Raw genomic sequence first — 113,485 nt, 5'->3', positions numbered from 1 at the left:
GAATCCACCCTGAACTCGCTGACCGGCACCCTGGCGATCGGGCACGCCCGCTACTCCACCACCGGATCCAGCACCTGGGACAACGCCCAACCGACCTTCCGGTCCACCGCCCACGGCGGCCTGGCTTTGGGCCACAACGGCAACCTCACCAACACCGACGATCTCGAGGCCTGGCTGACCGAACGATCCGGGGGAGCGCCGGTTCCGCACAAGGAGCGGATGGACTCCAGCAACGACACCTCGCTGATCACCGCGCTGCTGGCCACCTTCGACGACCTCAGCAATGAGGAGGCCGCCCTCGAAGTGCTGCCGCACCTGCGCGGTGCCTTCTGCCTGGTCTGGATGGACGAGAACACCCTGTACGCGGCCCGTGACCCCCAGGGCATCCGCCCGCTGGTGCTCGGACGGTTGACCAGCGGCTGGGTGGTCGCCTCCGAAACCGCTGCCCTGGACATCATCGGCGCCCACTACGTGCGCGATGTCGAACCGGGCGAGATGGTGATCATCGACGCCAACGGGGTGCGTTCGCGTACCTTCGCCAAGCCGGAACCGAAGACCTGCCTGTTCGAGTACGTGTACCTCTCGCGTCCCGATTCGTTGCTGAACAATCGACGGATTCACAACGTGCGGGTGAAGGTCGGCAAGTATCTGGCCAAGGAACACCCGGTGGAGGCCGACCTGGTCATCCCGACGCCCGAATCGGGCACCCCGGCCGCGATCGGCTACGCCGCCGAATCGGGCATTCCCTACGGCCAGGGTCTGGTGCGCAATGCCTATGTCGGACGGACCTTCATCCAGCCCTCCCAGACGATGCGGCAGATGGGCATCCGGATGAAGCTCAACCCGCTGCGCGATGTGGTGAACGGCAAGCGCATCGTGGTGGTGGACGACACGATCGTGCGCGGCAACACCCAACGCCAGGTGGTCACCATGTTGCGCGAGGCCGGGGCCCGCGAAGTGCATGTGCGAATCTCCGCGCCACCGGTGCAATGGCCCTGTTTCTACGGCATCGACTTCGCCAGCCGCAGCGAACTGATCGCCCCGGGCATGTCGGTGGAGGAGATCGCCCGCGCGATCGGTGCCGACTCGCTCGGCTTCGTCTCGATGTCCAGGCTCGTCAAGGCCACCCACCGCTCCAGCGATGAGCTGTGCCGGGCCTGTTTCGACGGGGTGTATCCGGTGCCGATCCCGCCTTCGGCGGCGGCGATGGCCGGAATGACCGAACTTCCCCAACCGGATCTGTTCACGGAGGAGTCATGACCGAACCCACCGCCTACGCTGCTGCCGGCGTCGACATCGAAGCCGGTGACCGTGCGGTCGAGTTGATGAAGCATTCGGTGCAGCGCACCATGCGTCCCGAGGTGCTCGGCGGCCTGGGCGGTTTCGCCGGGTTCTTCGACGCCTCGGCCCTGGCCGGGTACCGACATCCGGTGCTGGCCTCGGCCACCGACGGGGTGGGCACCAAGGTCGCGATCGCGCAGGCGATGGACCGCCACGACACGATCGGGCTCGATCTGATCGGCATGCTGGTCGACGACCTGGTGGTCGTGGGAGCCGAACCGCTGTGGGTGACCGACTACATCGCCTGCGGCAAGGTGGTGCCCGAACGCATCGCCGCGATCGTCTCCGGCATTGCCGAGGGCTGCGTTCAGGCCGGTTGCGCCCTGATCGGCGGCGAGACCGCCGAACACCCCGGCCTGTTGGGCCCGGACGAGTACGACGTGGCCGGCGCCACCACCGGGGTGGTCGAACGCGAGCGGATTCTCGGTGCCGACCGGGTGCGTCCCGGTGATGTGGCGATCGCGATGGCCTCCTCGGGCCTGCACTCCAACGGCTACTCGCTGGTGCGCCATGTGCTGTTGAACGAGGCCGGATGGGCTCTGGACCGCGAGGTACCCGAACTGGGCGGGCCGCTGGGAGAGACCCTGCTGACCCCGACCCGGATCTATGCCAAGGACGTCTTGGCCCTCGCCGATGCGCTGGAGGTGCATGCGGTCGCCCATGTCACCGGCGGCGGGTTGGCGAACAACCTGGCCCGGGTGCTGCCGGACGGCATTCGGGTCGATATCGACCGTGGCAGTTGGCAGCCGGACCCGATTTTTTCGGTGGTGCAGGAGGTCGGCCGGGTGAGCACCGACGACATCGAGGCGACGCTGAACATGGGCGTGGGCATGGTCGCGCTGGTGCCCGCCGAGGCCGCCGAAGAGGCGGTCGCCCTGTTGGGTGGACGCGGCGTGCCGGCCTGGGTGTGCGGAACCGCCACCGCCGACGACGGACCGGGGCGGGCGGTGTTGCACGGCAATCACCGTTGAGATCAGTGAAATCGGAGGGGTCGGCCGAGGTCGCCGCGCCCGTCCGGTGAGCCCCGCTTGGCCCTCTTGCGGAGATTGGGTAGCCTGTCTGTCACGACATTAACCATCATGAGCCGCGGCACAGACCGCGAGCGACAAGTGCGAGGGGGTCGACCCATATGGGGCGCGGCCGTGCAAAGGCGAAGCAGACGAAGGTTGCCCGCGAGCTGAAATACCGCTCGGTGAACACCGACTTCTCCCAGTTGGAGGAGGAGTTGCGTGGTTACTCCGGCGCGGATATTCCGGACGAGTACGCGGACGACAATCATGACGACCCGTACGCCGAATTGGCAGCTCAGTACAACGTCGATGACGAGGACGACGACGGATACAGCCTGCGTAAAACCAGCTGACGTCACCTCATTGTGATCACCGGCCGACCCGGCGTCGGCTTCCTCGGTATGCCCGGGCAAGGGACACTCCTGCCCGGGCATCACCTGTTGTCAGCGACATGTCGGCGACCCCGAATCGGGGTCATCGGCACCGTCCCGAAAGCCCATCTCGACACGATTTAGCACGCTCGGGAAAGTGCGCTATAGTTCACGGGCTGCCTGTTACGGGCAGCATGGCTCTGGTAGTCAACCAGGCCCCGTAGCGCAGTTGGTTAGCGCGCCGCCCTGTCACGGCGGAGGTCGCGGGTTCGAGTCCCGTCGGGGTCGCGTAGGTTCCCTGGTGCGTGGTTCGCACCATCAGGGGTCGCCGCAAGGCCAGGTAGCTCAGCTGGTAGTAGCGTTCGCCTGAAAAGCGAAAGGTCACCGGTTCGACCCCGGTCCTGGCCACCAGAGAGAAGCAAAAATCGCCCGGTACCAAGACCGGGCGATTTTTTGTTTGCCCTCACGGGCGGGGTCGGGCGATCAGGTGTTGCGGCCACCCTCCTGGTTGCCGTTCTGCTCGCGGTACTGCGCCTCGATCCGGTCGCCGATCTCCTGATCCACGTTCTTCCAGTACTGGAAGGCCCGGGTCAGAACATCGCCGTGGACGCCGTCGGACAGGTGACCCACCACATTGTCGACCAGCATCGAACGCTCCTCGTCGTTCATCACCTCACGCACCAGGATGCCGGGCTGGGCGAAGTCGGTGTCGAGTTCGCTGCGCACGGTGGCCGGTACCCGCACCATGTCGCCGTCGACCTCCCAGGAGTCCTCGGCCGGGCCGGTGAAATCGGAGTAGGGGAAACCTTCCGAGTTCGGGGCATAGGGCGTGCGCGTGGACGGGATGTTGTAGGCCATCGGCCCGTCGAAGGCGTAGGTCTGCACCTCGGTCTTCGGCTGGTTGACCGGCAACTGCAGGTAGTTCGGGCCGATCCGGTGCCGGTGGGTGTCGGAGTAGGAGAAGATCCGGCCGAGCAGCATCTTGTCCGGCGACAGGCCGATGCCGGGCACCAGTGAGGAGGGCTCGAAGGCGGCCTGCTCGATCTGGGCGAAGAAGTTCTGCGGGTTGCGGTTCAGCGTCATCGTGCCGACCTTGATCCGCGGGTAGTCGCCCTTGGGAATCGTCTTGGTGACGTCGAAGGGGTTCACCCGGTAGTTCTTCGCGTCCTCGTACGGCATCACCTGCACGTAGAGGTCCCACTTCGGGAAGTCGCCCCGGTCGATCGCCTCGTAGAGGTCGCGGCGGTGCACGTCGGCGTCCTTGCCGGCCAACTCATCGGCCTCGTCCGCGGTGAGCCCCTCGACGCCCTGCTGGGACAGGAAGGCGTACTTGACCCAGAACTTCTCGCCGGCGGCGTTGATCCACATGTAGGTGTGCGATCCGTAGCCGTTCATGTGCCGGTACGACTTCGGGATGCCGCGGTTGCCCATCAGGTAGGTCACCTGGTGCGCCGACTGCGGGTTCAGGGTCCAGAAATCCCACTGCATCTGGTGGTCGCGCAGGCCGGTGTCGGGACGGCGCTTCTGGGAACGGATGAAGTGCGGGAACTTCATCGCATCGCGGATGAAGAAGATCGGGGTGTTGTTGCCGACCAGGTCGTAGTTGCCCTCGTCGGTATAGAACTTCAGCGCGAAACCGCGCGGATCGCGCCAGGTGTCGGGCGACCCCATCTCGCCGGCCACGGTGGAGAAGCGGGCCAGCATCTCGGTCTTCGCGCCGGGCTGGAAGAGCGCGGCCTTGGTGTAGGCGCTGACGTCCTCGGTGGTTTCGAAGACACCGAAAGCACCCGAGCCCTTGGCGTGCACCACCCGCTCCGGCACCCGTTCGCGGTCGAAGTGGGCCATCGTTTCGAGGAAGTGCACATCGTGCAGCAGGGTCGGGCCGTCCGGGCCGACGGTGAGCGAGTCGCGATCACTCGGGGCGGGTGCGCCGAAGGCGCTGGTCGAGCCGGAGGGGTCGGTTCCGGGAACGTTGTCGACATTGTCGGCGTTGTCGGCCATCAGATTCTCCTTATGTGTGTGTTCGGTTGCGGTGGGGTGTGGGTTGTTGCGCTTTCGGGGACGGGGTCCCGGCAGGCGGGGCAGACGCCCCAGTAGATGACCTCGGCCTGGTCGATCAGATAGCCGCGGTCGTCCTCGGGGTACATGCAGGGGACGTCGTCGCTGCGACAGGCGATGTCGGACACCGCGCCACAGCGACGGCACACCGCGTGGTGATGGTTGTCGTGCGGGTCGAGCTCGTAGCGGGCCGGTTGGCCGGCCGGTTCGACCCGGCGCAACAGTCCGGCGTCGGTGAGCGCCTTCAGGACGTCGTAGATCGCCTGGGTGGACACCGCCCCGAGGCGACTGCGCACCAGGGTGCGGATCCGCTCGACATCGGCATGGGGGTGGTCGGCCAGCTCGGTGAGCACCGCGACACGCGGCGCGGTGACCCGGAGTCGGGCCTCGCGCAACAGAGTCGGCGCGTCAAGCATGTGACCAGCGTAGACCCAAAAAGTGGAATCAATCAAGATTAGGAAGAGGCTGATTTTGTGATCTTTGTGGCTCGTGCGGTCTCGAGCCGGATGGTGGCCGTCCACCGGGTGGCCGCGGCCGCGATATCCTCACGAAGTCAGTGCTGATCGAAGAACGGAATGCGCAACGATGAACGGACAGTGGATCTTCACCGAGCATGCCCACGGCGATCGGTGGGGTGGGCTCGGGTTGCGCTCGGCCGGCGGGATCAGCGCCTCGGAGTGGTTCAACCTGTCGGGTGGTGCAGCACTGCTCTTGGTGCCGGACGGCAAGTGGAACGAGGGCGGCCGCTGGCATCTCTACTACATCGCACCCGGCACCACCCAGCCGGTGAATGTCGACCACCTGCTCAAGGAGGTCGACCCGGTCTACCGGCGCAATCCGGTGCACTGGGCCGAGGTCGAGTCCCGGTGTGTCGAACTCATCAATCATCTGCTCGGTGATGTCATCAACTACGCCGACATCGTCGAGGGCTACCGCGAGGGGGTTGCCCTGCGCAACCGCTCGTCGGAGGGCGATGGGGCCGATGAAGAGGCGGAGCAGCCGTCCGGGGAGTGACTCGCCCGGGAAGTTAACGAAACGCCTCCCAAAGGTGAACAGAAGGTTAACGACTTCTGCTAAGGTAGAAGCCTGAGCGACCTGAAGGAGGCGTCACATGACCTCGTTGTTGGATCTCGATCACCAGTTCGAACGCATTCAAGCTTCTCTGGTGAACGATTATGAGGGCGTCTTCACTCCCGATGAGGTGCGCGAGGCGTACGCCACCGCCCGTGAGCACATCCAGCCGCAGGCGACCGTCGAGGAGTTTCTGCCCATCCTGTCCGAACGGATGGCCCGGCACCTGCTGACCGCCAAGGGGCAGGCCGAAGGCCGACTCACCAAGCCGCTGCCCGAGGTGCTGTTCGCGTCCGAACGCAACTCGGCCCGCTCGCACATGGCCGCCGCGCTGATGCGGGTGTTGTCGGAGGGCAAGGTCAACGTGCGCTGCGCCGGAACCCACCCGCGGGGCGGGCTCGATCCGCTCGCGGTGCAGGTGCTCGCAGAACGTGACATCAAGATCCAGGAACCCTACCCGCTGCCGTTCAGCACCAGCCTGGCCGACGCGGCCGACTACGTGGTGGTGCTCGGGTCACACGACTTCCACAGCTACCCCGGGATCACCTGGCTGGAGTGGGAGGTCGACAGCCTCGACGGCGAAGGCCTCGAAGGCGCCCGCGAGGTACGCGACCAGCTCGAGGAGCGGGTCCGTGAGCTGCTGACCCAGATCGAGGCCTCGGGCCACTTCGCCGCCTGAGCGACAGGCCCGCGGCCTGCGCCGCCGGGGCGCCTCGGCGCATTAGATTGGCGCCATGGCAGGCACAGAACCCGACGGTATGATCCGGCTCGGGCAGTTTCTGAAGTATGCGGGCATCGTCGAAACCGGAGGCGAAGCCCGGGAACTGATCGCGGACGGTCGCGTCAGCGTCGACGGTGAGGTGGAAACCCGCCGCGGTCGGCAACTGCGCGAAGGCATGGTCGTCGAGGTACGGGTGGCCGAGCAAGTGGTGCGTGAGGTCGTCGACCTCTCCGATGATGTGGACGTGCCGTGGTGAGGCGTCCGGCAGCCCGGCGCCGAGCCCGGATCCTGGGAGTCGTGCTGGCAACCCTGGCGATGCTGGCCGGCAGTGTCCTGACCGGCCCGTCCTCCCAGTCGGCCACCGCGGTGGACGGCTACGACCCCGGCATGCTGATCTCCGATGGGCATTTCTACGCCGCCGGCCGGATGGATGCGGCCAAGGTGCAGGCCTTCCTCGACCGGGAGGGCCGCAACTGCGTCCCGGCCCCCGACGGCACCCCCTGCCTGAAGGACTATCGCGCCGACGTGCCGAAGATGGCCGCCACCCGCTACTGCAAGGCGGTTGCCGGCGGTAAGGGCTGGCGTTCATCGCGGATCATCGCCGATCTGTCCCGCGCCTGTGGCATCAACCCCGAGGTGATCTTGGTGATGCTGCAGAAGGAGCAGAGCCTGGTTTATGCCTCCGGGTCGATGCTGAACAAGACCCGCTACGACAAGGCCCTCGGGTCGGGGTGCCCCGACTTCCAGCCCTGCGACCCGAAATCGGTCGGCTTCGTGATGCAGGTCTACTCCGCCGGCGAGCGGTTCCAGAAATACCGCCAGCATCCCGAGCGGTACAACTACAAGGTCGGCAGCAACCAGATCAAGTACCACCCCGCACGCAACTGCGGGTCGGCCACGGTGAACATCCGCAACCAGGCCACCGCGGCGCTGTACACCTACACTCCCTTCGTCCCGAATGCGGCGCTGATCGCCTCGGCGGGCAAATCGTCCGATGCCTGTTCGGTCTCGGGCAACCTGACCTTCTACCGCTACCTCAAGCAGTGGTTCCCAGGTTCGACCTCCGGTTCCACGGCGGCGCCGATCTATCCCAGTCCGGGGTCCTTCCTGGTGCCGCTCACCAAGAGCTACGCCGGTGACCGCCACGACGTGAACCGCGACGGGGTGATCGACCTGGTCGCCGAGCGTGGTGGCCGGGCCGCCTACATCACCCCGACGCGCAAGATCACCAAGGAACGGATCGACTGGTACACCACCGTCCGTACCGGTACCGGATGGTTGCGCGTCGGCGCCATTCCCGGCGGGGATGCGAACCGGGACGGTCGTCCCGATCTGTACCGACGTGATGCGTCCGGTCGGTTGTACTTCCACCCCGGAACCGCCAGCCACGGGCTGACCACCCCGCGCCTGGTGGGTACGGGCTGGGGGCAGATGACCTGGATCGAGGGTGGCGTCGATGTCGACGGTGATGGACGCCACGACATTCTGGCCCGCCGCCATGACGGTGCCCTGCTGCTGTACTCCGGACGCGGCGACGGGACGATCCGCCCCGGGCGCCAGATCGGCCGGGGCTGGCAGATTCTGCGGTTCATGACCATCGTGCCGCGCGCCAACGGGGGAGCGCCGGCGGTGGTCGGCGCCGATTACTCCGGCCGGTTGTGGAGCTACTCGATCGTCAAGGGCGTGGTGCAGCCGCGCAAGCATGTCGGAAACAACTGGACCTATCTGCGCGCGATCGGCGCAGGTGACATCGACGGGGACGGCCGCGGTGACTTCTGGGCGGTGACCGACGCCGGGGCGCTGCGTCTTTACCGCGGCACCGCCTCGCGCTATGCCTACGCGGGCCAGTTCGCCACGGGCTGGCAGAACCTCGGCGTGGTCGGCAGTCAGCGCACCGGATCGACCAACCTGGTCTGGACCGTCGACGCCTCCGGAGTGCTCACCCGCCGTCCGTTCATCTGGTCGCGCGGCGGCACCCTGACGGTGACGAACACGCCGGTCGCGGTGTCCCCGGGATCCACGGTGATCGCGCCGGGTGACTGGAACGGCGACGGTTACCCCGACCTGATGTGGCGTCGCAAGGACGGGGTGCTGATGCTGCACCGCGGCCGCTCCGACGGCACGATCAACCCCTCGGGCAGCGTGGTCAGCAGTGGTTGGGGACAGTTCGACCAGATCATCGCCGGTGGCGACTGGCTCGGCACCGGACGTCCCGGGCTGCTGGCCTTCCGCCGCTCGACCGGCACGGTGCTGTTCTATCCGAGCAACGGCGGCGGGGGATACAACTCACCCCGCACCCTGAGCAGCCGTCTGGGGTGGGCCGACTACATCGTCAACGCCGGACGCTGGGACGGCGACGGCTATCCCGACCTGATCGCCCGCCGATCCTCCGACGGGGCGCTGTTCCTGATTCCGGGTTCGGCCGGCACGCCGATGGGTTACCAGACTCGACGGATCGGCTCGGGATGGCGAGGTATCCGCACCATCGTCGGCGGGGCCGACCGCAACGGTGACGGCAAGACCGACCTGATGGTGATCGACCACGCGGGCCAGGTGAAGATCTACCGGGGCACCGGATCGGGAGGATTCGCCGGCGTCAGCCAGGTCGGCCCGGCCCCGATCGCCGGGTGGAACTGAACCGCGTCGAAGCCGCTAAGATGTTGGGGCCCCTATAGCTCAGTTGGTTAGAGCAACGGACTTTTAATCCGTGGGTCCTGGGTTCGAGCCCCAGTGGGGGCACTGGCCCGAAACTAGGCCTGACAACAGAGGAACGACCCTTCCAAGTGCCTTTTGGAAGGGTCGTTCCTCTGTTGTTGGTCACAAATGTTGGTCACAAACGGCGAGATTCCTCGGTGCCGGTCGCGGCGAAGATTTGGCCCGCGACGGCCGCCGCTGCGGCCCCGCCGCTGGCACCCCGAACAGGACGTCCGCGAAGAGACTGAAATCGGCGGCTGAAAAGCTCGCCAAACATATTTGTGTATGACACAATTGTGTCGTGGGGCTGAGGTTCACGCAGGCGGCACGCAAGCACCGCGTCGGTCGCGCCAGTGCCCGCCACGCGATGGCGAACACCATCCCGGAACCCATCACCACCAGCCGCGGCGACCAGGGCTGGCTGTACATCGGCGCTGACGAGCGTGGCCGTGAACTGGAGATCATCGCGGTGGAACTCGCCGACGGTGACCTGCTCGTCGTCCACGTCATGCCGACCGCACATAGGAGGAAGTGACATGCGCACCCCGCCGAAGATCACCCCGGACACCCCGATCCGCTCCGATGTCGACCTCGAGGTGGAAGACGTCCGACTGCCCAGTGGGCGACGGGTCACCGACGACGTCGTGGCGGACCTCATCGAAACGGCCCGCGTTGGCCGGCCGTCGCTGACCGCACCCGGCCGACATTCCCCGTCGATCACGCTGCGGCTCCCGAAGGAGTTGCTCGATCGCCTGGACGAGGAGGTCGAGCGCACCGGTCGGCGTCGATCCGAGATCATCCGCGAAGCCCTGAACGACAAGCTCGCTGGGTAGCGTCGGGTGCCCTGGGCAAGCCGGATGCGCGGACCTCTCGGTCGGTGGCCTGGGTTCGGCCCTCGGGTGCACCTATCGTTGACTCCGGGAGTCGGAGCACGAACTTTCGGACCGCGACGGGAGGCGGCATGACCCAGCAGGGGCACCTCGCGATGAATCCGGAGAGGTTCCGCAAAGAGTCCCGCGAACCCGCGCGGGTCCCCGAAGCGGACTGACCATGGACGGCTGGACGATCCTGCTGACGGTGATTGCTGCCCTCGCGTTGGCCCTGACCGTCGGCGGCTGGCTGTGGGATCGCCGGGCCGGGGTCAAGCGTCGCCGTGCGATGACTTCCCCTCCCGATCGGGAGATCCCCGATTTTCGCCCCGATGCGGTAGTGCCGGAATACCTGACCGAGTTGGAAGCCCGAGAACCGGTGGTGGACCCTTCCGTGCTCGCACTGACCGCCGGCCAACGCGCCGAGATCAAGGGGCGCTTGGATTCGGCCCCGTCGGTTCGGTTGGGGTGGCTGTCGAAGGTCTTCGTCACCGATCCGGACGAGGGTTGGGCTGTGGCGCCGCAGCCGCTGGTGCTGGTCTGTGCCGATCGGGTGGGTGCCGTGCGCGAGCTTTATCCAGTCCTGGAAACCGTCATGCCACAGGGGCGGCCCCTGGTGCTGATCGCACCGGAGGTGGACGCCGAGGTGGTCGACGTGCTGGAGGTCAACCACCTGCGCGGCAATCTGCGCGTGATCGTGCTGCTGGCCGGTGATACCGGGGTGGATCACGTCGCCGAGTTGGTTGGGGCCACCCCGGTGGGTCGGGCCGACCTGATGTCGGGCTATCTGGCCCCGGACGCGCTGGGGCATTGCCGGTGGTGGGTGAGCAGTGCGAAGGAGAGTTGGGTGATCGACGGCGGTGTCGAACCCGACGTCCCGCCGGATGCGGATCAGCCCGACAACGATGACCTGCCGGACGAGCCGGAGGAATCCGGGGACGAGATCGAGGGCAGGCCTCAGGCGTAACCGAGCTCGTCCAGGCGCTCGTCGGAAATCCCGAAGTGATGGGCGATCTCGTGCACCACGGTGATGTGCACCTCGTCCACCACGTCCGCCTCGGTGTGGCAGATGGCCAGCGTCGGCTTCATGAAGATGTAGATCCGGTCGGGTAGCGCCCCGGCGTAGCTGGTGTCGCGCTCGGTCAGCGGCACCCCGTCATAGAGACCCAACAGATCGGGTTCGTCCTCGGGGGCGTCCTCCTCGACCAACACCACGCAGTTGTCGATTTCGCCGGTCAGTTCCGGCGGGATGCCGGCGAGGGCTTCATCCACCAGACGACCGAAGGTGTCGAGGTCCATGGCCAAAGACATGCGCGACACCATAACCCAGATCGCAGACCACCGAAGACAAATCACATCCTTGTAGTTTTCCGCTACCTCTCGGCGTGTCGGGTTGCACCTGAGGTTGAGGGTTGTTGCTGAGAATCAAGTGAGAGTTCTAGAGTCTTGTGCATTACGTGCAAATAGTGACTGCTGTGACTGGCGTGGTTGATGTGGTGGGGAAGCCATGAGCAACCGGGGAAGCGCCTTCGGGTCATTGCAGTGAACGTCGCGGCGGCCCGGGAAGGCCGCCGGGAGGGAACGTGTCATGAGCCTCGCCGTGCGCATGCTCAGACGGTCGGCCACTGCTGTGGCGACCGCAGGATTGGTCTTTTCGGTCAGCACGGTGGTTGCACCGCTGTCCGAATCGGCCAGAACAGCCGAAGTGGTGGCCACCGCGGGGGTGAATATCCGCTCCGGGCCGGGCACCAAATACTCGATTGTCGGCAGCCTCGCCCGCGGACGATCCATCCAAGCCGTGGGTGAGGACTCCCACGGTTGGACGCCGGTCAGCCTCAACGGCCAGCGACGTTGGATCGCCAGCCGCTACCTGAAACCCAAGACCGAGTACTCGGCTTCGGCCAGCCCGTCGGCATCGAGCGCGGGCGCGGGTACCTCGTCCACCACCACCGCCCTCAACGCGCGCACCGGTGCCGGTCTCGGTTACCGCGTCGCGCACGTCCTGCCGCGCGGCACCAAGGTCTCGTTGACCGGTCGCAGCTCCGGCGAATGGCGTCAGATCTCCTATCGCGGCAAGAGCCTGTGGGTGAGCTCGCGTTACCTCACTGGGGCGTCCGGCTCGTCCGCCAAGCCGACGACGGGTTCTTCGGGCTCTTCGGGCAGCGCGACAACGACCGAGTACCTCAATGCGCGTACCGGTGCCGGGATGAAGTACCGGGTTGCGGCGGTGCTGCCCAAGGGCGCGAAGGTGTCACTCACCGGTCGCACCTCGGGTGAGTGGCGGCAGATCAGTCACCGGGGCAAGACCCTGTGGGTCAGCGGGCGCTACCTCAAGGGCGCATCGGCCTCGGGTGGTTCGTCGAAACCGTCGACGGGTTCCTCGGCGGGTACCGTCAAGACCACCGAGTACCTCAATGCGCGTACCGGTGCCGGAACGAAGTACCGGGTCGCGGCGGTGCTGTCCAAGGGTGCGACAGTGTCGTTGACCGGCCGCACCTCCGGTGAGTGGCGCGAGGTCCGCCACGGTGGGCGCACCCTGTGGGTGAGTTCCCGCTACCTGACCGGTGCCGCGGGCGGATCCTCGGGAAGCACCAAGCCGGTTTCGAGTACGCCGCCGAAGGCGTCCGGTACCCGTTACGCAACCGTGGCGCTGAACATCCGCACCGCCTCCCGCGGTGGCCGCACCGTGACGGTCATCCCGGCCGGGGCGGCGATCGATGTCACCGGTGTACGCAAGGACGGCCGCGAGCAGGTCATCTACCGCGGCGCGGTGCGCTGGGTCACCAGTGGCTACCTGGCCGCGAAGGCCCCGCCGGCCAAGGACTACTCCAAGGGACTCGCCGGGCTGCGTCCCGCCGCGAAGGCGATCGTGTCCGAGAGCCGCAGCAAGTTCCCGACCATCACCACCTACTACGGGGTGCGCCCCGACCCGCTGCCCGACCATCCGAGCGGACGAGCGGTCGACATCATGATTCCGGGCTACCGAAGCTCGGGAGGCAAGTCCCTCGGTGGCGCGGTCGCGGAGTGGGCCAGGGCCAATGCCTCCCGGCTGAACGTGGAGTACATCATCTGGGATCAGCGGATCTGGAGCGTTGCCCGGTCGCGGGAGGGCTGGCGCTACATGGCCAGCCGAGGCTCCGACACCGCCAACCACAAGGATCACGTCCACATCACCGTGCGGTACTGATTCGCGGGTTGGGCACAGTTCGCGATAGAGTGGGATCCGGCCTCAATGCGGTTGGGGTCGGGTCCCCATCGTCTAGCGGCCTAGGACACCGCCCTTTCAAGGCGGCAGCGCGGGTTCGAATCCCGTTGGGGATACAACGCCGGAATCCTTACTCAGTAGGGATTCCGGCATTTTTGTTGGCCGGCTTTTGGTTGGAGCGCACACCGATGGCCCCGGCGAAGGACAGCAACAGAGCCCCGGCCAGCGCGGCGAACCACCCGACGTCACGGGTGTCCTCCGCCATACCGCCGATGGGATTACCGTTGGCATCCATCCCGTCCCACAGCACGTGACCCATCGGCATCACCAGAAGCAGGGAGGTCAGTATGGCCCCCAGCGCAATCGCGACGAGGAATAGCCACAGCCGTGGGCGAGCGCTCGCCACCATCAGCGCCATCGCGAACGGTATTGCCAAGAACGCCGACAGCGGCGGCATTTCGACGATCATGTCGTGTGTGCGTGTGGGCCCGGTGATCGTGTTGCCGGTGAGGGGCGTGACCAACGCCACGATCCACGCCACGGCACTGGCCAACGCAACGATTCGGTGTGGTGCCATCACACCAGTGAACCTCAGCGCGGGGTGAGTTCGCCGAACTCCCTCGTGGCCCGCCGGTGAGACTAGACTCGGCGAACAGTATGGGCACCCCAGCAGCTCCAGCGGCCACCCGGACCGCCTCGGCTGCTCGCGACCCCTGGATCGACAACGGACGACTGGTGGCCGCGATCCTGGTGGTCTCGATCCACATGGTCGAACTGCACCTGGACCGCTTCGGGGTCGCTGAATGGTTCTGGGCGGTCACCTGGGGCATCCGGTTGCCCCTGTTCGGGATGCTCGCCGGGGTGTTCAGCAAGGACCAACCGGTCAACCGCGACTTCCGGGCCCTGGTGCGCTCGGTCGCTCTGCCGTTGGTGCTGATGACCACCGTCCACCTACTGCTCGACAAGTGGGTGGGCTACGAGATCGTGATTCGCCCCGAAGTGCCCGTCTACACCCTCTGGTTCCTGTACGGGCTGATCTTCTGGCGGGTCGCGCTGCCGTACGTGGCCCGGCTGCGCCGACCGCTGATGTGGGTAACCCTGGCCGCACTCCTGGTGGGCCTGCCGGAGTTCTTCGAAGCCGACTGGGCCCTGGCCCCGATCATCGCCCACTTCCCCTTCTTCGTGTTGGGGTGGAAGCTGCGTCCGCACCTGGACCGGTTGCGCGGGTACACCCGCCGCAGTCTGGCGCTGGCGGCCGGCCTGATCTTGCTGTCGGTGGCGGTGCTCACCCCGTTGCTGCGCTACACCCCCTTCGGCCTGGGCGAACTGACGATGAATCTCGAATACGCTCCCGGCCTGCTCCCCACCCTGCATTCGATGGGCACCCGGTTGGCGGTGATCGCGGCCGGCATCGTGCTGGCGATGGCGATGCTGCACCTGGTTCCGCGGCGACGCCTGCCGTTCATCAGTGTGGTCGGTGCCAACGGGTTCACGATCTACCTGCTGCACGGCGCGGTGATCCGCATCGGCCGGCACCTGGGGTGGCTGCCGGTGGACAACCTCGCCCAGTGGCAGGTGCCCGCGCTGCTCGGCCTGAGTGTGGTGCTGGCCTTCGTGCTGGGATCGACCCCGGTGGCGCGGATCGCCCGTCCGCTGATCAAACCGCGCGCGGAATGGATGTTCGCCGCCGAGCCGGACAAGGGAGCCGATTCCACCGGCCCCAACCGAGCCCTGTGAGGGGCGCGGCCTAGGCTGGACGTGTGATCATCCAGCCCAGCCACAGTTCCGACCTCACCGCCGCCTCGCGCACCGAGGCGCTGAACTCGCTGAGCTCGGACGGGGTCGACCTGCTCGTCATCGGCGGTGGCGTGACCGGCGCCGGTATCGCCCTGGACGCCGCCTCGCGCGGCCTGCGCACCGCGGTGGTCGAGATGCAGGACTGGTCGGCCGGCACCTCCTCACGCTCCAGCCGCCTCGTCCACGGCGGCCTGCGCTACCTCTATCAATTGGACGTCGAATTGGTGGCCGAGGCCCTGCGCGAACGCGGCCGGCTGCTGGACGTGATCGCCCCGCACCTGGTGCAACCGCAACCGTTCCTGTGGCCGTTGCGCACCCCGGTGATCGAACGCGCCTATTCGGCGGTCGGGGTGGGCCTGTACGACTTGATCTCGCGCACCCGTGGCGGACAACTGCCGATCCAACAGCACCTGTCGAAGCGGGCGGCCCTGGAACTGTTCCCCGATGTGCGCCGCGACCAGTTGGTCGGTGCGATCAGGTTCTTCGACGCCGCGGTGGACGATGCGCGACTGGTGATCGCCCTGATCCGCACCGCGGTCGCCCACGGTGCGCTGGCCGCCGCACACACCGAGGTGGTCGAACTGGTCCGTCACGGCGGTGCGGTGATCGGGGCCCGGCTGCGCGACCGGCTGGACGGCACCGAACGTGAGGTGCGCGCGGCGCATGTCATCTCGGCCACCGGGGTGTGGACCGAGCAGGTCGAACGCCGAGCCGGGGCGAACCCGTCCGAAGCCTTGGAGGTACTGGCGTCGAAGGGGATCCATCTGGTCTTCGAACGCGACCGGATCAGCGGTGAGGTGGGCCTGTTCCTGCGCACCGAGAAGTCGGTGCTGTTCATCATTCCCAGCCCCACCCACTGGATCATCGGCACCACCGACACCCCCTGGGAGGGCGACCCGGACGAGCCGGTGGCCACCAGTGAGGACATCGACTACGTCCTCGAGCACGCCAACGCGGTGCTGAGCAGTGAGCTGACCCGCGACGACATCGTCGGGGTCTATGCCGGGCTGCGTCCGCTGGTGCAACCGGTCAGCGCCCAGTCGTCGGCCAAGATCTCCCGAGAACACCTGATCGCCCCGGTCGCCGAGGGCATGTCAGCGATCGCCGGCGGCAAGCTCACCACCTACCGGCAGATGGCCGAGGACGCGGTCGACTTCGCCCTGGCCGAGCGGGCCGCCGAAACCCCCTGCGTCACCGCCGACCTGCCGCTGGTCGGTGCCGCACCCTGGTCGGTGGTGTCGAACCTCGCCACCCGCCTGGGTCGCGACCTGGGGTGGACGCCGCACCGGGCCGAGCACCTGGGCCGGCGCTACGGCACCGAGGTGGCCCGAATCGCCGAGCTGATCGAACAACACCCCGACCTGGCGGCACCACTGACCGCAGCACCGGAGTACCTGCGCGCCGAGGTGGTGTTCGCGGTGCGCGCCGAAGGGGCGCTGACCCTGGCCGATGTGCTGCGCCACCGCATCCGGCTGGCCCACGAAGAACGCGATTCCGGACGAGCCGCGGCCGAGGAGATCGCCGACCTGGTCGGGGCCGAACTCGGCTGGGACGACCACCAGCGCCGCGAACAACTCGAGACCTGGGACGAGTGGGTGCACCGGCACGACCGGAGCTACCAGCTCTGAGCAGGGAATCGACACTGCGCAGAGTGACGACACCGCCCAGTAGTCTTGGCCCATGGCAGTCTTCATCGCGCTCGGTGTCATCGGAGTGGTCCTGCTGGTCCTGTTCCTGGTGATCGGCGAGGTCGGAGACTTCCTGCACGCCTTCGAGGGCCCCGGCGGGGGCTACTTCTCCGGGGGCGCCCTGGCCGGATTCCTGGGCGCACTGGGATTCATCGGGGCGATCACGCTCAGCGCCACCGAATCGACCGGCATCGCGACCGGGGCCGGGGTGGCCGGCGGTCTGCTGATGGCCCTCCTGGTCGGCTGGTTGACGAACAAACTGCGCACGGGCAATGACGGCGGCACGGTGCGCACCGGGTCGCTGGTCGGTCAGGTCGCGACGGTGCTCAACCCGATTCCCGAATCCGGCTACGGAGAGATCAACCTGGTGGTCGGTGGCCACATCACCCGGCTGAACGCCCGGGCCCTGGAACCGGTACCGGTGGGTACCGAGGTGGTGATCACCACGGTGCTGTCACCGACCTCGGTGATGGTCGAGCCGATGATCGCCCTGGACGGCCGGGACCCGTTCGCCGCCCTCGAGTGAGGGGCCAACTAACCCACCCGTCTGGCAGAATCGCCGAGGCGCAATTTTTCTCGTTGAAGGAGCCCGATGCCCGAAATCTCACCAGTCCTGATCGGCATTGTCGGTCTGGTGGTGCTGCTGGTACTGCTGGTACTGCTGATCACCTCCCGCTACAAAGTGGCCGGCCCCAACGAAGCGTTCATCGTCACCGGACGCAAGGGCAAGCCCGTCACCAACCCCGAGACCGGGGATGTCACCACCGACCTGTCGGGTCAGAAGGTCGTGATGGGCGGTGGCGTCTTCGTCGTCCCGTTCATTCAGAAACTGCACATCCTCGACCTGTCCAGCCGCCGCATCATGGTGCAGATCCGCGGCGCGGTGTCCGGCCAGGGCATCAAACTGAACCTGGACGGCGTCGCGATCGTGAAGGTGGGTGGCAACGAGGATTCGATCCGGGCCGCCGCCCAGCGCTTCCTCTCCCAGCAGGACGAGATCGAGTCGTTCACCCAGGAAACCCTCGCCGGTTCGCTGCGTTCGATCGTCGGTGGCCTGTCGGTGGAACAGATCATTCGTGACCGTGCGGCCTTCGCCCAACGGGTGGCCGATGAGGCCGAGGCCTCGCTGACCGGTCAGGGCCTGGTGCTGGACACCTTCCAGATTCAGGACATCACCGACGACGGCACCTACCTGTCCGACCTGGGTCGTCCCGAAGCCGCCCGAATCGGGCAGACCGCCGCGGTCGCCGAGGCCAGCGCCCGGCAGAACGCCGAGCAGGCACGAATCGCCGCCGAGCAGGAGATCGCGATCTCGGAGCGGACGCTGATGCTGAAGCAGGCCGAGATCAAGGCCGAGACCGACGCCGCATCGGCCCAGGCCGCTGCGTCCGGCCCGTTGGCCCAGGCCGATCGCGACCAGGCGATTCTGACCGAGCAGGAGAAGGTGGCGGTGCGCCAGGCGGCCCTGAAGGATCGCCAGCTCGACACCGAGGTGCGTAAGCCCGCCGACGCGGCCCGCTACCAGATGGAGACCGAGGCCGAGGCCCGCCGCAACTCCGAGATCTTCGAGGCCGAGGCCCGCAAGGCCGCCTCGATCGCCAAGGCCCAGGCCGATGCCGAAACCGCTCGCCTGACCGGTGAGGGCGACAAGTCGCGGCGTACCGCGCTGGCCGAGGCCGAGGCCATCGAGGGTGCCAAGCGCGGTGAGGCCGAGAAGGCTCGCCGTGTGGCCGAGGCCGAAGCCGTCCGGGCCGAGGGTGACGCGGAAGCGGCCGCGATCCTGGCCAAGGGTCAGGCCGAGGCCGAGGCGATGGACAAGCGCGCCGACGCCTTCGCCCGATACAACGAGGCCGCCGTGCTGCAGATGCTGGTGGACGTGCTGCCGCAGGTCGCCCGCGAGGTGTCGGCCCCGCTGTCGGCGATCGACAAGCTCACGGTGGTCTCCACCGACGGCGCCTCCGAGGTGCCGCGGCAGGTGACCAACAACATCGTCCAGGCGGTGGAGCTGATCAAGAACACCACCGGGGTGGACTTCACCAAGCTGATGGAGAAGTACTCCGGCGACACCGCGTCGGACAACTCCACCGGCAGCGAGGTCGTCCCCGGCAGCGTCGCCGACGACAAGTAACACGCGAAAGCGGGCGGGCCACCACGAGGTGGACCCGCCCGCTTCGTCGTGTTCGCGTCACAAACCGCGCAGGAAATCGGGATCGTCGTCGGGGGCCCGGGGCCGGCCCGGGGGCGGTTGCTTTCCGGGGCCGGAGATCGGGCGGCCGAGGAACAACCAGCCCAGACACCCGGCCAGCGGCAGGAACACCACGGCCACGAACCAAGCCCACTTCGGCAGATTCCGTACCTGCTGACCGTTCGCCTGCGCGATCTCGACCACGCAGTAGATCATCAGCAGGGCGATCAGGATCACCGGCAGATAGCGGACCATGCCCAAATCCTACCTGCGTCGCCGACAGGGTCAGGCCGCGCCGACCACGAACCCGAAGAACAGCCCCACCCCGCACAGCAACTCGGCGATGCCGGTCATTTTCAGCACCCCGATCAGCGCCAACCCACGTGCCCCACCGATCAGGCTGCGCACCGGGTTCACCAGCAGCGGCAGGAAGATCAGCCCGAACAGCGCCCAGATCGTGCTGGCCAGGGCCACCGCCACCACGCCGGCGGTCGCAATCACCAGCAGGCCGATGAAGAAACTACGGGTGCCGCGGTCGCCCAACCGGGTGGCCAGGGTGTGCTTGCCGACCTGACGGTCACCGGCGATGTCGCGCAGATTGTTGGCGACCAGAATCGCGCAGGCGAAACTGCCGATCGCGATCGAGGCCCACCAACTGGCCCACGAGATCCGGTCGAGCATCACGAAGGTGGTGCCGTTGACCGCCACCAGCCCGAAGAACAGGAAGACGAAGACCTCACCCAGGCCGAGGTAGCCGTACGGTTTCGGGCCGCCGGTGTAGAACCAGGCGGCCAGCACGGCTGCCGCACCGATGGCCAGCAGGAACCAGTGCCCGGTCCACCAGGTCAGGGCCAGCCCGGCCAGCCCGGCCAGGGCGAAACAGCCGAAGGCGGCCAGCTTCACCGCCCGGGGTGAGGCCGCGCCCGAACCGACCAGCCGCTGCGGGCCGATCCGCCGTTCGTCGTCGGTGCCGCGAATGCCGTCGGAGTAGTCGTTGGCGAAGTTCACCCCGATCTGCAGGGCCAGGGCCACCACCGCACACAGCAGCGCCTTGCCGAGGTTGAATCCGCCGGCCCACCAGGCCACCCCGGCACCGGCGAAAACCGGGGCGACGGCCGCGGGCAGGGTTCGCAAACGGGCCCCTTCGACCCAGGCAGCCAGCCCGCTCACAGTTGTTCTCCTCCGCCGACGTCGGCCCGGTGCTGCATGGTCCAGCGCCGAACGATTTCCCGACGGTCGATTTTGCCACCGGAGGTCAGGGGTGGCTCACCGCGTCCGATCGCGCGCGGCAGCGCGGCCCGGGACAGGTGGTCGGCCAGTGCCTCGCGCACCGTCGCCGGGTCGTCGAGTTCGGGTCCGAAGAGGGCGACGATCGTGCCCCATTCGGGGTCCGGCAGCCCGACCGCCACCAGGGACGGGTCGGCCAGCACGCGTTGCGCGACCCGTTCCACCTCGGCCAGATCGACGTTGATTCCGCCACTGATGATCACGTCGTCGACCCGACCCAGAATCTGCAGCCGCCCGTCCACCCACCGGCCGCGGTCGCTGGTGCGGAACCGGCGCCGGCCCCCGGCGTCCTGCAGTACTTCGGCGGTCAGGTCGGGACGCAGCCGGTAGCCGGAGAACACGACCTCGCCGGTGATCAGCACCCGGTCGTCCGCGGCCAACTCGACCTCGACCCCGGACAGGGGGAGTCCGTTGTAAACGCAGCCGCCGCTGGTTTCGCTCATCCCGTAGGTGGTGACGATCCGCACCCCGTTGTCGGCCCACCAAGCCAATTCCTCGGGCGTGCTGGCCGCACCCCCGACCAGCACCGCATCGAAGCGGGCCAGCCGTTCGACCAGTGCCGCATCCGCGCGAGCCCGGCGCAGTTGGGTGGGTACCAGGGACAGATAGTTGGGTCCGCTCGTGCGCGCGCTCAGATCGCTGAGGTCGGCCGCGACCGGCACCAGGTCGGTACCGGCCACCACCGTCCGGGCGATCACCATCAGCCCGGCCACATAGTGCGCCGGCAGGGCAAGATGCCAGGCACCCGGCCCGGACAGTGCGCGGTGGGTGGATTCGGCGCCGGCGGTGATTGCCTCGGCCGACAGCATCACCCCCTTCGGGCTGCCCGTCGAACCGGAGGTGCCGACCACCGCGGCCACGTCCGATTCGAGGGGTTGCCCGGGGGCGCACATGGTCAGCGTGCGGTGCCGCTCACCCGGCTCGGTGGGCAGGGGTGCGATCGCCGGGCCACCACCGTCCAGGGCTGCTTTCAGGGCCGTCACCACCGCGGCGAGATCGCCGGTGTCGATCGGACGCAGGCCGCGTGCGGGCCGGGTGCGCGGTGGCTGTCGGGTCACGGCCCTAGGCTAAGCCCCATGTCGCATGCCGCCGAACCCGTGCACCAGCAACCGTTTCGGGTCTTCCAATTGGCACTGCACACCCAATTCCGCGGCATCCGGGTGCGGGAGGGATTGGTCTTCCGCGGCCCGGCCGGTTGGGGCGAATGGAGCCCCTTCCTGGAATACACCGGGACGGAGATTGTGCCCTGGCTGGCCGCGGCCCGTGAGGCCGCCTTCGACGGATGGCCGGCCCCGGTGCGCGACCGGGTGCCGGTGAACGTGACCATTCCGGTGGTCGAACCCCAGGTGGCCCACGATCTTGCCGCCGGTTCGGGCTGCCGCACAGCGAAGGTGAAGGTCGCCGACCCGCGCGCCACCCTGGCCGAGGACCAGGCCCGGGTCGAGGCCACCCATGCCGGGTTGGGGGCCGGCGGCAAGGTGCGGGTCGATGCCAACGGGGCCTGGACGGTGGACGAGGCGATGGCCGCGATCCGCGCGCTGCGTCACCTTGACCTGGAATACGTCGAACAACCCTGCGCCACGGTCGAGGAGCTCGCCGAGCTGCGCAGCCGACTCGCCTCGTCCGGTATCGACGTGCCGATCGCCGCCGACGAGTCGATCCGCCGCTCCGGTGACCCCGAACGGGTGGTGGCCCTGGCAGCCGCCGACATCGCGGTGCTCAAGGTGCAGCCGCTCGGGGGAGTGCGCCGCTGCCTGGAACTGGCCGACACCCTCGGCCTGCCGGTGGTGGTCTCCAGCGCCCTCGAATCGTCCATCGGGCTGGCCGCCGGGGTGGCTCTGGCCGCAGCCCTGCCCGAGTTGCCCTTCGCCTGTGGGTTGGCCACCAGCAACCTGTTCGTCGAGGACCTGACCGCCGACGCCCTGGTGCCGATCGACGGACACCTTCCGGTGCACCGTCCCGAGGTCACCGACGACGACCTGACCCGCGCCGACGCCCCATCGGAACGAATCGACTGGTGGCGGCAGCGCCTGCTCGAAACCGAACAACTCGCCCGGCAGACAGGAGCGCACCGATGAACGCCACCACGCTGGCCCGCGCCGTCGTCGCGAGCCTGCTCGGCGCCGGGGTGCGCGAGGCGGTGCTCGCCCCCGGATCACGCAATGCCCCCTTCGCCTTCGCCACGCACGCCGCCGATGCCGCGGGCCTGCTGCGGTTGCATGTGCGCATCGACGAGCGCGATGCGGCCTTCCTGGCGCTCGGTCTGGCCAAGTCGACCGGCCGTCCGGTGCCGGTGATCACCACCTCCGGTACCGCGGTGGCGAACCTGACCCCGGCGGTCTGGGAGGCCGCGCATGCCGGCGTGCCGTTGGTGGTGCTGAGTGCCGACCGTCCGCTCGATCATCTGGACGCCGGAGTCAATCAGGCCACCCGCCACGACCAGGCCTTCGGCCGTTTCGTCCGGGCCGACACCCGGCTGGAAACCGGCATCGGCGACGAGGCGACCGTCCGCCATCAGGTGCACCGGCTGTTGGCCCGGGCCACCGGACGGGTCGGTGCCGACCCCGGCCCGGTGCACTGCAATGTCGGCTTCGCGAGCCCGCTGGTACCCGACGACACCTGGACCCCCACCCCGGGCTCGCAGATCGCGATCGCCGCGGCGCCGGTGCCCGAACCCGAACACCTCGTCGCCGGCCCGCGCACGGTGTTGCTGGTCGGCGACACCGATCCGGCCACCGGACGCGCCGCCCACGCCGCGGCCCGCGAGGCCGGGATTCCGGTGCTGGCCGAGCCGTCCAGCAATGCCCGGCTGCCCGGGGCGATCGCGACCTACCGGCTGCTGCTCGGCACCGAACTCGGGGGCCGGATCGAACGGGTCGTGGTCGTCGGCCGGCCCACCCTGTCGCGACCGGTCAGCGGCCTGCTGGCCCGCGACGACGTCGAGGTGATCGTGGCCAACACCCGCGGCGACTGGCCCGACCCCGGGCACCGGGTCGGTCGGGTGGTCGCCGGGGTCGACTTCGCCCCGGGCGATCCGGCCTGGGCTGCCGACTGGGCCGACGCCGACCAGCGCCTGGGCGCAGCCGTCACCGAGCACCTGACCGGCCTCGGCCACCTGGACGGGCACACCCTGGCTGCGCTGGTGGTCGAACACACCCGCGGCAACCTGATGTTCGGGGCATCGCAGTTGATCCGGGACGCCGACCTGGCCCCGATCGTCGACGAACCCGCGACGGTCTGGGCCAACCGCGGCCTGGCCGGTATCGACGGCACGATCTCCACCGCCGCCGGAATCGCGCTGGGCACCGCCACCCCGACCACGGTGTTGCTGGGCGATATCACCGCCCTGCACGATGCCGGTGGGCTCCTGATCGGGCCGAGCGAACCGCGTCCGAACCTGCGGTTGGTGATCGGCAACGACGACGGCGGATCGATCTTCCACATTCTCGAACAGGGCGCCCCGGCCCATGCCGCAGTCTTCGAACGCACCTTCGCCACCCCGCACCGGGTCGACCTGGCCGCACTGGCGGCCGCCTACGGCTGGACCCACCGCTGCGAGGACACCGCCGAAGGCATCACCGATGCCCTGGCGAGCGATCCGTCCGGTACGGAGATGGTGGAGGTGCGGTTGCGCCGCGATCATCGCCGCGACCTGGCCGCGGCCCTGACCGCCCTGGCGCGCTGAACTCAGTCGTTCTCGCGCAGCCAGGCCCGCACCGCGTGGGTGGCGCGCACATCGTCCTCGTTGTACTCCAAGACCCGCACCCGGGCCAGATCCCGCAGCGACGGGTCATCGGCATGGGAGGCCTCGTCGAACCATGCCTGCGAGTTGAGCCCACCGGGGGCGTCATCGCGCCAGGTGAACCCGGGCCCCTCGGCGGCCAGCACCTTCAGACCCAGGCCGTTGGTGCCGAACCACTGTTGTTTCACCACCGCGTAGAGGTCCACGAAGTGGCTGTCGATGTGGTCGCACACCCGGGCCAACACCGGGTCACCGGTGCGGTCGGCCAACTGCCGCAACCGGATGGCCTCGAAGTGGGAGTAGTGGTAGATCCGCACCGAGGCATCGCCCTCGAGGCGATCGAGCAGCCAGCGGGCGGCTCGATGCGCCAGCTCCGCCTCGGCGGCATCGTCCAGGTCCTCCCAGGCCGAGACATGGACGTACTCCGGCTCGGCTCCGGTGCGCCGGTCGGTGACCAGGAATCCCCACAGGTACACCCGGTCGTCACTGGAGGTCTCGATGTCGAAGTCGATCTCGATGTCGACCTCGGGCAACTCGATCCGGGGGGTGGAGAGCCGCTCCAAGGTCACCCCGCGCACCAGCAGGTTGGCCCGGCGCACCGCCAGTCGCAACCGTTCCTCGGCTTGATCCTTGTGCGAGACCTCGGGCAGGTAGCGCTGCATCAACTCGTCGGCATCCACCCCGGCCAGGTCGGTGATGGTGCGAATCCCGAGTTGGCGCAGCGCCCCGATTTCGCGCACGTCCAGGGGGGAGCGATCGATCCGCAGCGAGATGTCGTCATCGTCCAGCAGCGGACGGCAATGTGCCCACCACGGGCAGGTGCGGCATTCCTTCACCACGATCGGATGCACCAGCGGAGGGGGAGGCTCAACCCGGTTCTGGGCCAGGGCATTGCGGGCCACCTGCACCCGGAAACCGTGCTCGTGGTCGTAACGTTCCAGCACCGACCGTTTCGTCCACCCCGACTCGGCCGAGCGGGAGAAGGTCCGCAGGAAGGGTTCTTCCAGGTCGACCCAGGTCACCACCCGCACGGTGTCGTCGCTGCCGGGCCAGAGCACGTCGTCGATGCCGATCACCCCGGCGGTCGGCCGGCCACCGGCGGCATGACCGGAGGCCCCCAACAGCCGCCAGTAATGGGCCACCTGCAACAGGTCGGCCTCCCGGCTGGTGCGAAACACCACATCATCGATCTGCTCGGCCGCCTCCGGGCGGGGGTTGGTGGCCGGGGAACAGGGCAGCGTCCAGGTGCTGTTGCGTCCCGACTTGCGGCGCTCGTGGACCTTGTGGAACTTCACCTCGACCGGGTGATAGCCGTGCCGATCACCGTTGTCTTGTCCGCGCACCAGCAGATCGGGACGGCCCGAGCGGTGACCCATCGGATCGGCGGGCAACAGGGGGCCGATGATCACCTCGACCCCTTCGGCCATGGCGGCCAGGCTCGCGTCGGTTTGTACCGGGCCGGGTTCGTCGTTGAGCGGACGCAGGTCGGCCACCGTGCCGTCGAAGTCGGCCAGCAACCGGCGCAGCACCTGCTCCTCGTAGGCCAGACCGCCCTCGAACAACTCGTCCAGGGCCGGATCGTCCTCACCCACCGGCAGATCGACGCGGGGGTTGAAGTGATTGTGGGTTTTCACCGCACAACTACGGGCGGCGTAGGAATCGAGAAAGAAAGTCATCGGATGAAGTTGGCCGTTCGTTCACGCCCAGCCGCGATGCACGGCCACGATGCCGGCGCTGAGGTTGCGCCACTGCACCGAACGCCACCCCGCGTCGCTGAGCATGGCGGCCAACTGCTCCTGGTTCGGCCAGGCCCGGATCGACTCGGCCAGGTAGACATAGGCGGTGGGGTTGGACGCCGCGGCCCGCGCCACCGTCGGCAGGGCGGCCATCAGGTAGTTCTGGTACACGGTGCGGAACGGGGCCCAGGTCGGGGTGGAGAACTCACAGATCACCAAGCGGCCCCCGGGACGGGTGATCCGGCGCAACTCGACCAGCGCGGCCTCGGTGTCCTCGAAGTTGCGGATCCCGAACGAAATCGTCACTGCATCGAAGGCATCGTCGGCGAACGGCAGCCGCAGCGCGTCCCCGGCGATGAAGGTCAGATCGGGTTGGCGCTGCTTGCCCACGGCCAACATGCCGAGCGACAGGTCGGTCGCGACCACGGTCGCACCCAGGTCGGCGATCGGTCGCGAGGAGGTGCCGGTGCCGGCGGCCAGATCCAGGATCACCTCGCCCGGTTTCGGGTCGATCGCCTCGACCACCTTGGGTCGCCAACGGTTGGCCTGCCCGAAGGAGAGCAGTTCGTTCACCAGGTCGTAGCGCTGGGCCACCCCGTCGAACATGGTCGCCACATCGTTGCGGCGTTTGGCCAAAGTGGCGCGGTAGTCGGCTCGAGACACCCCGATAGCCTGCCACGAACCGGCCGCAGGCGCAGCTTGACCGGCCCTCAGACAGTCCGGTCGTCCGCTTCGTTCGCCGCCGCCCGGCGGGCCCGGCGCATCACCGGACCGCTGAGCATCGACACCGTGACCGCGGGCAGGCCCAGCGGCAGCACGATGTGCAGCAGGTCGCCGAGCCACCGGTATCGGGAGTGACCGACCGGGGTGTCGGCGGGCACCACCCATTCGTCCGGATCACCCCACAGCCTCGGTCGGGCCAACGTCATCGAGTTGTCGACGTAGGAGGTGACCCTGATCGTCCCGGACACCTCCCGGAGCGGGTGCACCTCGATCACGTCATCGCCGGCCGTTCGCAGTTTGGGAAACGGTCGCGGGTCGGAATCCCAGGTCACCCGGGCGGTGCATGTTGGGACATAGTGCGGCCACCAGCTGTGACCACAGGACTCGATGGTCGCCTCGCCGGTGCGTACCAGCGTCGTGCTCGGAGCCGCCCCGAGCCGGTACGAGAAGCTGGACGCGGCGTACATCCCTGCCACCAGGCTCAGCAGACCGACCGCAGCGATCGTCAATACCAGCCAGGTGGGGAAATGGCGGTTGATCGCCTCGGCTTTCGGCGTCTGCAGCGATGCGACGACCCGGTCGGTCGCAGCTCGGTTGGCTGCCCTGCGCCGGGCTGACCGACTCATCGCGAGTTTAGGCGCGGCTGGCCGTGGCGCCGGTAAGGACGTCGCTGGCAGCGCCCAGTCCATCGGCGTACTTGGTCAGGAAGCGCAGGGCTTTCATCATCCTCTGGGCGATCTCGTTGCCGTCCTTGGCGAGTTTGATCAGGGCCTTCAGTAAGCCGCTGAGTTTCTCCTCGAATTTCTTCAACAGTGCGATGATGCGGGCCAGAACATAGCCGACACCGGCCATCACGCTGGTGCCGAAGGTGAACCAGGAAGCCGCCAAGGAGTAGAGGAGCTTTGTGACCCAATTGACGAGTTCGTCACTCAGGACTCCCCACAACCATTCGCGAATGGCGCCGATCACCACCCCGCAGAGCACCGAGAGGTCGGCGAAATGCTCGTAACTGGCCCGAGTTTTCTCGAAGAACTCGCCCAGAGCTTCATGCACTCGGGCGTAGGCAACCGATCCATCACCCTTCCAGGAAGACACGAGGTTGATCGTAGTCGCGTGGGTTGCACCCAAATTCAAGGTGTCGCTGCCGATCTGGGTCCACCGATCGGCATTGGCCTTGATTCCTTCGGGATCGCCTAACAGTGCATCGATCGGCACCTTGAAAATCGCGACATTCTCCACCAGCCAGTTGATCAGAAACTCGATCGGAGCACCGATAATTGCTGCCACCGGATCCAGCAGGACATCCAGGATGCCCAGGCCGCCGCTGACCACAGCCGCAGCATCATCAAAACCCATGTCACCGTCGAAGAGTTCAGCGCCGGCTTCGACGATGTCGTACGCGGTCATCTGGGAATCTCCTGCTCAAGCGTGTCGATAATTTGTTCAACCTCCTCGGCCTTCTCCATGGCCGAGAGATTCGTGTTGTCATAGGCCCGCTGGGTGGCTTCGATGGCGGCACCGCTCGCTGCCAGCGTGCGCGAGGTTTCCTTGGTGAAGTCGGTGGCCGTTATCTGCGCCACTTGCATCCACCAGCCGATGATGCCCATCGAGAACAGGCCATAGACCAAAATGTTGGGCGATTCCCCGGCCTTGGTGGCGATGGCATCGGCCGTCGCCTCCAGATCGGCGTAGGCTTGGGTCAACTGGGTGAACTCTGATGATTCCCACGCATGGTTACCCATTGAGACCTCCTCTGTGCAGGTTCTGCGACTGCAAAACGGCGTTCCGCTGCTCGCGCGCATCAAAACGGGCTGCGGCCACCGCCTCGGCAATGGCAGCGTTCAGTTTCTCCAAGTCACCGGCCGGATTCGTGCCGTGAAATCGCAATCCGACGAAGCCACCGACGGCATCAACCTCGATGGTCACCGGTTCCTTGGTGCCGATTCCGGTGATCTGGTCGAATGCATCGCGCAACTCGTCGGGCTCGACTGCCAAAGCGGCGATCTCGTTGGTCAAGTCCTGCTGCCACTGGTGCGGATCGTCCGAGAGTTCTTGAGCGGCCATCTCGGCCTTCAGCTCTGCGACGAACTCGTGGATCGAGAAGGCATCGATCTCGCCGGGCGTAAGCCCCAACTCGGCAGCCATCGCATCGGGGTCGAAGTTCGTGTTCATCGGCGCTCCTCCAGGATCGCGCGGACATCACCGGGCAGGTTCAGCGGTTGGGTGATGCCCACGGCGGCCAAACCCTGCTGGGCCCGCTCGGCCGCATCGGCCGATAGTTCCAACCACAGCTCGCGCACCTCATTGCTGATCGCGCTCCCGGAAGCCGCGGCCAGCACGGTGATCCGGGCCAGTTCCCCGTCGGCGCCGCGCTCCACCTCGACATACCGTCCGGTGCGCACCAGTGAACCCTGTAGGGCGGTTACCTCGGCCAGTTGTGCCTCCAGCTTGTTGCGGGCAGCTTGCAACTGGTTGATCAGATCGAGTGGATTGGCAGGCTCCATGGCCAGTCAGCCTAAATGCCGCCGGTGTCACGGTTCGGTTCGTGACGGGGCACACTTGAGGGCGTGTCCAAGCGAGATGTCGTCCTGTCGGTGAAGGGGTTGGGTCGCAATTACGGCCCGGCGGTGATCGTGTCGGGGTTCGACCTGACGGTGCGAGCCGGTGAAGCAGTAGCGCTCACCGGACGCAACGGGTCGGGCAAATCGACGGTGTTGCGGTGCCTGGTCGGTGCCGACACCCCCGATCAGGGCGAGATCGACATCTGCGGTCGCCCGTTGGACGAGGACGATGTCGAGCAGCGCCGCGACCTGGCCACGGTGATCGACGACCTCGACTTCTTCCCCGACCTGTCGGTGGTCGAACACCTCGACCTTTTCGCCCGCGCCCACGGCGTACCCGACCCCGACGAGATGGTCGACGAGGTGCTCGACCAGTTGCAGTTGATTCCGCAATCGGGCCAGTTGCCCGGCACCCTGTCCTCGGGTCAGAAGCGACGGTTGGCCCTGGCCTCGGCCTTCGTCCGGCCGCGCAAACTGCTGGTGCTGGACGAGCCCGAGCAGCGCCTGGATGTCGAGGGTGTGGCCTGGCTCGCGCGTCGGTTGAAGGCCGAACGTGAGGCCGGGCTGGCCATCGTGTTCGCCAGCCATGAGCCGGTACTGGTCGAAACGGTCGCCACCCGCGTCGTGGAGATGGGGGAGCCTTCGGACCTGCCGTCGGGCGAACTGCACGTCGAGGACCAGTGATGTCGAAGCGTCGCGTCCGCCGGTCGAAACCGAAACCCCAGCCCCAAGCCACCCAGCAGGCCGGGCCGGTTGACGACCCGCTGGAGATCTTGCGTTCCCGGGCCCGCAAACAGGCCCGGGAGTTGGATGCGTTGCCCGACCCCGCCGGATTCGTCGGGGATGACGAGGACGATGTCGAGGAGCCGTACGAGCCCGAACTGATCGACATGATGAAGAGCTGGCGGCACGGTCGAGCCACCCGTCGGCTGTCGGAGGCTCTGTCGGACGGCTATGTCGCGGTGTTCTCGCTGCTGGTGGTCGGGGCGATGCTGGTCAACGCGGTGATCAGTGCCCAGCGCATCGTTTCGGCCTGCGAAACCGGACAATGCCTGTCGGCCCGTGCACTGGTGCCGATCGCCACCCTGCTCGCTGCGCTCGCCCTGGCGCTCGCGGTGTCCAGGTTGTTCGGGCCGGTGGTGGCCTCGGCGGCCGAGGGTTTCTGGTTGATGTCGGCGCCGATCAGACGAGGCAAGCTACTGGGTGGGCGGTTGCTGACCGTGCTGGTGGCGACCTTCTTCGGTGCCGGTGTGCTGTCGGGCCTGTTGGCCCTGGCCAGCGGGTCGGACTGGTGGTCGGTGGGCTTGTGGGCCCTGGGCACCGGATTGGGTGCCACCGCGATGGTCGCGATCGCCGCGGCCGAACAAGGCCTGGACCGACGCACCCCGACCCGGGTGGCTGTCTCGATCTTCGGTGCCGCCACCGTCGCGGTACTGCTCGTGCTGGTCGCCCAGTCGGTCGGCTGGCTGCACTTGGGTCTGACCCCCGAACTGACTCACCTGATCGGCTTCGGGGTGACGGCGGCGGCAGCCGTCGCGTTGGTGCTCGGCGTGGTGGTGGCCTGGCGCCGGTTGAACCGGATCCGCCGGGTGCGGCTCACCAGCGGCGGTGCCCTGGTGGCCGGGTTGTCGGGTGCGATGTCGGCCCTCGACCTGGGGTTGGCCCGCGACATCCTGATCGAGCGGGCCGCGATCGAACGTGGCCACGTCCGCTCGGTGCGTGGCGGCCCAACCGGACGCCAAGTGCTCACCGATCGTTCGCGCAAACAACTCGCCCGCCATCCGCAACGCCTGATCGGGGTGGCGGTCAGCGTGGTGGTGCCGCATGCGATCAGTGCTCTGGGATTACCGGTGCTGGCGCCGGTGGTCGGCGCCCTGGCGCTGTTCGTGGCGCTGGTACCGACGCTGGGGGAGTTGCGGGTGCTGACCCGCACCAGCGGTCTGGCCCGCACCCTGCCGCTGACCACCGCTCAGCAACGGATGGCGTTGATGATCGTGCCGGCGGTGCTGGCGCTGATCTGGGCGGTGCTTACCGTGCCGGCCTTCGCCGACTGGGGTGGGGTCGCCCGCGGTCACGACTGGTTCGAAGCGGTACAGGTCGCGGTGCTGACCGCCGCAGCCGGCCTGCTCGGCGCGGTGCGCTGGGTGGTCGCCAAGCCGATCAACTGGAACGCCCCGATGGTGGCCACCGCCTCGGGTGCGCTGCCGTCCGGCATGTTGACCTATGTCGTCCGCGGTATCGACATGGTCGTGCTGATCACCGCCCCGATGGTGTTCGGCCTACCGCCACTGGTGTCGTTCGTGATCGCGCTGGTTGTTTACATCGCGATGCTCGGCTACTTCGACGTCGAGAAGCTGCAGAAGAAGCAGGCCCAGCAGGCCGAGCTCGCCAAGCAGGCCAAAGCGCAGTCCCGTTCCGGTGGTTCCGCCCCGAAGCCCGCCGCCGGAGCGAACCCGCAACGCCGCAAGAAACAGCGCCGCTGAACTCAGGCGAGCGCGTCGCGAATCGGGACGAGTTTGGCCTGGGTTTCGGCGAGTTCTTTGGCGGGGTCGGAGTCGGCGACGATGCCGCAGCCGGCGTAGGCCCACAGCTCGTGTCGGTCGGGGCTGAGCCGACCGCAGCGCAGCGCGATCGCCCACTCACCGTCGCCGCGGCTGTCCAGCCAGCCGACCGGGCCGGCGTAACGGCCACGATCGAGTTGCTCCACCTCGGCGATCACGGCCCGGGCCCGATCGGTGGGGGTGCCGCAGACCGCGGCGGAGGGGTGCAGGGCTTCGGCCAGCGCCAGTGAGGTCGACCCGGGTTTGGCCACGGCGGTGACGTCGGTGGCCAGGTGCGAGACATTCGGCAACTCGAGTACATACGGCGAATCCGGCACGTTCATGCCCGAACAATGCGGTGCCAGGGCCTGGGCCACCGAGGCGACCGCGTACTCGTGTTCGATCAGGTCCTTGCTGGAGTCGGCCAATGCGGCCGCGATGGCCTCACCGTCCTGACCGTCGGAACGCCAGATCGTGCCGGCCAGCACCCGTGAGGTGGCCAGCCCACCTTCGCGGCGCACCAACATCTCGGGGCTGGCACCGATCATGTCGTCGACCTGAAAGGCCCAGGTGGACGAGTAGGTCTGCACCAGCGAACGCAACAGCCACCGCGGGTCGATCGGGCCCGGAGCACTGGCGATCAACTCACGGGCGAGCACCACCTTGTCGATATCGCTGGTGCGCAACCGCTGGATCACCCGGGAGACCACGCCCTCCCACTGCGGGCCGGACAGCTCCCCGTCCGACCAGCTCACTTCGCCGGCGAACTGCGGCTCCCCACCGGGTGCGGGCAGGCGCGGGTCGGCGATCGCCGCCTCGTCACCGATCAAGGTCAGCCAACTGCGGCCGTGCATCCGGCCGATCACCAGCGCGGGGACGATCAACACCGACTTCCGGGCGGTATTGGCCGGGTCGAAGGCGAAGGAACCGAAGGCCACCGGGCCACTGCCGAAGACCGCCCCGTTGTCGGTCAGCTCATCGGTGTGGCTCAGCCCGGAGAGGAACTCACGCCAGTGCTCGTCGGCCTCGCCGATCGCCGAGACCTCCCAGCGAGCGACCTCGCCGATCGCCACCAGCCCGTCGCCACGCCGAATCCAACTCTGCGCGGGGCTGCCGGAATCGGGGGCGGGGAGGTACTGCAACAGTTCACCGGGGTCGGCGATCTCGACGGTGCGGGCAAACAAGGTCACCGGGTGAGCCTAGCGAGGGTTGCCCATTACCCCCGCATTGCCCGCGTTGGTATCACGGTTGAATAACGCAACGGCCAGCTATCGTTATTGCTCAAAACAAACCAAGCCTGACTACTGGAAACGCTGATTTGGTCGAATGTGACCACCCGGGTCTTTGGGCTTAGACTGACCGATGTCTGTCCCATGGTTGGACGCGCTTCCGAGTTGATTCAGGAGTATTCATGTCGCACGCCCCGCGCGGTGAAGCCTCGCAGGCGGAACCCGAGGCGGCACTGGCCGATTCTTCGACCGATGGCACCGTCGAAGCCGATGTTGTCGTTGTCGGCGCCGGACCCGGCGGCTCGGCCACCGCGGCACACCTGGCCCGACACGGACTGAGCGTGGCACTGCTGGAGAAGACCCAGTTTCCCCGCGAGAAGGTCTGCGGCGACGGCCTGACCCCCCGTGCCACCCGGCAACTGGTGCGACTGGGCATCGACACCTCCCAGGCCAACGGCTGGAAGCACATCACCGGCCTGCGGGTTTACGGCTACAACCAGCGCCCCTTCGAACTGCCCTGGCCCGAACTGCGCGACTTCCCCGACTACGGCCTGGTGCGCGCCCGCGCCGACTTCGACGACATGCTCGCCCAGCACGCGGTCAAGCACGGCGCCCGGCTGTTCCAGCAGACCAACGTCACCGCGCCGATCATCGACGAACGCACCGACCGCATCGTCGGAGTGCGGAGCAAGGACGGACGCGAGTTCCGCGCCCCGATGGTGGTGGCCGCCGACGGCAACTCCTCGCGGCTGGCGATCGCGATGGGCCTGAACAAGGACGAGAAGCGTCCGATGGGTGTGGCAGTGCGCACCTACTTCACCTCGCCGCGCACCGATGAGGACTACCTCGAATCCTTCCTGGAACTGTGGGACGGCAAGCCGGGGGAGTCGAACCTGCTGCCGGGCTATGGCTGGATGTTCCCGATGGGCGACGGCACCGCCAACGTCGGCCTCGGTGTGCTGAATACCTCGAAGGCCTTCGGCAAGTCCGACTACCGCCAGATGATGCGCTCCTGGCTGGCGAACACCCCCGAGGAATGGGGCTTCCGCGAAGAGAACATGACCGGCCCGATCCGCGGCGCCGCGCTGCCGATGGGCTTCAACCGCAAGCCGCACTACCACCGCGGCCTGCTGCTGGTCGGTGACTCCGGCGGCATGGTCAGCCCGTTCAACGGCGAAGGCATCGCCTACGCGATCGAGGCCGGCGAATACGCCGCCGCCGCGATGGCCGACGCGCACAACCGTGGGGTCGGCACCAAGCAGGCCGAACTGGCCCTGCAGGCCTACCCGGCCGAACTGCGCGCCGCCTTCGGTGGCTACCAGCGGCTGGGCCACATCTTCGTGAAGCTGATCGGTAATCCCACGATCATGAAGATCTGCACCAAGTACGGGCTGCCGCGCACGACCCTGATGAAGTTCGTGATGAAGCTGCTCGCTAACCTGACAGACGCCCATGAAGGCGACGCCATGGATCGCATCATCAACGCGCTGTCGCGAATGGCCCCGTCGGCATGACCGCAACGGATAAGAGGAGGAACGGGTGAACGTCTACGTACCACTCGTGGCGATGATGGTGCTGGCCGCGGTTTTCGCCGGCGTAGCACTGTTGAGCAAGCACGTCGGTCCGGCGCGGTACAACCGCACCAAGTACGACTCCTACGAGTGCGGCATCCAGCCCACTCCGCAGCCGGCCGGCGGCGGTCGCTTTCCGGTCAAGTACTACATCACCGCGATGATGTTCATCATCTTCGACCTGGAGATCGTGTTCATGTTCCCGTGGGCGGTGTACCTCGATCAGTTGGGCACCTTCGCGCTGGTGAACATGGTGATCTTCGTGGCGCTGATCTTCATCGCCTACATCTACGAGTGGCGGCGCGGCGGTCTGGACTGGGACTGATCGGGGAACCGGCCAACCGCACAACCAACGAACGCGAGGATATGACATGGGTATCGAGGAGAAACTCCCGTCGGGCATCGCCCTCACCACGGTGGAGGCGCTCTTCGGCTGGATGCGGCAGGCATCCTTCTGGCCGGTGACCTTCGGCCTGGCCTGCTGTGCGATCGAGATGATGACCTTCGGTGCGACCCCCTTCGACGCCGGACGATGGGGCCAGGAAGTGTTCCGGGCCTCGCCGCGGCAGGCCGACGTGATGATCGTCGCCGGCCGGGTGAGCCAGAAGTTCGCCCCGGTGGTGCGTCAGGTCTACGACCAGATGCCGAACCCGAAGTACGTGCTGTCGATGGGCGTGTGCGCCAGCTCCGGCGGCATGTTCAACAACTACGCGCTGGTGCAGGGCGTCGACCACATCGTGCCGGTCGACATCTACCTGCCCGGCTGCCCGCCGCGTCCGGAAATGTTGATCGACGCGATGTTCAAGCTGAAGAAGATGGTGCTGACCGCGCCGATCGGTGTGAACAACGAAGCCGCGATCGAGGCTGCCGAGGCCTTCCAATTGGACGCCCCGGCCACCCATGAGCAGAAGGGGCTGCTGCGATGACCGAACAGCAACCGGGCACCGAGGTCGAAGCAACCGAATCGACCCCCACCGAGCGCACCGTCCTGGACGTGCGCCACGGCATGTTCCACGGCTCCGGCTCCTCCGACACCTCCGGTTACGGCCGGATGACGTGGTTCGTCGAGATGCCGGCCCCCAGCCAGCAGCCCTACGGCGGCTACTTCGACGAGGTCGCCCACCGGCTGGTCGAACTGCTGCCGGCACCTGACGAGGCGATCTCGCACGTGGTGGTGCACCGCGGTGAAATCACCTTCTTCATCAACCGGGAACACCTCGTCGAGGTCTGCCGCACCCTGCGCGACGACCCGCTGTTGCGCTTCGAGATGTGCCGCTCGATCTCCGGGGTGCACTACCCGACCCACACCGACAACGAGTTGCACGTGGTCTACCAACTGCTGTCGATGACCCACAACCGCTCCATCCGGTTGGAAACCACCGCCCCCGACGCCAACCCGCACGTCCCGTCGGTGGTGTCGGTGTACCCGACCGCCGATTGGCACGAGCGCGAAACCTGGGACATGTTCGGGGTGATCTTCGACGACCACCCGGCGCTGACCCGCATCCTGATGCCGGACGACTGGCCCGGCCACCCGCAGCGCAAGGACTACCCCTTGGGCGGTATCCCCGTCGAGTACAAGGGCGCGACCATCGCCCCGGTTGAGCAGCGGAGGAACTACAACTCATGAGCGCGACCTTCCACGACGACACCTTCGACGACACCCAGGCCGCCGAGCCGTCCTTCGTCGACCCCTACGCCCCCGGTGAAGAAGCCGAGGGCCCGGTCTACACCGCGATCGGGGCCGACTGGGACGAGATCGCGACCGCCCAGGCCGAACGCGGCGACGAGCGGATCGTGGTGAACATGGGCCCGCAGCACCCGTCCACCCACGGCGTGATGCGCTTCGTGCTCGAACTGGACGGTGAGACCGTCACCTCGATGCGCGTCGGTATCGGCTTCCTGCACACCGGCATCGAGAAGTCGATGGAGTACCGCACCTGGACCCAGGGCACCACCTTCTGCACCCGGATGGACTACCTGACCCCGCTGTTCCAGGAAGCCACCTACGTGCTCGGTGTGGAGCGCCTGCTCGGTATCGAGGACCAGATTCCCACCCGGGCCAACGACATCCGGGTGCTGCTGATGGAACTCAACCGGGTCTCCAGCCACATGGTCTGCATCGGCACCGCCGGCAACGAGCTGGGCGCCACCACGGTGATGACCTCGGCCTTCCGGGAACGCGAAATGATCCTGGACATGCTGGAGATGATCACCGGCCTGCGGATGAACCACGCTTACTTCCGACCCGGTGGGGTGGCCCAGGATCTGCCCGAGGGGGCGATCGACAAACTGCACGAACTGATCACGTGGCTCGACAAGCACATTCCCGAACTCGAGAAGCTGTGCACCGCGAACCCGACCTTCCGGGCCCGGCTGGTCGACGTCGCCCACATGGACGCCTCCCTGGCGATCTCGCTGGGGGTCACCGGCCCGCCGCTCAAGGCCGCCGGCATCGACTGGGACCTCCGCAAGACCCAGCCGTACTGCGGGTACGAGACCTACGACTTCGAATCGGTCGCGGTCGAGGGGGACGACGCCTTCGCCCGCTACCTGGTGCGGATCGCCGAACTGCACGAGTCGATGAAGATCATCAAGCAGGCCGTCGCCCGCCTGGAGGCCTCCGAGGGCGAGCCGGTGATGGTGGCCGACCCGAAGATCGCCTGGCCGGCCCAGTTGTCGGTCGGCTCGGACGGTCAGGGCAACTCCAATGAGCACATCCGCCACATCATGGGGCAGTCGATGGAGTCGCTGATCCACCACTTCAAGATCGTCACCGAAGGCTTCCGGGTACCCCCGGGCCAGGCCTACGTACCGGTGGAGAGCCCCAAGGGCGAACTCGGTGCGCACGTGGTCTCCGACGGTGGCACCCGTCCGTTCCGGGCGCATTTCCGCGACCCCAGTTTTGTGAACCTGCAGGCTCTGCCGGCGATGAGCGAGGGCTCGATGCTCTCCGACGTGATCGTCGCCGGTGCCAGCCTCGATCCGGTGATGGGAGGTGTTGACCGGTGAGCGGATTCGAAACCCATTTCGCCAACTCCGGTGGCGTCGACTTCTCCGGCGACCACGAGCCTTTGCCGGTTGAGACGATGAACGAGCTGGCCGAGTTGGCGGCGCGCTACCCGCAGTCGCGCTCGGCCCTGCTGCCGATGCTGCACCTGGTGCAGTCGGTGCAGGGACGGATCACCCCGGCCGGGATCGAAGCCTGCGCCGACACCCTCGGCATCACTGCCGCCGAGGTCAACGGGGTGGCGACCTTCTACACCATGTTCAAGCGCCAGCCGGTCGGCAAGCACCACATCGGGGTGTGCGTCACCGCGCTCTGCGCGATCATGGGCGGCGACGCGATCGCCGAGAAGGTCGAGGAATACCTCGGCGTCGGGCACAACGAAACCACCGCCGACGGGGCCTTCACCTACGAGCGGGTCGAATGCAACGCGGCCTGCGACTACGCCCCCGTGGTGATGGTCAACTGGGAGTTCTTCGACACGATGAACCCCGACTCGACCATCGAACTGATCGACAAGCTGCGTGCCGGCGAGGAGGTCGCCTCCACCCGCGGCGCGACCATCACCTCCTGGCGTGAGGCCGAGCGCGTGATCGCCGGCTTCCCCGACGGACGCGTCGACGAGGGCCCCTCGGCCGGCCTGCAGTCCCAGCTCGGGCTGAAACTGGCCAAGCGGCACGGTTGGCAGGCCCCGCCCGCCACGGCCACCGCGCCCCAGAAGGAGGAACAGCAGTGACCGACATGCTCACCCCGGTGCTCTCCGCCAACTGGGACCAGGACCGGTCGTGGACCCTGCCGGTGTACGAACGCAACGGCGGCTACCAGACGATGCGCAAGGCCCTGGCCATGCAGCCGGCCGACATCGTGACCATGGTCAAGGACGCCAACCTGCGCGGACGAGGTGGTGCGGGCTTCCCGACCGGCATGAAGTGGAGCTTCGTGCCGCAGGACAACCCGAACCCGAAGTACCTGGTGGTCAACGCCGACGAGGCCGAGCCGGGTACCTGCAAGGACATCCCGCTGATGATGGCCGATCCGCACCTGCTGATCGAGGGCATGATCATCAGCTCGTTCGCGATCAACTCCAACCACGCCTTCATCTACATTCGCGGTGAGGTGCTCCACGTGATTCGCCGGCTGCAGTCGGCGGTGCGCGAGGCCTACCGGGCCGGCTATCTGGGCAAGAACATCCTGGGCACCGGCTACGACCTCGACATCGTGGTGCACTCCGGCGCCGGGGCCTACATCTGTGGTGAGGAAACCGCGCTGCTCGACTCGCTGGAAGGACGCCGCGGCCAGCCCCGGTTGAAGCCACCGTTCCCGGCGGTGGCGGGTCTGTACGCCAGCCCGACGGTGGTCAACAATGTCGAATCGATCGCCTCGGTGCCGGCCATCGTGCGCAACGGTTCGGCCTGGTTCGCCGCGATGGGCACCGAGAACTCCAAGGGCTTCACGCTGTACTCGCTGTCGGGTCACGTGGCCAACCCCGGCCAGTTCGAGGCCCCGCTGGGCATCACCCTGCGCGAGCTGTTGGACATCTCCGGCGGGATGCGGCACGGCCACGAACTGAAGTTCTGGACCCCGGGCGGTTCGTCGCTGGGCATTCTGACCGCCGAGCACCTCGACGTGCCGATGGACTACGACGGGCTGGCCAAGGCCGGTGCGGCACTGGGCACCAAGGCACTGCAGTTGTTCGACGAGACCACCTCGGTGGTGCGGGCCTGCCTGCGCTGGGTGGAGTTCTACAAGCACGAGTCCTGCGGCAAGTGCACCCCCTGCCGGGAAGGTTCCTGGTGGTTGGTGCAGGTGCTGATGCGGCTGGAGGCCGGTCAGGGTGAGGAAGGTGACATCGAGAAGCTGCTCGATATCTCCGACAACATCGCCGGCCGTTCCTTCTGCGCCCTGGCCGACGGTACGGCCACCATCGTGCAGTCGAGCATCAAGCACTTCCGCGAAGAATTCGAAGCCGGCCTGACCACTCCGGCCTGGGAGCTGTTCCCCTACGCCAAGAGTGCGCTGTGGAACCAGCCGGCCACGTCCACCACGGGAGCGTCCGCATGACAGCCATCGACAAGGGCACCGACAAGTCGGTCGTACCGGCCGAGAAGCAGGTGCAGATCAGCATCGACGACGTCGAGATGAGCGTGCCCGAGGGCACTCTGATCATCCGCGCCGCCGAGGACATCGGCATCCCGATCCCGCGGTTCTGTGACCACCCGCTGCTCGACCCGGCCGGCGCCTGCCGCCAGTGCCTGGTCGACGTGGTCGACGACGGACGCGGCCGGCCGATGCCGAAGCCGCAGGCCTCCTGCACCCTGACCGCGATGCCGGGCATGAAGGTGCGCACCCAGCGCACCTCGCCGGTGGCCGACAAGGCCCAGCACGGCATGATGGAATTCCTGCTGGTCAACCACCCGCTGGACTGCCCGATCTGCGACAAGGGCGGCGAATGCCCGCTGCAGAACCAGGCGATGAGCAACGGCCGGGCCGAGTCGCGGTTCACCGATGTGAAGCGCACCTTCCCCAAGCCGATCCACATCTCGGCCCAGGTGCTGCTCGACCGGGAACGCTGCATCATGTGCCAGCGCTGCACCCGCTTCTCCGAGCAGATCGCCGGTGACCCGTTCATCGATCTGGCCGAGCGCGGCGTCGAACAGCAGGTCGCGATCTACGCCAACGAACCCTTCGAGTCGTACTTCTCGGGCAACACCATCCAGATCTGCCCGGTCGGTGCGCTGACCAGCGAGGCCTACCGCTTCCGCGCCCGCCCCTTCGACCTGGTGTCGGTGCCGTCGGTGTGCGAACACTGCGCCTCGGGTTGTGCGCTGCGGGTCGACTACCGCCGCACCACCGTGATGCGTCGCCTGGCCGGCCCCGATATGGCCGTCAACGAGGAATGGAACTGCGACAAGGGCCGCTTCGCCTTCGTCTCCGGCCGCGCCGACGACCGGGTGCGCCACCCGCTGGTGCGCGAGGACGGGGTGCTGCGCGAAGCTTCCTGGGCCGAAGCCCTGGACGTGGCCGCTCGCGGTCTGGCGCAGGCCGGCTCCGAGGTGGGCGTGCTCACCGGTGGCCGGTTGACCAACGAGAACGCCTACGGCTACGCCAAGTTCGCCCGGGTGGTGCTCGGTACCAACGACATCGACTTCCGGGCCCGGCCGACCAGCCTGGAGGAATCGGCCTTCCTGGCCACCCACGTGGCCGCCAAGCCGATGGACGTGACCTACGAAGACCTGGAGAACGCCTCCAGCGTGCTGCTGGTCAACTTCGAGCCGGAGGAAGAATCCCCGATCGTCTTCCTGCGCCTGCGCAAGGCCTGGCGCAAGAAGAAGCTCAAGGTCTGGACCGTCGCCCCCTTCCTGTCGGCCGGCGCGGAGAAGATGGGCGCCACCCTGGTGCGCACCGTCCCCGGCACCGCCGCCAAGGTGCTCGCCGAAATGGAGGACGTCCATGTCGACGCCGACACCGTGATCATGGTGGGGGAGCGGGCCCTGGAGGATCCCGGCGCGCTGACCGAGGTCACCGCATTGGCCGGACGCACCGGTGCCCGGGTGGCCTGGGTGCCGCGCCGCGCCGGTGAGCGGGGCTCCCTGGACGCCGGCTGCCTGCCGAACCTGCTGCCCGGTGGCCGTCCGGTCGCCGACGCGGGGGCTCGGGTGGACGCCGGTGCGGTCTGGGAGGTGCCGAACCTGCCGGCCGAACCGGGCCGCGACAGCGAACAGATTCTGGTTGCCGCCGCCGAGGGCAAACTCAAGGCGCTGGTGGTGGCCGGGGTCGAGTTGGCCGACCTGGCCGACCCGGCCGGCGCCCGCACCGCCCTGGAGAACACCGACTTCGTGGTCAGCTTCGAAACGCGCTTCAGCGAAGCCGCCGCCCGGGCCGATGTGGTCTTCCCGGTCGCCCTGGTCGAGGAGCAGGCCGGCAGCTTCACCAACTGGGAGGGACGTCACCGTCCGTTCAAGGCGGTGCTGCCCGGCAAGACCGTGATGACCGACCTGCGCGCGCTGGCCGCGTTGGCCGACGCCCTGGGCAAGGACCTGGGTGTGCGCACCACCAAGCAGGCCGCCGCCGAACTGGCCGAGTTCAGCGGCTGGACCGGTGAACGGGTCGATGGCCCGGCCGCCGACCCGGTGCCCGACACCAACGGGATGGTGCTGGCCAGTTGGCGGATGCTGATCGACGACTCGCGCGGCAACGACGGTGAGGTCGCCCTGCTGGCGACCGGTCGCCGTCCGGTGGTGCGGGTCGGTTACGAAACCGCCGAACGTCTCGGCGTCACCGACGGCGACCGGGTGCGGGTCAGCACCGCAGCCGGCGCGGTGGTCATGCCGGTGGCGATCACCCCGGGCATGGCCGAGGACGTCGTCTGGCTGCCGCGCAGCAGCGCCGGCCAACGACTGGCCGAGGATCTCGGCGCGGTCGGCGGCGCACCGGTTGACGTGACGAAGTCGGCCGAGGAGTCGAACACCGCAGGAGGTGTGGCATGAACGACGGAATCAACGATCTGTCCCTGTTCGGCACCGACCCGATCTGGTTGGTGCTGATCAAGGTCGTCGTGCTGTTCGCGGTGCTGATGCTGCTGACGATCCTGAACGTGTGGATCGAGCGACGGCTGCTCGGCCGGATGCAGCAGCGGAAGGGACCCACCTTCAACGGTCCCTTCGGGCTCCTGCAGGCACTGGCCGACGGCATGAAGCTGATGTTCAAGGAGGACTTCGCTCCGAAGAACGTCGACAAGTTCATCTACAGCCTGGCGCCCTTCGTGATGGCGGTGGCCGCCCTGTCGACCTTCGCGGTGATTCCGCTGGGTGGCGAGGTGACCATGTTCGGCCACCAGACCCGGCTGCAACTGGTCGACTCCCCGGTGGCGGTGCTTCTCATGCTGGCGCTCACCTCGATCGGTATTTACGGCGTGGTGCTCGGCGGTTGGGCCGCGAACTCGACCTACTCGCTGCTCGGTGGCCTGCGCTCCAGCGCCCAGTTGATCTCCTACGAGATCGCGATGGGTCTGGCCCTGGTGTCGGTGTTCCTCTACGCCGGTTCGATGTCGACCTCCCAGATCGTGGAGCGACAGAACCAGGTGCAGACGGTCGACCTGTTCGGCTTCACCGTCCCGCTGCCCAGTTGGTACGCGATCGTGCTGATCCCGTCCTTCGTGATCTACGTGATCTCGATCTTCGGTGAGACCAACCGGCAGCCCTTCGACATGCCCGAATCCGAGGGTGAACTCGGCTCCGGCTACATGACCGAGTACTCCGGCTTCCGGTACGCGCTGTACTTCCTGGCCGAGTACATCAACATGCTGCTGGTGTCCTGCCTGGCCGCCACCTTGTTCCTCGGCGGATACAAGGCACCGCTGCCGTTCAACCTGATTCCGTTCGTCGGCACCAACCCGTGGTTCGGCCCGGTGTGGCTGCTGATGAAGGCTTACCTGTTCATGTTCCTGTTCATGTGGGTGCGGGCCTCGCTGCCGCGGGTGCGGTACGACCAACTGATGCACCTGGGCTGGAAGGTACTGATTCCGGTCGGCGTGGTCTGGACGATGCTGGTCGCGACCTTCCGGGTCGGCTCGGCCGAGGGCTGGCTGACCAGCCCCATCTTCCTGGGCATTGCCGGTGTGCTGGTGGTCGCGGTGATCGTGCTCGGCTTCATGCCGGAGCGCAAGCCCGAGGACGAACCCGAACCGGAGTTCGACGCCTGGGCCGGGGGATTCCCCGTCCCGCCACCGCCGGGGGTCACCCTGCCGGAACTGGCACAGGTCGTGCGAGGCGATTCCACGATCGCAGGTGAGGCCGACGAAGAACCGGCATCGATCAATGAGGGGGCTGATTCCTGATGGGTTTCTGGGATCCGGTTGCGGGCTTCGGGGTGACCTTCGCCACGATCTTCCGCAAGACCTTCACCAAGGGCTACCCCGAAAAGGGCAAGCCCGCGCAGATCCAGCCGCGTTTCCACGGCCGGCACCAGCTCAACCGCTGGCCCGACGGTCTGGAGAAGTGCGTCGGCTGCGAACTGTGCGCCTGGGCCTGCCCGGCCGACGCGATCTACGTCGAGGGTGCCGAGAACACCGAGGACGACCGTTACTCACCCGGTGAGCGTTACGGCCGCGTCTACCAGATCAACTACCTGCGCTGCATCCTGTGCGGGTTGTGCATCGAGGCCTGCCCGACCCGGGCGTTGACCATGACGAACCTGTTCGAACTGGCCGACACCTCCCGGGAGAAGCTGATCTACGAGAAGCAGGATCTGCTGGCCCCGCTGCTGCCCGGCATGGAGCAGCCGCCGCATCCGCGACGCCTGGGCGATACCGAGCAGGAGTACTTCCTCGGTCTGCCCGCCGACGGCGAACCAGACAACCGCACCGCCCCCGCCGGTGGCGCGGATGGAAAGGACCACCGATGATCGCCATGGTCACCGCCTCCCAGGTGGCGTTCTGGATCCTGGCCCCCGTGATGGTGCTGCTGGGCATCGGCCTGGTCAGCCTGCGCAAGCCGGTGCACTCGGCCCTGTGCATGGTCGGCATCATGATCTCGCTCGGCGTGCTGTACGGCGTGCAGGAAGCCCCCTTCCTGTTCGTGGTGCAGATCATCGTCTACACCGGCGCGATCATGATGTTGTTCCTGTTCGTGGTGATGATGATCGGCGTCGACTCCACCGATTCGTTCATCGAAACGATCCGCGGGCAGCGCGTGCTGGCCGTGATCACCGCCGTGGCGATGGGTGCGCTGCTGATCTTCACCATCGGCAATGCGGTCACCGGTGAACCGGCGGTGCTGGCCGAGGGCGCCAACGCCGCCCACACCAACAACCCGCGCGGCCTGGCCGCCCTGTTGTTCAACGACTACGTGGTTGTCTTCCAGGCCACCGCGGCCCTGCTGATTATCGCCACCGTCGGTGCGATGGTGCTGGCCCACCGCGAACGCCTGAAGCCGAAGATGACCCAGAAGGACCTGGCCGCAGCCCGGATGCAGGCCTACGCCACCGACGGCGTCCACCCCGGTGGTCGTCCGAACCCCGGTGTGTTCGCCCGGCACAACGGCATCGACGCCCCGGCCCTGCTGCCCGACGGCTCGATCTCGGAACTGTCGGTGTCGGAAACCCTGCGCGACCGCGGCGTCATGCTCGACGGGGAACAGCTCGCCGCTGCCACCCCGAAGACGCTCGCGGCGATCACCGATGGTGAGGATGACGACGAATGAACCCGAATTACTACCTGGTGCTGGCCGGGCTGCTGTTCGCGATCGGCGCCCTCGGCTTCATGGTGCGCCGCAACGCGATCATCGCCTTCATGAGCGTCGAGCTGATGCTGAACGCGTGCAACCTCGTGTTGGTCACGTTCTCGAAGTACTACGGCATCCTCGACGGTCAGGTCGGCGCACTGTTCGTGATGGTCGTGGCCGCCTGTGAAGTGGTGGTCGGCCTGGCAATCATCGTCGCCATTTTCCGTACCAGACGCTCGGCCTCGGTCGACGACGTGAACCTGTTGAAGTTCTGAGGTGCCTGAGGTGATTGTGCTCGAAACCCTAGCGCCCGTGGAAGCCACGGGGCTGTTCTCGCTGGCCTGGCTGGTGATCGCCATCCCGGCCATCTCGGCCGCCTTCCTGCTGGTCGCCGGCAAGATCGCCGACTCGTGGGGCCACCTGCTCGGCACCCTGGCATCGCTGGCCTCGGCGGTGCTCGCGGTACTGCTCTTCGTCCAGATGTTCGGCATGGCGGAATCGCAGCGTGCGATCTCGGTGCCGGTCTGGGAATGGATCAACACCGGGGCGTGGACGGCGCAGTTCGCGCTGCTGATCGACCCGCTGTCGATTCTGTTCATGATGCTGATCACCGTCGTCGGCTCGCTGATCCACATCTACTCGATCGGCTACATGGCCCACGACGAGCGTCGGCGCCGGTTCTTCGCCTTCCTGAACCTGTTCATCGCCGCGATGCTGATCCTGGTGATGGCCGACAACTACCTGCTGCTCTTCCTCGGCTGGGAGGGCGTGGGGCTGGCCTCGTACCTGCTGATCGGCTTCTGGCAGCACCGTCCCTCGGCGGCCGCCGCGGCCAACAAGGCCTTCATCATGAACCGCGTCGGTGACGTCGGCATGGTGATCGCCCTCGGGCTGATGTTCGCCACCTTCGGATCGACCGCCTTCAGCACCGTCAACGACGGCGCCGGCCAGCTCGGGGCGACCACCGCCACCGTGCTCGGCCTGTTGCTGCTGCTCGGTGCCTGCGCGAAGTCGGCCCAGGTGCCGCTGCAGGCCTGGCTGCTGGACGCGATGGAGGGCCCGACCCCGGTGTCGGCGCTGATCCACGCCGCGACGATGGTCACCGCCGGTGTCTACCTGGTGGTGCGCTCGCACGCGATCTTCGCCCAGACCCCGGCCGCGTCCACCGTCGTGGTGATCATCGGCACGGTGACCCTGCTGGTCGGTGCCTGGATCGGTACCTCCAAGGACGACATCAAGAAGGTGCTGGCCGGCTCGACCATGTCGCAGATCGGTTACATGATGCTCGCCGCCGGAATCGGCCCGATCGGGTACGCCTACGCGATCTTCCACCTGATCACCCACGGCTTCTTCAAAGCCAACATGTTCCTCGGCGCCGGTTCGGTGATGCACGGGATGAACGACGACGTCAACATGCGCAACTACGGCGCCCTGGCGAAACTGATGCCGCTGACCTTCGGCACCTTCGCGATGGGCTTCCTGGCGATCATCGGCTTCCCGTTCTTCTCGGGTTACTACTCCAAGGACCACATCATCGTGGCCGCCTTCGAGCACAACATGATCGTCGGCATCGCCGCGATCGTGGGCGCCGGTGTCACCGCCTTCTACATGACCCGCCTGATGCTGATGACCTTCTTCGGCAAGAAGCGCTGGGACGAGGGCGTGGAACCGCACGAATCGCCGCTGGTGATGACCCTGCCCCTGATTCTGCTGGCGATCCCGTCGATCGGACTCGGCCTGGTGATGAACAACTGGATCGGTGGCTGGCTCGCCCCGGCAGTCGGAGGCCACGCTCCCGAGAGCCCCTACCCGGTGTTCGAGACCAACACCGTCGCGCTGATCACCCTGGCGGTGGTCGCGGTCGGCATCGTGATCGCGGTGCTGATGTTCCGCAACCCGACGAAGGAACTGCCCGCCACCCGCAACCCGCTGTCGCTGGCCGGACGCAATGACCTGTACGGCGATGCGATCAACAACGGTGCCGTGGTCGGACCCTTCCTGGGCCTGACCCGGGTGGTCACCTGGCTCGACGATGTCGCACTCGGCAAGGGCGCCGACGGCACCGGCACGCTGGTGTCGGCGATGGGCAGCCGGTTGCGCCGACTGCAGACCGGTTACATCCGTTCGTACGGCTTGATGATGGTGGCTGGGGTCATCCTCGTCGCGGCCGTACTGTTCCTGGGCCAGTTGGCCTGAGGGGAGGAGAAGAAATGACGATCCCCTGGCTGACCATCCTGGGCGTGGTGCCCCTGATCGGTGCTCTGGCGCTGGTCTTCATCAAGGGCAATGCCGCACGCCTGGTCGGACTCGCCTTCGCGGTGATCACCGCCGCGATCGCGATCGCCCTGCTGGTGCAGTTCCAGTTCGACGGCGGCATGCAGTTCACCGAGCAGGTGGCCTGGATCCCGGCGATCGGCGCCTGGTACTCGCTGGGCCTGGACGGCCTCGGCTTGACCCTGGTGCTGCTCACCGCCCTGCTCGTGCCCTTCGTGATGATCGCGGGCTGGGACGACGCCGAAGTGACCGGCCGCGGCAGCACCGCGTCCTACTTCGCGCTGGTGCTGATGCTGCAGGGCCTGTCGATGTTCGTGTTCACCGCCACCGACGTGCTGCTGTTCTACCTCTTCTTCGAGGCCACCCTGATCCCGATGTACTTCCTGATCGGACGCATGGGGCTGGGTGGACGGCGCGGCCGGGCAGCGGTCAAGTTCCTGCTGTTCTCGCTCGCCGGCGGTCTGATCATGCTGGCCGCGGTGATCGGCCTCTACGCGGTCTCGGCCGCGGCCGGTAACCCGACCTACCTGCTGGAGGAGCTCGCCGCGCTGAACATCGACGGCGAGATCGGCCGCTGGCTGTTCGTCGGCTTCTTCATCGCCTTCGCGGTGAAGGCGCCGATGGTGCCGGTGCACTCCTGGCTGCCCGACGCCGCCGAGGAGGGCCACGCCGGCTCGTCGGCACTGCTGGTCGGTGTGCTCGACAAGATCGGCACCTTCGGCATGATCCGGTTCTGCCTGGGTCTGTTCCCCGAGGCGAGCACCTGGGCCACCCCGGTGGTGCTGGTGCTGGCGCTGATCTCGATCCTGTGGGGTGCCATCGCCGCCCTGGGTCAGCGCAACCTGATGCGCCTGATCGCGTTCACCTCGGTCAGCCACTTCGGGTTCATCGTGCTGGGCATCTGGGCCTTCACCACCACCTCGATGAGCGGTTCGATCTTCTACATGCTGAACCACGGGTTCTCGACCGCGGTGATGTTCCTGGTCGCCGGCTACCTGGTTCGCCGCCGGGGCACCGCCGAGATCGCCGCCTTCGGTGGCGTGCAGACCGTCGCACCGGTACTGGCCGGGGTCTTCCTGGTCGGCGGCCTGTCGACGATCTCGCTGCCGGGCATGTCGAGCTTCGTGTCCGAGTTCATGGTGCTGGCCGGTACCTTCAGCCGGTTCCCGGTCTACGGCGCGATCGCCGCCCTGGGCCTGGTGCTGGCGGCGGCCTACATCCTGGTGATGTACAAGCGCACCATGACCGGCCCGGTGCCCGAACCCGTCCGGGCCAGGGTGACCGATCTGACGGCGCGGGAACGGTTCGCGGTGGCCCCGCTGATCGTGTTGATCCTGGCTTTGGGCTTCTTCCCCAAGCCCATGCTGGACGTGATCAACCCGGCCTCGCAGGACACCTTGCAGGCGGTCGGGGTCGTCGACCCTGAACCGCAGATCGTGGAGGGAAGCAACTGATGTCGGTCAATATGGACGCACTGGCCCTGCCACTGCTGCTCCCGATCATCCTGATCTTCGCTGTCGCCAGCGTGCAGGTGCTGATCGAGGCACTGGTGCCGCGGCACCTGCGCCACGCCATCCAGCTCGGCACCACCTACGCGGCCCTGGCCGCCGCCCTGGTGCTCACCGTGCTGGACTGGCGCTCCGGGCCGCACCCGATCGCCGGAATGAACATGATCAGCGTCGACGGGCCCACGCACTTCGCCTGGGTGATGTTGCTGATCTTCGCCGCGCTGGCCCTGCTGACCTTCGCCGAGCGCCGGCTCTACGGCGGCGTGAGCGTGTTCGCCCCGCAGGCCGCCGCCGTGCCCGGCACGGTGCAGGAACGCGAAGCCCACGAGGCCCGCGTCGAGCACACCGAGGTCTACCCGCTGGCCCTGTTCGCACTGTCGGGCATGATGCTGTTCGTCTCGGCGAACAACCTGTTGCTGCTGTTCGTGGCCCTCGAGGTCATGTCCCTGCCGCTGTACCTGCTGTCGGGTCTGGCCCGCCGTCGCCGCCTGCTGTCGCAGGAAGCCGCGCTGAAGTACTTCATGCTCGGTGCCCTGTCGTCGGCCTTCTTCCTGATGGGTGTGGCACTGCTGTTCGGTGTGTCCGGGTCGTTCAACCTGGGACGGATCAACTACGCGATCGCCGGCGTGCGACCGCCGGAACTGAGTCAGGACGAGGCCCAGGCGTGGCTGGAGCAGATCGCCGGGGTGAGCCCGGTACTGATGTACGTCGGCCTGGCCCTGCTCGCAGTGGGCATGCTGTTCAAGCTCGGCGCGGTGCCTTTCCACCAGTGGACCCCCGATGTCTACACCGGTGCACCGACCCCGGTCACCGGCTTCATGGCGGTGCTGACCAAGCTCGCCGCCGTGGTGGCGATGATGCGGGTCTTCTACGTCGCCCTCGGTGCGGCCCGATGGGACTGGCAACTGCTGCTCTCGGTGATCGCGATCCTGACCATGGCCATCGGTGCCGTCCTCGCGATCGTGCAGACCGATGTGAAGCGGATGCTGGCCTACTCGGCGATCAACCACGCCGGCTACCTGCTGGTGGCCCTGGTGGCCGCCTCCCAGGCCGCCACCGGTGTCGGCGAGGGACAGCTCACCAGCGTCTCGTCGGTGCTGTTCTACATGCTGACCTACGGCTTCGCCACGCTGGCCGCCTTCGCGGCGATCACCCTGGTGCGTGACCCCAGCGGGGAGGTCACCGACATCAACGGCTGGTCGGGTCTGAGCCGCAAATCGCCGCTGCTGGCGGCGGCGATGGCGCTGATGATGCTCAGCTTCGCCGGTATCCCGCTGACCGCGGGCTTCATGGGCAAGTGGATGGTGTTCGCCTCCGGCGTGCGCGGCGGCTTCGCCTGGCTCGTGGTGATCGGTGTGCTGATGTCGCTGGTGGCGGCCTTCTTCTACCTGCGACTGATCGTGGTGATGTACTTCCGCAAGCCCGTCGAGGGCCCCGAGGTGGTCACCCCCGGTGTGGGCACCATGATCGTGCTGCTGGTCGGCGTGGTGGCCACCGTCCTGCTCGGGGTGTTCCCGGGCCCGGCGATGGAATTGGCGCAGCAGGCGGCGGAGTTCCTGGGCTGACGTGACCGTACCCGAATCCGTCACCGAGGTGGACCCGGCCTTCGAGGGCCGGGTCCGCGACCTCCTCGACACCATCGAGAACCGACTGCTGCAGACCGCGCAGGCCGACACCGACCTGGTCACCGGCGCGGCCCAGCACATCATCGCCGCCGGCGGCAAACGGTTCCGGCCGATGCTGGTGGTGCTGTCGGCACTGCTGGGCACCCCACGCAGCGACGACGACCTGGCCCGGGCCGCCCTGGTGATGGAACTGACCCACGTGGCCAGCCTCTACCACGACGATGTGATGGACGAGGCGTCGATCCGTCGCGGCGCCGACTCGGCGAACGCCCGCTGGGACAACACCGTGGCGATCCTGGTCGGCGACTTCCTGTTCGCCAGGGCCTCCGATCAGGTCGCCGAACTGGGCCCCGACTTCGTCCGGGTGCAGGCGCGTACCTTCGCCCGCCTGGTGCAGGGCCAGATCGCCGAAACCGTCGGCCCGCGTCCGGGTGAGGATCCGTTGGCGCACTACCTGCAGGTGGTCGCCGACAAGACCGGTTCGCTGATCGCGGCCTCCACGGTCTTCGGTGGCATGGTTGCCGGACTGTCGCCGGACGAGATCGAGGCGCTGTCCGCTTATGGTGAAGAACTCGGGGTGGTCTTCCAACTCTCCGACGACATCATCGACATCACCTCCGACGAGACCGGCAAGACCCCGGGCACCGACCTGCGCGAAGGGGTGGCGACCCTGCCCACCCTGCTGCTGGCCGGCTCCGATGATCCCGCCGATGCCGAACTGTCGGCGATGATCTCCGGCGACCTGAGCAGCGACGAGGCTCTGGCCGAAACTCTCGCCCGGCTGCGCAGCCACCGGGTGATCGCCGAGACCCGCGCCGAGGTGGCCCGCCGGGCCGAGGTGGCGCGCTCGCATCTGAGCGTCCTACCGGCAGGGACGGCGCGCGACGCCCTCTCGCAGTTGTGTGACACGGTGGTCACCCGCAGCGTCTGATGCAGGAGGCGAGATGACCGACTTCGACCCGATCGCCCAAATCGTCGAGATCACCAATCTGGTTCCACGGATGGCGCAAGCCGCCGACTTCGGCACCATCGAGGACTACCGGGCCCTGATGACCGAGGACTTCGTCTGGGACTACACCGGCGGCGGAGCCCTGGGCGCACCGCAGGTGATCACCGGCCGGCAGGCGATGCTGGACGGGGCCCACGAGCGCCGCGAGGCCGGCATCCAGGGCCCGGGCACCCACACCCGGCACGTGGTCTCGACGATCTCGGTCGACCCCGACCCGCAGCGTCCCCGGGCCACCTCGTACTGGCACTTCTACCGCGACACCGACGCCGATGCCGCCCTGACCTCGATGGGCCGCTACCACGACGAATTCACCCGCGCCGAGGACGGCCGCTGGGTCTTCGCCTCCCGCCGCATCATCATCGACTGAGGACAATTCTCCGGCAACGACGTAAAGTAGTAACCACGTCGCGAAGGAGGTTGATATGTCACGAACCGAAGGTGAGCGTTTCGCCTGCGAGAAGTGCGGCTCGGAGCTGGAGTACACCAAGGCCTGCCCCTGCGGCACCGAGGACGGTGGACGCCACGAGGAAATCTGCTGCGGCCAGCAGATGAAGAAGGTCCAGCAGAAGGTCAATCAGTAACCATTGGTAACCACTGGTCGGGGTCGGTTCGGCAAAACCGGCACCCGGTGCGGCAAGATCAGTTCATGGCAGACACGATGCGTGCGTATCAGATCACCGCATGGGGTGAGCCGGCCGAGTACCGCGAGGTGCCGGTGCCCGAACCCGGCCCCGGCCAAGTGCTGGTCAAGGTGGCCGGCGTCGGGCTGTGCCACTCCGACGAGTTTTTTCTGAACGCCCAACCGGGGATGTTCCCCTACGACCTGCCGTTCACCCTGGGACATGAGATCGCCGGCTGGGTGGCCAAATACGGCCCCGGAACCCCGCACGATGTGCCCCTGATCGGCAGTGCGGTCATCGTCTACGCCTCCTCGCCATGTGGCGAGTGCGTGTCCTGCCGCTCGGGAGCCGAGAACATCTGCCTCAAGACCCGTTCGGGCCGCGGCTACGGCCGCGACGGTGGCCTGGCCGACTATGTGCTGGTCGACAACCTCGCCCACATCGTCCCCCTGGACGACCTCGACCCGGTGGCCACCGCACCACTGTGCGATGCCGGCACCACCTCCTTCCATGCGGTACGCCGCGCCCTGCCCAAACTGCTGCCCGACGGGGCCGCGGTGGTGATCGGAGCCGGCGGCCTGGGCGGATACGCGGTGCAGTGGCTGCGGTTGCTGTCCGATGCCCGGATCATCGCCGTCGACACCGCCCAGCACCGGCTCGACCACGCCCGCGAACTCGGTGCCCATGAACTCCTGTTGTCCGACGAGGACGTGAACAATCGACTGGCCGAAATGGTCGGTGGCCGCGGGGCCGATATCGTCCTCGACTTCGTCGGTATCGACCAGACCCTGGCCACCGGCCTGTCGGTCGCGGCACGCAGCAGCAGCTTCGGCATCATCGGTGCCGGACGGGGTCAGGTGTCGGTGTCCTGGGGACAGTTGCCCTTCGAATGCGACCTGTGGTGCACCCAGGGCTCAACCGTGGCCGACCTGTTCGCGGTGGTCGAGCTGGCCAAGACCGGGGACGTGGTGATGGACGTGGACCGGTTCGGTTTCGACGACATTCCGAACGCCTACCGGGCGCTGGCCGAGGGTTCGGTGCGCTCGCGCGCGGTGGTCGAAGTAGGAACCTGAACCCGGCTCGTTGCTCGCTGCGGCTAGACTTGCTGCCCGATCAGTGTTGTCGAGACCGAGGCGGAGCATCCCGCATGAGCGGAATTGCCGGAGAGATCGCGTACAACCGGATGGCGGACCCTGCCGCCGTCGTGGCCATGACGGAGTATTTGGCTCCCCGTGGCCCGGACGGACAGGGGGTGTGGTCGCATGATGCGATCGCCTTGGGCCACCGAAGACTCGCGGTCATCGACCTCAGCGACGCCGCAGCCCAACCGATGCACCACCTCGATCACGGGCTGTCGATCGTGCTCGACGGGGCGATCTTCAACCACCACGAACTGCGCGAGGAACTCGCCGGACGGGGCCACCGGTTCAGCACCGGCTCCGACATCGAGGTGCTCTCGCGCGGCTACCTGGAGTGGGGCGACGCGGTCTTCGAGCGGGCGCAGGGCATCTTCGCCTGCGCGATCGCCGAACGGGAAACCGGTGCCCTCACCCTGGTGCGTGACCGGGTCGGCATCAAGCCGCTGTACTGGGCCGAGGTGGACGGGGCGTTGCGCTTCGCGTCCTCACTGCCGGCGCTGGTGCGGGCCGGTGGGGTCGACACCTCGATCGACACCGAAGCCCTGCACAGCTACATGAGCTTCCATGCGGTGGTGCCCTCACCGCGCACCATCCTGGCCGGGGTGCGCCGGATCAGCCCGGCGACCATCCTGCGGATCGAGGCCGACGGCAAGCGCACCGAGCGCAGCTACTGGGAGCCGTCCTTCGCCCGCGACGAACAGCACACCGACTGGTCGGAGGCCGACTGGCAGGACGCGGTGCTGGAATCGCTGCGCACCGCGGTGCAGCGCAACCTGGTGGCCGATGTGCCGGTGGGCTGCCTGCTGTCGGGTGGGCTGGATTCGAGCCTGATCGTCGGCCTGCTGGCCGAGGCCGGACACAGCAACCTGAAGACCTTCAGCATCGGCTTCGAGGCCGCCGGCGGGGAGGAGGGCGACGAGTTCAAGTACAGCGACATCGTCGCCGAGCACTTCGGCACCGATCACCGCCAGATCCGGGTCGACTCGGCCCGGATGCTGCCCGCCCTCACCAATGCGATCGGGGCGATGAGCGAGCCGATGGTCAGCCACGACGCAATCGCGTTCTACCTGCTCAGCCAGGAGGTGTCGCAGCACGTCAAGGTCGTCCAGTCGGGGCAGGGTGCCGACGAGATGTTCGCCGGCTACCACTGGTACCCGCCGTTGGCCGAGGTGGCCGACGACGACGTCGACGGTGCTCTGGCCACCTACCGCAAGGCCTTCTTCGACCGCAGCCACGATGAACTGGCCGGGCTGCTGGCGCCCGAGTGGATGGCCGGCCGGGATGTCTCCGGTGAGTTCGTCCGGGAACACTTCGCCGCCGCCGGTGCCGACACCGCCACCGACCGGGCGCTGCGCCTGGACACCACCGTGATGGCCGTGGACGACCCGGTGAAGCGGGTCGACAACATGACGATGGCCTGGGGCTTGGAGGGCCGGATGCCGTTCCTGGATCACGACCTGGTGCAACTGGCCGCAAGCTGCCCGCCGGGGCTGAAGACCGCCCACGAGGGCAAGGGTGTGCTCAAGGAGGCCGCCCGCAAGGTGATTCCGGCCGCGGTGATCGACCGTCCGAAGGGTTACTTCCCGGTGCCGGCCCTGAAGCACCTGGAGGGGGAGTACCTCGACATGGTGGCCGACGCCCTGCACAGCGGGGCCGCCCGCGATCGTGGCTTGTTCCGCGATGACGCGGTCGAGCGGCTGCTGGCCGCGCCCAACGAGCAGTTGACCGTGCTGCGGGGCAACCAACTGTGGCAGATCGGCCTGTTGGAACTGTGGCTGCAACAGCATGTCGACGGCGTAGGAGGAGTCGGTCGATGACCATCGAGTTCAGCACCCGCAACGTTGTCCAGGATCTGGGCTGGGGGCGGGTGGTGTACGGCAGCACGTTCGCCGGCGCCGACGACCTCGGTGCCCTGTTGCGCGACGAGGCGACCGGACGGCGCGACTGCTGCGTCTACCTGGCCGACCCGCACGTGTTCGTGGCCCTGCACCCGATGGATTTCTTCATCGACCCCAGCCACGTCTACCGGCTCGACCTGACCGACTACCGGCCCGAGCTGCCCACCGGTGGTGCGATCGAGATCCGGCCCGCCCGCGACCGGTCGGAGCTGTCGCAGATGAACAGCATCTACCGAGCCTGCCGGATGGTCACCGCCGATCTCGACGTGATGGAGACCAACCTGGCCGAGGATCAGGTGATCTACCTGGTGGCGGTCGACACCCAGTCCGGCCAGATCATCGGCACGGTCACCGGTATCGACCACCGCGCCCTCGGTGGGGCGGCCGATTCCGGTTCCAGCCTGTGGAGCCTGGCCACCGACCCGAACAGTCCCTACCCGGGGGTCGGCCGGTGGCTGATCGACGCGCTGGCCACCGAGTTGATCGCCCGGGAGGCCGCCTTCATCGACCTGTCGGTGGTGCACAACAACCATCCGGCGATCCGGCTGTACGAACAGGTCGGCTTCGTGAAGGTCGCGGAGTTGGTCGTGAAACGCAAGAACGCGATCAACGAACCGCTGTTCACGATCGGTCCGCCGGCCGAGTTGGACGACCTGAACCCCTACGCGCGGATCATCGCCGACGAGGCGCTGCGCCGCAATATCCGGGTACGGGTGCTGGATGCCTCGACCGGCTACCTCGAGTTGGAGCATGCCGGACGCACGGTGATCACCCGCGAGTCGTTGTCGCAGTACACCACTGCGGTGGCGATGAGCCGCTGCGACGACAAGCGGGTGACCAGGACCCTGGTGGCCGAAGCGGGTCTGCGGGTACCGCAGGGCAAGATGGCCGAGTTCGATGACAGCGACCACAAGTTCCTCGACCGGGTCGGCGCGGTGGTGGTCAAGCCGGTGCGCGGTGAGCAGGGGGCGGGGATCACCGTCCACATCACCGAGCACGACGAGTTGGACGCGGCCCTGGCCCGGGCCGGCGGGCCCGGTACCGAGATCCTGATCGAGGAGCATGCCGAGGGCGAAGACTTGCGGCTGATCGTGATCGACGGTGAGGTGGTGGCCGCCGCGGTGCGTCGTCCGGCCGAGGTGGTGGCCACCGGCACCAAGACGGTGCGCCAACTGATCGAGAAGCAGAGCGCCCGACGGGCCGCGGCCACCGGTGGGGAATCGCGGATTCCGCTGGACGATCTGACCGAGGCGACGGTGCGTGAGGAGGGCTGGTCGCTCGACGACGTGCCCCCGGCCGGCACCCGGATTCAGGTGCGGCGTACCGCGAACCTGCACACCGGCGGCACGATCCACGACGTCACCGATTCGGTGTCACAGACCCTCAAGGACGCGGCGGTGACCGCGGCGGCCACGATCGGTATTCCGGTGACCGGCATCGACCTGCTGGTGCCGGATGTGTCGGGCAACGAGTACGTCTTCATCGAGGCGAACGAACGCCCCGGGCTGGCCAACCACGAACCACAGCCGGTGGTGGAGGCCTTCCTCGACTACCTGATGCCGGCCACCCGCGCCCCGCACCGGGCCGGCTGAGACCCGGCCCGGACGCGAGGCCAGGCCGGCCTCTTACTGCGGACCCTCCGGCGGGGGCCAGGCCTCGCCGGGGTCGGTCTCGCCCGGTTCGGTGAAGACGCCGCGGGTCAGCGGCACCCACTGTTCGGTCTGGGCGGGCTGGTGTTCAGCCGGGAAATGCTCCAGGTCGCGCCGGTCGGCGGTGTCCCAGTCGGCGAAGGTCAGCGAGGTCTGCAGCCAGCGCGCCACCAACTCGTGGGTGGCGGTGAGGGAGGCGAACTCGGTGCGCTCCCAGCCGTGGCTGCCGTCCACCCCGAAGGCGACCAGGGCGGCACGGGTTTCGGCGCCGGCCTCGATGGCCGCAGCCACATCGGAGCGGTAGTAGCGGAAGACATCGCGGGCGTAGGCGATGTCGTGCTGCTGGGCCAGGTCACACAGCCGCCGGGTGAGGTGGTAGTCGAAGGGGCCGTGCAGGTCGGCCATCGGGATGGTCACCCCGTGTTCGATCGACTGTTGGCCGGGGGCGCAGACGCTGTTGTCGATCGAGATCATCTCGGCGACGTCGGAGGGCAGCCCGCTGGCCCCGTGGCCGACCTCCTCGGTGATGGTGACCATGATTGCGGTGCGGTGCGGCAGCTCGATACCGGCATCGACCACGGCCTTGGCCAGCGACAGCGCGATCGCGACGCCGGCCTTGCCGTCCAGGTGCCGGGAAACCACGAAGCCGGCCTCGGTGAGTTCGGGGCTGGCGACCAGGGCGACCGAGTCGCCGATCTGCAGGCCGAGGTCGACCAGATCCTGACGGGTGTGGGCGCGTTCGTCGACGCGCACCTCGACGTGGTCCCAATCGGTGGGCTGGGTGTCGACCTCGTCACCGAAGGCGTGCCCGCTGGCCTTCAGCGGCATGATGGTGCCGGTCAGGTGCTGTTCGGTGTTGTCGCGGAAGATCCGCACCCGTGCCCCGGCGGCGAATCGGGCCGAGAAGGTGCCGATCGGGATCACCGCCAACCGGCCGTTGTCCTTCAGCTCGCGCACCATGCACCCGATCGTGTCGGCGTGCACCACGATCGCCCGTTCGAGGGTCTCGGAGCGTCCGGGCAGTTCGGCGATCAGCGCGCCGCGGCGGGTCAGCCAGAACGGCAGTCCGAGCTCGCTCATCGTCTCGCCGATCAGGTGCATCACCGCGTCGGTTCGTCCCGACGGGCTGGGGGTTTGCAGCAGCTTCAACAAGATGTCGATCAGCCACTGTTCGTCCACATCAAGGCGGTTCTGGGAAGTCACGGCGCCTACGGTACAACCCATCGCCGGCCGAGCAACCACAGCAGCGAGCCGGCCACGATGATGAACAGGCCGGGCACCACGAACCCGCCCTGACCACCCCACCGGTCGATCGCCAGACCCGTCAGCGGGGCACCCAGAGCCAGGCCGGCGGTCATTGCGGTGGAATGCCAGCCCAGAGCCTCACCACGGGCACCCTCGGGTACCCGGTCGATCAGCAGCTCGATCGTCGAGGTGAGCGCCGGCTGGCCCATCAGGCCCGGCACGATCATCAGCAACCCGAGCAACACCACGTGGCTACCGGCCAGGGCGGGCAGCATGTTGGTCGCGGCCAGCACGATCAGCAACAAGAACGGGTTGAGTTGGTGCTGCAGGCCGCCGTACAACAAGCCGCCGACCAGCGATCCGACCGCCCAGCAGGCCATCACCAGACCGATCCAGGCGGCCTGGCCGGCGTCGTTGAGGGTGGCCACCGCGGCCAGGTCCACCGACGAGAACAGGATCGTGCTGGACGTGCCGGCCAGCAGTAACAAGACCACGGGCGTGCCGAACCACGATCTGGTCGGCAGCTTCTCCGGACGCTGCCCGGGAACCCTGGCCGCCCGCTGCAGGGGCAGGTTCACCCAGAACACCACCAGGGCGGTCAGGGCATTGCCGACGAACACCCCGGTCAGCACCCAGGTGGTGCTCCAATAGGTGGCCGCGGCCACCGCGATCGCGGGGGCGATACCCGCGCTGACCTCCAGGGTCATCGCGTCCACCGACAGGGCCGTCCGGCGCATCTCGTCGGGAGCCGCGGAGATCACGGCCTGACGCAGAATCGACTGCAGCGGAATGGTGAACAGCCCGGCCACGACCTGGGCGATCAGGAAGGGGCCGAAGTCGAGGTGCGGGGCGATCGCGGCATAGGCGGCCTGAATGAACACCGACGGCAGCACCACCCGGCGCAGCCCGTACCGGTCGAGCATTCGGCCACGCCACGGCCCGGCGACACCGATCGCGAGCATCAACGCCGCGGTCGCCAACCCGGCCTCGGCATAACCGCGGCCCATCGTCTGCACCACGTGCAGGGTCACCACCAGGCCGCTGGAGAAGTAGGGCATGCGGCCGAAGAACCCGACGATCACCGCAGTGCGGATGGTCGGGTGGGAGAGAACCTCACGGTACCGGCGCAGCACCCTCGCACCCTACGATGTTTGGATGGCGCTCAGTGTCTTCGACGTTTTCTCCATCGGCATCGGCCCGTCCAGTTCCCACACGGTGGGCCCGATGCGCGCTGCGGCGCGGTTCGTGGATGAGCTCGAGGACGAACTCGGTGGCGAACTGGACGCGGTCACCGGCCTCACCGTGCAGTTGTTCGGCAGTCTGGGTGCGACCGGACGCGGCCACGCCTGCGACACCGCGGTGCTGATGGGCCTGCTGGGGGAGCGTCCCGACACGGTCGACCCCGCCGCCCTGACCGATCGGTTGGCACGGATCCGCAGCGAGCGGCGGCTACCACTGGGTGGCAGGCACGAGATCGACTTCGACCCCGAGACCGATGTGGTGTTCGAACTGCGGCAGTTGCCGGCCCACCCCAATGCGATGACGCTGACCGCCAAGGGTTCCGATGGGGCTGAGCTCGCCTCGCGTACCTACTACTCGGTGGGTGGGGGACGGGTCGCCGATGAGTCCTCGGCGCGCGCCGACATGGTGCCCGACCCCACGGTGGTGCCGCATCCCTTCCACACCGGTGCGGATCTGATGGCAGCCTGCGCCGAATCCGGCCTGAGCATCGCCGAGTTGATGGCCGCCAACGAAGAAGTGCGGCGCAGTGCCGCCGAAACCCGGGAAGGTCTGCTGCGGATCCGGCAGGTGATGGCCGAATGCATCGAGCGCGGGATCGCCACCACCGGGGTGCTGCCCGGTGGCCTGGAAGTGCCCCGTCGTGCCCCCGAGATCGCCGCCCAGTTGGCGGCCGATACCGACGGCAGCGACCCGCTGCGTGGGATGGACTGGGTGGCGATGTGGGCGCTGGCGGTGAACGAGGAGAACGCCGCCGGCGGCCGGGTGGTGACCGCCCCCACCAACGGTGCGGCCGGGATCGTCCCGGCGGTGCTGACCTATTACGACCGCTTCGTGCCGGGTGCCGACGAGGACGGGATCGTGAAGTTCCTGCTGGTGGCCGGGGCGATCGGGATCATCGTGAAGGAAACCGCCTCGATTTCGGGGGCCGAGGTCGGCTGTCAGGGTGAGGTCGGCACGGCCTGTTCGATGGCCGCGGCCGGGCTGGCCGCCGTGCTGGGTGGGACCAATGCCCAGATCGAGAACGCGGCCGAGATCGGGATGGAGCACAACCTGGGGCTGACCTGTGACCCGATCGGCGGGTTGGTGCAGGTGCCGTGTATCGAGCGCAATGCGATCGCGGCGGTGAAGGCGATCGCGGCGGCACGCACCGCCCTGCGCGGCGACGGGGTGCATCTGGTGTCGCTGGACGATGTGGTGCGCACGATGCGTGACACCGGCCGCGACATGCAGGCCAAGTACAAGGAGACCGCCCTCGGTGGGCTCGCGGTGAACGTCACCGAGTGCTGAGCCGCACCGAGGGTCATCACCAGATGGTGACCCGGTCTTCGGGGGCCAGCCACAACTCGTCCGCCTCGGTGGTGCCGAAGGCCTCATGGAAGGCATCGAGGTTGCGCACCACCTGGTTGCAGCGAAACTCGTTGGGGGAGTGCGGGTCGGTGGCCAGCAGCAGCTTGACCCTTTCGGGCCGGTACTTGCCCCGCCAGGCCACCGCCCAGGCCCAGAAGAAGCGCTGATCGCCGGTCATGCCGTCGATCTCTGGCACCTCGGTGCCTTCGGTGGCGATCTTGTAGGCGGCATGGGCGATGCCGAGGCCACCCAGGTCACCGATGTTCTCGCCGATGGTGAGTTCGCCGTTGACCTTCTGACCGCCGGCGCCCTCGGGTGACAGGGCCGCGTACTGGTCGATCAGCACCTTGGTGCGATCCTCGAAGGCCTCCCGGTCGGCGTCGGTCCACCAGTCACGGAGCCGTCCCTCGCCGTCACAGGTGGAGCCCTGATCGTCGAAACCGTGCCCGATCTCGTGACCGATCACCGCCCCGATCGCCCCGTAATTCAGGGCGTCGTCGGCGTCGGGGTCGAAGAACGGGGGCTGGCAGATCGCGGCCGGGAAGACGATCTCGTTGCGCAGCGGGTGGTAATAGGCATTGACCGTTTGCGGGGTCATCAACCATTCATGGGCCTCGATCGGGTTGCCGATCCGCTTGGCCTGTCGGTCGAACTCGAAGGCCGCGGCGCGTTCGATATTGCCGATCAGGTCGTCGGCGGCGATCTCCAGGGTGGAGTAGTCGATCCACTCGTCGGGGTAGCCGATCTTCGGGGTGAAGGCCTCCAGCTTGGTGAGGGCTTCGGCACGGGTGGCCTCGGTCATCCACTCCAGCTCGGTGATCGAACGGCGGTAGGCCTCCAGCAGGTTGTCGACCAACTCCAGCATCCGGGTCTTGGCCTCCGGCCGGAAGTGCCGCTGCACGTAGATCTTGCCAACGGCCTCACCGACGGCGCCTTCCACCACGGTCACTCCGCGGCGCCAGCGTTCGCGCAGGGCGGGGGTACCCGACAAGGTGGTGCCGTAGAAGGCGAAGTTCTCGTCGACGAACGCCTTCGACAGGTAGGGGCTCCGGGCCCGGATCAGGTGCCAGCGCAGCCATGCCTGCCAGGCGGGGAGTTCGTCTGCCACCAGCAGGGCGGCGACCTCGGTGAAGTAGGACGGCTGGGCGTTCACGATCTGCCCGAAGGTGTCCGCATCGCCAAGACCGGCCAGCAGCCGCGGCCACTGCAGGCCGGGGGCGGATTCGGCCAGTTCGGTCAGGGTCATCGGGTTGTACATCTGGCGCAGGTCGCGGGTGCGCACCTTGTCCCAGTGGTGGGCAGCAATGCGAGTTTCCAGATCGAGCACCATGTCGGCCTGGGCCTCGGTATCGGGCACCCCCGCCAGGGCCAGGCTGCGGGCGATGTGGGCCCGATAGGCCTCGCGCAGTTCGGCCTGCTCGTCGCTGCGGTAGTACTCCTCGTCCGGCAGGCCCAGACCGCTCTGGCCCACCAACAGGCAGTACCGGGACGGCTCACCCGGGTCGGCGTCGATGTCCAGACCGATCAGGGAGGTGATGCCTCGGCGGGGCAGGCCGGCCAGGTGCTCGATCAGCGCATCGATGTCATCGATCGCCTCGATCGCGGCCAGGTCGTCGCGCAAGGGGGTGGCGCCGAGTTCCTCGAGCCGGTCCTCGTCCAGGTAGGAGGCGAAGAGATCGGCGATCCGGGCCTCATCGGTGCCGGGTTCGCCGCTGAGACCGGTGATGATGTCGCGCACCGCGTCCTCGGCGGCGTCGCGCAGATCGAGGAAAACCCCGATCCCGGGTTTGTCGTCCGGGATCGGGGTATCGGCCAGCCAACCGCCGTTGGCGGCCCGGAAGAGGTCGTCGACCGGGCGGACATTCGGGTCACGAAGATTCAGCTCAAGACTCACCCGAGTCAGCCTAGTCAGCCCGGCCAACAACCCCTCAGGCGACGTACCGCTCGTAGGCCGGCAGCGTCAGGAAGTCGGGGTACTCGTCGGCCAACGCGACCTCCTGGAACAGGGCCCGGGCGTCGTCGTACCGATCGCCGTCGAAGCGCTCCAGGGAGTCGAAGACCTCATCGAACACCTCGGCCAACCACTCGGTGGTGATCGGGTTGCCCTCGGCGGTGGTGGCCCGGGCGTTGCGCCACTGCCAGATCTGCGAGCGCGAGATCTCGGCGGTTGCGGCGTCCTCCATCAGGTCGTGGATCGCCACCGCACCATTACCGCGCAGCCACGCCTCGATGTAGCGGATACCCACATCGATGTTGGTGCGCACCCCGGCGTCGGTGATGGTCGAGTCGGGGATACCCAACTGCAGTAACCCACGATCGTCGGGTGTGACGTCGTCGCGGCGTCGGTCGATTTGATTCGGCCGCTCACCGAGCTGTGCGTCGAAGATCTCGCGGCACACCGGCACCAGGTCGGGGTGGGCGACCCAGGACCCGTCGAAACCGTCGTCGGCCTCGCGGGTCTTGTCGGCCCGCACCTTGGCCAGTGCGTTCTCGGTGACCTCGGGCTTGCGCCGGTTCGGAATGAACGCGGCCATGCCACCCATCGCGTGCACCCCGCGCCGGTGGCAGGCCCGGACGAGCTGCTCGGTGTAGGAACGCATGAACGGTGCCGTCATGGTGACCTGGGCGCGGTCGGGCAGGACGAACTCGGGGCCCCGGTCGCGGTAGTTCTTGATGATGCTGAACAGGTAGTCCCACCGTCCGGCATTCAGCCCGGCGCTGTGTTCACGCAGCTCGTACAGGATTTCCTCCATCTCGAAGGCCGCGGTGATCGTTTCGATCAACACGGTCGCGCGGATGGTGCCGCGGGCGATGCCGAGCAGCTCCTGGGCCAACACGAACAGGTCGTTCCATAGCCGCGCCTCGAGATGGCTCTGGATCTTCGGCAGGTAGAAGTACGGGCCGCGGCCACGCTGCAGCAGGGCGCGGGCGTTGTGGAAGAAGTACAGCCCGAAGTCGACCACACCGGCGATCATCGGTCGGGGGCCCACCCACAGGTGCTTCTCGTCGTAGTGCCAACCGCGGGGACGAACGATGATGGTCGGGGTGCGCTCGGCGGTGACCAGGTACTGCTTGCCCTCGGGGGAGGTGTACGAGATCTGGTCGCGGATGGCGTCGTGGAGGTTCAGTTGCCCCTCGATGACATTGCGCCAGTCCGGCTGGTTGGCGTCCTCGAGGTCGGCCAGCCAGGTCGAAGCGCCCGAGTTGAGTGCGTTGATGGTCATCTTGCGTTCGGTCGGGCCGGTGATTTCGACCCGGCGGTCGACCAGGCCGGGTGCCGCGCTGGCCCCCTGCCACGACTCGTCCTCACGGATGTGTCGGGTGTGCGGCAGGAAGGTGGGGTCCTCGCCCCGGCTGATTGCGGCCCGGCGTTCCTCACGGGCGGTGAGCAACTCGTCGCGGCGGCGGGAGGCCAGGTCGTTCAGGGCCACGATGAAGTCGAGGGCCTCGGGGGTCAGGATGCGGTCCTGGCCGGGCACGTTCTCGCTCGCCCGGATGATGATGCGTTCTCGGCCCGGGGCCCGGGCGGAGGTGGTCATGGACAGGTACGGACTGGTCATGGTTTATCCCTGTTCTCAATGGCTGTGTTCTCAGTGACTGTGTTTCTTTCAGTGGCCGTGTTCTCAGTGGAACTGGCCGGATTCGGTCGAGCCGACCATGGCGGTGGTCGAGCTGTTCGGGTTGACGATGGTGGCGACGGCGTCGAAGTAGCCGGTGCCGACCTCGCGCTGGTGCTTGGTGGCGGTGTAGCCGCGGGCCTCGGAGGCGAACTCCTCCTCCTGCAGTGCCACGTAGGCGCTCATTCCCTCGCGGGCGTAGCCGTGGGCCAGGTCGAACATCGAGTAGTTCAGGGCGTGGAAGCCGGCCAGGGTGATGAACTGGAAGCTGAAGCCCATCGCGCCCAGCTCGCGCTGGAACTTGGCGATCGTGGCGTCATCGAGGTGCTTCTTCCAGTTGAACGACGGTGAGCAGTTGTAGGCCAGCATCTGGTCGGGGTGCTCGCGCTTGACCGCTTCGGCGAACTGGCGAGCCACCTCGAGATCCGGGGTGCCGGTCTCCATCCAGATCAGATCGGCGTAGTTCGCGTAGGCGTTGGCCCGGGCGATGCAGGGCTCGATGCCGTTGCGAACCTCGTAGAAACCTTCGGAGGTGCGGCCACCGGTCAGGAACTCGCGGTCGCGCTCGTCCACGTCGGAGGTGATCAGGGTGGCGGCCTCGGCGTCGGTGCGGGCGATGATCACGCTGGGCACTCCCGACACGTCGGCGGCCAGGCGGGCGGCATTCAGGGTGCGTTCGTGCTGCTGGGTGGGGATCAGCACCTTGCCACCGAGGTGGCCGCACTTCTTCTCGGAGGCCAACTGGTCTTCCCAGTGCACCCCGGCCGCACCGGCGGCGATCATCGCGCGCATCAGCTCGTAGGCGTTCAGCGGGCCACCGAAGCCGGCCTCGGCGTCGGCGACGATCGGCACCAGCCAGTTGTCGACCGACGAGATGCCTTCGAGGTGTTCGATCTGATCGGCACGCATCAGCGCATTGTTGATGCGGCGCACCACCGCGGGCACCGAGTTGGCCGGGTAGAGGCTCTGGTCGGGGTAGGTCTGACCCGCGAGGTTCGCGTCGCCGGCGACCTGCCACCCCGACAGGTAGATGGCGCGCAGCCCGGCCTTGACCTGCTGCACGGCCATGTTGCCGGTCAGTGCCCCCAGGGCGTTGATGTAGTGGCCGTTGCCCTTGGTGATCTCGTCCCAGAGGATCTCGGCGCCGCGGCGGGCCAGGGTGAACTCCTCCTGCACCGAGCCGCGCAGCCGCATGACGTCCTCGCCGCGGTAATCGCGACGGACGTTCTTCCAGCGGGGGTTGGTCATCCAGTCGTATTCCATCGAATCGGCGGTGATGTCCTGCATGGTGCCTAACTCCTTCGTTGAAGCTTTTCCGTGGGCTTGGGTTTCATCATTGGGGCCGAAACAGGAGGTTTCACCCGAAAACTTCTGTGAAGTTCTTCTCTTTTTCACTACAGTGAAATCATGAACAGTTCGCCGTGGATCCTTCCGACGCCGGAGTCGGAACCCGAGGTCTTTCTCGACTCTTTCGGGCTGGGACGGCGGCTGCACGCGCTGCGCAAGAAGAAGGGTTTGACCCTGGCTCAGGTGGCCGAACGCGCCGAGGTGGCGCCGAGTCTGTTGTCGATGATCGAGAACGGTAAGCGCGAGGCGAAGGTCGGCGTGCTGCAACGATTGGCCCGGTTGTACGGCACGAGCGTGGACAACATCATCTCGGGGACGCCCGACCACCGCACCGAGCTGGAGGTGGAATTGGAGGCGGCGATGCATTCGCCGCTGGCACAGGCGGCGGGCCTACCGCCGATTCGGATCAGCCCGCGCACCTCGACCGAGGTGCTCGAGGCGATGGTCGCCCTGCACCGGGAACTGGCACGGCAGGCCGAGCTGCGGGCCGCCACCCCCGAGGAAGCCCGACGGGCCAACACCGAACTGCGTCGCGAGATGCGCGCCCGAAACAACCACTGGGCCGAGATCGAGGCCGAGGCGGCCAAGTTGCTGGCGAAGGTGGGGTACACCTCCGGGCCCCTGTTGGAGCGGATGATCCGCGAGATCACCACCCATCTGGGTTTCACCCTGGCGCACGTGAGTGACCTGCCGACCTCCACCCGGTCGGTCACCGATCTGCGTAACCGGCGGATCTATCTGACGCGGTCGTCGCGTCCCGACCACAGCCCGCGCAGTGTGTTGCTGCAGGCGCTGGGTGATCACGTGCTGGGGCACAGACGTCCGGCCACCTACAAGGAGTTCTTGCGGCAGCGGGTGGAGACGAACTACTTCGCCGCCGCGCTGATGATGCCCGAGGCGTCGGTGGTGCAGATGCTGACGGCGGCCAAGGCCGACAAGGACATCGCGATCGAGGATCTGCGTGATGCCTTCGGGGTGTCCTACGAGATCGCGGGGCACCGGTTCACCAATCTGGCCACCGAACACCTGGGGATTCAGTTGCACTTCTTCCGGGTGCACGAATCGGGCACGATTCACAAGGCCTACGAGAACGACGGGAACCCGTTCCCGGCTGATCACACCGGGGCGATCGAGGGTCAGGTGGCGTGCCGCAAGTGGACGGCCCGTCAGGTCTTCGAGCAGGTGGACGCGTTCAATGCCTATCACCAGTACACCGAGACCACCGCCGGTGTGTACTGGTGCACCGCCCACACCCAGGTGACCCCGTCGGGGCGGTTCTCGACCGGGGTGGGGGTGCCGTTCAATTCCGCGAAATGGTTCCGGGGCCGCGAAACCCGTAACCGGCACAGGTCGACCTGCCCGGCGCCGGACTGTTGTCGGGTGCCACCCAGCGAGTTGATGGACACCTGGGCCGGTCATGCCTGGCCGGCGACCAGGGCCCATTCACACCTGTTGGCGACCCTGCCGCCGGGGGCTTTTCCAGGGGTGGACGAGACCGAGGTGTACACCTTCCTGCAGGCTCACAGCGAGACGGACTGAGCCTTACTTCCGCCAGGTGATCTGCAACGGCTCGCCGAGGATGTCGGCCTCGGCGGTGACGTTTTGGGTCTTCTCCTCCTCGATGGTGCCGCTGCTCTTGCCGGTGCGCACGGTGGCGCGGAGCAACACCTTGACCTGTACCGGCATCCGGGCTCGGCCGTGGTCGGTCCACTCCAGGGTCGGTTCGGCTTCGGCGAAGGGGTCGCCGATCAGCTTCCAGGACACCCCTTCGACGGAGGAGCCTTCCGGAACCTTGGCGCCGAAGGGGCAGTTGGCCGGCAGGATGTCCGTGCTCTTCAGGCAGGTCTCCAAGCGCTCGCGGGAGGCCTCGATGAGGTCTTCGCGGCCCGTGTCGGTGAGGGTGGGGGAGAGGTCGGGGGCGGCCTGCCGGCTGCCGGGGGCGGAAACGGTCATCACCCGCCCGCCGTAGTCGATGCGATCCAAGCCGGTGCCGAAGGTGTAGCCCCCGGGTAGCACGGTCAGTTCATTGCGGCTGCCGACCGGCACGCCGTTGACCTCGATCGGCAGATTCTTCTGCCGCAGGTCGGCCACCGAGAGGTTGCCGGTGGTCTCCAGCAGCAACCATTTCTCGCCGTCGTGGATCACCCCGAAGGTGCTCTCGATCTGCTGATCACCGATGGTGTAGCTGGCCTTGACCCGGTAGGCGTCCGGATCGTTCACCTCGCGAACTACGATGTTGCCGATCGGGGCGATCTCCCGCGACTGATCGAGCACCTCCTGGGTGATGAAGGTGGTGTCGGTGGGCTCGGCCTGCCCGTAGCTCAGAGCGGTTTCCAGGTCGCCGTCGGCCAGGGCATGCAGGTAGCCGGCCACCGCATCGGAGGCCTTGGTGGCCGGCCCCTGTGGCGCCTGGGTGACCTCGCCCGGCTGCAATGCCCGCCACAGCAGAAACCCGCCACCGACCAGCAGTGCCAACACCACGATGCCGATCACGATCGGCACGGCCGGCGGTACCCGGTGTTGGCGGTGGCGCTGATGGCGCGGTGGCTGGTTCGGTGGCGGGGTCTCGTAGAGGGCCCGGGGTCGCGGAGCCGGGGCGGCGGGCCGCGAGGAGTCCGGAGCGAAGCCGGGCCGCGGTGCCGGTGGGGGTGCCGGAGGCGGAGCGGGGGGTCGGTTCACGAGGTGACAGTAACCCTAGGGAGTGCTGATTGTCCCATCGGGGTAACGGGCGAAACGCCCCGAATCCTGCGGATTCACCGGGTCGTGTTCGGGGTGGGTCCAAGCGCCGAACTTGCCCTGCTGGTAATCGTTGAAGGCATTGAGGATGTCGGCCTTGGTATTGCCGACGAACGGACCGTGCTGCACCACCGGAGCCCCGATCGGCTTGCCCTGCAACATCATGAACCAGGCACCATCGGCACCGGCGGTGAGTCGGGCGACCTGATCGGCATGCAGAACCGCGCCCCGGTCGCTGAGTTCGGTGCCGTCCACCTGCAGCGAACCGCGGTGCACATACACCGTGCGGATCGTGGAGGCCGACGCGGTGGGGAGTTCGGTGGTTGCCCCGGGCGCCATGGTGACCTGCCAGATCGCGACCTCATTTTCGGGGCGCGAGGCCCACGACCTGGCCGGTGGTGCCGGCGGGACGGCGCCGTCCAACTCCCCGGCCACCAACCGGAACCGGGATTCGCGGCCCTCGGCATCGGTACGGGTGACGATCGGGGTGTCCTTGGCCCAGAACATGTCGAAGTTCGGCTCGGCCATCTTGTCCTCGGGCGCGAGGTTCAGCCAGATCTGGAACAACTCCAGCGGATTGTCCCGGTCGCTGTAGCGCAGCGGGAACATTTCGGCATGGGCCACCCCGGCCCCGGCGGTCAGCCATTGGGTGTCGCCATCGCCGTAACGGGCCGCGGCACCCAGGGAATCGGTGTGATCGACCACTCCCTCGAGTACGACGGTGACGGTTTCGAAACCACGGTGCGGGTGCTGGGGGAAGCCCGGCACGGAACTGCCGTGGTACATGTTCCAGCCGTCCTTGTTGTCGAAGTCCTGGCCGATGTTGCGGCCGGACAGATCGGCATCCGGGGTCTGGGTGGTGCCCCGTGAACGCGGGTAGTGGTCGAGGTGGTGCATCGAGAACAGGAAGGGGTCGATGGTCGGCCACGGGCTGGTCAACGCGAAGGTTTCACGAATGACGGACATGAAGCTCCTCAACTGGTAGTTGCACGTTCAACAATACCGTGGCTTGCCGTATTCCCCCAGTCGCCGACTGGGTAGATCTTTCGTCAGGTTGCAGGCCTTGCAGAGGCCTTGGAGGTTGCCCGTGGTCGTGGCACCGCCCTCGGTGTCGGGAGTGACGTGGTCGATATCGCGGATCGGCGCATCGCAGTAGGGAGTGCGGCAGGTCTGATCGCGGATCTCGATGAGTTCCCGCAAGCTCCCGGAGGCGAAGCGGCCGCCCCGCATGGTTTCGGCATCTGCCACCAGGTCGCTGCTCAGGGCCTCGGTCACCAGGCGAGCCCCGATGTCGACAGTGGCATCGTCTGTCTCGATCGGGCTGTGACTGTTGAGTGCGATCCGGCCGATCTGCTCGCGCACGGCATCAATCAGCGCATCGGGCTCGGAATCCGGGCCGGTGCGGGCTCGGATCAACGTCAAGAGCTTGTCAGGCAGCGGTTTGGCCCGAGTCAGAGTGGTTGCCCGTCCCGCATCATCGATGCCGACTGCTCGGATCGAGTGCCGCGCTCCGTGCCGGGCGGCGTGGGCCACCTGGACGCGTAGTTCCGCGGCCGGGATGTTGACCGGCCCGGTCACGCCCACTCCGGTGCCGCCGAGGCTCACCGTGGCGGCTTCATCACCGCCGGCCAGGGTGGCGGCCGGCACCAACACATTGAGCATCAACGCGGTCGCATCCGGGGCGGCCTGTCCGGTGAGGATCTGCACGAACAGGTCGGCTTCGATTTGGGCCTGGCTGCGCTTCGCTGGCGGGGCAGTGGTCGGGTCCGCGTCTTCGGGCGAGGCGGTGTCCGCCGGCGCCCCGGCATCGCCCGCACCGACGTCGATCGGTGGTCCGGGGGCGGCCGCACCACCGTGGGCGATCACGCTCGCCGCAGCCTGCGCCAGGCTTGCCTTCACCGCGATGGCCTGTTTCATCGGCAACAACGCAGTCAGATACGCCATGTCGTCGGGCGCGGGCCGCACGGTGACCCGCCGCTCGCCATACCCGCGCTTGCGTCGGCGGGCCGCGGCCTGCGGGTCGAGCTGATCAGCCATCGCCCGCGAGGCACCATCGGCCTCGCGACGCGACATCCCACAGAGCTTGTCGGCAATCGCGACGTCCACCTCGGCCCGATGATCCGGTCCCAGGACCGATACCTGAGTGGCCACTGCCGCAACGGCCTCGGGGTTCGCCTCGCCCGCGCGCAGACGGGCCAGCGACAGTGGTAGGTCCCGCACCGTCGTTCGAGCCGCGGCGAGGAAGTTGCTGGTACGCCCCGGCGAATCGCGGCGAGCCAGAGCCAAATCTTGGGCGACGCCCTTGCCGACTCGGTCGGCCGGCACCCCCTGCGCGACCTGCTCCCGCCGCACCAGGGCGTCGAATCCGACACCGGCGCGCACTTCCACCGAGTTCAGCATCGCGCGCACCCGGGTGACCTCTTCGACGATCTGCAGCAGTCCGCCCGCATCGGCGGCAACGACGTGGTCTTCGATCAACTCATGCCAGTGATCGAGCGCCGCACCGACCTCCGCCAGCACCACACAACTGCGTGCCGCTCGATCAACCGCAGGGCCCCGCTCGGTCAGTAACTGCCGAGCCGCCGCGTCCCAGTCTTCTCCGTCCCCCGAGTGGACGTCCCAGTCATCCGACGGGCCATCCGCCCAGCGGGCAGGATCGTTCAGCCATTCGTCGTACCACGGGGGTGCGCTCACCTCCTCGGTTTCGAGTACGGATGTACCGCCAACCGGGGGTGAGGAAGGGGGTGGTTTCCTCATGTTCCAAGCCTGACAGCGCCCACTGACACTTTCGGCCCGGATCAGCCCAGATCCACCCTCACCCGGAAACCATTGGATCGTTTGTTTGAATAAGGGAGTACGTATTCAGTAGAGGGCGTCAATCGCAAGGGCTCTACTGAGCCCGGCGCTTCTGCATCTGCGTGAAGGCCGCGCGGGCGGTCGCCAGCGACTCCGACGGCGACTCCCCGTACCGTTCCGCATAGTTCTTCGCGAACCGCCCGTGATGGGTCACCCCAATGGCCTTCGCCACCGACGCGACCGTCAAATGCGGAGCCCGCTCCGGGTCGGTGAGCAACCGATGAGCAACACTCAGCCGGCGCGACTTCACATACCGCGCCGGTGTCATCGACATGAAGTCGTTGAATGCCGTGTGCAGTTGCCGTTCGCTGATTCCACAGGCCCGCGCGATGTCCTTCACCGTCAACGAACCGGCCAGGTGCGCATCGATGTACTCCTGGGCGGTGAACAAGTAGCCCCGGCCGGCGTCGTGTTCCTTGCCCAGGCTGCCGCGCAGGAAGGGGGAGACCCCCACGGCCAGGCTCGACAACAGGTGCGAGCCGAGCAGGGAACTCAAATGCTCCCCACGCACCCCGAGCTCGATCTCCTTGCACGCCTGGTCGAAGGCCGACTTCACCAGCTCCGGGGCCGCCAACAGCAGCGGGCCGAACTCCGAGGTGATCCGCAGCCGGTCGGTCAACGGACGGCCGGTCACCCGGCGCACACTCTCCTCGATCGCCTCGGCATCCACCGCAGCCACCAGCGCCCCGAAACCCGGGGCCGGCAGCAGCCGCGTCCCGTGCTCGGTGCCCATCACGAACGGTGCCGAAGTACGCCACCGATGGTCACCGTTCTCCACCGTCATCGCCGAACGCGGCAGCACCACCAGCACGCGCCGTCCGGTCGGGGTGGAATGCACCTGCAGGGGCACCGAATACCGAATCGATACCAGCCCGACACGTCCCAGGCGGACGCCGTTGACCTCGCCCTGCACCTTCTCGCTCACCGTCAGCATCCGGTGCTTGTTCCCGGTGACGTCACCGATCGCCATCCGCATCGCCAAGGGGTCGTCGCCGCTGAACAGTGGAAAGGACGGCAGGAACGAGGGATCGTCCCCGGAAAGCTGCTGCATCACACACCCCCGTCCGACTCGCGACAACACAACGCCCAGATCATGGGATAGGACAGGTTATGCAGTTGTCTATCCGATTTCTGCGTGCTGAGAACTTGGCTATTCCCACGGCCACGCATGCCTGCTTAGTGTCCTGCTCAACCTTGAACGGCTGAGTCTGACCGAGAGGCAAGGATGCCCCATATGAACGAGAATACTCCTGTCAATCCGAAGGAGCGCCTACGCGTCGTCCGTCACGACGAACGTGAAGAACTCTGGTTTCTCGGCGAATACACCGACTTCATCATCACCGGTGCGATGACCGAGGGGCGTCTGCTGGTCTACACCCACGACGCCCTGCCGAACTCTGCACCGCCGCTGCACGAGCACATCGGCGAGGACGAGATTCTGATCCTCATCGAGGGCTCGATCACCTTCTGGGCCGCCGATCAGGAGCACACCCTGTACGGCGGCGACGCCATCGTGCTGCCGAAGGATCTGCCGCACACTTTCCGGGTCGGCACCGAGGGTGCCCGCTACATGGTGCTCACCAGCCCCGCCAACTTCGAGAACTTCGTCCGCGACATGAGTGTGCCGGCCACCTTCCGCGGCCCCGAGCCCGGCTTCGAGTTCACCCCCGAGTACACCCAGCGCCTCAACGAGACCGCCGCCAAGCACGGCATCACGATCATGGCGCCCCCCGGCACCCTGCCCACCGACTTCCCCGGCGGAACGGAACCGGTGCGATGACCGACCTGAACACCAACCTGAGCAACGCCGACATCGTCGCGCGCTTCTGGGACGCGCAGATCGCCGGAGACCGCGACACCGCCCGCGCCCTGGTGCACCCGGAAATGACCTGGACCGTCATCGGCCGCACCCACCCGATCGCGCGCACCTTCCACGGCGCGGACGGCTTCTTCGGTGAACTGCTCGGCGAACTCGGACGCAACCTCGACCGCCCCACCATCAAGATCGAGGTCCAGCACATTCACGACGCCGGCGACGTCGTCGTCACCGAGTTCCACGAAACCGCCACCGCCAAGAACGGCCATGAGTTCGTCATCGACATCATCTGCGTGATGAACCTCGCCGACGGGCTGATCACGAACTGCCGCGAATACATGGACCTCGCCGAAGTGGGCGCGGCCTTCCCGGCCTGACGCCACCTTCCACCCAACCCGACCCAGGAAAGACCATCACATGACCGTTTCCCCCGAACTCGTCAACATCCCCACCACCGACTGGATCAGCTACGACAACCCGGTGACCGCCGAGATCGTCGCCAAGATCCACGAGATCGGGCCGATGCTGCGCGAACAGTCGGTCACCGCCGACGAGAACCGCGTCCTGTCCGACGAGGCCATCCAGGCCATCAAGGACACCGGCGCCTGGAAGATCTCGACCATGTCGCGCTACGGCGGCCACGAAGGCGGCGCGCGGATGCTCTTCGACGTGGCCCGCACCCTCGGCTACTACTGCCCGTCCGCCGGCTGGGTCACCGTCATCACCAACGGTTCGGTGATGCTGGCCAACCGCTTCGACGACGAGGTCCTGGACGACATCTTCCAGGGCAACGACCCCTCGCTCGGCATGGCCTCGGTGTTCGCCAGCCCGTCGGGCAAGGCCGTCCGTGACGGCGACGGTTACCGGTTGAGCGGTTCGTGGCCCTTCGCCTCGAACATCATGCACTCGGAGTGGGCGATCGGCATCACCAATGTCTACGAGAGCGAGGACGCCGAACCGACCGTCGGTTTCGCGATGATGCACCGCGACCAGTACACGATCAAGGACACCTGGCGGGTGCTCGGCATGCGCGGCACCGGTTCGCACACCATGGTCACCGAGAACCTCTGGATCCCGCAGAACCGGCTGATCTCCTTCGAGCGCATGATGGGCACCGACTTCGAGTCCGACCCCAACGCCCCCTTCGCGCGCCGGCAGACCCCGCACCTGTCGATGGCCACCACCATCGCCGCCCCGTCGGTGGGTGCCACCCAGGCCGCCCTCGACTTCGTCCGTTCCGAGGCCCCGAGCCGTGGCGTCACCTTCACCAACTACGCCACCCAGGCCTCCTCGGGGTCGTTCCGCGAGGGCATCGGTGCGGTGTCGGCCAAGATCGACACCGCCGTGCTGCTGCTGGAACGTTCCGCGGACTTCATCGACCAAGCCGCCCGCGGCACCGAGCCGATGCCCAAGGAACTGCGGGCCCGCTGCCGCGGTGGCCTCGGCCACAGCGTGCACTCCCTGGCCGATGCGATGAACGACCTGATGTGGCTGCACGGCACCGCCGCCTTCGCCGAGGCCAGCCCGCTGGGCAAGCTGTGGCGCGACGTCAACACCGGCGTGCGCCACGCCACCATCAGCGCCCCGGTGAACTACGAGCTGCACGGATGTGGCCTGCTCGGCACCGAATACATCTCCACGAAGCTGTGACCGATGCCGCTCTCCCACGTCCCTGACCCAGCAGTCGAGGCCCACCTCGGCCTACGTTTCGCGCGCGCGGATCGCTACTGCCCGTCGGAGTACGTGGAGGGCGGCACGCACGCAGCCACCCTCAGCGACGTCCCCGCCTTCCCCCAACTGCCCGGCCGGCTCGAGGCGGCGATGGGGTCGGCGCTGACCCGCAACCCGCAGTCCGAGGACGCCTTCTTCCTCAACGTCTGGACGCCCCGTGGTGCCGAACACCTGCCGGTGCTGGTGTTCATCCACGGTGGCGCCTGGACGACCGGGGCCGGAAGCGCCCAGTGGCACGACGGGACGGTGCTGGCCGGCACCGGGATGGTCGTGGTGACGCTCAACTACCGGCTCGGTGCCCTCGCCCACCTCGCCCCCGAGGAGGGCGTGGACCCGACCCCGCTGGCCCTGGGTGACATCCACCACGCACTGACCTGGGTGCACCGCAACATCGCCGACTTCGGCGGTGACCCCACCCGGGTGACCCTGGCCGGGCACTCGGCCGGTGGCTGGTACGCCCACGTGCTCAACCTGCTGCCGCAGGCCTCGGGATTGTTCCGGCGGCTCGCCCTGCTCAGCGCCAGCGCCCGCACCCTGTGGACCCCCGAGCACCTCACCGAGGTGAGCCACCTGGCCCGTGCCGGCCTGGTCGGCAGCGATCTGCGAACCGCCCCGGTGGACGAAGTGCTGGCGGCCGGCTTGGCGGCACTGAAGCAGTTTCCGCCACCGTTCGGACAACCCCCGTCGGCCTACCTGCCCACCTTCAGCCCGGCACTACCGGAAGATCTGAGCCGTGCTGCGGTGCCGTCCGGACACGCCACGGCGCTGTACCTGCGCACCACTGCTGCGGAGACCGCCGCGTTCTTCTATCAGGCGCCGGAGCGGCACATCACGGCCGACGAGGTGGGGGAGTTGTTCCCCGACTGCGCGGGCTCTGAGCCGTACGACTGCCTGGTGGAGCGAACCTCGCGTGAGTTGTTCGTCCGATTCGCCGATGAGGTCGCCGGGGAGGCCGCGCAGGCGGGGACACCGGTGCAACGTGCGGTGTTCGATCACGCGAGCACCCTGGACGGGTTCGGCGCCGCGCACACCTTCGATCTGCCGTACCAGTTCGGCAACTGGGAGGCGTGGACCGACGCCCCCATGCTGCAGGGCGAAAACCGCGAAGCCTTCGAGCGCAGATCGGCCCCACTCGTGCGGGAGCTGCACGACTTCGTCACCGCCGAGGCCACGGCCCGGTAGCGCCCCACACCGCAGTTTTCACCTTTTCCGACTCCCAGAAGGAGCCGTCATGAACCAGCGCCCCCATTTCGACCCTGCCGCCTTCCGTTCGGTGATGGGTCATTACCCCACCGGTGTCGCCATCGTCACCGGCATCGCCACCCACGGTGAGCCGCTCGCGCTCGTCGTCGGAACCTTCTCGTCGGTGTCACTGGAGCCGCCGCTGGTGTCCTTCATGCCGATGAAGACCTCGTCGACCTTCGCCAAACTCGCCGAATGCTCCTCGATCTGCATCAACGTGCTCGCCGCCGACCAGGAGCAGATCTGCCGCACGATCGCGCGCCGCAAGACCAACAAGCTCGAGGGCATCGACTGGAAACCCTCCCCGTCGGGGGACCCGATTCTCGAGGGTGTGATCTCGTGGGTCGACGCCCGAATCACCACCAACGTGGACGCCGGTGACCACTGGGTCACCCTGTGCAGCGTCGAAGCGCTCGCGGTCGAGAACCCGGTCGCGCCCCTGCTGTTCTTCCAGGGCGGCTACGGCTCCTTCGTGGTGCCCTCGCTGATCTCACGGATCGACGCCGACATCGCCGACGAGGTGCAGGCCGCCGTCGCGAGCCGCGACGATCTCGAGGCCCTCGCCCGGTCGATCGGCTGCCAGTGCACCCTGATGAAGGTGGTTAATCGCGACGAACTGGTGGCGGTGGCCGTCGCGGCCGCCCCCGGTGTGAGCGTGCAACCCGATCTGGGGCAACGCCTGCCGATCATTCCGCCGATCGCTGACAGTTGGGCCGCCCATCTGGACGAGGAGGGCCGGGCCTACTGGTTGGGCAAGGCCTCCGGGGCCGGCGAGACCCAACTCGAGATCTTCCACCGTCGCCTCGATTTCTACCGGGAACACGGCTTTCTGTACCGGCTTCGCGAGCAGGCACCCGACGACTCCCTGCAGTACCTGAGCGAAGCCACCACGGCGTACGGCTCCCAGCGCCTCACCCCGGCGCAGGAGCGTGAGATCCGCGACACCATCACCGGCGCGGTGAAGCCCGAAGCGTACGACGTGAAACCCCTCGATGACGACGCGAGGTACAACCTGTCCTCGCTGATCATCCAGGTTCCGGACGACGACGGTCCGTCCGACCTGACCTTGCGGATGACCTTCCTGCCTCAGGACGTCACCGGCGCCACCGTCCGCGAATGGGTCGACAAGGCCTACGCGTACGCCACCGAACTCGAGACCGCCCTCGTCTGAGTTCGGTCCTCCACCCGCAACACTCACCTGGTCGAAGCAACCTTCGACCGCCCATCCGAGAGAGAACCATGACCCAATCACCGCCGAATACCGAGACACCGGACGGCTCGCCCGTCGACACCCGCGACCAGAGCACCAGGCGCCGCGACGCACGCCGTGCTCAGGTCGCCAGCTTCCTGGGCACGATGGTGGAGTTCTACGACTTCATCCTCTACGCGGCTGCTGCCGGCATCGTGTTCCCCGCCGTGTTCTTCGCCGGACTCGATCCACAGCTCGCCACAACCTTGTCCTTCGTGGTGCTGCTGTCGGGCTACCTCGCCCGTCCACTCGGCGGCTTGGTCTTCGGTCACTTCGGTGACCGGTTCGGACGCAAGAACGTGCTCTTCGTGACCCTGCTGCTGATGGGCGTCGTCTCGGTCGGTATCGGTGTCCTGCCGAGCTACGGCGCCATCGGTGCCGCCGCCCCGATCACCCTGGTGATGCTGCGCATGCTGCAGGGTCTGGCGATGGGTGGCGAGTGGGGTGGCGCCACGCTGATGTCGATGGAACATGCCAGCAAGAAATCCCGCGGCGTCGGTGCGAGCATCGCCGCGATCGGCGGCCCGGCCGGCGCGATCCTCGCCACCATGGCGCTCGCGCTGTTCTCCCGGATGCCCGGTACGTCCTTCCTCGACTGGGGCTGGCGAATTCCCTTCCTGCTGTCGGCGGTGATCGTGCTGGTCGGTGTCTACCTGCGCCTGCGGGTGACCGAGAGCCCCGACTTCCAGCGCCGCCTGGCCGAGGTCGAGGACGCCCACGACCGCGCGCTGCCGCTGGCCACCGTGGTCACCAAGTTCCCGCTGCAGGTCATCATCGGCACCTTCGCCGGTGCCGGCTCGCTCGCGGTGCAGGGTCTGCTCGCCAGCTTCATGGTGCGCTACGTGACCACCCAGGGCCACGTCGGGCAGGAGGCCGCGCTGTACATGCTGTCGGGCTCCTACTTCCTGATGATTTTCGCGATTCCGTTCTTCGCCTGGCTGTCCGACCGGTACGGCCGCAAGCCGGTGATGATCACCGCCGGCATCGTCGGGGCGGCGCTGGTCTTCCCGATGTTCGCGCTGTTCAACTCCACCAGCCCGATGATCGTGCTGGCCGGCTTCCTGCTCGCGGGCAGCATCGTCCACGCCGCAATGTTCGGGCCCTTCGGTGCTTTCCTGAGTGAGAAGTACGCCCCCGAGGCGCGCTACACCGGCGCCTCGCTGAGCTACCAGCTCTCGTCGATTCTGGGTGCCGGCAGCATCCCGCTGATCGCCAATCTGGTGGTTTCGCCCGAGAACGGGGTCACCTACCTGGGTTGGTACGTGATCTTCCTGTTCGCGCTGTCGATCATCGCGGTGTTCGTCTCGAAGGAAACCGCCGGCCCGCGCGCCGTCCGCCTGAAGTGGGAGGACGACGCGCAGTAAGTCGCGATCGACCGAAAAGGCGTGGGGCTGTCACTGAGGTGGCGGCTCCACGCTTTCGTTCAGCGAACCATCGTCCAGGGTCCATGTTCGGTCGAAGGAGAAGGCCTCGGCGAGCGAGGAGCCTTCGCCGGGCTCTTGGTGCGTCACCACCAGGATCGCCGCACCTTGCTCGGCCACTGTGCGAAGGCATTTCATCACGCGCACGACCGACACCGGGTCGAGTGCCGAGGTGGGTTCGTCGAGCACCAGGACGTCCGGTTCGACGCTGAGCGCACGCAGAATCGAGAACCGCTGACGCTGGCCGCCCGACAATTGCGACGGCCGCCTGTCCATCAATTCCTCGCTCAGGCCGAGCTCGGCGAGGAAGGACCCCGGATCGCAGCTCGGGTTCGCGTCGGCCAGCGATGAGCGGATGGTTCGCCACGGGTTGAAGGCGTCGTGTGGACTCTGCGCGACCAGTTGGATCGCGCGACGCTGCTGGATCGTCCGGTCCCATAGTGTCGGCGCGAGCCGAGTGCCGTGCAGCGTCAGCGTGCCTGATCGCAGCGGCAAGAATCCCACCAGGGCGCGAGCGATGGAGGTTTTCCCGCCACCGCTGACACCGCGCAGAGCGGTGATGGTGTCGGGATGGAGTTCCAGATCGACCTGATCCAGGATCGTGCGACCCCTCGGATCCACGAAGTATCCGCCACGAACCGCGAGCGCGGGTTCCGCACTTCGGAAGGTGCTCAGGCCGTCGAGGGAAGGACGCGGAGGCTGATCGATTTCGGAGGTGGTGACAGATGTTTCCGCCAGATCGATGATCCGGCAACCGAGCGCCACGGCCGCGGCTCGATCGTGGGTGACCAACAGCAACGCGGAGCGCAGACCCTTCGACAGGTCCGCCAGCACACTCAGCATGTGCGCGCGGGTCTTCGGATCGAGGCCGGCGGTGGGCTCGTCCAGAATGAGCAGTGGTCGGTTCATGGCGAGCGCTCGGGCAAGTGCCACGCGGCGCTGCTGACCGCCCGAGAGCTGCCAGGTTCTGCGTCGCAGGAACGAGCGGTCGCTCGGCAGATCGACGGTGTGCAGCACATCCCCGATGACGTCAGCCGTCGCCGAGGCATCGAGGGCAGCCGCCTCGCGCAGAGTTGCTCCAACACGCATGGACGGCGTCAAGCTCTCGCCCGCGTCCTGAGGGACGTAGGCGACCGTGCGTTTCTGCCCATCCAGGACGAGAGACCCATCGGTGGTGAAACCGGACGGGAGTTCGCCGAGCACGGCGCGCAGGATCGTCGTCTTCCCGATCCCGGACGGACCCATGATGGCGATCCGCTCACCCTCGCCCAACGTCAGGTTGAAGTCCGAAATCAGGCACCGACCGTCCGGTGCCGAGATCGACAACTCCGTGCAGGTCAGCAGATGGCTCACAGGGTCTCCTCGACGTCCCTGAGCGGTCGTTCCAGCAGCAGGGCGATGACCGACAGTGAGAGCACGAGCGCAATCCCGGGTGCGAGCGTCGCCCAGGGGTTGAGGGAGAAGCCCACCACATTGTCGCGAATCGCGCGCGCCCAGCTGTTGCCGAGGCCGGAGGCGAATCCGAGAAAACTCAACGCGGCGACGAGTTGGATCGCTGCGAGAAAACGCAGCGCGCTCTCGGCGGTCACGATGCCGAGCAGCGACGGCAGCAGGTCCCTGAGCCCGATCCACAGCTTCGAATCCCCGAGTCCGGCGGCCGCCTCCACGTAGCCAGAGCGGGATACCTGCACCGTGGCCGCCGACACCACGCGCACAAAGATCACCACTCCCGACAGCACCACGCCCGCCACGATCGAGGTTGGACTCGCGCCGAAACCCAGGACAATCACAAGCGTCAGGACGGCGGGCGGAATGATCAACAGCACGTCCGCGAGTCGGATCACGACGTGGCGCGCCCGGGACGAGGCCAGCCCCAGGAACACGCCCAGCAGCGTGCCGACCACCGCGAGCGCGACCGCGGCAACAGCGGGCACGATGAAGGTCGCGGGCGCGTGGATCAACAACTGCGCCAGGACGTCGTTGCCCAGTGAGTCGGTGCCGAGCAGGTGCCCATCGCCCGGCCCGCTGAACGGTACGGTCCGAGCCGACGGCAGCAGCCGTGCCGGCAATGGTGCCAGCAACGCCAGAGCCACCGCGATGACCCCGACGGCGATAGGGCGGGCTGTTCTCATCGGGTCACCATCCGTGGGTCGAGCCGGGCCGCCAGCAGGTCGCAGAAGTAGATCGTCACCGCGACCACGGCTGCCAGCACGGTGACCACCGCCGTCGCGACCGGAAGATCGCGATCACCGACGGCTTCGATGAGAAGGGACCCGATACCGGGGAACTGGACGAGTTGCTCCACGATGACGGTGCTGCCGATCAGGATCGAAGCCATCCAGCCGAACAGTTGGATCATGGGGGCGAGCGCGACCGGCAGGATGTGGCGCGTGATCACCCGGAACTCGGGGATGCCCATCCGGCGGGCAGCCCGGACGTGCGGGGCGCCCGCGACGCGCGAGACGGCCGCCGAGGTGTAGCGGGCGACCCAGATCGTGACCGGGACACCCATCGCAAGCACGGGGATCACCAGAATCTGTGGGCGTGAGAACACGTGGCCGAACGGTGGAATGACCGACAGGGACGGAACCAGGCGCCACGAGACGGCCAGCAGCCCGACCGCGATGGCACCGATGACGAAATCGGGGACGGCGCTGGCTCCGAGCAGACCCGCGTTGGAGAAGGCTCGCCCGCGGCGTTGTCGCCCGATCAGTGTTCCGATCGTGATCCCGACCGTGAGCGCCAGCACCGCCACGATCCCGGCCAAGGCGGCGGAGTTGCCGAGGCGGGTCAGGACCAGACCGGTCACTGATTCGCCGGAGATGGCGCTCGTGCCGAGGTTGCCGGTGAACAGGCCGGTGAGCCAGTCGAGGTATTGATCGAGGATCGGACGGTCGAGCCCGAGGCGGATGCGCAAGTCGTGCAGCCGTTCGGGGGTGACGTGGGGCCCGAGGATCCGAGTGGCGGCATCCCCCGGTAGGAAGGTGACAGTCACCCACGTCAGGGTGCCGGCGAGGATCACACTCACCGGCACCCACACGCTTCGCGCGAGAGCCGCCGCAACAGGGTGAAGAGGCCGACCCGTGCGGCTCTTCGCGTCTCGAAAACCGCGTTGGGTCACCGTTCGATGGTCGCCCCGGTGAAGACGGGCACACCCTGCGAGAGGTACACCCCGTCCAGGCCGGGGATACCGGCATTGAGCACGGCCTGATACCCCCACAGGATCGTGCCGCCCTCCTGCCAGCTCTTCTGCTGCGCCCGACCGAAGATCTCTTCTCGTTCCTTGTCATCAACAGTGGCCTGTGCCTTGGCCAGGAGCGCGTCGAACTCCGCGGGCGCATAGCCCGAGATGTTGAAGAATCCCTTCGAGCCCGAGAATGACCCGAGGTAGGCGCCGGCATCACGGTTGATGTAGTACGTCACCTGAAGCGGGGTGGACATCAGGACGTCCATGTCGGCGTAGAAGCTCGCTGGTTCCACCGACTCGACCTTGGCTTTCACTCCGACTGCTGCCAGTTGCTCGGCAAAAAGCTCCGCCGCACGCGTGAGCCCCGGGGTCACCTCGGAGGCGCGAATGGTCACCTCGGTGACGCCCGCTTCCCGGAAGAGTTCCCGTGCCCGGTCCTGATCGAACTTTCGCTGGGGGACGCCGTCGTTGTAGCCCTCGAGCCCGAGCCCGACGAGGTCATTTCCGACCGAACCCTGCCCGAGGAAGATCGTGTCCACGAGTTCCTGACGGTTGATCGCAAGCTTCATGGCTTCGCGAACCTTCGGGTTGTCGAAGGGCGGCTGCTTGACGTTCATTTCGAAGCCGAGGGTCTGCGAATCGCCGTCGCCGCCACGATGGATCTTGACCTCGGGGTTGGACTCTTCGGCCTTGGCGATGACCGGGTCAACGCGTGTGGCGAAGTCGATCTCGCCGCTCTTGAGAGCGTTCATGCGTGTTTGCGGGTCGTCGATCACGGAGATCTCGAGGTTCTCGATCGCGGGCTTGCCGAGGTAGTGGTCGTCGCGCGCCTTCAACACGATGCGTTCGCCCGCGACATAGCTGACGAGGGTGTACGGGCCGGAGCTGATCGGCTTCTGCCACTCTGTGAAGCCCTCGGGGAAGACGGGTGAGGCGAAGGCGAGCACCGTGGTGACGAAGTCGCCACGCGGTCTCTTGAGCGCGACTTTCAGGGTGTGGTCATCGACGACGGTGGTGGCATTCAGGTCGAGGTCTTGAAAGAAGGTGGCATAGGACGGGCTCGCGGCGGGATCGGCCAGCAGTGACAGCGAGTACTTGACGTCGGCAGCAGTGACGGGGCGCTGGTCCGAGAAGGTGGCTCCGTCGGTAAGGGTGATGGTCCATTCGGTGGCGTCCTTGTTCGGCGTGACGGACTTGGCCAGCGCGAGGTGGGTGACACCGTCGCGCAGCTCGACGAGGCGGTCGTACAGGTGGGCCACCGCGATGTAGTCGGCGAACCCGTTGGTGGTGAGCGGGTTCAGCGTGTCCGTCGTATTGCCGAGGGCGCCGATCTTCAGGGTCTTGTTGGCGTGGTTCTCGGGGTCTGTGCCGTTCTCCGGAGCACCCGCTCCCGCGCAGCCGACGAGGGCGAGTGCGGTGATGAGTACGGCGCTCAGGAGAGCGAGTTTGCGTCTTTTCACGTCTGTCTTTCGTGGGTCAAGGGGGTGAATCGTGGGTGGCGCCCTACCGTTGTGCGCGCACGCGAGGCCACCTTCAGGGAACGATAATCATTCTCAGTTATTTGTGGCAAAGGTGTGTCCACCCCTTGGCGCGGTGAGACCTCGACGCGATCGCGCAATGGCCGCGGAGACCTACGCGGCGCGGCTGCTGAAACTCAGCCCGCCCGCCGCAGCCGTCGCTGCCGGCGCACCGCCAGCAGACTGTCGATACTGACGATCACCAGCGCCACCCAGACCACCGCGAAGCCCATCAGCCGGCTCGGCGACATCGGCTCACCCAGGTAGTAGATGCCGATCAGCATCTGCGCGGTCGGGGCGATGTACTGCAGCATGCCGATGGCGAACAGCGAGATCTTCTGCGCCGCGATCGCGAACAACAACAGCGGCGTCAGCGACATCGCGCCGGTGGCCACGAACAGCAGGCTGTAGCCGAGCCCCTTGGTGGCGAAGCCCCCTTGGCCGATCACCGCCAACCAGATCAGAAAGGCCAGCGCGAAGGGTGTGATCAGCAGCGATTCGATGGTCATCGTGGCGATCGGCTCGACCCGGATCCGCTTCTTGATCACCCCGTAGATCGCGAAACTCGTGGCCAGCACCAACGCCACCCACGGCACCTGGCCGAGTTGGATCGTCATCCAGGTCACCCCGACCAGGGCGACCCCGACCGCCAGCCATCGCAACGGTGAGAGCCGTTCGCGCAGCAGCACCACACCGGCCACCACCGACAACAACGGGTTGATGTAGTAGCCGAGTGCGGCGTCCAGGGCGTGTTGGTTGTTCACCGCCCAGATGTAGGTGCCCCAGTTGACGCTGATCAGCAGGGCGGCGACCGACAGCACGATCATCGTGCGCCGGCGTCGCAGCACCTGCCACCAACGCACCCCGAGAATCAGGCCCAGCCCGAGCGCCATCACCGACGACCAGATGTAGCGGTGGGCGAGCACCTCGACGGCCGATGAATCCCCCAGCAGGGGCCAGAAGAGCGGGGTCAGCCCCCACAGCACATACGCTGCGAGGGCTGCCAGTACTCCGCGTCGGCCGTCGGCCGGGTGGGGGGTCAGTTCAGTGACCACGTGTCGTGGCCATTCACCAGTTCCTGGAGTTCGTCGGCATCCGGTGCCGAGCCGCCGACGGCCGAGTTGACCTGGTCGCGGATCAGGTCGTCGTAGGTCGGACGTTCGACCTGACGGAAGACCCCGATCGGCGCCCGCTGCATCACCCCGGCGTCGGTCAACCGCGACAACGAGAAAGCCATCGCCGGGTCGTCGGCGTGCGCATCGTGAATCAGCACCGCGTCCTCACCGACCTCGGCCACCTCGGCGACCTTCACGCCACCGGTTTCGGTGTCGCGCACCACGCAGAGCTGTCCGTCCTTGCCGAACCGGATCGGTTCGCCGTGCACCAACGGAATCAGGGCATTGGACGAGGTCTCCTGGTCCTTCAGCGCCTCGAAGGAGTCGTCGTTGAAGATCGGGCAGTTCTGCAAGATCTCCACCAGCGCGGTGCCGCGGTGCTGGGCGGCGGCCTTCAGCACCGAGCTGAGGTGCTTGCGGTCGGTGTCGATCGAGCGGGCCACGAAGGTGGCCTCCGAACCCAGTGCCATCGACACCGGGTTGAGTGGGGCGTCCACCGAACCCATCGGCGTCGACTTGGTGACCTTGCCGAACTCGGACGTGGGGGAGTACTGGCCCTTGGTCAGCCCGTAGATCCGGTTGTTGAACAGCAGGATCGTGATGTTGACGTTGCGGCGCAGCGCATGCATCAGGTGGTTGCCACCGATCGACAGCGCATCACCGTCACCGGTGACCACGAACACCGCGAGGTCTTCGCGGGCGGTGGCGACCCCGGTCGCGATCGCCGGGGCGCGACCGTGAATCGAGTGCATGCCGTAGGAGTCGACGTAGTAGGGGAACCTCGAGGAACAGCCGATGCCGGAGATGATCACGGTGTTCTCGCGCTTGATGCCCAGTTCCGGCATCAGCCCCTGGAAGGTCGACAGGATCGCGTAGTCACCACAGCCGGGGCACCAACGCACCTCCTGGTCGGAGACGAATTGCTTGCGGTTCAGCGGCTCGATGGACAGCGGGACGCCGGCCAGTCCGGTATCGAGGGCGTTCACTTGTACTCCTTCAGCATCTGCATCAGGTCGTCGGCCAGTTCGGCCAGGGAGATCGGTAGACCGAAGACGCGCGAGTAGCACTCCACGTCCACCAGGTACTTCGAGCGCAGCAGCATGGTCAACTGGCCCAGGTTCATTTCCGGCACGATCACCTTGTCGTAGCCGCGCAGCACCTCACCGAGGTTCGCCGGGAACGGGTTCAGGTGGCGCAGGTGGGCGCGGGCCACATTGCCCCCGGCCGCCCGGACGCGACGCACCGCCGCCCCGATCGGGCCGTAGGTCGAACCCCAGCCGAGCACCAGCACCTTCGCGCCGTCCGGGTCGTCGACCACCAGATCGGGCACATCGGCCACGATCGCGTCGATCTTGGCCTGGCGCAGCCGCACCATCTTGTCGTGGTTGGCCGGGTCGGCCGAGATGGTGCCCGCCCCGTCGGCCTTCTCCAATCCGCCGAGGCGGTGTTCCAGGCCGGCGGTGCCGGGGATGGCCCATGGACGGGCCAGGGTTTCGGCGTCACGCACGTACGGGTGGAACTTGCCGTTCTCGCCGTTCGGCTCGGTGGCGAAGTTGGTGTCGATCGGTTCGATCGCCGACACATCGGGCAACTGCCAGGGCTCGGCGCCGTTGGCCACGTAACCGTCCGAGAGCAGGAAGACCGGGGTGCGGTACTTGACCGCGATCCGGACGGCCTCGATCGCGGCGTCGAAGCAGTCGGCCGGCGACTGGGGTGCGATCACCGCCACCGGCGCCTCACCGTTGCGTCCGAAGAGCACCTGCAGCAGGTCGGCCTGCTCGGTCTTGGTGGGCATACCGGTGGACGGGCCGGCGCGCTGCACGTCGACGATCACCAGCGGCAGCTCGGTCATCACCGCCAGTCCGACGGTTTCCATCTTCAACGCGATGCCGGGGCCCGAACTGGCCGTGACCCCCAGGTGTCCGGCGAAGCTGGCGCCCAGGGCGGCACCGACCGCGGCGATCTCGTCCTCGGCCTGGAAGGTGGTCACCCCGAACCGCTTGTGCTTCGACAACTCGTGCAGCACATCGGAGGCCGGGGTGATCGGGTAGGCGCCGAAGAACATCGGTAGCCCGGCCTTCTGGGCGGCCACCACCAGGCCCAGGGCCAGAGCCGGGTTACCGGCGATCTGACGGTAGGTGCCGTGCGGCAGCTTCGCGGGGGAGACCTCGTAGCGCACCGCGAAGTCCTCGGTGGTCTCGCCGTAGGCGTACCCGGTCTTGAAGGCGGTGATGTTCGCGTCGCGGATCTCGGGCTTCTTGGCGAACTTGTCGGCCAGGAAGGCCAAGGTGCCCTCCACCGGACGGTTGTACATCCATGACAGCAGGCCCAGGGCGAACATGTTCTTGGCGCGCGAGGCCAGCTTGCGGGTGAGGCCGAAATCCTCGACCGCCTGCACCGTCATCGAGGTGAGGTCGACCGCGTGCAGGTGATAGTCGTCCAGGGAGCCGTCCTCGAGCGGGTTGGTGGTGTAGCCCACCTTGCTGAGGTTGCGCTTGGAGAAGTCGTGGGTGTCGGCGATGATCACCCCACCGCGCTGCAGGTCGCCGATGTTGGCCTTCAGGGCGGCCGGGTTCATCGCCACCAGCACGTCGGGCTTGTCGCCCGGGGTCATGATGTCGAAGTCGGCGAAGTGCAGCTGGAAGCTGGAAACCCCGGCCAGGGTGCCGGCTGGGGCCCGGATTTCGGCAGGGAAATTCGGCAGGGTGGAGATGTCGTTGCCGAAGGTGGCCGAATCGGCGGTGAATCGGTCACCGGTGAGCTGCATTCCGTCGCCGGAGTCGCCTGCGAAGCGAATCACGACTTTGTTGACGGACTGGACGGTGGTTGACGACACTGGGCGACCTCTCTGACGGCGCAGTCTCTTCAGTCTCTCTGATGACTCAGTGAATATTATATTCAAATGCTCGTTGTCTGCCAAGCATGATCATCACCGTACTCTGGTGGCATGGCAGTATTTCCGGGTTCAGCCACCAGACCATACCCGCCCGCTCGGACGGGTCGCTGGGATTGGTTCGCTGACCGGTCTCTGGTGGTCACCGACGTGGCCCTGGCCTGCTGTGCCATGGAGTTCGAAGCCGCCTGCGCCACCCCGATCGACGCCGACGCCGACGTCGACCATCTGCCTCATGCCGTGGTGGTCTCCGGCACCGTCACCGACACCCTCGCCCCCGCGGTGGTGGCGATGATCGAGCAACTGCGCACCCGGGTCGAAACGGTTCACGTCGTCTCCTTCGGTGCCTGCACCGCCACCGGTGGGCCGTACTGGGATTCGCCGGTGGTCACCAAGGGGCTCGACCAACTCGTCGAGGTCGACCGCTTCGTCGCCGGCTGCCCACCGCCGCCCGGTGCCCTGACCGCCGCCCTGGCCGATCTGCGCACGGGGGCGACATGTTGACGCCCACCGAGACCCCGCCCGAGCAATGGGCCGAGGCCGCCGCCGACCTGCACGCCGAGTACCCGATCTTCGACTGGCTCGGGGCGGTGGACGATGTCGGACGCTCCGGCGGACTGCGGGTGGTACTGCAGGCGATGAACCCCGACGGCGACACCGCGGCGATCGCCACCACGTTGCCCCGCGAGAATGCCGAGCTGCCCGGCGTGGCCAAGCTCTGGCCCGGCGCGGCCTGGTGTGAACGCGAGGGCGCCGAGGCCTTCGGAATCGTCTTCACCGCGAGCGACGCCCGTCCGCTGCTGTTGCGCGACACCTCCCCGGCCACCCCGCTGCGCAAGGACGTCGTGCTGGCCGCGCGCACCGCCCGTCCCTGGCCCGGGGCCGGCGAACCCGGCGGCTTGGCCGGCAGCCGACGCACCGCGCCGGCCGGGGTGCCCGATCCCGCGGTCTGGGGCAACCGCAACCCCGACGATCCGGCCGACCCGGCCGAGATCGCCGCCTCGCTGGCGGGCGGCCGACGGAGGCGACGATGAACGCCCGGGTCGATCCGGTGATCGGCCACGGCTCGATTCACCTGATCGCCGAGAACTGCACCTCGTGCATGATCTGCGTGCGCGAATGCCCTGCGTGGTGCATCGACCTGGAAGCCCACAGCGAGGTCGACCCCGACTCCCCGCCGGGACGCAGGCCCCGTACCCGTAATGTGCTCGACAGTTTCACCATCGACTGGGGCCTGTGCATGTACTGCGGAATCTGCGTCGAGGAGTGCCCCTTCGGTGCCCTCGAATGGGCCGGCGACCACGTCGGCGATGTCACCGACCTCGCCGGGCTGCGGCACGGCATCGACGAACTGGGGCCGACCGCTTCGTGAATCTCCGGCGAACCACCCCCCACCTCATCAGGCGCAACCGTGGCACGGTCGCGCGGCTGTGGCGCGCAGCCATGCTCGCCACCGGTGCGGCGTGGTCGATCCGGGCGGTGCGGCGAGGCTTCCTCGGTGTCGCTCTGGCCACCCTCGGTGGGCTGAGCCCCGCCTACCTGCCCCCGGACAGCCCCTGGTGGATCGTGCTCGAACCGATCGGAGCGAACACCGAACTCGGCCGGGGTGTGGCCACCATCCTGGTGATGGTCGGCCTGGCCCTGCTCGTGGACGCCTGGTTCCGGCTGCGCCCCGAGGGACGGATGCCGGTCAGTTACTCCGCGGTGCTGGCCCTGTGGAGCGCACCGATGGTGCTCGCCCCACCGATCTACAGCCGCGACGCCTACTCCTATGCCGCCCAGGGCTGGATGGTGCACAACGATGTCAGCCCCTACCAGGTCGGCCCCGGGGCACTCCCCGGACCCTTCGCCGACCCGGTCGAGCGGGTCTGGCTGCACACCCCGGCACCCTACGGACCCCTCAGCCTCCAGATTCAGCACTTCCTGGTCGACCTCACCGGGCACAACGCCTACTGGGCCGCGGTCGCGATGCGATTGCCGGCGCTGCTCGGGGTGGCACTGTTGGCGGCCTTCTTCCCGCTGTTGATGCGGCAACTGCGGCTACCGGTCGCGCCGGCGTCCTGGTTCGTGCTGCTCAACCCGCTGGTGCTGCTGCACTTCGTCGGCGGCGCGCACAACGACGCCCTGATGCTCGGCCTGGTCGTGGCCGGACTGTGGTGCGGCACCGGACGGCACTACTGGTGGGGCCTGATGTTGGTCGGGGTGGCGAGCGCGATCAAACAGCCTGCGGCGCTGGCCGCGGTGGCGATCGTGCTGCTGTCAATACCCGGGCTGCGGCGGAATTGGTCGAACTGGGGGCTGATCCTGCGCGAGATGCTGATCGGCGCCCTGGTTGCCGGGGGAACCTTCGCCGGGGTGTCCCTGCTCACCGGGTTGGGTTTCGGGTGGTTCAACGCCGTCAACGTGCCCGGCATGGTGCCCACCATCGCGCCCACCACGATGGCCGCCGAAGGCGTCAAGAACATTCTGATCGGCTTCGGCCTGTACGAGTACACCGGCCGGATCACCCTGATCTTCCGGGTCGTCGGCATGGTGTTCACCGTCGGCCTGATCGGCTGGTTCGGGATCCGCATCGCGCTGCGCCGACCGCTTCGTTTCCTGAGCTGGTCGTACCTCGCCTTCGCCCTGGGCGGGCCGGCCCTGCACGTCTGGTACCTGATGTGGGGCGGGCTACTGCTGCCGATGTCGGAGCCGTCCAGCAAACTCGTGCGACTGTCGGTGTGGGTCACCGTCGGGCTGGTCGTCTACACCGGCGGCAACGTCGCCCTGCGCAACGATTCGCTGGCCGTCGGCCTGGTCGCGGTGATCGGCATCGCCGCAGTCGCCCTCTGGCACGACCGTCGGCTGATGCGCAGCGGCATGCTGCCCAGCAGCGGTTAGCCGACGACCGCGGCGACCTGCTCGGCGTCGACCGCGGCCAAGGACGCATCGGCCCACCGCGGATTGCGATCCTTGTCGACCAACTGGGCGCGCACCCCTTCGGCGAAGTCGGGGTGGGCGGTCATCGCGTGCGCGATCTTCAAATCATCGGTGAGCACCTCGTCCAGGCTCTCGGCCCGCTCGGCCTTGCGCAGTGCGGCCAGTGACACCGCCACCGCGAACGGGGAGCGGGCCCGAAGCGTCCGGGCGGTCTCCCGGGCGGCCGGGTCGTCGTGTGCCTCGAGCCGGGCGCAGATCTGTTCGGGGTCGTCGCCGGCGAAACATTCGTCGATCCAACCGCGATGGTTCCGCAGGCCCGCGCGGGGGGCCGGGTTGCCGACGTCGTCACCGACCGGGGTCTCATTGGCCAGGCCGTCCACGATCTCGTTGAGGGTATCCTCGCGCACCAGGGTGTCGGCCAGGCCCAGCGCGATCGCGTCCGCACCGTCGATCGCGTTACCGGTCAATGCCAGCCAGGTGCCGAACTCGCCGGGGGCCCGGCTGAGCAGCCAGCGGGCACCGACATCGGGGAAGAAGCCGATCACGGTTTCGGGCATCGCCAACTGCGAGGTTTCGGTGACCAGCCGCAGCTCGGCATGCCCGCCAACCCCGATCCCGCCACCCATCGTGATGCCGTGCATCGCCGACACGATCGGCTTCGGGTAACTGCTGATCAGCAGGTTCATCCGGTACTCGGTTTCGAAGAACGGGCCCGGCGCACCGGTGCTGAGCACCTCTTCGCGCACCGCGCGCACGTCCCCACCGGCACACAGGCCACGTTCACCGGCACCGTCGATGTACACCGACCGCACCTGATCGTCGTCGGTCCACGCCAGCAGCTGCTGCTCGATCGCCTCAACCATCGCCAACGACAGCGAGTTGATCGCCTTGGGACGGTTCAGCCGGATCTGACCCACCGCGCCCAAACGTCGGAACAACACCTCGTCGGTTCCGGTGGCACCGGGGCTGAAGCTGGGCATGGCGTTTCCTTCGCGTTTCGGGGGCTCGGAAAAATCAGGGCTCAGAAGTCGTAGTCAACCACGACTGCGGCGTGATCGCTCACCCGTGCTTCGTAGCTTTCCGGACGGTCGGTGCCGCCGGTGATCGCGGTGCGGGCCAGGGCGGGTGAGGCGAGGTGGTAGTCGATCCGCCAGCCGGCGTCATTGGTGAACGCCTGGCCGCGCCAACTCCACCAGGAGTAGGGGCCCGGCTGGTCGGGGTGCAGCCGGCGCACCACATCGTGCAGGGTGCGGCTGCCCAGGATCGTGCCGAACCACTCGCGCTCCTCGGGCAGGAAGCCCTCGCTCTTGCGGTTGGTCTTGAAGTTCTTCAGGTCGATCTCCTGGTGGGCGATGTTGAAATCACCCAGCACGATGAACTCCCGCCCCGCCTTGGCAGCTTCGCGGCGCGATTCGGTGAGCTTGCGTGCGAAGCGGCGCAGAAACCGGAACTTGCGTTCCATCTTGGCCAGCGACGCCTCGTCCTCGAAGGGGGTGCCGCCCTTGGGCACGTACACCGAGGCCACCGTCAATCCCGGCAGGCCCGGACGTTCGATGTCGACCTCGATGTAGCGGCCCTCGCCGTCGAACTCCTTAGCGCCGATGCCGGCCCGCACCGAGGTGGGGGCTTCCCGGGTGAGTACCGCGACCCCGTTGCGGCCGGCCAACGTCCCGGCGTCGTAGCTGCCGTGCAGGTGACCCCACGGCCCGTCCGGCAGCATGGCCTCGGCGGCCCGCACCTCCTGCAGCGCGACCACATCGGGTTGGCGCTCGGTCAGCCAGTCGAGAAAGCCGCGCCGGTGGGCGGCCCGGATGCCGTTGACGTTGAAGGTGGCGATGCGTAACACGGGGCACACCATACTCAGCGGACGCCGGATCCGCCGGTCGGTTCAGCCGATGCAGGTCAGCCGGTGAAACCCAGCACCTTGTCGATCTGCATCACCAGGATCACCCGGTCGGGGGAGTCGTCCGGCGCCGGGGCACCCGGGTTGCCGTAGCGCGCGGCTAGATGCACCCAGAACGAACCGGTCGGGTCCTCGATGACCTCCTTCAACGAACCGCGCAGTTCGGCGTAGTTGAACGGGTCGTCGGGGTCGAGCACCATCAGGCACATCGACGGGTTCTGCTGCAGGTTGCGGTACTTGCCGCGGGTCGAGGTGTGGGTGAACTTCACCACCTCGCCGTCGAACTCGAACCACATCGGGTTGACCGTGACGGTGTTGTCGGGCCGGATGGTGCCCAGTGAGGCGTAGATGGGACGCGCCAGCAGGGCCTTCTGGGAGTCGGTGAGAGTGACCATGGGCAAAGACTAACGGCCCGAATCCGGTGGACTCGGGCCGCTCGTGGGTGGCAGCTGTTGGATTCGAACCAACGAAGGCGAAGCCGACGGTTTTACAGACCGCTCCCTTTGGCCGCTCGGGCAAGCTGCCGTGTCGCCGGGCTCGGCGACGAAGAAGAACTTTAGCGAATCGCGGCTCCGAGAGCCAATCGAAAAGGTGCGATCTGCTGGCATGATGGGCCGACAGCGACTTCAGGAGGGGACAGATGGCGGACAGCTCATTCGACGTGGTCAGCAAGGTGGATCGGCAGGAAGTCGACAACGCCCTGAATCAGGCGGCCAAGGAGGTCCGGCAGCGGTTCGACTTCAAGGGCACCGACGCGGGCATCGAATGGTCGGGCGACCTGATCGAAATGCAGGCCGACTCCGAGGACAAGGTCAAGGCCGTGCTCGATGTCTTCCAGTCGAAGTTGGTGCGCCGCGGGGTGAGCCTGAAGGCTCTGGACGCCGGCGACCCGCGCTCGTCGGGCAAGTTGTGGAAGATCACCGCCTCCACCAAGGAAGGCATCTCCACCGAGAACGCGAAGAAGATCTCCAAGCTGATCCGCGACGAGGGGCCCAAGGGCGTCAAGGCCCAGATCCAGGGCGACGAGCTGCGGGTCAGCTCGAAGTCGCGCGACGCCCTGCAGGCCGTGCAGAAGCTGATCAACGATCAGGACTACGACTTCGCGGTGCAGTACACGAACTATCGCTAGCCGTGCCGCCACGCTCATCAGAACTTCACATCGGCTGAAACTCAGCGGTTGAGTGGGCCGGTCTCTTGGGACGCCCTTTTGCGGGGCCGCCCCAGCGCGGGTGGTCCGCCGAGCGCATCTGAAACGGCGACGACAAAGGAGTCGGACAGGCTCAGCGCCAAGTTGCACTGCTTGACTACCGTGGTCACGGTTCGCGAGTAGCGGGGCCCCCAGGTCTCGTCTCCGGGATCCTTGATATCGAGGTCATGCGCAACTTGATTTCGGGCTGTGAGGAATGGGCGCAGCTCTGCAATCCGGTCGTCCGGAATCACGGTATCGGTGATTCCGAGTGCTTGGCGTATCCGTTTGAGGTCCTTCTCGGACTGGAGACTGCCTTGAGTCCGCTCTCTGACGTAGACATCGATCATGGCCTGTCTCGGGTCATCAGCAAGGATGGCTCGCGTCCATGAATCCGAGGGGGACTTGTCTCGGACTTCGCCTCTAATCTGCTCTTTGAATGCTCGGTGGGCGGCCGTCTGGGGCGATCCCACGGCAAGCAAATTCGGCAAAGCATCACGGGCGAGCCTCCTTATGACAGCGTCAAGACCAGCGCCTGCCAGAATCAGGGCCGATCGAAGGAGATCAACCTCTGGATCACGGAGCCGGCCGCGCGCGTCCTTGTCGGCCGCCGCTTGACGAACCACATGAAGGCTCTCGAAAACCCCGGAAAGAGTCGCGTGAGCAACTTGAAGGTGTTGGTGCCCCGGCGCCGCTCGTGGGTGAACTCTCCGTTCAGGAAGATCATGCACGGTGTATCTCTTGATCGGCATGAATCAGATTCTGCCTTGTCACGCGCCGTGTGAATTGCCAAGCCCCACCTCGACTGACCGCACGTGGACTGAGCATTTGTCGTGGGTTCCTACTTCCATCTGATCAGCCTGCGTGGTCGGACACCGGTTTTCGATAGGCCAGCCAATAGCGGCCCAACCACAGTTTGCGGAACCGCCGACCGGGGAGCACCGCTTGCGACAGCCTGCGCATCTCGCCGTAGGTCAGCGGTAGTTCGGTAACCATGGGAGCGGTGTGGGTCCACTGCCCCCGCACCCGGTTGATGATCGCCATGCCCAGCGCGCCGACCAGCGACCTCGGCCAGTCGAGCAGCCCATTGCGGGCGAAGCCGACCACCCCGATCCGTCCACCCGGTCGCGTCAGTCGCTTCATCCGGCGCAGGCCTTCGGCGGTATCGGGTAGGTGATGCAGGGTCGCGTTGGACAGCACGGCATCGAAGCTCTCGTCCGTGAGGTCGCAGGTCAGCAGGTCGCCGTGCACCCATGCGATGTCGTGGCTGCCGAAGCGTTGCCGGGCGCGATCCAACACGTCGGCATCGCTGTCCAGCCCGACCACCCGGCAGCCTGACTCGGCCAACCGGGCGCTCAGGAATCCATCGCCGCAGCCGACATCGAGAACCCGGCTGCCCGGGTCAACGAGATCACTCAGCAACCGGTCGAAGTGGATGTTCAGATTCCACGGCCGGTCTGCTGTTTCCATGCGCCTACGGTACGGCGAGCTCCAGCAACGACCGATACGTCGCCGCCGCGGCATCCTCGGGAGCCATCGCGTCCAGATCGGCGCTGAACACCTCGGCACCCCACGGAAGTTCGGGACGGTGGGTGGCGAACCAGGCGCACACCTCGGTCAGCGGCAACACCCCGTCGCCCGGCAACAGCCGTCCGGTCATCGGCCGGTACATCCGGGCATTGCGTTCGGCGGCTTCCGGGTCATCGGCACGGAAGGTGTCGACGCGGTCGGCCGGCATGTCGGCAAGCTGGCAGGCCCCGATCAGGGACGGGTCGAGTGCTTCGAGATCGGCCAACCGACCCCCGGAGCGCCAGTGGTGCCAGGTGTCGAACAGCAGACTGAGGTTGGCGGCACCGACCTGCTGCACGAGCCGCACACCGCTGGCCAGGTCCGGCACGCCGGTGCCGGGGATGAACTCGAAGACGATCGAGATGCCCTCGGTCGCGGCGCGCGCCGTCATCTCACCGACCGCATCTGCCAGCCGGTTCCGGTCGACATCGACCGCACCTCCGAAGTGCGTGACGTTGAAGGTGCGGATCCCGAAGTCCTCGGCGAGCCGGAAGGCCTCCTCGAGGCTCGATTTCAGGGCGCCTTCCTCGTCCGCCATGCCCGGTAACCCGCGGACCGCACCATCGAGATATCCGATCGCCACCCCGGACGCCCGATGCCGGGCGATCAGTTCGTCACGGCTTGTGCCGGCGGCCAGGGCCTCGCGGTACTTCCATGCGGTGATGGTGACCGACTCGAAGCCGGTACCGGCGGCGATGTCGAACAGGTCGGCGACACCCGCCGATCTGATCGTGCCCCAGTTCAGTTCCAGTACCGGCTGTTCGGCCACCGGGTCAGCCACCCATGCGGGTGAAGTCCCAGCTGGTGATCTTGCTGGGAGTGATCTTCAGCCAGCCGTGCCGGCCGTCGTGGCCGACCTGGCCGCCGGAGTACTTGTCGGCGAAGGCCTGCTCCAACCCGGCCAGCTCGGGCAGTTCGGCATCCCGGGGACGGGGGCTGGGGCCGACCGCTTCGGCGGTGCCGCGAATCTCCACCCCGCGCAGTTCGGTGTAGGCCTCACCGTCGTCGACCACGATCGCCACCCGCGGATCGCGCATCAGGTTCGTCCACCGCTGGCTGCGGGTCAGCGAATACAGCCACAGGGCGTCGTCGAACCACAGGAACCACAGCGGCGAAACGTTCGGATGACCGTCCTTGTCCACGCTGGCGACCCGGCAGGTGCGCTGGGTGGTCAGGTATTCGTTGAGCGCCTCGGGCGGCATCGCGATGCGCTGGCCGCGCCGTTGCGGAGACAGGTTGCTGGACGAATCGGTGTGCTGTGACATGCCTCTCAGTCTTGCTGAGGAAGCATCGCGATGGGGCAAGGAGTCTCATACAGCGCGTGCTGGGCGGTCGAACCCATGTGGAACCCGGTGAAGCCCTCGTTGCCGCGCCGACCCATCACCAACAGGTCGGCATTCTTCGCCAGCGAGGTCAGCACATCGACCGGATGACCGGCCAGGGCCTCCTTGGTGATGGTCACGCCTTCGGGTTCGTCGAGTTCCACCCGGTCCAGGATTTCCTGGGCCGCCGGGGGGATCTGCTCGGCGGTGGCCGCGGTCGGCCAGGCCATCACCACCCGCACCTCGGCACCATTGGGTGCGATCTCCACGGCGAAGCGGGCAGCGGCGACGCTGGTGGCCGAACCGTCCACGCCGACCAACAGTCTCATCGGGGGCGATACGACCGTGTCGCGCTTGTGAATGATCACCACCGGGCAATGGGCATGCATCGCCACCGACAGCGACACCGTGCCCAACAGGGCGGCCTGCCAGCGACTGCGGCCCCGGTTGCCCAACACCACGCAGGCAGCCGTGTCGGCCGCGTGCACCAAGTGATAGCGCGCATTGCCGACCGGCGCCGATGCCGAGACGTTGATCTCCGGATGTGCCTCACGCACCGTGGCCAGGGCCTCGGGGGTTCGATCGGGGGCGTTGCGGGATTCACGGACGGCCATGATGTGCAGTTCCCGCTGCTGATGGACGGCCATCGCGGCGGCCCACTCCAGTGCGAGTTCGGCGGTCGGGGAGCCGTCGTATCCGACGATCAGAGCATCGGCTGGTGTGGGCTGTACTGGCATGTCAACCACCTTAGCCAGCCGCTTTGGCAATCGGGCACAAGGTCGTGTACCTTTATGCGTCGGCACGCCCCTATAGCTCAGTAGGCAGAGCGTCTCCATGGTAAGGAGAAGGTCTGCGGTTCGATTCCGCATGGGGGCTCTGAGTTCGATCCCCGGGCCACCGCGCCCGGGATCCGAGCCAGTTGGATTACTGGTGGTCGAACCAAGGCGGGATAGCTCAGGCGGTAGAGCAAACGGCTCATAATCGTTGTGTCACGGGTTCGAGTCCCGTTCCCGCTACCAACACCCACCAAGAGCTCGACGGATGAAGGACGGAAAATGGCCAAGCAATCTGACGTGCGGCCCAAGATCACGATGGCTTGCACCGAGTGCAAGGAGCGGAACTACATCACCCGCAAGAACCGGCGCAACAACCCGGATCGGCTGGAGATGAAGAAGTTCTGCCCGCGCTGCCATTCGCACACCGCGCACCGCGAGACCCGCTGACTGAGCTTTCTCACCGCCGAGGCCGTCCACTGAAAACAGTGGGCGGCCTTTTGCGGCTAACCTGACCACCATGCCGATTACCGCCGAGCACGTGGGGCGCAGCTACCCGCCCACCCCTGCTTACCCCGTCGGACAGGCCAAGATCGAGGAGTTCGCCACCGCCCTGGGCGAGCGAGACTCCGCCTACCACGGCCCGGACGCGGTGGCCCCGCCCACCTTCGCCTTCGTGATCAGCTCCGCCGCCTGGCAGGCCCTCTTCGACGACGCCGAACTCGGCCTGGCGCTGCACCGCATCCTGCACGCCGATCAGAAGTTCAGCTTCGTCCGGCCGATCCGGGTGGGCGACGAGATCACCGCGACCCTGACCATCACCAGCGTCCGCAACCGCGGTGGCGCCGACATGATCGGCACCGAGGTGTTGTTGCGCGACCACGCCGGTGAGGCCGTGGCAACCGTCAACGCCACCCTGCTGCATTCGGGGGAGGAGAACGCATGACCGCCGTCGGCGACGAACTGCCCGCCCTGACCGTCACCCTCACCCGCGCCGACCTGGTGCGCTACGCCGGGGCCTCCGGCGACTTCAACCCGATCCACTGGTCCGACCGCTTCGCCACCGCCCTGGGTATGCCCGGGGTGCTCGCCCACGGCATGTTGACCATGGGCCTGGCCCTGCGCGTGGTCACCGACTGGGCCGGCGACCCGGCCCGGGTGCGCAGCTACCAGACCCGCTTCGCCCGTCCGGTCGTGGTGCCCGACACCGACGAAGGGGTCGAACTGACCATCACCGGCAAGGTCACCGCGGTCGACGACGATGCGATCACCGTCGGCCTGGAAGTGATCAGTGCCGGGGAGAAGATCCTCACCGCCGCACGTGCGGAGTTGTCCCATGGCTGACGGCCCCGCTCTGGCCGACCTGACCACCCTGCGGGTCGGGGGCACCGCCACCGAGTTCGTCACCGCCACCACCGAGGACGAGTTGATCACCGCGGTACGCGAGGCCGACGAGGCCGGCACCCCGGTGCTGCTGATCGGCGGCGGATCGAACCTGCTGATCGGCGACGACGGATTCGACGGACGCGTGGTGCGGATCGCCACCCGCGGCATCAACTCCAACGTGCCCCCGCGTGGGGACGCCGCCTGCGGGGGAGCGCTGCTCACCGTCGCCGCCGGCGAACCCTGGGACGCCTTCGTCGCCCACACCGTCGAATCGGAATGGAGCGGGCTGGAAACCCTGTCCGGCATCCCCGGCCTGGTCGGGGCCACCCCAATCCAGAACGTCGGCGCTTACGGGGCAGAGGTGTCCCAGACCATCACCCAGGTACGCACCTGGGACCGCAAGACCGGGCAGATCCACACCTTCGCCAACGCCGACTGCCGGTTCGGGTACCGCGACTCGCTGTTCAAGCGCGAACCGAACCGCTGGGTGGTGCTCACCGTCGGCTTCCAACTGCGGATCGGTGACCTCGGCGGCCCGATCCGCTACGCCGAACTGGCCCGCACCCTGGGCGTCAACCCCGGCGACCGGGTACCGATCGGCCCGGTGCGCGAGGCCGTGCTGGGTCTGCGGCGCGGCAAGGGCATGGTGCTGGACGCGGCCGACCACGACACCTGGAGCGCCGGCTCCTTCTTCACCAACCCGATCATCTCCGCCGAGCAGGCCGCCGACCTGCCCGAAGGGGCACCCCGGTTCGCGCAACCGGACGGCCGGGTCAAGACCAGCGCGGCGTGGCTGATCGACCACGCCGGCTTCCACAAAGGTTTCCGCGTCACCGACGACGCGGCCGCCGGACTGTCCACCAAACATGTCCTGGCCCTGACCAACCGCGGCAATGCCCGCGCCCGTGACCTTCTCGACCTGGCCCGTACCGTGCGGGCCGGGGTCGCCGAACGGTACGGCATCACCCTGGTACCCGAACCGGTGCTGATCGGATGCGAACTGTGAGTGACAACCCCCGCCCCAACGACTTCCGCGTCTGGGCTCCCAATCCCCAGCGCGTCACCCTGCTCGCCGAGGGCGAGCGGTACCCGATGGAGCTGCGCGACGACGGGCTGTGGCACCCGGCCGACGACCTGCCCGAGCAGATCCGCTTCGGCGAGGTCGACTACGGCTACCTGCTCGACGACGACGAGAACCCGCTGCCCGACCCGCGCTCGCGCCGGCAACCGCACGGGGTGCATGGGCTGACCCGCACCTTCGACCACACCCACTACCAATGGGGTGACGACGACTGGACCGGCCGGCAGCTCGCCGGTGGCGTGATCTACGAAATGCACGTCGGCACCTTCACCGCCGAAGGCACCCTGGACGCCGCCATCGAACACCTCGACCACCTGGCCGAACTCGGTATCGACTTCGTCGAACTGATGCCGGTGAACGCCTTCAACGGCCACCACGGTTGGGGCTACGACGGGGTCGACTGGTTCGCGGTGCACGAACCCTACGGTGGGCCCGCGGCCTACCAACGGTTCGTCGACGCCTGTCACCAGCGCGGTCTGGCCGTGCTGCAGGACGTGGTCTACAACCACCTCGGCCCGTCCGGCAACTATCTGCCGCGCTTCGGCCCGTACCTCAAAGAGGGTATGGACACCCCCTGGGGGACCCCGATCAACCTCGACGGCCCCGATTCGGACGAGGTGCGCCGCTATGTGATCGACAACGCCCTGATGTGGCTGCGCGACTACCACGTGGACGGGCTGCGGCTGGACGCGGTGCACGCCTTCGTCGACTCGACCGCGATCGACATCCTGGAGGAACTGGCCATCGAGGTGGACGCCCTCAGCGTGCACCTGGGCCGCCCGCTCACCCTGATCGCCGAATCCGATCTGAACAACCCCCGGCTGATCACCCCGCGCGAGGCCGGCGGCTACGGCCTGGCGGCCCAGTGGAGCGACGACTTCCATCACGCGCTGGTGGCGAACCTGACCCGGTCCAACACCGGCTACTACGCCGACTTCGCCTCCCTCGACGCGCTGGGCAAGGTGCTGGAGAACGGCTACTTCCACGACGGCACGGTGTCGACCTTCCGGGGTCGACGGCACGGCCGCCGACTCGACACCCCGCGCACCCCGACCTGGCGGCTGGTGGTGTGTTCGGACAACCACGACCAGATCGGCAACCGGGCCGACGGGGCCCGGCTGGGCTCGATGCTGACCACCCGGCAGCTCGCCCTGGCCGCGGTGCTCACCCTGCTCAACCCGGGCACCCCGATGATCTTCATGGGCGAGGAATGGGGTGCCACCACCCCGTGGATGTTCTTCACCTCGCACCCGGAGGAGGAACTCGCCGCCTCGGTCAGCCAGGGCCGGTTCGCCGAGTTCGCCAAGATGGATTGGGACCCCGCCAGCGTGCCCGACCCGCAGGATCCGGCCACCTTCACCGGTTCGATCCTGAACTGGGACGAGGCCGAGGAGGAACCGCACCGCTGGCTGTTGGACCTGAACCGCAAGCTGCTCGACCTGCGCCGCAGCCATGCCGACCTGACCGACCCCCGTTTCGACGGGGTGGCGGTGCGGCACGGGTCGGGGGAGCCCGGTGACGAATGGCTGGTCGTCGAACGCGGTGAGGCGATCTCGATCGCGGTCAACTTCGGCGCCGACCCCACCGACATGGAACTCGAGGCGGCCGGTGATGTGCTGCTCAGCACCGGCGAAGCGGTGGTCACCGACACCCACGTCCACCTCGGGCCGTACTCGTCGCTGGTGGTGCACCTGCACGACACGCACTACCCGAGCTGAGCGGTCGCGTCCGGGCTCGGTTCGACAAGCGACGGGCCCGCGACATAGAATCCCTGTCTTGGTGAGTTCACCAGTGTGCCGACGTGCCTGTTTGGCGCCGACGAGGATACTGGGGCCCATCGCCCAACGGCAATAGCTCAACTGGCAGAGCATCGGTCTCCAAAACCGAAGGTTGGGGGTTCGAGTCCCTCTTGCCGTGCGAAGAGTGTGTGTCAAACCGCGCCGCAGTGAGCGCCGACCGGAGGAACCTGAGTGGCTGACGACAAGCGCGACCCGAGCCGGGACGACGACCTGTCCAATGAAGCTGCCGAGACCCCCGAGGGACGCGACCTGGCGGCCGACCTGCCCGACCCCGAGGTTGACGCAGCCGGTGAGATCGACGCCGACTACGACGGTGTTCCCGATGTGGAACAGCCCGACGAGGGTTACGACGCTTCCGAGGACAACGAGGTGCTGGCCGAGGCAACCGCCGCGGCCGCCGAAAGTCGCCGCCCCTCGGCACCGCGCAAGAAGTCGGCACCGACTCCGCGGCAGAAGCACCGCCCGGCGGAGGAGGACAAGCGCACCGGACCGGTCGAGTTCGTCGGCCAGTCGGTGGACGAACTGAAGAAGGTCGTCTGGCCGACCGGCGAGCAGGTGCGCGGCTACTTCGTGGTCGTGCTGGTGTTCGTCGCCTTCATCATTGCGGTGGTGACCGTGCTCGACCTGTTGTTCGGGATGGGTGTCACCCGTCTGTTCGGCTGAAGCGAAACAAGTCCCACGAGAGGAAAACGTGTCAGATAACGACTCCAACCAGGCGATGGACGCCGGTGACGACATCGAGATCGATCTCGGTGCCGTCGAGTCGTCGTCCGATGACGAGACCGGTATCGACCTCGGTGACTGGACCCCCGAGGAGGGCTCCGGCGAGGACGAGGTGTCGATCGACCTGGGGGCGCTCGGTGACGACGCACCGGCCGAACCGGAGATCGATCTGGGCATGCCCGCCGATGAGGCCGACGAAGAGCCCGCCGAGTCCGACGATGAGGATGAGGCCGGTGAAACCGACGTCGAGGCCGCCGCGCTGGAAGCCTTGCGCGAGGAGTTGCGCAGCAAGTTCGGCGACTGGTTCGTGATCCACACCCATTCGGGGATGGAGAACAAGGTGCGTCAGAACCTGATGCAGCGCGCCACCTCGATGAACATGGAGGACTACATCTTCGAGTGTGTCGTACCCACCGAGGATGTCATCGAGATCCGCAAGGACTCGTCCAAGAAGCTCGTGACCCGCACCTACCTGCCCGGCTACGTGCTGGTGCGCATGGACCTGACCGACGAGTCGTGGTCGACGGTGCGGCACACCCCCTCGGTGACCGGGTTCGTCGGCAACGCCACCGATCCGGTGCCGCTGACCCTGGACGAGGTGGAGAACATGCTTGCGCCGTCGGTGATCGCAGCAGCGACCAAGGCCGAAGGCGGTAAGAAGAAGCCCAAGAAGGTGGAAGTCGCCGACTACGCCGTGGGCGACTCGGTCATGGTGGTGGACGGCCCGTTCGCCGGGGTGCACGCCACGATCACCGAGATCAATGTGAACAACCAGCGACTCAAGGCGCTGGTCGAAATCCTCGGCCGTGAAACGCCGGTGGATCTCACCTTCCCACAGATCCAAAAGGTCGTCTGAGGGAAAACCCGATCCGGCCCGGTCGATCAGACCCGGGCCCCGTAACCAGCAAGGACCCGAATCCATGCCTCCCAAGAAGAAGGTGGCAGCCCTCGTCAAGGTTGCCCTGCAAGCTGCGTCCGCGACGCCGGCCCCGCCGGTGGGTACCGCCCTCGGCCCGCACGGCGTCAACATCATGGAATTCTGCAAGGCCTACAACGCGGCCACCGAATCCATGCGCGGCAACGTGATTCCGGTGGAGATCACGATCTACGAAGATCGCACCTTCACCTTCATCACCAAGACCCCGCCCGCAGCCGAACTGATCAAGAAGGCCGCCGGCCTGAAGAAGGGCTCCGGCGCGCCGAACAAGGACAAGGTCGGCAAGATCACCTCCGAGCAGGTGCGTGAGATCGCCACCACCAAGATGCCCGACCTGAACGCCAACGACGTCGAGTCCGCGATGCAGATCGTGGCCGGCACCGCGCGTTCGATGGGTGTCACCGTCGAGGGCTGACCTCGACGCCGGGGAATCATCCCCGTAACCGTGGGAGGGCCGGCGCGGCCCGCACCACACCTGGTCAACAACGAAGAAGGAAACCAGTCATGAAGCGCAGCAAAGCCTGGAACGCGGCCAACGAGAAGCGGGACGCCGACCACCTGTACAACCCGTCCGAAGCGATCAAGCTGATCAAGGACGGCTCCTCGGCCAAGTTCGACGAAACCGTCGACGTGGCGATGCGGTTGGGCGTCGACCCCCGCAAGGCCGATCAGATGGTGCGTGGCACCGTCAACCTTCCGCACGGTACCGGCAAGACGGCACGGGTCCTCGTCTTCGCCACCGGTGAGAAGGCCGAGGCGGCCAAGGCCGCCGGCGCCGACGAGGTGGGCGCCGACGATCTGATCGAGAAGGTCTCCGGTGGCTACCTGGACTTCGACGCCGTCGTCGCCACCCCCGACCTGATGGGCAAGGTCGGCCGGCTGGGCCGGGTGCTCGGCCCCCGCGGCCTGATGCCCAACCCGAAGACCGGCACCGTCACCCCGGACGTGGCCAAGGCCGTGTCCGACATCAAGGGCGGCAAGATCGAGTTCCGCGTCGACCGGCACTCCAACCTGCACTTCATCATCGGCAAGGCCTCGTTCACCGGCGAGCAGCTCGCCGAGAACTACTACGCCGCCCTCGATGAAGTCATGCGGTTGAAGCCGGCCTCGGCCAAGGGCAAGTACATCCGCAAGATCACCGTGTCCTCGACCATGGGCGTCGGTGTGGGTGTCGATCCCGCCAAGCAGAAGAAGGAAGACGAGGCCTGAGCCTCCCGCCGTTGTCCCGCGCCGGGCGCCGATTTGGTGCCGGCGCGGGAGATGGCCTAATGTTGTCGCTTGCCGAAGACCGCCGGTGACGAAATCCACGGATCTCGTCTTAAGGCCCGAGAGGGCGCCTGCGCAGGTGTGTAACACGGACGAGGGGACGAAAGCCCCCACAAGCCCTGTGCGCTCCTGCGCCGGGGCTTTTTTCGTGTCGGGTGATCTCGGTGCAACCCGAAGGAAGGAGAACCATGGCGAGGCCGGACAAGGCAGCAACCGTCGCCGAGTTGAAGGAGCAATTCATCAACTCGGACGCGGCCGTGCTGACCGAGTACCGCGGACTCACCGTGGCGGAGCTCATGGAGCTGCGCCGCACTCTCGGTGAGGACGCCACCTACGCCGTGGCAAAGAACACGCTGACCAAGCTTGCCGCCGCCGAGGCGGGAATCGAGGGTCTCGACGAGATGTTCGTCGGCCCGACGGCCATTGCCTTCATCAAGGGCGATGTGGCCGCCGTTGCCAAGAGCATGCGTAACTTTGCCAAGGCCAACCCATTCCTGGTGCTCAAGGGCGGTGTCATGGAGGGTCGGACCCTCGACGCCGATGCGGTCAAGAAGTTGGCCGATCTCGAGTCTCGTGAGGTTCTGCTCGCGAAGCTCGCCGGTGGCATGCAGTCTGCACTGCAGGGCGCCGTTTCGCTGTTCGCCGCTCCGCTCGCACAGGCCGCCCGTGGCCTGGGTGCGCTGGAGTCCGCGGCCAACGAGAACCCCTCGCTCATCGCCGGGGCCGGTGCCCCTGCCGCGGAGCAGGCCCAGGAACCGACCCCCGAGGCCGAAGAGTCGGCCCCCGAGGCAGCCGACGCTGCCGCGGACACCGAGTAAGAACGTAAGAAAGGACGCCTGACATGGCGAAGCTGAGCACTGACGAGTTGCTGGACGCTTTCAAGGAAATGACCCTCATCGAGCTCTCCGAGTTCGTGAAGCAGTTCGAGGAGACCTTCGGTGTTTCCGCTGCTGCTCCGGTGGCCGTGGCCGCTGCTCCGGGCGCTGCCCCGGCCGCTGGTGGCGACGACGCCGACGGTGGCGACACCGGTTCGGACGAGGTCGACGTGATCCTCGAGTCGGCCGGCGACAAGAAGATCCAGGTCATCAAGGAGGTGCGCGCTCTCACCAGCCTCGGCCTCAAGGAGGCCAAGGAGCTCGTCGAGAACGCCCCGAAGCCGGTCCTGGAGAAGGTCAAGAAGGAAGACGCCGAGAAGGCCAAGGAAGCCCTCGAGGGCGCCGGTGGCACCGTCACCCTGAAGTGATCACCGCGGCCGAGCCGCCTCGGCTCGAGCCGTACCCCGCGATGGCGGGTCCGATACAGTCGGACCCGCCATCGTTCGTTCCCAACTTGCACGCCGCTGCGCTCGCGGCTAATGTGTATTGTTGCCTCAACATGCAATCAGTGGCCCGTTTTGACACGGGTCGTTCATGCTGCACAAAAGATTGCGAGCCCCGGAAGGACCAAACTGTTGGCCGCCTCGCGCACTGCCTCGAACAATAACGTCGTTTCCCCCACGGGTCGGATCTCGTTCGCGAAGATCAACGAGCCCATGGAAGTACCCCACCTGCTCGATTTGCAAGTCAACTCCTTCGACTGGCTGATCGGCAGCGAGTCCTGGCAGGCGCGCGTCGCCGAAGCCCAGGAACAGGGGCGGACCGATGTGAACTTCAAGTCCGGTCTGGAGGAGATCTTCGACGAGATCTCCCCGATCGAGGATTTCTCCGAAACCATGTCGCTCTCGTTGCGCGACCACCGCTTCGAAGCGCCGAAATACACCGTCGACGAGTGCAAGGACCGTGACGCCACCTACTCGGCGCCGCTGTTCGTCACCGCGGAGTTCATGAACAACGACACCGGCGAGATCAAGTCGCAGACGGTGTTCATGGGCGACTTCCCGCTGATGACCCCCAAGGGCACCTTCATCATCAATGGCACCGAACGAGTCGTGGTGTCGCAGTTGGTGCGTTCCCCGGGTGTCTACTTCGAGGAAACCCCCGACAAGACCTCCGACAAGGACATCTACACCTGCAAGATCATCCCCTCGCGGGGTGCCTGGCTGGAGTTCGAGGTCGACAAGCGCGACCAGGTCGGCGTCCGCCTCGACCGCAAGCGCAAGCAGAGCGTCACCGTGCTGCTGAAGGCCCTGGGCTGGACCGAGGAGCAGATCCTCGAGGAGTTCGGCGAGTACGAGTCGATCCGCCAGACCCTGGAGAAGGACGGCCCGCAGAACCAGGACGAGGCGCTGCTGGACATCTACCGCAAGCTGCGCCCGGGTGAGCCGCCGACCCGTGAGGCCGCGCAGACCCTGTTGAACAACTACTACTTCAACGAGAAGCGCTACGACCTGGCCAAGGTCGGCCGCTACAAGATCAACAAGAAGCTCGGTCTGGACCTGCCCTTCGATCAGCAGGTGCTCACCGTCGACGACATCGCCGCGGCGATCAAGTACGTGGTGGCTCTGCACGCCGGCCAGGAAGAGCTTCCGGGCGACGTGCTGGTCGAAGAGGACGACATCGACCACTTCGGCAACCGCCGCCTGCGCACCGTGGGCGAGCTGATCCAGAACCAGTTGCGCACCGGCCTGGGCCGGATGGAGCGCGTGGTGCGCGACCGGATGACCACCCAGGACATCGAGGCGATCACCCCGCAGACCCTGATCAACATCCGTCCGGTCGTGGCGGCGTTGAAGGAGTTCTTCGGCACCTCGCAGTTGTCGCAGTTCATGGACCAGAACAACCCGCTCGCGGGTCTGACCCACAAGCGCCGCCTGTCGGCCCTGGGCCCGGGCGGTCTGTCCCGCGATCGCGCGGGCATGGAAGTCCGTGACGTGCACCCCTCGCACTACGGCCGGATGTGCCCGATCGAAACCCCGGAAGGTCCCAACATCGGCCTGATCGGCTCGTTGGCGTCCTTCGCCCGGGTGAACGCCTTCGGTTTCATCGAGACCCCGTACCGCAAGGTCATCGACGGTGTGGTCACCGACCAGGTCGACTACCTCACCGCCGATGTGGAGGACCGCTACGTCACCGCGCAGGCCAACGCGCTGCTGAACGAGGACGGCTCGTTCGCCGAGGAACGTGTCCTGGTGCGCAAGCGCTACGGCGAGGTCGACACCATTCCCGCCTCCGAGGTGGACTACATGGACGTGTCGCCGCGCCAGATGGTGTCGGTGGCCACCGCGCTGATTCCGTTCCTGGAGCACGACGACGCCTCGCGTGCGTTGATGGGTTCGAACATGCAGCGCCAGGCCGTGCCGTTGATCCGCAGCGAGGCCCCCTACGTCGGCACCGGCATGGAGTTCCGCTCCGCGGTCGACGCCGGTGACGTGATGGTGGCCAGCCGCAGCGGTGTGATCACCTCGGTGAGCGCCGACATGATCGACGTCACCAACGACGACGGCACCTACCAGAGCTACCGCCTGGAGAAGTTCCGCCGCTCCAACGCCGGCACCTGCATCAACCAGCGTCCGCTGGTCAGCGTCGGCGACCGGGTCGAGCCGGGCACCCCGCTGGCCGACGGCCCCTGCACCGACGGTGCCGAGATGGCGCTGGGCCGCAACCTGCTGGTGGCGTTCATGCCCTGGGAAGGCCACAACTACGAGGACGCGATCATCCTCAGCCAGCGCCTGGTGCAGGACGACGTCCTCACCTCGATCCACATCGAGGAGCACGAGGTCGACGCCCGCGACACCAAGCTGGGTGCCGAGGAAATCACCCGCGACATCCCCAACGTCTCCGACGAGATGCTGGCCAACCTCGACGAGCGCGGCATCATCCGGATCGGCGCCGAGGTGACCACCGGCGACATCCTGGTCGGCAAGGTGACCCCGAAGGGTGAAACCGAGCTGACCCCCGAGGAGCGCCTGCTGCGCGCCATCTTCGGTGAGAAGGCCCGCGAGGTGCGCGACACCTCGATGAAGGTGCCGCACGGCGAATCGGGCACCGTGATCGGCGTCCGGCTGTTCGACCGCGACGAGGGCGACGAACTGCCCCCGGGCGTGAATCAGCTGGTGCGGGTCTACGTCGCCCAGAAGCGCAAGATCTCCGACGGCGACAAGCTCGCCGGCCGGCACGGCAACAAGGGCGTCATCGCCAAGGTGCTGCCGGTGGAGGACATGCCCTTCCTGGAGGACGGCACCCCGGTCGACATCGTGCTGAACCCGCTCGGTGTGCCGAGCCGGATGAACGTCGGACAGGTGTTGGAGTTGCATCTGGGCTGGGTCGCCAAGACCGGCTGGGACATCACCAATGTCACCGAGAACTGGGCCGACCGGCTCCGCGAGGTCGGGCTGGAACAGGTGCCCGGTGACTCCCGGGTCGCCAGCCCGGTGTTCGACGGTGCCACCGAGGAGGAGCTCAGCGGTCTGCTGAACCACACCCTGCCGAACCGTGACGGTCTGCAGATGGTGGACCAGACCGGCAAGGCGCGGCTGTTCGACGGCCGCTCCGGTGAGCCCTACCCGCAGCCGATCGGCGTGGGCTACATGTACATGCTGAAGCTGCACCACCTGGTCGACGACAAGATCCACGCCCGGTCCACCGGCCCGTACTCGATGATCACCCAGCAGCCGCTGGGCGGTAAGGCCCAGTTCGGTGGCCAGCGGTTCGGTGAGATGGAGGTGTGGGCACTGGAGGCCTACGGCGCGGCCTGGGCCCTGCAGGAGCTGCTCACCATCAAGTCGGACGATGTGTCGGGTCGCGTCAAGGTGTACGAGGCGGTCGTCAAGGGCGAGAACATCCCCGAGCCGGGAATTCCCGAATCGTTCAAGGTTCTCGTCAAGGAAATGAAGTCCCTGTGTCTGAACGTCGAGGTGCTGTCTTCGGACGGCACGTTGCTGGAGTTGAAGGACTCCGAGGAGGACAACTACCGGGCTGCCGATGAATTCGGCATCGAACTCTCTCGCCGTCCCGGTGAGGGATTGGCCGGAGTGGAAGAAGTCTGAGTACTTCGCCCAGCAACGACGACATCACAGCGCCCCTGGCGGGGCGGGGAGAGAGATAAAACAACGTGCTCGACGTCAACTACTTCGACGAACTGCGGATCGGCCTGGCCACTGCCAACGAGATCCGCGAGTGGTCCTTCGGTGAGGTCAAGAAGCCGGAGACGATCAACTACCGCACCCTGAAGCCCGAACGCGACGGCCTGTTCTGCGAGAAGATCTTCGGCCCGACCCGGGACTGGGAGTGCTACTGCGGTAAGTACAAGCGGGTGCGCTTCAAGGGCATCATCTGTGAGCGCTGTGGCGTGGAGGTCACCCGCTCCAACGTGCGCCGCGAGCGGATGGGGCACATCGAGTTGGCCGCCCCGGTCACCCACATCTGGTACTTCAAGGGTGTCCCCAGCCGGCTCGGTTACCTGCTCGACATCGCCCCGAAGGACCTCGAGAAGGTCATTTACTTCGCCGCGTACATGATCACCGATGTGGACGAGGACGCCCGCCACCGCGACCTGTCGTCGCTGGAGGGCAAGGTTCAGGTCGAGAAGCAGCAGCTCGAGGCCCGCCGCGATGCCGATGTCGAGACCCGGCTGAAGAAGCTCGAGGAAGATCTGGCCCGGCTCGAGGAAGAGGGCGCCAAGGCCGACGCGCGCAAGAAGGTGCGCGACAGCGGTGAGCGGGAGGCCCAGCAGATCCGCAACCGCGCCAACCGCGAGATCGACCGTCTCGACCTGGTGTGGAACCGCTTCAAGTCGCTCAAGGTGCAGGACCTCGAGGGCGACGAGGTGCTCTACCGCGCCATGAAGGACCGCTTCGGCAAGTACTTCTCGGGCTCGATGGGTGCCGCCGCGATTCAGCGCCGGCTGGAGACCTTCGACCTGCAGGCCGAGGCCGAGAGCCTGCGCCACACCATCCAGACCGGCAAGGGCCAGCGCAAGACCCGCGCCCTGAAGCGGCTGAACGTGGTGTCGGCCTTCCTCGAGACCGGCAACTCGCCGACCGGCATGGTGCTCGACTGCGTCCCGGTGATCCCGCCGGACCTGCGTCCGATGGTGCAGTTGGACGGTGGCCGCTTCGCGACCTCCGACCTGAACGACCTGTACCGCCGGGTGATCAACCGCAACAACCGGTTGAAGCGTCTGCTCGACCTCGGTGCGCCCGAGATCATCGTGAACAACGAGAAGCGGATGCTGCAGGAAGCCGTCGACTCGCTGTTCGACAACGGCCGCCGCGGCCGTCCGGTGACCGGCCCGGGCAACCGTCCGCTGAAGTCGATCTCCGACATGCTGAAGGGCAAGCAGGGCCGCTTCCGGCAGAACCTGCTGGGTAAGCGCGTCGACTACTCGGGCCGTTCGGTCATCGTGGTCGGCCCGCAGTTGAAGCTGCACCAGTGTGGCCTGCCCAAGGCGATGGCCCTGGAGTTGTTCAAGCCGTTCGTGATGAAGCGGCTGGACGACCTCAATCACGCCCAGAACATCAAGTCGGCCAAGCGGATGGTGGAGCGCCAGCGTCCGGTGGTGTGGGACGTGCTCGAAGAGGTCATCTCCGAACACCCCGTGCTGCTGAACCGTGCCCCCACCCTGCACCGACTCGGTATTCAGGCCTTCGAACCGCAGCTGATCGAGGGTAAGGCGATCCAGTTGCACCCGCTGGTCTGCACCGCGTTCAACGCCGACTTCGACGGTGACCAGATGGCGGTGCACCTGCCGCTGAGCGCCGAGGCACAGGCCGAGGCCCGGATCCTGATGTTGTCGACCAACAACATCCTCAAGCCCGCCGACGGGCGTCCGGTCACCCTGCCGACCCAGGACATGATCATCGGGCACTACTTCCTGACGATGATCCGCGAGGGCGCCAAGGGTGAGGGACGGGTCTTCCGGGACGCCGCCGAAGCCCAGATGGCCTTCGACCTGGGCGAGATCGCGATCAACGCCAAGATCAAGATCCGGTTCACCGACATCGTTCCGCCGGCCGAGGTCGAACTGCGCCCCGACGGCACCGTGATGCTGGAGACCACCCTGGGTCGGGCGCTGTTCAACGAGACCCTGCCGGCCGACTTCGCCTACGTGAACAACGAGGTCGGCAAGAAGCAGCTCGGCGCCCTGATCAACGACCTGGCCGAGCGGTACCGCAAGGTCGAGGTCGCCGCCACCCTGGACAACCTGAAGGACATCGGCTTCACCTGGGCCACCCGCTCCGGTGTCACCGTGTCCATCTCGGACGTCTCCACCCCGCCGGACAAGCCGGAGATCCTGGCCGGCTACGAGAACCGGGCCACCAAGATCGACAAGCAGTACGAGCGTGGTCTGATCACCGAGGAAGAGCGTCGCCAGGAACTGATCGAGATCTGGACCGCCGCGACCAGCGAGCTGGGTCATGCGATGGAGCGCAACTTCGAGCGCACCAACCCGATCTTCATGATGGTGAACTCGGGTGCCCGAGGAAACATGGTGCAGATGCGCCAGATCGCCGCCATGCGAGGCCTGGTGGTGAACCCGAAGGGCGAGATCATCGCGCGTCCGATCAAGGCCAACTTCCGTGAGGGCCTGTCGGTGCTCGAGTACTTCATCTCGACCCACGGTGGCCGTAAGGGCCAGGCCGACACCGCGCTGCGTACCGCCGACTCGGGTTACCTGACCCGTCGTCTGGTGGACGTGTCGCAGGACGTGATCATCCGCGAGGAGGATTGCGGTACCGAGCGCGGCCTGACCAAGCCGATCGCGATCGAGGAGAACGGCACCCTGGTGCCGGACGAGAAGATCGAGACCGCGGTCTACGCCCGCACCCTGGCCACCGATGCGGTGGACGCCAATGGCGAGGTGCTGGTGCCGGCCGGTGTCGACCTGGGTGATGTGAACATCGCGATGCTGATCGCCGCCGGGGTCACCTCGGTGAAGGTGCGCAGCGTGTTGACCTGTGAGTCGACGATGGGCACCTGCGCGATGTGCTACGGCCGTTCGCTGGCCAGCGGCAAGCTGGTCGACGTCGGTGAGGCCGTCGGTATCGTCGCCGCGCAGTCGATCGGTGAGCCCGGTACCCAGCTGACGATGCGTACCTTCCACACCGGTGGTGTGGCCGGTGACGACATCACGCAGGGTCTGCCGCGTGTGGTCGAGCTGTTCGAGGCCCGCCAGCCCAAGGGCAAGGCCCCGATCGCCGAGATCGCCGGCCGGATCACCGTCCACGAGGCCGATCGCACCCGCAAGGTCGTGATCACCCCGAACGACGGCTCGGACGACATCGAGATCCCGGTGGGCCGCCGCGCCCGCCTGCTGGTCGAGGACGGCGACTCGGTCGACGTCGGTCAGCAGCTCGCGGTCGGTACCCCCGACCCGCAGGATGTGCTGCGGGTGCTCGGTCTGCGTGCGGTGCAGCAGCACCTGGTGGACGAGGTGCAGGCGGTGTACGGCACCCAGGGCGCCCCGATCCACGACAAGCACCTGGAGATCATCATTCGCCAGATGCTGCGCCGGATCACCGTGATCGAGTCGGGTGACACCACCATGCTGCCCGGTGACCTGGTCGACCGGGCGACCTACGAGGCGCAGAACCGTGAGGCGCTCGCCGAGGGTCGTCAGCCGGCCGCCGGTCGTCCGGTGTTGATGGGTATCACCAAGGCATCGCTGGCCACCGATTCGTGGCTCTCGGCGGCCTCCTTCCAGGAGACCACCAAGGTGCTCACCGATGCCGCGATCCACGGCAAGTCCGACAAGCTGGTCGGCCTGAAGGAGAACGTGATCCTGGGCAAGCTGATCCCGGCCGGTACCGGTCTGGACCGCTACCGCAACATCCGGGTGGAGCCGACGGCTGAGGCCAAGGCTCAGGCGTACTCGATGACCTACGACCCCTTCGACTACGACTTCGGCACCGGTTCGGGTGCTGCGGTGCCGTTGGAGGACTTCGATCTGGGCAGCGACTACCGCTGATCAGCCGAGAACACGAAGGGGGCCCGTCCGATCCGGACGGGCCCCCTTCGTATTTCACCGACCCTGTGTTGGTGGCAACACCCCGGTCAGGGCGTTCCCAGTCCGGCCATCGTCCGGTTCTGCTGGTCGAGCAGCAGCAGGTGGCGTCCCACCTGGGTGGCTTCGTAGGTGGCCGGGAACGTCGCGGTCCACAGGGAGCCGGGCTTGTTCACCGGCTGTGCGATCAGGGTGAGTTCCGAACCCGTGTCGGGCCGGGTGGCCACGTACAGCCGGTCGGAGCCCACGAAGAACTGATTGTTGTACGTGGGCGGGAAGTCCAACTGGTGCCCGAGGGACCCGTTGCCGGGATTCACGGTGACGGCCTGCGGATTCTCCGAGGAGGTCAGCGCGACGACCTTGTTGCCCACCATCGTCAGGGCGGTGCCGACCGGCAGCCGGGCCGGGGTGTCCCACATTGGCTCGCCCTTCTTCGGGTCGTAGCGGGTGATCGCGGTGTGATCATCGCGGTGGTCGATCACGAACAACATGTCGTTGAGCGGCATCACCACACCGCGGAAGTTGTCCAGGTGCCACAGTTCCTCACCATTGCGGTCCAACCCGACCGCGGTGGTGGTGTCGGCCTGGGTCATCCGCACCACCACGTCGTCGAGCAGGATGTAGCTGCTCGGCTGGTCGGTGTCGCCGAGAATCCAGCCCGGGGTTTCCCCGTCCTCGGTGCCGGCGGCGGCGAAGTACAACGGCCAGTCGTAGCCGGCCACGCCGCCCAGGCCGCGAATCCGTCCGTAGAGGGAGTAGCCGTCCCGCTCCTCGATGCCGATGGTGAAATCGCCGCCCTCGAAGGACGGGATGTCGGTGGTCCACAGCACGT

The 113,485-nt window shown here is 67.1% G+C and carries 106 protein-coding genes and 8 tRNA genes (2 of these 114 running past the window's edge); 73 read left to right on the top strand and 41 right to left on the bottom strand.

Annotated elements, in window-relative coordinates; translation table 11 throughout:
• The 5 genes from purF to ACR4XW_RS03580 all read left to right on the top strand — a co-directional run.
• Positions 1–1,260: the 3' portion of an amidophosphoribosyltransferase gene (purF, locus tag ACR4XW_RS03600; protein WP_434759132.1), read on the top strand. Its footprint begins 234 nt before the window's first position; 1,260 of the gene's 1,494 nt are visible here — the last part of the coding sequence; its start codon lies off the left edge, out of view; the stop codon is at positions 1,258–1,260.
• Complete coding sequence (purM, locus tag ACR4XW_RS03595) at positions 1,257–2,312, top strand: phosphoribosylformylglycinamidine cyclo-ligase (RefSeq protein WP_434759131.1); 1,056 nt, start codon at positions 1,257–1,259, stop codon at positions 2,310–2,312. The genes purF and purM overlap by 4 nt, the downstream gene beginning before the upstream one ends.
• A 158-nt stretch (positions 2,313–2,470) precedes the next feature.
• Complete coding sequence (locus ACR4XW_RS03590) at positions 2,471–2,704, top strand: DUF3073 domain-containing protein (protein ID WP_434759130.1); 234 nt, start codon at positions 2,471–2,473, stop codon at positions 2,702–2,704.
• Between the two features lie 232 nt (positions 2,705–2,936).
• Positions 2,937–3,010 (top strand) — tRNA-Asp (locus ACR4XW_RS03585).
• Positions 3,011–3,056: 46 nt separating this feature from the next.
• Positions 3,057–3,133, top strand: a tRNA-Phe gene (locus ACR4XW_RS03580).
• Between the two features lie 72 nt (positions 3,134–3,205).
• Here ACR4XW_RS03580 and ACR4XW_RS03575 read toward each other — a convergent pair.
• Both ACR4XW_RS03575 and ACR4XW_RS03570 read right to left on the bottom strand, forming a co-directional pair.
• A complete protein-coding gene (locus ACR4XW_RS03575) occupies positions 3,206–4,723 on the bottom strand; it encodes a catalase (RefSeq protein WP_434759129.1) in 1,518 nt (505 codons plus the stop codon).
• The gene (locus ACR4XW_RS03570; RefSeq protein ID WP_434759128.1) at positions 4,723–5,196 is read right to left on the bottom strand and encodes a Fur family transcriptional regulator; all 474 of its coding nucleotides are present in this window, start codon (positions 5,194–5,196) and stop codon (positions 4,723–4,725) included. Before ACR4XW_RS03570 ends, ACR4XW_RS03575 begins: the two co-directional genes overlap by 1 nt.
• A gap of 169 nt (positions 5,197–5,365) precedes the next feature.
• Between ACR4XW_RS03570 and ACR4XW_RS03565 the strand changes: the two genes are divergently transcribed.
• From ACR4XW_RS03565 to ACR4XW_RS03530, 8 genes are all read left to right on the top strand, one after another.
• A complete protein-coding gene (locus ACR4XW_RS03565) occupies positions 5,366–5,794 on the top strand; it encodes a hypothetical protein (protein ID WP_434759127.1) in 429 nt (142 codons plus the stop codon).
• A 97-nt stretch (positions 5,795–5,891) separates the two neighbouring features.
• Positions 5,892–6,530: an arsenate-mycothiol transferase ArsC gene (locus ACR4XW_RS03560; RefSeq protein WP_434759126.1), complete on the top strand. Its 639-nt coding sequence runs from the start codon at positions 5,892–5,894 to the stop codon at positions 6,528–6,530.
• Between the two features lie 79 nt (positions 6,531–6,609).
• On the top strand, positions 6,610–6,828 hold the full coding sequence (locus tag ACR4XW_RS03555) for an RNA-binding S4 domain-containing protein (RefSeq protein WP_434759402.1): 219 nt from the start codon (positions 6,610–6,612) through the stop codon (positions 6,826–6,828).
• Positions 6,825–9,209, top strand: coding sequence for an FG-GAP repeat domain-containing protein (locus ACR4XW_RS03550; protein WP_434759125.1), 2,385 nt, complete (start codon positions 6,825–6,827; stop codon positions 9,207–9,209). The genes ACR4XW_RS03555 and ACR4XW_RS03550 overlap by 4 nt, the downstream gene beginning before the upstream one ends.
• A gap of 28 nt (positions 9,210–9,237) precedes the next feature.
• Positions 9,238–9,311 (top strand) — tRNA-Lys (locus tag ACR4XW_RS03545).
• 256 nt (positions 9,312–9,567) lie between these two features.
• The gene (locus ACR4XW_RS03540; protein ID WP_434759124.1) at positions 9,568–9,801 is read left to right on the top strand and encodes a hypothetical protein; all 234 of its coding nucleotides are present in this window, start codon (positions 9,568–9,570) and stop codon (positions 9,799–9,801) included.
• A gap of 1 nt (position 9,802) precedes the next feature.
• Positions 9,803–10,099 carry a ribbon-helix-helix protein, CopG family gene (locus tag ACR4XW_RS03535; RefSeq protein WP_434759123.1) on the top strand — a complete coding sequence of 99 codons (297 nt, stop codon included), beginning with the start codon at positions 9,803–9,805 and terminating at the stop codon, positions 10,097–10,099.
• 217 nt (positions 10,100–10,316) lie between these two features.
• On the top strand, positions 10,317–11,102 hold the full coding sequence (locus ACR4XW_RS03530; protein ID WP_434759122.1) for a TCP-1/cpn60 chaperonin family protein: 786 nt from the start codon (positions 10,317–10,319) through the stop codon (positions 11,100–11,102).
• Here the strand turns inward: ACR4XW_RS03530 and ACR4XW_RS03525 are convergent.
• Complete coding sequence (locus tag ACR4XW_RS03525) at positions 11,093–11,446, bottom strand: metallopeptidase family protein (protein WP_434759121.1); 354 nt, start codon at positions 11,444–11,446, stop codon at positions 11,093–11,095. The genes ACR4XW_RS03530 and ACR4XW_RS03525 overlap by 10 nt on opposite strands.
• 277 nt (positions 11,447–11,723) lie before the next feature.
• Here ACR4XW_RS03525 and ACR4XW_RS03520 point away from each other — a divergent pair, with 277 nt between their 5' ends.
• Both ACR4XW_RS03520 and ACR4XW_RS03515 read left to right on the top strand, forming a co-directional pair.
• Positions 11,724–13,322: an SH3 domain-containing protein gene (locus tag ACR4XW_RS03520; protein WP_434759120.1), complete on the top strand. Its 1,599-nt coding sequence runs from the start codon at positions 11,724–11,726 to the stop codon at positions 13,320–13,322.
• A 61-nt stretch (positions 13,323–13,383) separates the two neighbouring features.
• Positions 13,384–13,456: transfer RNA gene (locus ACR4XW_RS03515), tRNA-Glu, on the top strand.
• Between the two features lie 14 nt (positions 13,457–13,470).
• On the opposite strand, the gene ACR4XW_RS03510 is transcribed toward ACR4XW_RS03515, so the two are convergent.
• The gene (locus ACR4XW_RS03510; RefSeq protein ID WP_434759119.1) at positions 13,471–13,917 is read right to left on the bottom strand and encodes a hypothetical protein; all 447 of its coding nucleotides are present in this window, start codon (positions 13,915–13,917) and stop codon (positions 13,471–13,473) included.
• Positions 13,918–13,997: 80 nt separating this feature from the next.
• Between ACR4XW_RS03510 and ACR4XW_RS03505 the strand changes: the two genes are divergently transcribed.
• The 4 genes from ACR4XW_RS03505 (at position 13,998) to ACR4XW_RS03490 (ending at position 18,953) form a co-directional block, all read left to right on the top strand.
• Positions 13,998–15,077: an acyltransferase family protein gene (locus ACR4XW_RS03505; protein WP_434759118.1), complete on the top strand. Its 1,080-nt coding sequence runs from the start codon at positions 13,998–14,000 to the stop codon at positions 15,075–15,077.
• 23 nt (positions 15,078–15,100) lie between these two features.
• Entirely contained in the window at positions 15,101–16,765 is a 1,665-nt protein-coding gene (locus tag ACR4XW_RS03500) for a glycerol-3-phosphate dehydrogenase/oxidase (RefSeq protein ID WP_434759117.1), read from the top strand.
• 52 nt (positions 16,766–16,817) lie between these two features.
• A complete protein-coding gene (locus ACR4XW_RS03495) occupies positions 16,818–17,351 on the top strand; it encodes an NfeD family protein (protein ID WP_434759116.1) in 534 nt (177 codons plus the stop codon).
• 66 nt (positions 17,352–17,417) lie between these two features.
• Complete coding sequence (locus ACR4XW_RS03490; protein WP_434759115.1) at positions 17,418–18,953, top strand: flotillin family protein; 1,536 nt, start codon at positions 17,418–17,420, stop codon at positions 18,951–18,953.
• A 57-nt stretch (positions 18,954–19,010) separates the two neighbouring features.
• Here the strand turns inward: ACR4XW_RS03490 and ACR4XW_RS03485 are convergent, their stop codons facing one another.
• Genes ACR4XW_RS03485 through ACR4XW_RS03475 form a run of 3 tightly spaced genes read right to left on the bottom strand, consistent with a single transcriptional unit; the run spans position 19,011 to position 21,355 of the window.
• Positions 19,011–19,265: a PLD nuclease N-terminal domain-containing protein gene (locus ACR4XW_RS03485; protein WP_434759114.1), complete on the bottom strand. Its 255-nt coding sequence runs from the start codon at positions 19,263–19,265 to the stop codon at positions 19,011–19,013.
• A 30-nt stretch (positions 19,266–19,295) separates the two neighbouring features.
• Complete coding sequence (locus ACR4XW_RS03480; RefSeq protein ID WP_434759113.1) at positions 19,296–20,180, bottom strand: 1,4-dihydroxy-2-naphthoate polyprenyltransferase; 885 nt, start codon at positions 20,178–20,180, stop codon at positions 19,296–19,298.
• Positions 20,177–21,355 carry an AMP-binding protein gene (locus tag ACR4XW_RS03475; protein WP_434759112.1) on the bottom strand — a complete coding sequence of 393 codons (1,179 nt, stop codon included), beginning with the start codon at positions 21,353–21,355 and terminating at the stop codon, positions 20,177–20,179. Before ACR4XW_RS03475 ends, ACR4XW_RS03480 begins: the two co-directional genes overlap by 4 nt.
• A gap of 18 nt (positions 21,356–21,373) precedes the next feature.
• Here ACR4XW_RS03475 and ACR4XW_RS03470 point away from each other — a divergent pair, with 18 nt between their 5' ends.
• Positions 21,374–22,375, top strand: a complete 1,002-nt coding sequence (locus tag ACR4XW_RS03470; RefSeq protein WP_434759111.1) for an o-succinylbenzoate synthase — start codon at positions 21,374–21,376, stop codon at positions 22,373–22,375.
• The gene (menD, locus tag ACR4XW_RS03465) at positions 22,372–23,982 is read left to right on the top strand and encodes a 2-succinyl-5-enolpyruvyl-6-hydroxy-3-cyclohexene-1-carboxylic-acid synthase (RefSeq protein ID WP_434759110.1); all 1,611 of its coding nucleotides are present in this window, start codon (positions 22,372–22,374) and stop codon (positions 23,980–23,982) included. Before ACR4XW_RS03470 ends, menD begins: the two co-directional genes overlap by 4 nt.
• A gap of 2 nt (positions 23,983–23,984) precedes the next feature.
• Here menD and ACR4XW_RS03460 read toward each other — a convergent pair whose 3' ends face one another.
• From ACR4XW_RS03460 to ACR4XW_RS03430, 7 genes are read right to left on the bottom strand one after another with little or no spacing between them, the layout of a single operon-like run.
• Complete coding sequence (locus ACR4XW_RS03460; RefSeq protein WP_434759109.1) at positions 23,985–25,715, bottom strand: TM0106 family RecB-like putative nuclease; 1,731 nt, start codon at positions 25,713–25,715, stop codon at positions 23,985–23,987.
• A gap of 21 nt (positions 25,716–25,736) precedes the next feature.
• A complete protein-coding gene (locus ACR4XW_RS03455) occupies positions 25,737–26,438 on the bottom strand; it encodes a demethylmenaquinone methyltransferase (protein ID WP_434759108.1) in 702 nt (233 codons plus the stop codon).
• Between the two features lie 47 nt (positions 26,439–26,485).
• Entirely contained in the window at positions 26,486–27,124 is a 639-nt protein-coding gene (locus ACR4XW_RS03450) for a hypothetical protein (RefSeq protein ID WP_434759107.1), read from the bottom strand.
• A gap of 7 nt (positions 27,125–27,131) precedes the next feature.
• Positions 27,132–27,905 carry a hypothetical protein gene (locus tag ACR4XW_RS03445; protein ID WP_434759106.1) on the bottom strand — a complete coding sequence of 258 codons (774 nt, stop codon included), beginning with the start codon at positions 27,903–27,905 and terminating at the stop codon, positions 27,132–27,134.
• A complete protein-coding gene (locus tag ACR4XW_RS03440) occupies positions 27,902–28,240 on the bottom strand; it encodes a hypothetical protein (RefSeq protein WP_434759105.1) in 339 nt (112 codons plus the stop codon). Before ACR4XW_RS03440 ends, ACR4XW_RS03445 begins: the two co-directional genes overlap by 4 nt.
• Positions 28,233–28,643 (bottom strand): hypothetical protein, encoded by a 411-nt coding sequence (locus ACR4XW_RS03435; protein ID WP_434759104.1) that lies wholly within the window; start codon positions 28,641–28,643, stop codon positions 28,233–28,235. The genes ACR4XW_RS03440 and ACR4XW_RS03435 overlap by 8 nt, the downstream gene beginning before the upstream one ends.
• Before the next feature lie 23 nt (positions 28,644–28,666).
• Positions 28,667–29,002: a hypothetical protein gene (locus ACR4XW_RS03430; protein WP_434759103.1), complete on the bottom strand. Its 336-nt coding sequence runs from the start codon at positions 29,000–29,002 to the stop codon at positions 28,667–28,669.
• Positions 29,003–29,065: 63 nt separating this feature from the next.
• On the opposite strand from ACR4XW_RS03430, the gene ACR4XW_RS03425 reads away from it, so the two are divergent.
• Together ACR4XW_RS03425 and ACR4XW_RS03420 are read left to right on the top strand one after the other, a co-directional pair.
• Complete coding sequence (locus tag ACR4XW_RS03425; RefSeq protein WP_434759102.1) at positions 29,066–29,743, top strand: ABC transporter ATP-binding protein; 678 nt, start codon at positions 29,066–29,068, stop codon at positions 29,741–29,743.
• A complete protein-coding gene (locus tag ACR4XW_RS03420) occupies positions 29,743–31,542 on the top strand; it encodes a DUF6297 family protein (protein WP_434759101.1) in 1,800 nt (599 codons plus the stop codon). Before ACR4XW_RS03425 ends, ACR4XW_RS03420 begins: the two co-directional genes overlap by 1 nt.
• A gap of 2 nt (positions 31,543–31,544) precedes the next feature.
• Here ACR4XW_RS03420 and ACR4XW_RS03415 read toward each other — a convergent pair whose 3' ends face one another.
• Entirely contained in the window at positions 31,545–32,789 is a 1,245-nt protein-coding gene (locus ACR4XW_RS03415) for an isochorismate synthase (RefSeq protein ID WP_434759100.1), read from the bottom strand.
• A gap of 221 nt (positions 32,790–33,010) precedes the next feature.
• On the opposite strand from ACR4XW_RS03415, the gene ACR4XW_RS03410 reads away from it, so the two are divergent.
• From ACR4XW_RS03410 to ngg, 21 genes are all read left to right on the top strand, one after another.
• Positions 33,011–34,342, top strand: a complete 1,332-nt coding sequence (locus ACR4XW_RS03410) for a geranylgeranyl reductase family protein (protein WP_434759099.1) — start codon at positions 33,011–33,013, stop codon at positions 34,340–34,342.
• Between the two features lie 25 nt (positions 34,343–34,367).
• Positions 34,368–34,724, top strand: a complete 357-nt coding sequence (locus ACR4XW_RS03405) for an NADH-quinone oxidoreductase subunit A (protein WP_434759098.1) — start codon at positions 34,368–34,370, stop codon at positions 34,722–34,724.
• A gap of 46 nt (positions 34,725–34,770) precedes the next feature.
• Entirely contained in the window at positions 34,771–35,325 is a 555-nt protein-coding gene (locus ACR4XW_RS03400) for a NuoB/complex I 20 kDa subunit family protein (protein ID WP_434759097.1), read from the top strand.
• On the top strand, positions 35,322–36,029 hold the full coding sequence (locus ACR4XW_RS03395; RefSeq protein ID WP_434759096.1) for an NADH-quinone oxidoreductase subunit C: 708 nt from the start codon (positions 35,322–35,324) through the stop codon (positions 36,027–36,029). Before ACR4XW_RS03400 ends, ACR4XW_RS03395 begins: the two co-directional genes overlap by 4 nt.
• Positions 36,026–37,411, top strand: coding sequence for an NADH-quinone oxidoreductase subunit D (locus ACR4XW_RS03390; RefSeq protein WP_434759095.1), 1,386 nt, complete (start codon positions 36,026–36,028; stop codon positions 37,409–37,411). The genes ACR4XW_RS03395 and ACR4XW_RS03390 overlap by 4 nt, the downstream gene beginning before the upstream one ends.
• Positions 37,408–38,142, top strand: coding sequence for an NADH-quinone oxidoreductase subunit NuoE (nuoE, locus tag ACR4XW_RS03385; RefSeq protein ID WP_434759094.1), 735 nt, complete (start codon positions 37,408–37,410; stop codon positions 38,140–38,142). Before ACR4XW_RS03390 ends, nuoE begins: the two co-directional genes overlap by 4 nt.
• Positions 38,139–39,467: an NADH-quinone oxidoreductase subunit NuoF gene (gene nuoF, locus ACR4XW_RS03380; RefSeq protein ID WP_434759093.1), complete on the top strand. Its 1,329-nt coding sequence runs from the start codon at positions 38,139–38,141 to the stop codon at positions 39,465–39,467. Before nuoE ends, nuoF begins: the two co-directional genes overlap by 4 nt.
• On the top strand, positions 39,464–41,893 hold the full coding sequence (locus ACR4XW_RS03375) for an NADH-quinone oxidoreductase subunit G (RefSeq protein ID WP_434759092.1): 2,430 nt from the start codon (positions 39,464–39,466) through the stop codon (positions 41,891–41,893). Before nuoF ends, ACR4XW_RS03375 begins: the two co-directional genes overlap by 4 nt.
• Positions 41,890–43,242, top strand: coding sequence for an NADH-quinone oxidoreductase subunit NuoH (gene nuoH / locus ACR4XW_RS03370; protein WP_434759091.1), 1,353 nt, complete (start codon positions 41,890–41,892; stop codon positions 43,240–43,242). Before ACR4XW_RS03375 ends, nuoH begins: the two co-directional genes overlap by 4 nt.
• Positions 43,242–43,808 carry an NADH-quinone oxidoreductase subunit NuoI gene (nuoI, locus tag ACR4XW_RS03365; protein ID WP_434759090.1) on the top strand — a complete coding sequence of 189 codons (567 nt, stop codon included), beginning with the start codon at positions 43,242–43,244 and terminating at the stop codon, positions 43,806–43,808. The genes nuoH and nuoI overlap by 1 nt, the downstream gene beginning before the upstream one ends.
• Positions 43,805–44,605 carry an NADH-quinone oxidoreductase subunit J gene (locus ACR4XW_RS03360; RefSeq protein ID WP_434759089.1) on the top strand — a complete coding sequence of 267 codons (801 nt, stop codon included), beginning with the start codon at positions 43,805–43,807 and terminating at the stop codon, positions 44,603–44,605. Before nuoI ends, ACR4XW_RS03360 begins: the two co-directional genes overlap by 4 nt.
• The gene (nuoK, locus tag ACR4XW_RS03355) at positions 44,602–44,901 is read left to right on the top strand and encodes an NADH-quinone oxidoreductase subunit NuoK (protein ID WP_434759088.1); all 300 of its coding nucleotides are present in this window, start codon (positions 44,602–44,604) and stop codon (positions 44,899–44,901) included. Before ACR4XW_RS03360 ends, nuoK begins: the two co-directional genes overlap by 4 nt.
• 10 nt (positions 44,902–44,911) lie before the next feature.
• Positions 44,912–46,822 (top strand): NADH-quinone oxidoreductase subunit L, encoded by a 1,911-nt coding sequence (nuoL, locus tag ACR4XW_RS03350; protein ID WP_434759401.1) that lies wholly within the window; start codon positions 44,912–44,914, stop codon positions 46,820–46,822.
• A gap of 14 nt (positions 46,823–46,836) precedes the next feature.
• Positions 46,837–48,354: an NADH-quinone oxidoreductase subunit M gene (locus ACR4XW_RS03345; RefSeq protein ID WP_434759087.1), complete on the top strand. Its 1,518-nt coding sequence runs from the start codon at positions 46,837–46,839 to the stop codon at positions 48,352–48,354.
• The gene (gene nuoN / locus ACR4XW_RS03340) at positions 48,354–49,973 is read left to right on the top strand and encodes an NADH-quinone oxidoreductase subunit NuoN (protein WP_434759086.1); all 1,620 of its coding nucleotides are present in this window, start codon (positions 48,354–48,356) and stop codon (positions 49,971–49,973) included. Before ACR4XW_RS03345 ends, nuoN begins: the two co-directional genes overlap by 1 nt.
• Positions 49,974–50,001: 28 nt before the next feature.
• Positions 50,002–50,964 carry a polyprenyl synthetase family protein gene (locus ACR4XW_RS03335; RefSeq protein ID WP_434759400.1) on the top strand — a complete coding sequence of 321 codons (963 nt, stop codon included), beginning with the start codon at positions 50,002–50,004 and terminating at the stop codon, positions 50,962–50,964.
• Between the two features lie 13 nt (positions 50,965–50,977).
• Entirely contained in the window at positions 50,978–51,409 is a 432-nt protein-coding gene (locus ACR4XW_RS03330; protein WP_434759085.1) for a nuclear transport factor 2 family protein, read from the top strand.
• 55 nt (positions 51,410–51,464) lie between these two features.
• Positions 51,465–51,623 carry a hypothetical protein gene (locus tag ACR4XW_RS03325; RefSeq protein WP_434759084.1) on the top strand — a complete coding sequence of 53 codons (159 nt, stop codon included), beginning with the start codon at positions 51,465–51,467 and terminating at the stop codon, positions 51,621–51,623.
• A 65-nt stretch (positions 51,624–51,688) separates the two neighbouring features.
• On the top strand, positions 51,689–52,735 hold the full coding sequence (locus ACR4XW_RS03320) for an alcohol dehydrogenase catalytic domain-containing protein (protein ID WP_434759083.1): 1,047 nt from the start codon (positions 51,689–51,691) through the stop codon (positions 52,733–52,735).
• A gap of 74 nt (positions 52,736–52,809) precedes the next feature.
• Positions 52,810–54,618, top strand: a complete 1,809-nt coding sequence (locus ACR4XW_RS03315) for an N-acetylglutaminylglutamine amidotransferase (protein WP_434759082.1) — start codon at positions 52,810–52,812, stop codon at positions 54,616–54,618.
• The gene (gene ngg, locus ACR4XW_RS03310) at positions 54,615–56,291 is read left to right on the top strand and encodes an N-acetylglutaminylglutamine synthetase (RefSeq protein WP_434759081.1); all 1,677 of its coding nucleotides are present in this window, start codon (positions 54,615–54,617) and stop codon (positions 56,289–56,291) included. Before ACR4XW_RS03315 ends, ngg begins: the two co-directional genes overlap by 4 nt.
• Positions 56,292–56,324: 33 nt before the next feature.
• Here the strand turns inward: ngg and ACR4XW_RS03305 are convergent, their stop codons facing one another.
• Together ACR4XW_RS03305 and ACR4XW_RS03300 are read right to left on the bottom strand one after the other, a co-directional pair.
• A complete protein-coding gene (locus tag ACR4XW_RS03305; protein ID WP_434759080.1) occupies positions 56,325–57,551 on the bottom strand; it encodes an osmoprotectant NAGGN system M42 family peptidase in 1,227 nt (408 codons plus the stop codon).
• Positions 57,552–57,556: 5 nt separating this feature from the next.
• Positions 57,557–58,726, bottom strand: a complete 1,170-nt coding sequence (locus ACR4XW_RS03300; protein ID WP_434759079.1) for an MFS transporter — start codon at positions 58,724–58,726, stop codon at positions 57,557–57,559.
• A gap of 22 nt (positions 58,727–58,748) precedes the next feature.
• On the opposite strand from ACR4XW_RS03300, the gene ACR4XW_RS03295 reads away from it, so the two are divergent.
• Positions 58,749–60,122, top strand: a complete 1,374-nt coding sequence (locus ACR4XW_RS03295; RefSeq protein ID WP_434759078.1) for an L-serine ammonia-lyase — start codon at positions 58,749–58,751, stop codon at positions 60,120–60,122.
• A gap of 16 nt (positions 60,123–60,138) precedes the next feature.
• Here the strand turns inward: ACR4XW_RS03295 and ACR4XW_RS03290 are convergent, their stop codons facing one another.
• The 3 genes from ACR4XW_RS03290 to aceA form a co-directional block, all read right to left on the bottom strand.
• Positions 60,139–62,076: a M13 family metallopeptidase gene (locus ACR4XW_RS03290; RefSeq protein WP_434759077.1), complete on the bottom strand. Its 1,938-nt coding sequence runs from the start codon at positions 62,074–62,076 to the stop codon at positions 60,139–60,141.
• Between the two features lie 34 nt (positions 62,077–62,110).
• Positions 62,111–63,742, bottom strand: a complete 1,632-nt coding sequence (aceB, locus tag ACR4XW_RS03285) for a malate synthase A (RefSeq protein ID WP_434759076.1) — start codon at positions 63,740–63,742, stop codon at positions 62,111–62,113.
• A 63-nt stretch (positions 63,743–63,805) separates the two neighbouring features.
• Positions 63,806–65,086 carry an isocitrate lyase gene (aceA, locus tag ACR4XW_RS03280; RefSeq protein ID WP_434759075.1) on the bottom strand — a complete coding sequence of 427 codons (1,281 nt, stop codon included), beginning with the start codon at positions 65,084–65,086 and terminating at the stop codon, positions 63,806–63,808.
• A 120-nt stretch (positions 65,087–65,206) separates the two neighbouring features.
• On the opposite strand from aceA, the gene ACR4XW_RS03275 reads away from it, so the two are divergent.
• Positions 65,207–66,685, top strand: coding sequence for a helix-turn-helix domain-containing protein (locus ACR4XW_RS03275; protein WP_434759074.1), 1,479 nt, complete (start codon positions 65,207–65,209; stop codon positions 66,683–66,685).
• 3 nt (positions 66,686–66,688) lie between these two features.
• Here the strand turns inward: ACR4XW_RS03275 and ACR4XW_RS03270 are convergent, their stop codons facing one another.
• The 4 genes from ACR4XW_RS03270 to ACR4XW_RS03255 form a co-directional block, all read right to left on the bottom strand.
• Complete coding sequence (locus ACR4XW_RS03270) at positions 66,689–67,825, bottom strand: hypothetical protein (RefSeq protein WP_434759073.1); 1,137 nt, start codon at positions 67,823–67,825, stop codon at positions 66,689–66,691.
• Positions 67,826–67,840: 15 nt separating this feature from the next.
• The gene (locus ACR4XW_RS03265) at positions 67,841–68,848 is read right to left on the bottom strand and encodes a pirin family protein (protein ID WP_434759072.1); all 1,008 of its coding nucleotides are present in this window, start codon (positions 68,846–68,848) and stop codon (positions 67,841–67,843) included.
• A gap of 27 nt (positions 68,849–68,875) precedes the next feature.
• Positions 68,876–70,576, bottom strand: a complete 1,701-nt coding sequence (locus ACR4XW_RS03260) for an HNH endonuclease (RefSeq protein WP_434759071.1) — start codon at positions 70,574–70,576, stop codon at positions 68,876–68,878.
• A 196-nt stretch (positions 70,577–70,772) separates the two neighbouring features.
• A complete protein-coding gene (locus ACR4XW_RS03255; protein ID WP_434759070.1) occupies positions 70,773–71,789 on the bottom strand; it encodes an AraC family transcriptional regulator in 1,017 nt (338 codons plus the stop codon).
• 183 nt (positions 71,790–71,972) lie between these two features.
• On the opposite strand from ACR4XW_RS03255, the gene ACR4XW_RS03250 reads away from it, so the two are divergent.
• The 6 genes from ACR4XW_RS03250 (at position 71,973) to ACR4XW_RS03225 (ending at position 78,140) form a co-directional block, all read left to right on the top strand.
• Positions 71,973–72,518 (top strand): cupin domain-containing protein, encoded by a 546-nt coding sequence (locus ACR4XW_RS03250; RefSeq protein WP_434759069.1) that lies wholly within the window; start codon positions 71,973–71,975, stop codon positions 72,516–72,518.
• Complete coding sequence (locus ACR4XW_RS03245; RefSeq protein ID WP_434759068.1) at positions 72,515–72,931, top strand: nuclear transport factor 2 family protein; 417 nt, start codon at positions 72,515–72,517, stop codon at positions 72,929–72,931. The genes ACR4XW_RS03250 and ACR4XW_RS03245 overlap by 4 nt, the downstream gene beginning before the upstream one ends.
• 40 nt (positions 72,932–72,971) lie before the next feature.
• Positions 72,972–74,204, top strand: a complete 1,233-nt coding sequence (locus tag ACR4XW_RS03240) for an acyl-CoA dehydrogenase family protein (RefSeq protein WP_434759067.1) — start codon at positions 72,972–72,974, stop codon at positions 74,202–74,204.
• A 3-nt stretch (positions 74,205–74,207) separates the two neighbouring features.
• Entirely contained in the window at positions 74,208–75,467 is a 1,260-nt protein-coding gene (locus tag ACR4XW_RS03235) for a carboxylesterase family protein (RefSeq protein WP_434759066.1), read from the top strand.
• Positions 75,468–75,516: 49 nt separating this feature from the next.
• Complete coding sequence (locus ACR4XW_RS03230) at positions 75,517–76,698, top strand: flavin reductase family protein (protein ID WP_434759065.1); 1,182 nt, start codon at positions 75,517–75,519, stop codon at positions 76,696–76,698.
• A gap of 68 nt (positions 76,699–76,766) precedes the next feature.
• Complete coding sequence (locus ACR4XW_RS03225) at positions 76,767–78,140, top strand: MFS transporter (RefSeq protein ID WP_434759064.1); 1,374 nt, start codon at positions 76,767–76,769, stop codon at positions 78,138–78,140.
• Between the two features lie 30 nt (positions 78,141–78,170).
• On the opposite strand, the gene ACR4XW_RS03220 is transcribed toward ACR4XW_RS03225, so the two are convergent.
• The 7 genes from ACR4XW_RS03220 to ACR4XW_RS03190 all read right to left on the bottom strand — a co-directional run bounded on the left by ACR4XW_RS03220 (position 78,171) and on the right by ACR4XW_RS03190 (position 86,783).
• Entirely contained in the window at positions 78,171–79,550 is a 1,380-nt protein-coding gene (locus ACR4XW_RS03220) for an ABC transporter ATP-binding protein (RefSeq protein WP_434759063.1), read from the bottom strand.
• Positions 79,547–80,329, bottom strand: coding sequence for an ABC transporter permease (locus ACR4XW_RS03215; protein WP_434759062.1), 783 nt, complete (start codon positions 80,327–80,329; stop codon positions 79,547–79,549). Before ACR4XW_RS03215 ends, ACR4XW_RS03220 begins: the two co-directional genes overlap by 4 nt.
• Positions 80,326–81,225, bottom strand: a complete 900-nt coding sequence (locus tag ACR4XW_RS03210; RefSeq protein WP_434759061.1) for an ABC transporter permease — start codon at positions 81,223–81,225, stop codon at positions 80,326–80,328. Before ACR4XW_RS03210 ends, ACR4XW_RS03215 begins: the two co-directional genes overlap by 4 nt.
• 89 nt (positions 81,226–81,314) lie before the next feature.
• Positions 81,315–82,643, bottom strand: a complete 1,329-nt coding sequence (locus ACR4XW_RS03205) for an ABC transporter substrate-binding protein (protein WP_434759060.1) — start codon at positions 82,641–82,643, stop codon at positions 81,315–81,317.
• A gap of 395 nt (positions 82,644–83,038) precedes the next feature.
• A complete protein-coding gene (gene rarD / locus ACR4XW_RS03200) occupies positions 83,039–83,956 on the bottom strand; it encodes an EamA family transporter RarD (protein WP_434759059.1) in 918 nt (305 codons plus the stop codon).
• Complete coding sequence (locus ACR4XW_RS03195) at positions 83,941–85,002, bottom strand: 2-oxoacid:ferredoxin oxidoreductase subunit beta (protein ID WP_434759058.1); 1,062 nt, start codon at positions 85,000–85,002, stop codon at positions 83,941–83,943. The genes rarD and ACR4XW_RS03195 overlap by 16 nt, the downstream gene beginning before the upstream one ends.
• Positions 84,999–86,783: a 2-oxoacid:acceptor oxidoreductase subunit alpha gene (locus ACR4XW_RS03190; RefSeq protein WP_434759399.1), complete on the bottom strand. Its 1,785-nt coding sequence runs from the start codon at positions 86,781–86,783 to the stop codon at positions 84,999–85,001. The genes ACR4XW_RS03195 and ACR4XW_RS03190 overlap by 4 nt, the downstream gene beginning before the upstream one ends.
• A 264-nt stretch (positions 86,784–87,047) precedes the next feature.
• On the opposite strand from ACR4XW_RS03190, the gene ACR4XW_RS03185 reads away from it, so the two are divergent.
• The 4 genes from ACR4XW_RS03185 to mptB are packed head-to-tail and all read left to right on the top strand — an operon-like array spanning position 87,048 to position 89,789.
• The gene (locus ACR4XW_RS03185) at positions 87,048–87,413 is read left to right on the top strand and encodes an NADH-quinone oxidoreductase subunit B (RefSeq protein ID WP_434759057.1); all 366 of its coding nucleotides are present in this window, start codon (positions 87,048–87,050) and stop codon (positions 87,411–87,413) included.
• Entirely contained in the window at positions 87,407–87,943 is a 537-nt protein-coding gene (locus tag ACR4XW_RS03180; protein ID WP_434759056.1) for an NADH-quinone oxidoreductase subunit C, read from the top strand. The genes ACR4XW_RS03185 and ACR4XW_RS03180 overlap by 7 nt, the downstream gene beginning before the upstream one ends.
• Positions 87,944–87,963: 20 nt before the next feature.
• Positions 87,964–88,281: a 4Fe-4S binding protein gene (locus ACR4XW_RS03175; RefSeq protein WP_434759398.1), complete on the top strand. Its 318-nt coding sequence runs from the start codon at positions 87,964–87,966 to the stop codon at positions 88,279–88,281.
• A complete protein-coding gene (gene mptB / locus ACR4XW_RS03170; protein WP_434759055.1) occupies positions 88,278–89,789 on the top strand; it encodes a polyprenol phosphomannose-dependent alpha 1,6 mannosyltransferase MptB in 1,512 nt (503 codons plus the stop codon). The genes ACR4XW_RS03175 and mptB overlap by 4 nt, the downstream gene beginning before the upstream one ends.
• Here the strand turns inward: mptB and ACR4XW_RS03165 are convergent.
• From ACR4XW_RS03165 to ACR4XW_RS03150, 4 genes are all read right to left on the bottom strand, one after another.
• Positions 89,786–90,808 (bottom strand): enoyl-CoA hydratase/isomerase family protein, encoded by a 1,023-nt coding sequence (locus tag ACR4XW_RS03165; RefSeq protein ID WP_434759054.1) that lies wholly within the window; start codon positions 90,806–90,808, stop codon positions 89,786–89,788. The two genes, mptB and ACR4XW_RS03165, sit on opposite strands and share 4 nt — an antisense overlap.
• A 41-nt stretch (positions 90,809–90,849) precedes the next feature.
• Positions 90,850–91,686 carry an exodeoxyribonuclease III gene (locus tag ACR4XW_RS03160; protein WP_434759053.1) on the bottom strand — a complete coding sequence of 279 codons (837 nt, stop codon included), beginning with the start codon at positions 91,684–91,686 and terminating at the stop codon, positions 90,850–90,852.
• A gap of 44 nt (positions 91,687–91,730) precedes the next feature.
• Complete coding sequence (locus ACR4XW_RS03155) at positions 91,731–92,126, bottom strand: PPOX class F420-dependent oxidoreductase (protein WP_434759052.1); 396 nt, start codon at positions 92,124–92,126, stop codon at positions 91,731–91,733.
• Positions 92,127–92,174: 48 nt separating this feature from the next.
• Positions 92,175–92,256: transfer RNA gene (locus tag ACR4XW_RS03150), tRNA-Tyr, on the bottom strand.
• 115 nt (positions 92,257–92,371) lie between these two features.
• Between ACR4XW_RS03150 and ACR4XW_RS03145 the strand changes: the two genes are divergently transcribed.
• Complete coding sequence (locus ACR4XW_RS03145) at positions 92,372–92,860, top strand: YajQ family cyclic di-GMP-binding protein (RefSeq protein WP_434759051.1); 489 nt, start codon at positions 92,372–92,374, stop codon at positions 92,858–92,860.
• A 41-nt stretch (positions 92,861–92,901) separates the two neighbouring features.
• On the opposite strand, the gene ACR4XW_RS03140 is transcribed toward ACR4XW_RS03145, so the two are convergent.
• The 5 genes from ACR4XW_RS03140 to ACR4XW_RS03120 all read right to left on the bottom strand — a co-directional run bounded on the left by ACR4XW_RS03140 (position 92,902) and on the right by ACR4XW_RS03120 (position 96,545).
• On the bottom strand, positions 92,902–93,669 hold the full coding sequence (locus ACR4XW_RS03140) for a hypothetical protein (protein ID WP_434759050.1): 768 nt from the start codon (positions 93,667–93,669) through the stop codon (positions 92,902–92,904).
• Between the two features lie 103 nt (positions 93,670–93,772).
• Positions 93,773–94,387 carry a class I SAM-dependent methyltransferase gene (locus ACR4XW_RS03135; RefSeq protein WP_434759049.1) on the bottom strand — a complete coding sequence of 205 codons (615 nt, stop codon included), beginning with the start codon at positions 94,385–94,387 and terminating at the stop codon, positions 93,773–93,775.
• Between the two features lie 4 nt (positions 94,388–94,391).
• Positions 94,392–95,267 (bottom strand): sugar phosphate isomerase/epimerase family protein, encoded by an 876-nt coding sequence (locus ACR4XW_RS03130; RefSeq protein WP_434759048.1) that lies wholly within the window; start codon positions 95,265–95,267, stop codon positions 94,392–94,394.
• A complete protein-coding gene (locus ACR4XW_RS03125) occupies positions 95,260–95,751 on the bottom strand; it encodes a pyridoxamine 5'-phosphate oxidase family protein (RefSeq protein ID WP_434759047.1) in 492 nt (163 codons plus the stop codon). The genes ACR4XW_RS03130 and ACR4XW_RS03125 overlap by 8 nt, the downstream gene beginning before the upstream one ends.
• A 5-nt stretch (positions 95,752–95,756) precedes the next feature.
• Entirely contained in the window at positions 95,757–96,545 is a 789-nt protein-coding gene (locus ACR4XW_RS03120) for a universal stress protein (RefSeq protein ID WP_434759046.1), read from the bottom strand.
• 66 nt (positions 96,546–96,611) lie between these two features.
• On the opposite strand from ACR4XW_RS03120, the gene ACR4XW_RS03115 reads away from it, so the two are divergent.
• From ACR4XW_RS03115 to ACR4XW_RS03040, 16 genes are all read left to right on the top strand, one after another.
• Positions 96,612–96,684, top strand: a tRNA-Thr gene (locus ACR4XW_RS03115).
• A gap of 67 nt (positions 96,685–96,751) precedes the next feature.
• Positions 96,752–96,827 (top strand) — tRNA-Met (locus ACR4XW_RS03110).
• A gap of 36 nt (positions 96,828–96,863) precedes the next feature.
• On the top strand, positions 96,864–97,031 hold the full coding sequence (gene rpmG, locus ACR4XW_RS03105) for a 50S ribosomal protein L33 (RefSeq protein WP_434759045.1): 168 nt from the start codon (positions 96,864–96,866) through the stop codon (positions 97,029–97,031).
• A 70-nt stretch (positions 97,032–97,101) separates the two neighbouring features.
• On the top strand, positions 97,102–97,527 hold the full coding sequence (locus ACR4XW_RS03100) for an FAS1-like dehydratase domain-containing protein (protein ID WP_434759044.1): 426 nt from the start codon (positions 97,102–97,104) through the stop codon (positions 97,525–97,527).
• Positions 97,524–97,925 carry a MaoC family dehydratase gene (locus ACR4XW_RS03095; RefSeq protein ID WP_434759043.1) on the top strand — a complete coding sequence of 134 codons (402 nt, stop codon included), beginning with the start codon at positions 97,524–97,526 and terminating at the stop codon, positions 97,923–97,925. The genes ACR4XW_RS03100 and ACR4XW_RS03095 overlap by 4 nt, the downstream gene beginning before the upstream one ends.
• Positions 97,918–98,973 carry a UDP-N-acetylmuramate dehydrogenase gene (locus tag ACR4XW_RS03090; protein WP_434759042.1) on the top strand — a complete coding sequence of 352 codons (1,056 nt, stop codon included), beginning with the start codon at positions 97,918–97,920 and terminating at the stop codon, positions 98,971–98,973. The genes ACR4XW_RS03095 and ACR4XW_RS03090 overlap by 8 nt, the downstream gene beginning before the upstream one ends.
• Positions 98,970–100,766 (top strand): malto-oligosyltrehalose trehalohydrolase, encoded by a 1,797-nt coding sequence (treZ, locus tag ACR4XW_RS03085; RefSeq protein ID WP_434759041.1) that lies wholly within the window; start codon positions 98,970–98,972, stop codon positions 100,764–100,766. The genes ACR4XW_RS03090 and treZ overlap by 4 nt, the downstream gene beginning before the upstream one ends.
• A 126-nt stretch (positions 100,767–100,892) precedes the next feature.
• Positions 100,893–100,965 (top strand) — tRNA-Trp (locus ACR4XW_RS03080).
• 53 nt (positions 100,966–101,018) lie between these two features.
• Positions 101,019–101,510: a preprotein translocase subunit SecE gene (gene secE, locus ACR4XW_RS03075; RefSeq protein WP_434759040.1), complete on the top strand. Its 492-nt coding sequence runs from the start codon at positions 101,019–101,021 to the stop codon at positions 101,508–101,510.
• 55 nt (positions 101,511–101,565) lie between these two features.
• Positions 101,566–102,426 carry a transcription termination/antitermination protein NusG gene (gene nusG, locus ACR4XW_RS03070; protein ID WP_434759397.1) on the top strand — a complete coding sequence of 287 codons (861 nt, stop codon included), beginning with the start codon at positions 101,566–101,568 and terminating at the stop codon, positions 102,424–102,426.
• Positions 102,427–102,490: 64 nt separating this feature from the next.
• Complete coding sequence (gene rplK, locus ACR4XW_RS03065; RefSeq protein ID WP_434759039.1) at positions 102,491–102,922, top strand: 50S ribosomal protein L11; 432 nt, start codon at positions 102,491–102,493, stop codon at positions 102,920–102,922.
• An 89-nt stretch (positions 102,923–103,011) separates the two neighbouring features.
• Positions 103,012–103,716, top strand: coding sequence for a 50S ribosomal protein L1 (gene rplA / locus ACR4XW_RS03060; protein ID WP_434759038.1), 705 nt, complete (start codon positions 103,012–103,014; stop codon positions 103,714–103,716).
• A 245-nt stretch (positions 103,717–103,961) separates the two neighbouring features.
• Complete coding sequence (gene rplJ / locus ACR4XW_RS03055) at positions 103,962–104,591, top strand: 50S ribosomal protein L10 (RefSeq protein ID WP_434759037.1); 630 nt, start codon at positions 103,962–103,964, stop codon at positions 104,589–104,591.
• Between the two features lie 23 nt (positions 104,592–104,614).
• On the top strand, positions 104,615–105,016 hold the full coding sequence (gene rplL, locus ACR4XW_RS03050; protein ID WP_434759036.1) for a 50S ribosomal protein L7/L12: 402 nt from the start codon (positions 104,615–104,617) through the stop codon (positions 105,014–105,016).
• Positions 105,017–105,223: 207 nt separating this feature from the next.
• Positions 105,224–108,697 (top strand): DNA-directed RNA polymerase subunit beta, encoded by a 3,474-nt coding sequence (rpoB, locus tag ACR4XW_RS03045; protein WP_434759035.1) that lies wholly within the window; start codon positions 105,224–105,226, stop codon positions 108,695–108,697.
• A 65-nt stretch (positions 108,698–108,762) separates the two neighbouring features.
• The gene (locus tag ACR4XW_RS03040; RefSeq protein WP_434759034.1) at positions 108,763–112,617 is read left to right on the top strand and encodes a DNA-directed RNA polymerase subunit beta'; all 3,855 of its coding nucleotides are present in this window, start codon (positions 108,763–108,765) and stop codon (positions 112,615–112,617) included.
• Between the two features lie 86 nt (positions 112,618–112,703).
• Here ACR4XW_RS03040 and ACR4XW_RS03035 read toward each other — a convergent pair whose 3' ends face one another.
• Positions 112,704–113,485: the 3' portion of an outer membrane protein assembly factor BamB family protein gene (locus ACR4XW_RS03035; protein ID WP_434759033.1), read on the bottom strand. Its footprint extends 763 nt past the window's final position; only the last 782 of its 1,545 coding nucleotides appear in the window; its start codon lies beyond the right edge, outside the window — the gene reads right to left on this strand; it ends in the stop codon at positions 112,704–112,706.

This window comes from Pseudenemella bisphenolivorans (assembly GCF_051133435.1).
GTDB lineage: Bacteria > Actinomycetota > Actinomycetes > Propionibacteriales > Propionibacteriaceae > JAAYAO01.
Note: the sequence above shows the minus strand (reverse complement) of the source record. Positions and strands in the feature narration are given on the sequence as shown.

What these genes read in the sequence shown, in the direction of transcription:
- purM (WP_434759131.1), top strand. Translation starts at nt 1,257, where the DNA reads ATGACCGAACCCACCGCCTACGCTGCTGCCGGCGTCGACATCGAAGCC.
- ACR4XW_RS03590 (WP_434759130.1), top strand. Translation starts at nt 2,471, where the DNA reads ATGGGGCGCGGCCGTGCAAAGGCGAAGCAGACGAAGGTTGCCCGCGAG.
- ACR4XW_RS03575 (WP_434759129.1), bottom strand. Translation starts at nt 4,723, where the DNA reads ATGGCCGACAACGCCGACAATGTCGACAACGTTCCCGGAACCGACCCC.
- ACR4XW_RS03570 (WP_434759128.1), bottom strand. Translation starts at nt 5,196, where the DNA reads ATGCTTGACGCGCCGACTCTGTTGCGCGAGGCCCGACTCCGGGTCACC.
- ACR4XW_RS03565 (WP_434759127.1), top strand. Translation starts at nt 5,366, where the DNA reads ATGAACGGACAGTGGATCTTCACCGAGCATGCCCACGGCGATCGGTGG.
- ACR4XW_RS03560 (WP_434759126.1), top strand. Translation starts at nt 5,892, where the DNA reads ATGACCTCGTTGTTGGATCTCGATCACCAGTTCGAACGCATTCAAGCT.
- ACR4XW_RS03555 (WP_434759402.1), top strand. Translation starts at nt 6,610, where the DNA reads ATGATCCGGCTCGGGCAGTTTCTGAAGTATGCGGGCATCGTCGAAACC.
- ACR4XW_RS03535 (WP_434759123.1), top strand. Translation starts at nt 9,803, where the DNA reads ATGCGCACCCCGCCGAAGATCACCCCGGACACCCCGATCCGCTCCGAT.
- ACR4XW_RS03530 (WP_434759122.1), top strand. Translation starts at nt 10,317, where the DNA reads ATGGACGGCTGGACGATCCTGCTGACGGTGATTGCTGCCCTCGCGTTG.
- ACR4XW_RS03525 (WP_434759121.1), bottom strand. Translation starts at nt 11,446, where the DNA reads ATGTCTTTGGCCATGGACCTCGACACCTTCGGTCGTCTGGTGGATGAA.
- ACR4XW_RS03520 (WP_434759120.1), top strand. Translation starts at nt 11,724, where the DNA reads ATGAGCCTCGCCGTGCGCATGCTCAGACGGTCGGCCACTGCTGTGGCG.
- ACR4XW_RS03510 (WP_434759119.1), bottom strand. Translation starts at nt 13,917, where the DNA reads ATGGCACCACACCGAATCGTTGCGTTGGCCAGTGCCGTGGCGTGGATC.
- ACR4XW_RS03505 (WP_434759118.1), top strand. Translation starts at nt 13,998, where the DNA reads ATGGGCACCCCAGCAGCTCCAGCGGCCACCCGGACCGCCTCGGCTGCT.
- ACR4XW_RS03495 (WP_434759116.1), top strand. Translation starts at nt 16,818, where the DNA reads ATGGCAGTCTTCATCGCGCTCGGTGTCATCGGAGTGGTCCTGCTGGTC.
- ACR4XW_RS03490 (WP_434759115.1), top strand. Translation starts at nt 17,418, where the DNA reads ATGCCCGAAATCTCACCAGTCCTGATCGGCATTGTCGGTCTGGTGGTG.
- ACR4XW_RS03485 (WP_434759114.1), bottom strand. Translation starts at nt 19,265, where the DNA reads ATGGTCCGCTATCTGCCGGTGATCCTGATCGCCCTGCTGATGATCTAC.
- ACR4XW_RS03470 (WP_434759111.1), top strand. Translation starts at nt 21,374, where the DNA reads ATGTCGCATGCCGCCGAACCCGTGCACCAGCAACCGTTTCGGGTCTTC.
- menD (WP_434759110.1), top strand. Translation starts at nt 22,372, where the DNA reads ATGAACGCCACCACGCTGGCCCGCGCCGTCGTCGCGAGCCTGCTCGGC.
- ACR4XW_RS03460 (WP_434759109.1), bottom strand. Translation starts at nt 25,715, where the DNA reads ATGACTTTCTTTCTCGATTCCTACGCCGCCCGTAGTTGTGCGGTGAAA.
- ACR4XW_RS03450 (WP_434759107.1), bottom strand. Translation starts at nt 27,124, where the DNA reads ATGAGTCGGTCAGCCCGGCGCAGGGCAGCCAACCGAGCTGCGACCGAC.
- ACR4XW_RS03445 (WP_434759106.1), bottom strand. Translation starts at nt 27,905, where the DNA reads ATGACCGCGTACGACATCGTCGAAGCCGGCGCTGAACTCTTCGACGGT.
- ACR4XW_RS03440 (WP_434759105.1), bottom strand. Translation starts at nt 28,240, where the DNA reads ATGGGTAACCATGCGTGGGAATCATCAGAGTTCACCCAGTTGACCCAA.
- ACR4XW_RS03435 (WP_434759104.1), bottom strand. Translation starts at nt 28,643, where the DNA reads ATGGCTGCCGAGTTGGGGCTTACGCCCGGCGAGATCGATGCCTTCTCG.
- ACR4XW_RS03430 (WP_434759103.1), bottom strand. Translation starts at nt 29,002, where the DNA reads ATGGAGCCTGCCAATCCACTCGATCTGATCAACCAGTTGCAAGCTGCC.
- ACR4XW_RS03420 (WP_434759101.1), top strand. Translation starts at nt 29,743, where the DNA reads ATGTCGAAGCGTCGCGTCCGCCGGTCGAAACCGAAACCCCAGCCCCAA.
- ACR4XW_RS03410 (WP_434759099.1), top strand. Translation starts at nt 33,011, where the DNA reads ATGTCGCACGCCCCGCGCGGTGAAGCCTCGCAGGCGGAACCCGAGGCG.
- ACR4XW_RS03400 (WP_434759097.1), top strand. Translation starts at nt 34,771, where the DNA reads ATGGGTATCGAGGAGAAACTCCCGTCGGGCATCGCCCTCACCACGGTG.
- ACR4XW_RS03395 (WP_434759096.1), top strand. Translation starts at nt 35,322, where the DNA reads ATGACCGAACAGCAACCGGGCACCGAGGTCGAAGCAACCGAATCGACC.
- ACR4XW_RS03390 (WP_434759095.1), top strand. Translation starts at nt 36,026, where the DNA reads ATGAGCGCGACCTTCCACGACGACACCTTCGACGACACCCAGGCCGCC.
- ACR4XW_RS03375 (WP_434759092.1), top strand. Translation starts at nt 39,464, where the DNA reads ATGACAGCCATCGACAAGGGCACCGACAAGTCGGTCGTACCGGCCGAG.
- nuoH (WP_434759091.1), top strand. Translation starts at nt 41,890, where the DNA reads ATGAACGACGGAATCAACGATCTGTCCCTGTTCGGCACCGACCCGATC.
- nuoI (WP_434759090.1), top strand. Translation starts at nt 43,242, where the DNA reads ATGGGTTTCTGGGATCCGGTTGCGGGCTTCGGGGTGACCTTCGCCACG.
- ACR4XW_RS03360 (WP_434759089.1), top strand. Translation starts at nt 43,805, where the DNA reads ATGATCGCCATGGTCACCGCCTCCCAGGTGGCGTTCTGGATCCTGGCC.
- nuoK (WP_434759088.1), top strand. Translation starts at nt 44,602, where the DNA reads ATGAACCCGAATTACTACCTGGTGCTGGCCGGGCTGCTGTTCGCGATC.
- ACR4XW_RS03345 (WP_434759087.1), top strand. Translation starts at nt 46,837, where the DNA reads ATGACGATCCCCTGGCTGACCATCCTGGGCGTGGTGCCCCTGATCGGT.
- nuoN (WP_434759086.1), top strand. Translation starts at nt 48,354, where the DNA reads ATGTCGGTCAATATGGACGCACTGGCCCTGCCACTGCTGCTCCCGATC.
- ACR4XW_RS03330 (WP_434759085.1), top strand. Translation starts at nt 50,978, where the DNA reads ATGACCGACTTCGACCCGATCGCCCAAATCGTCGAGATCACCAATCTG.
- ACR4XW_RS03325 (WP_434759084.1), top strand. Translation starts at nt 51,465, where the DNA reads ATGTCACGAACCGAAGGTGAGCGTTTCGCCTGCGAGAAGTGCGGCTCG.
- ACR4XW_RS03320 (WP_434759083.1), top strand. Translation starts at nt 51,689, where the DNA reads ATGGCAGACACGATGCGTGCGTATCAGATCACCGCATGGGGTGAGCCG.
- ACR4XW_RS03315 (WP_434759082.1), top strand. Translation starts at nt 52,810, where the DNA reads ATGAGCGGAATTGCCGGAGAGATCGCGTACAACCGGATGGCGGACCCT.
- ngg (WP_434759081.1), top strand. Translation starts at nt 54,615, where the DNA reads ATGACCATCGAGTTCAGCACCCGCAACGTTGTCCAGGATCTGGGCTGG.
- ACR4XW_RS03295 (WP_434759078.1), top strand. Translation starts at nt 58,749, where the DNA reads ATGGCGCTCAGTGTCTTCGACGTTTTCTCCATCGGCATCGGCCCGTCC.
- aceB (WP_434759076.1), bottom strand. Translation starts at nt 63,742, where the DNA reads ATGACCAGTCCGTACCTGTCCATGACCACCTCCGCCCGGGCCCCGGGC.
- aceA (WP_434759075.1), bottom strand. Translation starts at nt 65,086, where the DNA reads ATGCAGGACATCACCGCCGATTCGATGGAATACGACTGGATGACCAAC.
- ACR4XW_RS03275 (WP_434759074.1), top strand. Translation starts at nt 65,207, where the DNA reads ATGAACAGTTCGCCGTGGATCCTTCCGACGCCGGAGTCGGAACCCGAG.
- ACR4XW_RS03265 (WP_434759072.1), bottom strand. Translation starts at nt 68,848, where the DNA reads ATGTCCGTCATTCGTGAAACCTTCGCGTTGACCAGCCCGTGGCCGACC.
- ACR4XW_RS03255 (WP_434759070.1), bottom strand. Translation starts at nt 71,789, where the DNA reads ATGCAGCAGCTTTCCGGGGACGATCCCTCGTTCCTGCCGTCCTTTCCA.
- ACR4XW_RS03250 (WP_434759069.1), top strand. Translation starts at nt 71,973, where the DNA reads ATGAACGAGAATACTCCTGTCAATCCGAAGGAGCGCCTACGCGTCGTC.
- ACR4XW_RS03245 (WP_434759068.1), top strand. Translation starts at nt 72,515, where the DNA reads ATGACCGACCTGAACACCAACCTGAGCAACGCCGACATCGTCGCGCGC.
- ACR4XW_RS03240 (WP_434759067.1), top strand. Translation starts at nt 72,972, where the DNA reads ATGACCGTTTCCCCCGAACTCGTCAACATCCCCACCACCGACTGGATC.
- ACR4XW_RS03235 (WP_434759066.1), top strand. Translation starts at nt 74,208, where the DNA reads ATGCCGCTCTCCCACGTCCCTGACCCAGCAGTCGAGGCCCACCTCGGC.
- ACR4XW_RS03230 (WP_434759065.1), top strand. Translation starts at nt 75,517, where the DNA reads ATGAACCAGCGCCCCCATTTCGACCCTGCCGCCTTCCGTTCGGTGATG.
- ACR4XW_RS03225 (WP_434759064.1), top strand. Translation starts at nt 76,767, where the DNA reads ATGACCCAATCACCGCCGAATACCGAGACACCGGACGGCTCGCCCGTC.
- ACR4XW_RS03215 (WP_434759062.1), bottom strand. Translation starts at nt 80,329, where the DNA reads ATGAGAACAGCCCGCCCTATCGCCGTCGGGGTCATCGCGGTGGCTCTG.
- ACR4XW_RS03190 (WP_434759399.1), bottom strand. Translation starts at nt 86,783, where the DNA reads ATGCAGCTCACCGGTGACCGATTCACCGCCGATTCGGCCACCTTCGGC.
- ACR4XW_RS03180 (WP_434759056.1), top strand. Translation starts at nt 87,407, where the DNA reads ATGTTGACGCCCACCGAGACCCCGCCCGAGCAATGGGCCGAGGCCGCC.
- ACR4XW_RS03165 (WP_434759054.1), bottom strand. Translation starts at nt 90,808, where the DNA reads ATGCCCAGCTTCAGCCCCGGTGCCACCGGAACCGACGAGGTGTTGTTC.
- ACR4XW_RS03160 (WP_434759053.1), bottom strand. Translation starts at nt 91,686, where the DNA reads ATGGTGTGCCCCGTGTTACGCATCGCCACCTTCAACGTCAACGGCATC.
- ACR4XW_RS03155 (WP_434759052.1), bottom strand. Translation starts at nt 92,126, where the DNA reads ATGGTCACTCTCACCGACTCCCAGAAGGCCCTGCTGGCGCGTCCCATC.
- ACR4XW_RS03145 (WP_434759051.1), top strand. Translation starts at nt 92,372, where the DNA reads ATGGCGGACAGCTCATTCGACGTGGTCAGCAAGGTGGATCGGCAGGAA.
- ACR4XW_RS03140 (WP_434759050.1), bottom strand. Translation starts at nt 93,669, where the DNA reads ATGCCGATCAAGAGATACACCGTGCATGATCTTCCTGAACGGAGAGTT.
- ACR4XW_RS03135 (WP_434759049.1), bottom strand. Translation starts at nt 94,387, where the DNA reads ATGGAAACAGCAGACCGGCCGTGGAATCTGAACATCCACTTCGACCGG.
- ACR4XW_RS03125 (WP_434759047.1), bottom strand. Translation starts at nt 95,751, where the DNA reads ATGTCACAGCACACCGATTCGTCCAGCAACCTGTCTCCGCAACGGCGC.
- ACR4XW_RS03120 (WP_434759046.1), bottom strand. Translation starts at nt 96,545, where the DNA reads ATGCCAGTACAGCCCACACCAGCCGATGCTCTGATCGTCGGATACGAC.
- rpmG (WP_434759045.1), top strand. Translation starts at nt 96,864, where the DNA reads ATGGCCAAGCAATCTGACGTGCGGCCCAAGATCACGATGGCTTGCACC.
- ACR4XW_RS03100 (WP_434759044.1), top strand. Translation starts at nt 97,102, where the DNA reads ATGCCGATTACCGCCGAGCACGTGGGGCGCAGCTACCCGCCCACCCCT.
- ACR4XW_RS03095 (WP_434759043.1), top strand. Translation starts at nt 97,524, where the DNA reads ATGACCGCCGTCGGCGACGAACTGCCCGCCCTGACCGTCACCCTCACC.
- ACR4XW_RS03090 (WP_434759042.1), top strand. Translation starts at nt 97,918, where the DNA reads ATGGCTGACGGCCCCGCTCTGGCCGACCTGACCACCCTGCGGGTCGGG.
- nusG (WP_434759397.1), top strand. Translation starts at nt 101,566, where the DNA reads ATGGACGCCGGTGACGACATCGAGATCGATCTCGGTGCCGTCGAGTCG.
- rplK (WP_434759039.1), top strand. Translation starts at nt 102,491, where the DNA reads ATGCCTCCCAAGAAGAAGGTGGCAGCCCTCGTCAAGGTTGCCCTGCAA.
- rplA (WP_434759038.1), top strand. Translation starts at nt 103,012, where the DNA reads ATGAAGCGCAGCAAAGCCTGGAACGCGGCCAACGAGAAGCGGGACGCC.
- rplJ (WP_434759037.1), top strand. Translation starts at nt 103,962, where the DNA reads ATGGCGAGGCCGGACAAGGCAGCAACCGTCGCCGAGTTGAAGGAGCAA.
- rplL (WP_434759036.1), top strand. Translation starts at nt 104,615, where the DNA reads ATGGCGAAGCTGAGCACTGACGAGTTGCTGGACGCTTTCAAGGAAATG.